Origin of the sequence: Streptomyces sp. 2P-4, from assembly GCF_030167965.1 — a bacterium.
In the GTDB taxonomy this organism is placed as follows: domain Bacteria; phylum Actinomycetota; class Actinomycetes; order Streptomycetales; family Streptomycetaceae; genus Streptomyces; species Streptomyces globosus_A.
This window is the reverse complement of sequence record NZ_CP095011.1, coordinates 393,057-504,829: the sequence shown is the minus strand read 5'-3', so window position 1 is coordinate 504,829 and position 111,773 is coordinate 393,057. Positions and strand designations below refer to the sequence as shown.

Here is a 111,773-nt window from a genome sequence, read left to right as displayed (position 1 = left end):
CCGAGGTCTGCGCGTACGGCACGGCCGTGGTGCTCGTGCCCGCCGGCACGTAGCCCGCCTGCTGGCCGCCCGCCGCCGGACCCGCCCCGCGGGCGGCCCGGCGGCGAACCTATGCTCGGGGCATGTACCGCCAGTCCGTGCCCGACGTATCCGTGATCATCGCCGTGTACAACGCGATGCCGTACCTGAGCGAATGCCTCGAATCCGTCATGGGCCAGACGATCGGAGCCGAACGCCTGGAGGTCATCGCCGTCGACGACGGCTCCACGGACGGCAGCGGCGCCGAACTCGACCGCTACGCCGCCCGGTACCCGCAGTTCCGGGCCGTGCACCAGCCGAACTCCGGCGGCCCCGGCGGCCCCCGCAACCGGGCCCTCGACCTCGCCCGCGGCCGGTACGTCTTCTTCGCCGATGCCGACGACTACCTCGGCCCGGAAGCCCTGCAGCGCCTCGTCGGCATGGCCGAGGCCCAGGGCAGCGACGTCGTCCTCGCCAGGCAGGTGGGCCTGGGCCGGACCGTCTCCGACAAGGCCCACCGGCACGCCGCCGAGGCGGACCTGTACACCTCCGAGGTCTACCGCTCCCTGCACTCGGCCAAGCTGATGCGCCGCCAGGTCATCGAGAACGAGCGCCTGCGCTACCCCGAGGACCTCTGGTACGGCGAGGACCAGATCTTCGTCACCTCCGTCTTCCTGGCCGCCGCCCGCATATCCGTCGTCGGCGACTACGACTGCTACTACCTGCGCCGCCGCGACGACGGGCAGAACCTGACCTCCCGGACGCGCACCGCCCACGAGACCGTCGCGCACATCGAGCGCGTCATGGCGCTCGTCGCCGACCGGGTCACCGACCCGGTCGGGCGCCGGCGCATGCTCGGCCGCCACTTCCGCAGCCTGCTGCGCACCGCCCTGCGGCCGGCCTCCGCCGCCCGCGGCGACGACCCGGCGTACACGCAGGAGGTCTACGTACGGGCGCGGGCGCTCGTCGAGGCGTACTGGACCCCGGACATGGGGGGCGAACTCCCGCGGATCGACTGGATCCGGTTGTACGCGTTCGTGTGCAGCCCGCTGCCCGTCTTCGAGCAGCTCATGGACTGGGACCCGGCCGAGGAGCCGTCGCCCGGCCACCTCGTCGAGAACGGCCGGGTGTACCGCTGCCTCCCGCTCTTCCGCGACCCGGCGGCCGGGCTGCCCGACGTGCTCTACGACGTCACCGACCAGGTGAAGGCGCAGCACGAGCTGTCCTCGCTGGCCTGGCAGGGGCGCCGCCTGCGGATCGCCGGCCACGCCGGCATCCCCTCCCTCGGTGCGGTCGGCGCGGCCGGCGCGGAGACCGAGCTCGTCCTGCGGGAGCGGGAGACCGGTCGGGAGTTCACCGTACCCGCCGAGCCCCGCCCGGTGTCCGAGGCCGCGGAGGAGGCGCCGCAGCCCGACGGCGCCGGGTTCCTCGCCGAGGTGGACCTGGCCCGCATCGCCGACGGCGAGCCGATCCCGCCGGGCACCTGGGACTGCTTCCTGAACGTCCGCGCCGCCGGGGTCACCCGCACCGTCCGGCTCGGCCGCCGGCACGCCCCGGACCTGGACCGGACGGCCCGCCGGGCCAAGGTCCTGGCCCGGGACCCGGGAGGGGCGACCGAACTCGCGGCCGCGCCCTTCTACACGGCGTACGGAAACCTGAGCTTCGAGGTGGTCCGCCGGATTCCGCTGCCCACGGGATGAGGCGGTGCGGGGCGGACGCAGCTCCTGCTGTCCGCCTGTCCGCCTGTCCGTCCGTCCGCCTGTCCGTCCGTCCGCCCGCCGGGCCCGTGCTGCTTCCGAAAACTTTTCCGGGTGATGCGGCAACCTCCGGCGGGGTCGCGCGTCGTGCGGGGGTGAAGGGGCGCCTTCCCGCGCCCTCGACGACCGACCGTGGAGAACCACCGTGAGCCATGCCAAGCGCCTTCCCGCGCCCGTCCGCCGGGCGGCTGCCGCCGCCGTCGCCGCTGCCGCGGCCGCCGGTGCGGCCCTCGCCCTCGCCGGGCCGGCCTCCGCCGAACCCGCGGCGTCCGCGACGCCGTCGCCCGTGCCCAGTACGGCAACCCCCGCGCCGGAGAGCGCCACCCCGAGCCCGGCACCCAGCGCCACCCCGAGCCGGCCGTCCACCCCGGGCCCCCGGCCCAGCGCCTCGGTCAGCCACCCGCCGACCGCCGAGCCCAGCGCCGTGCCCAGTGCGCCCGCCGGGGGCGAGAGGGCCGGCGGCGGGCCCGCCGCGGCGCCGGCCGGCAGCCAGCTCGCCGAGACCGGCTCCTCGACGGCCACGGCCGCCGTCGGGGCGGGCGCGGCCGTCCTGCTCGCCGCCGGGGGCGGCACCCTGTACGCCGTGCGGCGCCGGGCCGGCGGCTGAGGACGCCCGTGCTCCACCTCGCACCGCCCGCACCGCTCACACGCCCCGCCATGCCCGGCTTCCGCCGGGCATGGCGGGGCGTGCGGGCACTGCTGCTCCGCGAACCGTCCCCGCCGCACGTCTCTGCCGGGCTCGGCACAGCCCCGTACGGGCCCGTTCAGGGCCGGGGGTACGGGCCCGCCGGCCCGGAAGGGCAGCCGGGGCCGGGGCCGGGCGACACCGAGCCCCGGCCCACGGTGTCCGCGCTCTACCACGCGCACCGGCTGGGCATGGTCCGCCTGGCCGTCCTGCTCGTCGACGACCTGGCCACCGCCGAGGACGTCGTCCAGGACGCCTTCACCGCCCTGTACCGCCGCCACGGCGAGGACATCGCCGAGGTCGACAACCCCCTGGGCTACCTGCGCACCGCCGTCGTCAACACCTCCCGGTCCGTGCTGCGCCGCCGGCGCACCGCCCGTGCGTGGACGCCGCCGGTCCCGGCGGACGTACCGTCCGCGGAGGAGCACGTCGTCCTCGACGAGGCCCACCGGGAGGTCCTCGCCGCGCTCGCCCGGCTCACCCCCCGGCGCAGGCAGGTCCTCGTCCTGCGCTACTGGGCGGAGCTGAGCGAAGCGGAGATCGCCGCGACCCTCGGCATCAGCCGGGGCGCCGTGAAGTCGAACGCGAGCCGCGCCCTGGACGCGCTGGAACGGATCCTGGAGGGTCGGACATGACGTACGGCGAACGCCCCGTCGAGCATCCGGTCGAGCGCCCGGTCGAGCGCAGACTGCGCCGGGCGCTCGGGGCCCGGGCGGCATCGGTCACCGTACGGGAGCTGCGCCCGGCCGACCCGCCGGGCCCGCATGCGGGCCGCGGGGCCGGCGCGTGGACGCGGCTGTCGCAGCACCGGCGGCGGTTCGCCCTGCCGGCGGCGGCCGGGCTGGCTGCGGCCGCCGCCGCGGCGGCCTACCTGCTGTCCGGGCAGGGCCCGGGGCCGGTGCGGCCGGAGCCGCCCGCCGTGCCGCCCGCGTTCACGACGCCCGAGCCGGTGCCCTCCGCGCCCGGTCCGGACGCCTCGTCGGCGGTGCCGTCACCGGAGCCCTCCTCGCCCGGCGCGACCCGGGCCACACCGGCCCCGGGCCCCTCGCCGACGCCGCAGGGACAGCGGCCGCCCGCCTCGCCCTCGGCGTCCGCTTCGCGGCCCGCTCCGCCGGCGTCCTCCCCTGCTCCGCAGCAGGGGAGTGCGCAGGCGTCCCCGTCGGCGGTGCCGGGCCGCAGCGGCGGGTGAGGCTCCGGAAGCCGCGCGGCCGAAGCCGGCCGTCCTGCTCCCGGGCGCGGGGCCGTGCGCCGGCTACGGGGCGGCCGGGTCCGGGGAGGCGGCTCCGGCGCAGGCCAGGTGGCCCCAACGGGCGCCGACCTTCGCGATCGTCTCCCCGGAGGCGTACGGCTTGCCGCACGGGCAGCTGCCGGGGAACTTCGCCTTGACCGAGGCGCGCCCCCCGCGCCCGGTGGCCTTGCCGCCGGGGGAGGACGCCCGCTTGGCCGGGGCCGCGGAGGGGCGCCGGGCGGGGGTGCTGCGCGAGGGGTCGGGGACGGGGATCCCGGCGGTGCCGAGCGCGGTCCCGGCGGCCTCCTGCGTGGTGGCGGCGTCGCTGGCGGCCTGGTCGGCGATGGCGTTCAGGCGGTCGCCGTCGGTGCGGTGCGCGGGCACGTAGCGGAATTCCACGTCCCGCTCGGTGAGGAGTGCGTCGATCCGCTCGACGAGCTCGCGGTTGGCGACCGGCTTGCCGGCGGCGGTCTTCCAGCCGTTGCGCTTCCACCCGGGCAGCCACTGGGTCACGGCCTTCATGGCGTACTGGGAGTCCATCCGCACCTCGACGGCCGTTCCCGGTTCGAGGGCCTCCAACAGCCGTGCAAGGGCGGTGAGTTCGCCCACGTTGTTGGTGGCCCGGCCGAGCGGGCCGGCCTCCCAGCGCTCCGGGCTGCCCGCCGCGTCGGCGATGACCCACGCCCAGCCGGCCGGTCCCGGGTTGCCCTTCGCCGCTCCGTCGCAGGCGGCAATGATCCGATCAGACATCCCTCGATCATGCCGTACGGCGGGCACTGCCCGCGCCGGGCGGTGGTGGGTGCGCGCTCAGGCCCGGGTCGGCGCCGCCCCGGGCCGTATGTTCTCCACCGCGTCGACGAGGGGGGCGAGCTCCGGGTTGCGGGCTGCCTCGTCGAGCGCCTCCCGCAGCGCGGCGTCGTTGGTCGGTCGGGCGGCTGCGAGCAGTTCCAGGCCCGTCCGGCTCACATCGGTGTAGATGCCGCGCCGGTCGGTGTCGCAGATGTAGCGGCTGAGCAGGCCGCGGTCCTCCAGGCGGCTGACCAGCCGGGTCGTGGCGCTCTGGCTCAGGACCACCGAGTCGGCGACCTGGTTCATGCGCAGGTGCCCGCCGGGGCCGTCGTGCTGCCGGCTGAGGACGTCGAGGAGGGAGTACTCGCGGACGCTCAGGTCGTGGTGCGCCTGCAGCGCGCGCTCGATGTGCGCCTCTATGCGGCTGTGCAGCAGGGAGAGGGCGCACCAGCCCTGGGAGAGGGCGGTGACCGCGCCGTCGGTGGCCGTCATGGGGCTCCTCCTTCCGGGCCGGGTGCCCGCACGCTTCCAGGATAGGGCACCGATGCAATATCCCGCGCTTGCAAATATCCCGCGTCTGCAATTAATGTGGACGCAAGTAAGCGGCGGCTGCAAGGGTCGCGGCGGTACCTCTGTCTCCTCCCTGAAGGGCACCCCCTCATGCCTCTCGCACTCCTGGCCCTCGCCATCGGGGCCTTCGGGATCGGCACCACCGAATTCGTGATCATGGGACTGCTGCCCGAAGTCGCGGCGGACTACGGCGTCTCGATCCCGACCGCCGGGTTCCTCGTCACCGGATACGCGCTCGGCGTCGTCCTCGGCGCCCCCGTCATGACGGTCCTGGGCACCCGCATACCGCGCAAGCGGATGCTGATGCTGCTCATGGGGCTGTTCATCGCCGGGAACCTGCTGTCCGCCCTCGCCCCGAGCTTCGGCGCCATGCTCACCGGACGCGTCGTCGCCTCCCTGGCACACGGAGCCTTCTTCGGCATCGGCGCGGTCGTGGCCGCCGAGCTCGTCGCCCCCGAGAAGAAAGCCGGGGCCATCGCGATGATGTTCACCGGCCTGACCGTCGCCAACGTCGTGGGCGTCCCCCTGGGCACCCTCGTCGGACAGACCCTCGGCTGGCGCACCACGTTCCTGACCGTCGCCGCCCTCGGCGTCGCCGGCCTCCTCGGCATAGCCCGGCTGGTCCCCGAGCTGCCCCGGGCCGAAGGCGTCCGCGTCCGGCACGAGCTGGCCGCCTTCAAGAACGTGCAGGTGCTGCTCGCGATGGCGATGACCGTCCTGGGATTCGGCGGCGTCTTCGCGGCGATCACCTACATCACGCCCATGATGACCGAGACGGCCGGCTTCGCCGACTCCTCCGTCACCTGGATCCTCGTCCTGTTCGGCCTCGGCATGGTCGCCGGCAACCTCGTGGGCGGCCGGTTCGCCGACCGGGCGCTGATGCCCATGCTGTACGGATCTCTCGCCGCGCTCGCCCTCGTCCTGGCCCTGTTCACGGTCACCGCCCACCACAAGGCGGCCGCCGCCGCCACCGTCGTCCTCATCGGCGCCCTCGGCTTCGCCACCGTGCCGCCGCTCCAGAAGCGGGTCCTGGACCAGGCCGCCGGCGCCCCCACCCTGGCCTCCGCCGTCAACATCGGCGCCTTCAACCTCGGCAACGCCCTGGCCGCCTGGCTCGGCGGGCTCGTCATAGCCGCCGGCCTCGGCTGGACCGCCCCGAACTGGGTCGGCGCCACGCTCGCAGCGTCCGCCCTGGTGCTCGCCGTCGTCTCGGGCCTCCTGGAGCGCCGCGCCGCCCCCCGCCCGGGACGCGTCACCGCCGCCTCCCTCCCCCCGGCCACCGCGAACACCGCCCAAGTGCCCGCCGCTGCCGGCCGCTGATCCCGCGGCCGCGTACGGCCCCGCCACCCGAACCGCCGCCGCGGGCCGGGCCGGCTCCTCCACCGGGACCACCGCCCACGACCAGGAGACCCCGCATGTCCGCGACCACCGCCCTCGGCCGGCCGCTGCAGGTCACGGCGGGCGCGCTGCCCGTCCACCCCGGCGGCCGCCTCGTCGGCGCCGTCGGCGTCGGAGGGGCCGACCCCGAGGGGGACCGCGGCTTCGCCGCCCCGGCTGCTGCCGCGCCCGGCCGCCTGACGGCGCAGCCGCTCCCGGGCCCCGCCCCCGATTCGCGCACCCGTATCCCCCGTGCCACGTTGGTACGGGGACAGCGGGAAACACCATGCGGCAGTACGACCACGCCAGGAGACGCCACAGCACCGCGACGGCCACGGCCGCCGCGCTCCTCGCCCTTGTCCTCCCCGGCTGCACGGCCGCCCCCGACAACACCCGAGCCCCCGCCCCCACCCCCGCCGGGACGGCCAGTGCCCCCGGTACGGCAGCCGCGCCTGCGGCCTCGGAGCCGTCGGCGGCGGCCGCCCCCGCCCCCACGCCGTCGTACGAGCTGTCCTCCGCCCCGCGGACCGTGCCGGCCGTCCGCGAGCACGCCCCCGCGCGCGGGCCCGGCTGGCGGCCCGCCGCCGACGCGCGGGTCGTCGTACCGGCGGCCGACAGCGCAGCCCTCGCGGACGAGGGCAGGCTGCTCGCCGGCGAACTGCGCATGCAGTTCACCGACAGCTCCGCGGCGCGCAGCGGCGACGTCGAACTGGCGCTGGGAGCGCAGGGCTCCGGGGCGCCCGAGTCGTACACCATGACCGTCCGGGACGGGCGGGTCCGGATCACCGGGCCCGACGAGGCCGGCGTCTTCTACGGCACCCGGACCCTGAAACAGGAGGTGGCCCGGGCCGGTTCGGCGCCCGAGGGCACGGTCCGCGACGGCCCGGCCCATGCGCAGCGCGGCTTGAACCTCGACATCGCCCGCAAGAACTTCACCGCCGCTTGGATCGAGGACCGGCTGCGGCAGATGGCCGACCTCAAGCTCAACCAGCTCGGCCTGCACTTCTCCGACGACCAGGCCTTCCGGATCGAGTCGGACACCCACCCGGAGATCGTCTCCACGCCGCACCTCACCAAGGCGGAAGTGCGGCGCATCACGGCACTTGCCGCCCGGCTGCACATCGCCGTCGTCCCCGAGATCGACTCGCCGGGGCACCTGGGGGCCGTGCTGCGCGCCCACCCGGACCTCCAGCTGCGCGACGCGCAGGGCAAGGCGGTCAAAGGGGCGGTCGACATAGCGAACCCGGCCGCGGCCCGGCTCGTCGACGAGCTGCTGCGCGAGTACCTGCCGCTGTTCCCCGGCACCTTCTGGCACCTGGGCGCCGACGAGTACCAGGCGCTCGTCTACCGCGACCCGCAGGCGTCCTTCCCGCAGCTGGCCCGCGCCGCCCGGGAGCGGTTCGGGCCGTCCGCGAAGGTCCAGGACCTGGCGACGGGCTGGCTCAACGACCGGGCGGCCGTCGTCCGCCCCGCGGGCCGGGTGCCGAAGGCCTGGAACGACGGGTTCTTCGCCGGGGGCGTCGTGCAGCCCGCCGCCGACATCCAGGCCGAGTACTGGACGGGCCGCGAAATCGGGGCGCGCCCGCCGCTGCCCTACCTGGAGGAGGGCCGCAAGGTCGTCAACCTCAACGACGAGTACCTGTACTACGTCCTCGGCGAGCCGAACGACTTCGCGTATCCGACGGGGCAGCGCATCTACGAGGAGTGGACGCCGCTGGTGCTGCGCGGCAGCACCCCCGTACCGGCCCGGTACGCGCCGCAGATCCTGGGCGCGCGCTTCGCCATCTGGTGCGACCTCGCCGGTGCGCAGACCCAGGAGCAGGTGGCCGCCGGGATCCGGCTCCCGCTGGCGGCGCTCGCGCAGAAGGTGTGGGACGAGCGTCCGCCGCAGCAGGACTGGGCCGCGTTCAAGACCCTCGTGGACCGGCTCTGAGAAGTTCCGGAGGTCAGCCGGTGCGGCTGCCGGCCCGCTCGCGGCGCTGCCAGCGGTAGCGGGCCATCTGAGCGAGCAGCGGCAGCGCCGTCACGACGGTCAGGGTCCAGGCTCCGGCGAAGGCCCAGATCAGCGGCGGCGACACCGTCACCGCGGCCGCGATCAGCAGGGCCAGCGTCACGACTCCGAGTGCCCCCGCGGCCATGGCCTGGTGGCGCGGCCGCGCGAACCGCATGATCCGGTCCAGCGACCGGTCGCGCTTGAGGTGCGCCTCGATCGAGGAGAGTGCGCGCCGCTCGCGGTCGGAGAGTCCTGATTCGTCCATCGCGTACCTCCGGGGACTGCCGCCGCCGTGTGCGGATCGCAGCCGCTGGCCTGCGGCTACCCGCCCGTGCCCGGGTCAATCCCCGCGGCGGGGGCCGCCCGCCGGGGCGGGCGGGCGGCCGTGCCGCGGGGACCGGCCCGCCGGTCACCAGATGGAGTCGACCCACTCCGGGTGGTCGATGAACGGGTTCCGGTTGTGCTGGTAGACGTCGAAGATCACCTGGTTGCGGCGGCGTTCGAAGGCGTCCGGCGGGTCGATCCGGTTCCACTCCTTCAGCACGGAGATCCGGCCCATGGCCGGGGAGCTGCCGTTGCCCACCCGGTCGTTGACCTCCAGGTCGGCGAAGCCGTCGCCGCCGTCGTAGCGGACGGCCATGTAGAGCAGCATGCGGGCCACGTCGCCCTTGACGGCGTCGCGCGGCTCGAAGGAGTCGGCGTCGGTGAGGCTGCCGGGGGCCTCGGGGACCGGGCTGCCGCCCTCGTCGAAGTCCTTGTTGCCGCGGATGCTGTTGACGGTGACGTCCTCGGGGCGCAGGTGGTGCAGGTCGGTGCCCGGACCGGTGGCGGTGCCGAAGCCGCCGTGGCTCTTGGCCCAGACGTGCTCGCGGTTCCAGTCGTCGGAGTCGCCGCCGTAGGCCGACTTGGACTGAGAGCGGCCGGAGTACAGGAGGATCACGTTGCCGGGGTTGGCGGGATCCTGGTCGGTCGCCTTCAGCGCGTTCCACACGCTGCTGTAGCCGATCTTCGACTGGTTCTTCACGATGTCGTGGAGTGCGGCCTTCAGGGCGGCGCCGGTCTTGCCCTCGGCGGGGGCGTAGTAGGGGTCGTAGGCACTCACGGAGGCGGCCGTGTCCGTCTGCTGAATCGTTCCGGCATACGCCGCGGCCGGTACGCCGATCAGCGTGGCGGCGGCGAGACCGACCGCCCAGGCGGAATGGCGGGACATCTTCATGGTGGGGGGACCTCTTCACGTGCACCGCTCCCGCCAAGGCGGTTGGCGGGATGTCAGGTGGCAGGGCGAGGTCATATTGTCATGGGCCGGACAACTCATGGCCATGGGTGTGGAGCTGCGACTTTCATGCTCTGCCGAAACCTTCGCGGCCCCCGGCCGGGCAGACCTGCCGAGGCCCGCCCGTCACCCCCGCCGGCCCGCTGCGGGCGGGCCGGCGGGCGGGGTGTCAGCTGCCCGTCGTGATCTGGGGTGCGGGGTCGTGCTTGAAGTTGGCCGAACCGAAGTTCTTCTTCACGGCCGCGTCCCAGGAGCCGTCCTGCACCATCTTCTTCAGGGCTGCGTTGACCTGGGCCTGGAGGTCCTTGTTGCCCTTCTTGATGCCGATGCCGTAGCTCTCGTTGCTGAGGCTGAGGCCGATCAGCTTGAACTTGCCGGCGTTCTCCTTCCTGGCCGCGTAGCCGGCCAGGATGGAGTTGTCCGTGGTCATCGCGGCGACGCGGCCCTCTTCGAGGGCGACGATGCACTCCGAGTGGGTCTGGAGCTCCAGCAGGCTCGCCTTGGGCGCCAGGGTCTGCTTGACGTTCTGCGCCGACGTGGAGCCGGTGACCGAGCAGAGTTCCTTGTTGTTCAGGTCCTCGGCCTTGGTGATCGAATTGTCCCCGGCGCGCACGAGCAGGTCCTGGTGGGCGGTGAAGTACGGGCCCGCGAAGTCGACCTTCTCCTTGCGCTTGTCGCTGATCGAGTACGACGCGGCGACGAACTTGACCTCGTTGTACTGGAGCAGCAGCTCGCGGTCGGAGCTGTCGACCTTCTTGAACGAGATCTGCTCCGGCTTGTAGCCCAGCTCCTTGGCGATGTAGGTGGCGACGTCCACGTCGAATCCGGAGAACGTGCCGCCCGGCTCGCGGTAGCCCACGCCCGGCGCGTCGAACTTGATGCCGACCGAGAGGGTCCCCTGGGGGCCGTCGTCACCGCCGCAACCGGTGGCAGTCAGGGCGAGGCCGATCACTGCGGCGGCCGCACCGGCCTTGGGAACCCTCATGTTGTGCACTCTTTCCTCGGGACGCGGAGGGCGCGGAGCGGGATCACCGGACCGCGCGGGCACCGCGGGGACGTACTGGGCGTTCAAGACGCGTGTACGAGGAAGCTAGGAACGCCTTCGGTGTGGTGTCACTGCAATTGAGCGAAACTTGAGGTAACGATCCGGCTCGCCCGGAGTTTGTGCGGCGAATACGCCTTCAGGCGGGATGAAGGGGATATGCCCGTTTCGGATTCGGGTGCCAGGCGGCAGCAATTCCCCCTTAAGCGGCTGATGGGTTCAGCCCGACAGAATTCGGGCATCACGGCGTTCAAACTGATGATCGGGAATCGGTCCGGCGGCCGCTATGATCTGCGCAGCAAGGCCGTAGCGCAGAGGTCGTCGCGCCCAAGCATCGAGCTGGAGGACGTCGGTTCGAATCCGACCGGTCTTGCGCTTTACCTGTTGTGGCGGACGCCGGGCACCGGCGAGAAACCGGTGGAGTGGTGATGACACGGTCCATACCCGTACGGTGCCCCGCGATCGAGCACCCCGACCTGCCGCTCGCCGACCCGGCCGCCCTCGCCCCGCTGCTCGCACGGCTCGCCGCCGCCGAACCCGTCACGGCCGACGAGGCCTTCACCCTCGGCGCCCTGCGCGCCGACGGCCGCGTCGACCTCTGCAAGCAGGGCCTCGGACCCGCCGGCGGCGCCCGGGTCGCCGCCGCCGCGGCGCGCTCACCGCACGCCCGCCACCTTCTCCTCGGCACCAACTCCCTCGGCGACGAAGGAGCCCGCAGCCTCGCCGCGGCCCTCGCCGCCGGACACGGACTGCACACCCTCTACCTCGGCTGCAACCGCATCGGCCCCGACGGCGCCGCCGCCCTCGCGGACGCGCTCGCCGACGACACCACCGCCAAAGCCCTCTGGCTGAAGCGGAACCCGCTCCACGAGGACGGCGCCCGGACCCTCGCGGCCCTGCTGCGCCGCAACCGCACCCTGCGCACCCTCGACCTCGTCAACACCGGCATCGGCAGCGAAGGCGTACGCCTCCTGCTCGACGCCCTGCACACCCGCCAGACCCCGCTGGAGCGCCTCTTCCTCGGCGGCAACGGCCTCACCGCCGGCGACGCTCCGCTGCTCGCCGCCCTCATCCGGGAGGCCGGCGTCCGCGAGCTGTACCTGCCCGCCAACCACCTCGGGGACGCGGGCGCCGCCGTCCTCGCCGCGGCCGCCGACCCCGACCGCCCCGTCCGCCTCGGCCTCGGCGGCAACGGCATCGGCCCGGCCGGAGCCAGGGCCCTCGCCGACGCCCTCGGCGGCATCGAAGCCCTGGACCTCGGGCGCGCCCGCTCCGAGCGCAGCCTCGGCGCACCCGGCAACGCCACCGGCGACGAAGGCGCGTACGCCCTCGCCTCCGCCCTCCCGGGCAGCCCGCTGCGCCGCCTGGAGCTGCGGCACACCGGCCTCACCGGCCGCGGCGCGAAGGGCCTCCTCGCCGCGGTCCACGACGGCTCCCCGCTGGAGTACGTAGGCCTCGGCCCCGGCCTGCCCCGCCGGGTGAAGCGGTCCCTGACCGCCCGGCTGCGGCCCGCGCGGCCCGCCCACCCCGACCTCGGCGCGATCACGAGCGTGTACCGGTGAACGCGGGCCCGCGGCGCCCCGGCCCCGACCACCGGCTCCCCGGCGGCTTCCGCCACGAGGACGGCCCGGCCTGGCAGCGCATCCGCCGCCACGCCGTCCCCGCCTGGATGATCGAGGACGCCACCGCCCGCCGGCTCGCCGGCGACTGGCGCGCCGCGTGCGCGGCCGCCGCCGTCGACGTCCGCTTCGACCTGTCCGCGGTCGCAGCCCGCCACGGGGCCGCCGTCGCGGAGGCGGCGGAGGACGACCTGCTCCACCTCGCCCCCGACCTCGTGCGCTGGCACCTGCCCCGCCTCCTCGGCGGACGCACCACCCTCGCCCCCAACGTCCGCGTCCTGCTCGCCCGCTACGGCACCGGGCCCGGCGCCCCGGTCCTCTCCGCCACCACCGGCCCGATGGCCGACGGCCCGCAGCGGCTGCGGCTGCACTGCGCGCCCCTCCACCCGGCGGACGCCCACCGCAGCCCGCACCACACGGCGCCCTCCTACCGGCACGAGAACTGGATCGCGGCCCGCCCCCTCTGGGACGCCCGGCAGACCGCCGGACTGCGCGACCGTCTCACCGGCGGCGCCGGCCGGCTGCCGTTCTTCCACCCCGACGGCACACCGCTCGACCCCGCCGCCCTCCCCGCCGCCGACCCAGGCCCGGACGACCCCGCCGCGCGCGCCGAGTGGATCGCGCTCCTGCACGCCCGCGGCGACGCCCCCGCGGCGTACGCAGCTGCCGGCCTCGACCGCGAACCCACGCCGACGGAGGCGGGCGCCCAGGGGGGCCGTATCGACCCGGAGGCCGTGCTCGCCGCGGACGGCGTCGACCTGACCCGTCTGGAACAGGAGGTGCGGCGGCTCGCCGGCGCAGGCGAGGGCAGCCGCTTCACCGTGCCGACGGGCTGGTACGGCCTCCTCATCCTCCGGCCGGCCGGGGCCCGCGGCCTGCGCGTGTCGGCTGAGCGACGGCAGTGGAACGCCTCCGCCGCCTGCGGACCCCGCCTGCCCGCGTTCGCGTACGAGCGGCTGCCCGACCTCGAACTCGTCCGCACGCGACGGATCACCCCGCGCGAGCTCCACCCCCTGGTCGCCGCCTCGCTGTTCCCGGAGGCCGGCCCCGCCGACGGCCCGCCGGGGCCCGCCGCGCCCCGGCCCGTCCGCGTACGCTGCCGCACCGCATGGCACGAGGTGCACTCCCGCGGCGGCACCCTCGACCTCCTCCACCACAGCACCGAGGAGCAGCAGCGCGAAAGCGCCGTGAGGGCCTTTGGCGGCGCCGTCACCGGCTGCTTCGCCGTCCAGCACGCCTGGACCGCGCCCGACGGCGTGCGGCTGCCGCGTGCCCTGCGCGAGGAGCGGCGCGAGCTGTTCCTGCGCGTCCAGCACGGGGACACCCCGGGTGTCACGGCCCTGCTCGACGCGGGCACGGACCCGCGCGTCCGCGACGGCCGCGGCTGCACACTGCTGCACCTGCTGCCGCAGCTGGACCACACCGCGCTGCTGCCGAGGCTCCTCGACGCGGGCCTGTCCCCGGAGGTCCGGGACGGGCTCGGCCGCACCCCGCTGGTGACCGCCGTCGCCAACGGCGGCTCCCCGGGCCTGGTGCGGGCACTTGTCGCGGCCGGCAGCCGGATCGACGCCACCGACGAGGCCGACCTGTCCCTGGCCCAGATCATCCGCCGCTTCCGGCGCACCGACCTCGGCTTCCTGCGCAGCCGGGTCGAGGAGGAGTTCCCGGGCATCGGCTCCGACTGGTTCGACGACTGGATCGAGGAGCAGGAGGAGTACGCGGAAACCGACGACGACGCGGATGCCGGCCCCCACGCCGGCGCGGAAGAGGGGGGCAGCGCATGAACGACGGCCGGCCGAGCGCCCTCGCGGCCGCCGACGCCCTCGGCGCGCGGCTGCGCGCCACCCGCACCGAACCGGCGGCCAACCCGCAACTGGAGGCGCTGGCCCTCGCCGTGACGGCCGACCAGCCCGTCCTGCTGTGGGGCGAGCCCGGCATCGGCAAGTCCGCCGGCATGCAGCAGCTCGCCGACGCCCTCGGCACCGGTCTGGAGACCGTCATCGCCAGCGTCCACGAGCCGTCCGACTTCGCCGGGCTGCCGATCGTCGGCGACGACCCGGCCACCACGGGCGTCCCCATGGCCCCGCCGGACTGGGCCGTCCGCCTCGCCCGCACCGGACACGGCCTGCTGTTCCTCGACGAGCTGTCCTCCGCCCCGCCCGCCGTGCAGGCGGCCCTGCTGCGCGTCGTGCTGGAGCGGCGCGTCGGCAGCCTCGTCCTCCCGGAGGGCGTGCGGGTCGTCGCCGCCGCCAACCCGCCCGCCGGCGCGGCCGACGGCTGGCACCTCAGCCCGCCGCTGGCCAACCGGTTCGTCCACCTCGACTGGACGCACGACCCGCGCACCGTCGCCCGCGGCATGGCCGGCACCTGGCCGGTGACGGCCCTGCCCGCTGTGGACCCGGCCCGCACCCCCGGCGCGGTCGCCCGCGCCCGCGGCGCCGTCTCCGGCTTCCTGACGGCCCGGCCCGGACTCGTCCACCACATGCCGAACGAGGCCGAGGCGCGCGGCCGCGCCTGGCCGTCCCCGCGGACCTGGGAGATGGCGCTGCGGCTCCTCGCCACCGGTTACGCGGCCGGCAGCAGCGGGGAGGCCCTCGCCGCGGCCCTGGCCGGCGCCGTCGGCGAAGGCGCCGGGCTGGAACTGATCGCCTACCTGGAGAACCTCGACCTGCCCGACCCGGACCGGGTGCTGGCCGACCCGGACGCCTTCGCCCTGCCCGACCGAGGCGACCGCCAACTGGCGTTCCTCATCGCCGTGGTCGCCGCGGTGCAGGCCGAGCCGACCCGCCCGCGCTGGGAGGCCGGCTGGGCGGTGCTCGCCAAGGCGGTCGACGCCGGCGTGCCGGATGTCGCGGCCCGGGCCGCCGCCGACCTCGCCGCGATGCGCGACCTGGACTGGCCGGTGCCCTCCGGCATCGACGCCTTCGTCGAACTGCTGCAGCTGTCCGGCGCGCTGCCGGGCGGCGGCTGACCGCCGTGGACGGCCCCGCCGGGCCGCCGCGCCCCGCCGCCGGACCCGGGCCGGAGCCGACCCGCCTGGACCGGGCGAAGCTGCTGGCCGCCCGATACCGGGCGGCCGAGGCCCGGCCGTACCTGGCGTCCGCGCTGTACGCGCTGGCCGTCGTACCGAGCCGCGCCGTGCCCACGATGGGCGTGGACCGGCACTGGCGCGCGTACGTCTCCCCCCGCTTCGTGGACGACACTCCGGTCGCGGAGCTCGCCGGGGTGTGGGTCCACGAGGTGGCCCACCTGCTGCGCGACCACCACGGCCGGGCGGCCCGGCTGTCGGCCGCCGACCAGCGCGACCACGTACGCGTCAACATCGCGCAGGACTGCGAGATCAACGACGACCTCCTCGCCGACGGGCTGCCGCTGCCCGAGGGGCGGATGGAGCCCCGGCTGTTCGGCCTGCCCGCCGGCGGGCTGTTCGAGGCCTACCTGCCGGGCATCCCGCCCACCCCGCGCCACCACCCGGACTGCGGGTCGGGGGCCCACGGCGTGCCCGTGCCGTGGGAGCTGGGCGCCGACGGGCCCGGCGGTGTCGGCCGCATGGAGGCGGGGGCGCTGCGCCGGCAGACCGCCCAGGCCATGCGCGCGCACCGGCGCAGCCGCGGGCACCTCCCGGCCGGCTGGCAGCGCTGGGCCGACGAACTGCTGGAGCCGGCCGTCGACTGGCGCAGGGCGCTGTCCGGGGCGGTGCGGGAGGCGGCCGCCTGGGCGGGCGGCGCCGTCGACTACACCTACCGCCGGCCCTCGCGGCGCACGCCCGCGCTCGGCGGCCGCGTCGTGCTGCCGAGCCTGCGCCGGCCGCTGCCGCGGGTCGCGGTCGTCATCGACACCTCCGGCTCCATGGGGGAGGCCGAGCTGGCCGCCGCGCTCGCCGAGGTGACGGGCGTGCTGCGCGAGGTGGGTGTGCGCGGCAACAGGGTCGCGGTCCTGGCGTGCGACGCGGACGTGCACACGGTGACCCGGGTGACCCGGGCGGAGCAGGTGGTCCTGGAGGGCGGCGGCGGCACGGACATGGCCGTCGGGATCCGCGCCGCGCTCGGGCTGCCGGACCGGCCGGACATCGTCGTCGTCCTGACCGACGGGTACACGCCCTGGCCGCCTGAGCCGGTGTCCTGCCGCGTGGTCGCCGCACTGGTGGGGGAGACCCCGCCGGATCCGCCGGGCTGGGTGGAGACCGTACGCGTCCCGCCCGGCGCGTGACGCCCGCCGCCGGACCGCCGGCCCCGGGGGCGCAGGCCGCTCCGGGGCTGGCCGAGAACATACGCCCGGCAGTCGGTCCGGGGGGCTCCGCATGACAGCATGGCCGGGCAAACCCGTGGAGCAGAGGGGGAGTTCGTGAGCAGCTCGTCGATCGGCGTACGCAAGGGCCTGGCGAGGGTGGAGGTCGCCCTCCGGTGGGATCCGAGCCCGGCGGGGTCGCCCGCACACGACCTGGACATCGTGGCCGCCGTGTTCGGCGCCGCCGACCCGTACGGCGAGCCCGTGCAGCTCGTCCACTTCGGCAGCCGCTCCCCGGACGGCACGATCACCCTGACCCGCGACAGCCGCACCGGGCAGGGCTTCGGCTACGACGAGGTGATGACGATCGAACTGGACCGGATGCGGCCGGAATCCGTCCGCGTCGTCGTCGGCGTGGTGATCCAGGACACCGGGTCGGGCGACGGCCGGCGTACGACGTTCGCGTCGATCGGCGGCACCGGCGTCCGCATCCGGGAGGGCCACCTCGACCTCGCCGAGGACGACTTCACGGGGGTGCCCGACGCGACCGCGGCGACGGTGGCCCGGTTCACCCGCGACGGCGCGAACGCCTGGGTCCTGGATGCCGCAGTCCGCGGCTCCGACGCGGAGCCGGAGCAGTTCGTCCGCACCATGGGCACCGACCGCCCCTGACGGGCGCCCGGTCTCGACCGGTCGGAATCCGCGCGGTCCGGGCGGCGGCCACCCCGCAGGCGGGTGGTCGCCGCCCGGTCCGGGTGGCGCGCTGCCGCCGTCCCCACGAGGCAGCGCGGGCGGGCCGCCGTCCGGTCATCGGTGACGGCGCCCCGCCGGTTCAGGGGGCCGGGGCCAGGCCCAGCGCGGGCAGCACGGACGCGTCGACGAACCGCTCCATGTAGGCGGCGTCCGCGTAGCGCCCCTCCAGGACGGGCCGGATCCGCAGGACGCCCATCAGCTGCGCCGGGAGGAACTCCAGCGCCGGATGCCCGGCCGCGATCTCCCCGCGGTCCGCGGCCCGCTGCACCATCGCGCCGAACGCCGCCAGCTCGGGCTCGACCAGCGCCTCGCGCAGGGCCGCCTGGAGCTCCTCGTCGCTGAGCACCGCGAGCCCCAGGGCCTGGGTGAGGCGCGTGTCGCGGCCGGAGGTGCCCGCCGCGATGCGGGCGGCCTCCCGCAGGTCCCCGGCGAGCGTGCCGGTGTCGACCGCCGCAAGGGTGCCCCGCCGGTGCGCGCGCAGGGCCGCCGCGACCAGTTGCGGCTTGGTCCTCCACTGCCGGTAGAGCGTCGATTTGCCGCAGCACGCCCGGGCCGCGACCCCCTCCATCGTCAGCGCCTCGTACCCGTGCTCGCGCAGCTCGTCCAGCACGGCGGCGTACAGCTCCTGGGCCCGCTCGGGGCTGATCTTGGAGCGGCGCGCGGCGGTGGCCTGCGTCGGCGTCATGGGGCGGGGCTCCTCGGGGACTGCGCGGCGGGAGGGTTTCCGTGCCCCAAGCATACGCCGAACGCCCGCGTATCGGTACACCCGCGTATCGATACGCTCATGTATCGATACACTGGCGTCTCGCTGCACGGGTGGCCGGTACCGACCGTCCTCCACCCCCGCACCAACCCCGCGCGGTCGGCGCCCGAGCACAGGAAGGGAGACCGGGGGAATGACCTCCCACGACACACCCGACGGGCGGCACACCCGCCCGGAGTCCGGGCGCCGGCCCCGGCTCGCGCGCGAGCTGCTCCTCGTCGCAGGCCTGTTCGCCGCCTACAAGGCGGGCCGCATGCTCTCCACGGGGCGCACCGGCGAGGCCTTCGCCAACGCCGACCGCATATGGGACCTGGAGCGGGCCCTGCACCTGCCGGGGGAGGGGCTCGTCCAGCGGCTGCTGCTTCCCGGACCCGGCATCGGCGACGTGCCCGTCCACGCCGCGAACACCTACTACGCGGCCGTGCACTTCCCCGCCACCGTCGCCTTCCTGGTCTGGCTCTACCTGCGCAGACCCGGCCACTACCGGTGGGCCCGGCGCGTCCTCACCGTCCTGACCGGCGCCGCCCTCGCCCTCCACCTGGCCTTCCCACTGGCCCCGCCCCGGATGCTGGACGCCGCACACCTCGTCGACACGGGGCTGGCGTACGGCCCGTCCGTCTACGGGGCCGCGCCCGCCGCCGACACCGTCGCCAACCAGTTCGCCGCGATGCCCTCCCTCCACTTCGGCTGGGCGCTCGCCCTGGCGGTCGGCATGGCCGCCGCGACCCGGTCCCGGTGGCGGCTGCTCTGGCTGCTGCACCCCCTCGCCACACTCCTGGTGATCGTCGGCACCGCCAACCACTACTGGCTCGACGCGGCCGTCGCCGCCGCCCTGCTCGGCGCGGCCCTCGCCGTCGTCCCGCGGCCCCCCGCCGCCGCCCGCCCGCCCGCGCCCGTACGGGACCTGCCGCGGCCGCGGCCCGCCGCCGGGCACGCCGGGCACGCCGGGCCCGCCGGGCACGCCGGGCACGCCGAGCCCGCCGAGCCCGCCGGGGCAGGCCGGTGAACGCCACCGCCGTCGCCGTCGCCCTGTGCCTGGCTTCCTCCGCCGCCTACGCGGCCGCCGCCGTCGCCCAGGAACGCCTCGCCCGCGCGGGCGAGGCACGCAGCACCCGCGCCCTCCTGCGCAGCGGACGCTGGTGGTCCTCCGCCGGGCTGAACGCCGCCGCCGCGCTGCTGCACGCCGCCGCACTGCGCTACGGACCCCTGACCCTCGTCCAGCCGCTCGGCGCGCTCACCCTCGTCGCCGCCGTCCCCCTGGGGGCGCGCCGCGCCGGGCGCCGGGTCGCCGCAACCGAGTGGCGCGGCACCCTCGCCACCGTCGCGGGCCTCGGCTTGCTGCTCCTGCCCGCCTCCGGGCCCGCACCGCACGACACCCTCACCCTCGCGGAGGCACTCGCCCTGTCCGGCGCGACCGCCGCCGCCATCGGCGCCCTGACCGCCCGCCGCGCCGTCGGCTCCGGGCTGCGGCACGCCACCGCCTCCGGGCTGGCCTCCGCCGCCGCCTCCGCGCTGACGCAGACCGTGGCCGTCGCCGCCGCAGGGAGCGGCGGCTCCCCGGCCGCCGGAGCGGTCGCCGCCGTCGCGGGCCTCGTCGCGGTGTTCGCCGTGGGCGGGATGCTGCTGTCGCAGCGCGCCTACCGCGGAGGCCTCGGCGCCCCGCTCGCCGTCGTCAACCTGGCCAATCCGCTGGCCGCGGCGGCCATCGGCGCCGTCCTGCTCGGGGAGCGCCTCCAGGGCGGGGCCGCGGGGCTGCTGCTCGCCGCCGCAGGCGCCGCCGCCGCCACGCGCGGCGTGCTGCTGCTGACGCGCTCGGCGCCCGGTGCGACGCAGCGTGGCGCACGCGCCAACGGGCCCGGCCGGGAAGGCGGTTCACAACCTGCCGCCGGTGCGGCGGTCCCCGGTGTGGCAGCATGACGGGCATGGCCGACCGCTCGATCCTCTCGCTCTGGTCCAGGAACTCCGTCCTCTCCATCGGCTCCGCGGGCTCCGTGCTCTCCATCGGGTCCGTCGGCAGCGTCCTGTCGATCGGCTCCGCCGGCAGTGTGCTCTGCGCCGGATCCGCCCTGTCGGCCGCCTCCGCCGCCTCCTGGCTGAGCACCGGCTCCCTGCTGAGCGCCTGCTCCCGCCGGTCGGTGCTCTCCTACCGCTCCCGCCGCCCGCCGGCCGGCCCCCGGCCCCGCCGCGCGCCGACGCCCGCCCGTCCGGCGCGCGGCAGCCTCGCCGCCGGCGCGGCCCTCGCCCTGCTCGGCGCCGCCGCGGTCGCCGTGGCGGCCGGGGCCCGCCGGGGAGAACCGCTCAGGCCGCTGGCGCGTCCCTGAAGGCAGGGGCGCGGCGCCACCGGCCGCGCTGCACCACGTACGACAGAGCGGAGTGAACGGGCATGGGGATCGTCAGCTGGATCGTCCTGGGACTGCTTGCCGGAGGCATCGCCAAGCTGCTGCTGCCCGGCCGCGACCCGGGAGGCCTGATCGGCACGACCCTCATCGGCATCGCCGGCGCGTTCACCGGCGGCTGGCTCTCCGCCCGCCTCCTCGACAAGCCGATCGCGGGCGAGTTCTACGACCCGGCCACCTGGGGCGCCGCCATCGCCGGCTCCCTCGTCCTGCTCGTCGCCTACCGCATCCTCTTCGGCCACTCCCGCAGCTGACCGCGCCCCCCGCCGCTCCTCGTACACGGGCGGGATTCGGCCATGCACGGCGCGGCCGCCCTGGCGCGGGCCTCCCCGCGGGGTTTCACTGCGGGCCCATGACACGACACAGGATGCCGGGCCTGCTCGGCGCGCTCGCCCTCGCGGCGGCCACCCTGGCGGCCGCACACCCCGCGGCCGCGGCCGGCCCTGCACCGGCCCCGCCCGCCGCCGCAGCCCCGGCCGCCGCTGCCCCGCCTGCCGGCGGCGTCCCGCCCGAGTTCGGCACCGACTGGCACGACCCCCTCACCGCGGACCCGCCGGTCCTCCGCCCGCCGACCCGCTCCTGCGAACTGACGGTCGCGGAAGCCAGGTTCCGGGACTTCACCCCCTATCGGGGCCGGTACACCCCGCCCGCCGGCTGCGGCACCGGCCCCTGGGCCAAGGTCGTCCTGCGCCTCGAAGGCAAGGTCAAGGGCCGCCAGTACGACCGCCTCGGCCACCTCTCCCTCGGCGGCGTCGAGATCCTCCGCACCTCCACCCCCGAGCCCTCGCCCGACGGCATCACCTGGACCGTCGAGAAGGACGTCACCCGCTACCGCGACACGCTCAGCCGGCCCCAGCCCGTCGAGATGCTCATCGGGAACGTCGTCAACGAGACGTACACCGGTGTCATCGACGTCAAGGCCACCCTCGTCTTCCACACCGCCGAGCGGCACCACCCGGCCCCCGACACCCCCGACCGCGTCATCCCGCTGACCAGCCCCGCCGTCACCACGCCCCGCAACACCGAGCGCCTCCTCGCCGAGGTGTACGCGACCGGTTCCGGCGGCGGCTGCGAGGAGTACTGGTACCTGACGGTCCCCGACGCCGCGCCCTACTCCTGCAAAGCCGCGGACGGCCCCCACCGCGAGGTCCGCATCTCCGTCGACGGCCGCCTCGCCGGCATCGCCGCCCCCTTCCCGCACGTGTGGACCGGCGGCTGGTCCAACCCCTTCCTCTGGTACGTGTCACCCGCCCCGCGCACCTTCGACGTCAAGCCCGTCGTCCACGACCTCACCCCCTTCGCCGCCCTCCTCAACGACGGCCGCGAGCACCGCATCGAGGTGTCGGTGGCGGGCCTCCCCGCCGGCCGGCCCGGCTGGAGCACCCCGGTCAACCTGCTGGTCTGGCAGGACGAGGGCCGGGCCGTCGTCACCGGGTCCCTCACCCGGCACGAGGAGGAGCAGCCCTCCGGATCCAGCCGCTGGACCCCCGCGTCCGCCGGCGAACCGCACCGCCTCGACACCGGCGGCCGCCACCGCCTCACCACCGCCGGCCGCCTGGACACCTCCCACGGCCGCATCACGACCACCGTCACCCGCGCCGTCGGCCTCACCTCCCTGCACCGCTGGACCGACGGAGAGGACCGGGACGCCCTGACCGCCGTCTGGACCGACGAGGAGAGCACCACCCGCGGAGCCGCCACCACCCGCACCGCCCGCACCTACACCGTGGACGGAGAGACCACCCTCGGCGCGGGCGGCCGGCTGCGCACCGTCCTCACCGTCGCCGACCGCGCCGACACCGCCGTCCTGCGCGGCGGCCGGACCGTCGACCGCAGCCGGCTCGACCACCGGTACACCGGCGATGCCTCCTACACCGCCAACGTGCCCCGCGAGGAGCGCCGCGCCGTCGGGACCACCACCGAGCGCTACCGCGTGTACGGGGCGCAGGCACCCGGCGGGTGCTACGACCGGACGGTGTCCACCGCGCAGGGCACGGTGACGGCGGACCGGCGGCGCTGCTGACGGAGGCTGCCCCTACGATGAGCCGCCATGGACATGAGTGAGGCCGGCAGACAGCTGGTCGACGGCCGATTCGAACTGTTGGCGCCGCTGGGCGCCGGTGGCATGGGCACGGTGTGGCGCGCCCGCGACATCGCACTGCACCGCGACGTCGCCCTCAAGGAGGTCCGCCCCCCGGACCCGGCGACGGCCGCGGCCCAGCCCGGCCTCACCGTCCAACTGCGGGAGCGCGCGGTGCGCGAGGCCCGGGCCCTGGCCCGCCTCGCGCACCCCAACGTGGTGACGATCCACCACATCGTCGAGCCCGCCGGCGGCGAGGACGGGCACCCGTGGATCGTGATGGAGCTGGTCAAGGGCGGCTCCCTGCACGACCGGCTGGAGTCCGGTCCCCTGCCCGTCGCGGACGCCGTCCGGATCGGCCTCGACGTCCTGTCGGCACTGCGCGCCGCCCACGCCGAAGGCGTCCTCCACCGGGACGTGAAACCGGCCAACGTGCTGCTGCGCGCCGACGGCTCGGCGGTGCTCACCGACTTCGGCATCGCCGCCCTGCACGGCTCCACCGCGCTGACCTCCACCGGCGTGCTCATCGGCTCCCCCGAGTACATCGCCCCGGAGCGGGCCCGCGGCGAGGAGGGGCTGCCCGCCTCCGACCTGTGGTCGCTCGGCATGCTGCTGTACACGGCCTCGGAGGGCACGCACCCGCTGCGCCGCCCCACCAGCCTCGCCACCGTCGTGGCCGTGCTGGAGGACCCCATTCCGGCCCCGGTGCGCTCCGGCCCGCTGGGCCCCGTACTGGAGCGGCTGCTCGTACGGGACCTGGCCGCGCGGCCCGACGCCGCCGAGCTCGAACGGCTCCTGCGGGAGGCGCAGTCCGCCCTCGGCGGGACCGTACCGGCCGCCGTCCCGCACGCCACCCCCGGGCAGTACGGGCCGCCGAGCACCCAGCTCGCCGCCCCGCACCCTGCCGCCCCGCACCCTGCCGCGCCGCCGCCCGGCCTGCCGCAGCAGCCCGCCGGGGTGCCCGCCGGCCCGTACGCCCCGCCGCCGTTCACCCCGGCGGGCGGGTCTCCGTACGCCGCCACCGCGGCCGTGCCCACGGGCGGCCGCTCCCCGCGCCGCCGCCCCGCCCTGCTCGGCGGGCTGCTCGCGGTGGTCCTGGCCGGCGGTGGGGCCGCCGCCCTCGTCAACGCGCTGTCCGGGTCGGACTCCGGCAGCGGCGAGACGGGCAAGGGCGGGGCATCCGCCCCCGCCGCCACGGCCGGCGGCACCGGTGCCGCGCCCAGGCAGTCGGCCGGGTCGAGTGCGCCCGCCAAGGAGGCCGCCGCACCCCGGGGCAGCCTGCTGACCCCCGCCAACGTCCGCACCGCGATCGAGGCGTTCAAGCAGCAGACGGGCACCGCCACCTTCGCGGAGATGACCGTCTACGAGGAGTACGTGCTCGCGTCCATCCCCACCGCCCCGGGCGCGAAGACGTACGACCGCTGGCAGTACCGCGACGGCCAGGCCCGCAAGAGCGGACCCGGCGGCACCCTGAGGCCCGACAAGCCGCCCATCGACATGGCCGGCGTCAACTGGGACGCCCTGCCCGGCCTGCTGGACAAGGCCGAGCAGGAGCTGGGAGTCGACAAGCCGACCTCCCGCTACGTCATCATCGAGCCCTGGCTCTTCGACGGGACCCCCTCGATGCGCCCCTACCTCAGCGACGAGTACGGGCAGGGCGGCTACGTGCACGCCGACACCCAGGGCAACGTGAAGAAGGTCTACAAGAGCTGACATCGTGTACCCGTACGTGCACCGCACGCGCGTACGGCACGCACGGTTCAGAGGAGCACCCGACCACCATGCCCACCTGGCGCACCACCCTGACGGCGGCCGGCATCCGCGACCCCCGGCTGCGCGCCGACTTCACGTACGCCGCGCGCCGGGTCATGCGCCGGGAGCCCGCCCCCTACCTGACGCTGCGCCTGCTCGCCGCGCCGGAACTGGTGCCGTGGATGACCGCCGGGGTCGGCTTCATGAACCTCGTCGACGACACCGCCGAGACGGGCACCCCCCGGCAGCGGGCGGACGGCCTGGCCGCGCTCGCCGAGCGGGTGGGGGAGGCGCTGCGGATCGGCGGCGGCCCGGACCCGCTGCTGCGGGCCTACGCGCACGCCGTCGCCGTCCGCGGCCTGCCCGAGCGCTGGCTGTCCCGCTTCCTGGAGGGCGCCGCCGGCGCCGAGGCCTGCTTCGACGGCTTCGACACCGAGGAGGACTTCCAGGCCTACCTCGACGCCTACGCCTGGCCGGGGCTGCTGGCCTTCACCGGGCTCCAGTACCTCGGCGGCCCGGACGGGGAGCAGGCCGCCGGGTGGCGCCGGTTCGTCGACGCCGCCCAGCGCGTCGACTTCCTCGCCGACCTCGCCGGGGACCTGGCCGAGGGCCGCCTCTGTCTGCCGCGGGCCGCTCTCGCCGAGCACTCCGTGACCCGCGAGGACCTCGAACAGGCCCGCGACACCCCGGCCGTGCGGGCCCTGCTGGCCGCGCAGGCGCGCCGGGCCCGGACCGCCCTGGAGGCCGCGGACGGCATCGCCGACCTGGCGGAGCCGGGCCTGCGGCCGGTCGTCGCGGCCATGGCGGAGATGATGGGCCACCAGCTGGCGGCGGTGGAGCGGGCCGGGGCGGGGGCGCTGCGGCGCGACGTCGGCTACGGGGTGGCCGCCCCGGTACGGACGCTGCTGCGGGCCCGGGCCGGGGCCCGCCGCGGGGCCCCGGCCGCATCGGGGGCTAGTACGGCCCGTTGACGTTGTCGATGGAGCCGTAGCGGGCGGCCGCGTAGTTGCAGGCGGCGGTGATGTTCGCGACCGGGTCGTAGGAGTCGGTCGAGGTGCCGGGCACGTGGTAGGCGCGGAACGTCGGGTCGATGACCTGGAGCAGGCCCTTGGAGGGAATGCCGTTGCGGGCGTTGATGTCCCAGTTGTTGATGGCCCGCGGGTTGCCCGAGGACTCGCGCATGATGTTGCGGTGGATGCCGTGGTAGGTGCCGGGGATACCGTGCTTGGCCATCACGGCGAGCGATTCGCGGATCCAGCCGTCGAGGTTGTCCGGGTACGAGGCGGCGGGCTTGGCCGCCGCGGCCTTCGCGGCGGCCGCCTTGGCGGGCGTGCCGAGGGAGAGCTTCAGGCCGGGTCGGATGACCTCGGGATTACTGCCGATGGCGCTCCGGTTCGCCTCGTACAGGGCCTTCCAGCCGCCGGACACGGAATGCTGTGCGGCGATCTTCGTAAGGGTGTCGCCGGCGGTCACGGAATACGTTGCGGGGGCTGCTGCCTTTTCCACCGCCGGCGTGGCGGCGGGCAGTGCCGCCGCGGTCGCGGCGGGCACCGCGGCCGGCTGGGCGACGACCGCGCCGGCGGTGGTCGCGCCGATCAGCGGGAGGGCGAGGGCCGCGCCGCCGGTGCCGGCGGCGGCCAGCTTGCGGACGGCGGGGCGCTGCTTCGGGCGGCGGTGCTTACCCGTTCCGGGCATGGCGGAATTCCTCACGTGCGGGTGCGGGGGGAGCCCTGGCGGATGCCGGAATCGGTAGCTGCCCGCCGGGAACGACGTGAAGGTAGGCGAGTCCGCCGGGGCGGAACAAGGCTCCGCATCACGCACGTGATCCATTGACCGCTTTGGGTGCGGTAAACGACCTTGGAGGGGATCTCCGGGAATGCCGGATTTCCTTTCGGGGAAAAGGGAATCGCACCTCCGCGGGAAATGATGTTGCAGAGTCCGGAGTGACTGACATCACGGTTTGCAGGGCGGTAGGAGCAAAACGGACAAAGTGTTAGTTCGATGGCCCGATAAGGGCATCCAGCCCGTTCTTTGCCAACCGCCCACGGTGGGCGCATTCCGGCGCGCCCGCCGTGAATCCGCGCCCCGCGCGTGACGTCAGAGCGCGGCGAGCCGGTCCAGTGCCTCCGCGACCGGCCGCCGGCTCGCCGGCAGCAGCGGAAGGCGCACGTCCGGAGTGGGGATCCGGCCCTGTGCGTGCAGCACCCCCTTCACCACCGCCGGATTCGGCTCCCGGAAGAGCGCCGCGGCCAGTGCGGCCAGGCGGTGGCCCAGCTCCCTGGCCCGTACCGCGTCCCCCTCGCGCCAGGCGGCCGCAAGCTCGGCGTACCGCGCCGTCGCCAGGTGTGCGGACGCGAGGATCCCGCCGGCCGCGCCGAGCGCGAGCATCGGGGAGGCGAACACGTCGTCGCCGGCGAGCACCGCGAAACGCTCCGGCAGGTCCGCCATCAGTGCCACCGTCTCCTGGTCGATCCCGCCGTTCGCGTACTTCACCCCGGCCACCCCCGGCAGCCCGCCGAGCGCCCGCAGCGCCTCCGCGTCCAGCTGCTGCCCGGTGCGGTAGGGGATGTGGTAGACGACCAGCGGGACCGGGCTCGCCTCGGCGAGCCGGGTGAAGTGGGCGAGCACGCCCGCCGCGCCGGGCCGTACGAACGGCGGCACCGCGACCAGCGCCGCCCGTGCCTCCGGCCACCGCGCGAGCCGGCCCAGCTCCTCCTCCGCGGCGCGCGTGCCGCCGGACCCCGCGCCGACGGTCAGCACCGCGCCCCGCTCCCGGCACACCCGGGCGCAGACGCCGGCGACGAGGTCGCGCTCCGCCGCGTCCAGGGCAGCCGCCTCCGCCGTGGTGCCCAGGGCGACGATCCCGTCGGCGCCCTCGTCGAGGACCCGGTGGGCGAGCGCCTCCAGCGCGTCGGCCGCGATGCCGCCGGCGGCCGTGAAGGGGGTGATGAGCGGGACGTGGATCCCGCCCAGGGAGAGGTCCGCGAGCTGCGCGCCGGCCTGTGGGTCGGACAAGTCCCGTGCGTTCTGTGCGTGGTGTGCCATGCAGGCGAGCTTCGCCCGCACCGGCCCGCAGATCCAGTTCGCATTCCTTACCGGAACCGTAAGCTGATCCGATGCTCGACGTACGACGCCTGCGCCTGCTGCGCGAACTCGCCCGCCGCGGAACCATCGCGGCCGTCGCCGAGGCCCTCTCCTTCAGCCCTTCGGCGGTCTCCCAGCAGCTGGGCGTCCTCGAACGCGAGGCCGGCCTGCCGCTGCTCGAACGCACCGGCCGCACCGTCCGCCTCACCCCGGCCGGCCGGAACCTCGTCCGGCATGCCGAAGCCGTCCTCGAACGGCTGGAGGAGGCGGCCGCCGACCTGGCGGAGGCGCGCAGCGGCCTTGCGGGAGCCCTGCGCATCGGCGCCTTCCCCACGGCGACCAGGGCCATCGTCCCCGCCGCCCTCGTCGCCCTGGCCCGGCACCACCCGCGGCTGGAGCCCATGGTGACCGAGACGGACCCGGCGGCAGTCGCGCACGCCCTGCGCGCCGGAGACCTCGATGTCGCCCTCGTCCACGAGTACGACTTCGTCCCCGCGCCCCGGGAGCCGGGGATCTCCACCGAGCCCCTCTACCGGGAGGCCATGTACCTGGCCGCGCCCGCCGCCGGCCCGCAGCCGCCCCCGGCCGCGCGGCCGCACGGCCCCGAGGGGCCCGATCCGGCCGGCGGCCCCGGACCGGCGGACCAGAGCGCCGCACTGCGGGCCCATGCCGACGCCCCCTGGATCACCGCCACCCCCGGCACTCTCTGCCACACCATGGCCGTACGGGCCTGCGAGGCGGCCGGGTTCACCCCGCGCGTGCGGCACCTGGTCGACGAGTTCCCCACCGTCCTCGCGCTCGTCGCCGCCGGGCAGGGGGTCGCCGTCGTCCCCGGCCTGGGCCTGCACGGGCACGCGGACCCCGCCGTCGCCCTCACCCGGCTGCGCATGGAGCGCCGTACGAAGCTGGCGTTCCGCAGCGGGTCCGCCGGCCATCCGGCCGTGGCCGCCTTCGGGGAGGCGCTTCGCGCCGCGCTGCCGCCGGAACCGGCCACGGCGGACGGCGGCCCGTGATGCAACTCCCCTCCGGGCCCCGCCCCGTGTACGTTCGGTGATCCAGACGGATCCGAGCAGAGCGGGGTAGGACGTGACGCATCGCGTACGAGGGATCATCGCGCGGAGCAAGGGCGCACCGGTGGAGTCGGCGACGATCCTCGTACCGGACCCGGGGCCGGGCGAGGCGCTGGTCCGGGTCCAGGCGTGCGGGGTCTGCCACACCGACCTGCACTACCGCGAGGGCGGCATCAACGACGAGTTCCCCTTCCTCCTCGGCCACGAGGCGGCGGGCACCGTCGAGGCGGTCGGCCCCGACGTCACCTCGGTCGCCCCCGGGGACTTCGTCGTCCTCAACTGGCGTGCCGTGTGCGGCACCTGCCGGGCCTGTCGGCGCGGCCGCCCCTGGTACTGCTTCGCCACGCACAACGCCGCGCAGCCCATGACGCTGGAGGACGGCACCCCGCTGTCTCCGGCGCTCGGCATCGGCGCGTTCGCCGAGAAGACCCTGGTCGCCGCGGGCCAGTGCACCAAGGTCGACCCGGCGGCCTCGCCGGCCGCGGCGGGGCTGCTGGGCTGCGGGGTGATGGCCGGCCTCGGCGCGGCCCTGAACACCGGCGGCGTCGGCCGGGGCGACTCGGTGGCCGTCATCGGCTGCGGGGGAGTGGGCAGCGCGGCCGTTGCCGGGGCCCGGCTGGCGGGCGCGGCCCGGATCATCGCCGTGGACCTGGACGACCGCAAGCTCGAACTGGCCCGCGGGCTGGGCGCCACCCACACCGTGAACGGGCGCACCGAGGACGTGGTCAAGGCCGTGCAGGAACTCACCGGCGGCCACGGCGCGGACGTCGTCATCGACGCGGTCGGCCGCCCCGAGACCTATCGGCAGGCCTTCTACGCCCGCGACCTCGCCGGCACCGTGGTCCTCGTCGGCGTCCCCACCCCCGAGATGACGCTGGAACTGCCCCTGCTGGACGTCTTCGGCCGCGGCGGCGCCCTCAAGTCCTCGTGGTACGGGGACTGCCTCCCCGAACGGGACTTCCCCGTCCTGATCGACCTGTACCTGCAGGGCCGGCTCGACCTGGACGCGTTCGTCTCGGAGACCATCTCCCTCGACGGGGTCGAGGACGCCTTCGCCCGCATGGAGCGCGGCGAAGTCCTGCGCTCGGTCGTCGAGTTCTGACGCCGGTCGGCCGGCCGGCCGGGGCGGGGGCCGAGGACCGGCAACGGTCCGCGGCCCCCGCCCTCCCCGACCCCGCCGGCCAGGCGGACCCCGCGTGGTGGAGGTGTCCTGCGCTGGAAGGGCGCGGACGCCCGGCGGCGCACCTGACGGCAGCCAGCTTCGACTCCCCTTTCCTGCCGGTGCGTTCGCATAGGGTGCGCAGCATGAACACGCAGACCGGACAGCCCGCACCCCTGGAGCCCATGCCCACCGACTGGACGCGCGCCCTCGCGGTCGTCGCCCACCCGGACGACCTGGAGTACGGCGGCGCCGCGGCCATCGCCGACTGGACGGACGGCGGCCGCGAGGTCGCCTACCTGCTGGCCTCGCGAGGCGAGGCGGGCATCAGCACCCTCGCGCCCGACGAGTGCGCCCCGCTGCGGGAGGCGGAGCAGCGGGCGAGCGCGGCCGTGGTCGGCGTCTCCACCGTCGAGTTCCTCGACTACCGCGACGGCGTCATCGAGTACGGCCTGGACCTGCGCCGGGACATCGCCGCGGCCATCCGCCGGCACCGACCCGAACTGCTGATCACGCTCAACCACCGCGACACCTGGGGCGGCAGGGACGGCGGGGGCTTCTGGAACACCCCCGACCACAAGGCGGTCGGCCGGGCGACCCTGGACGCCGCCGCCGACGCCGGCAACCGGTGGATCTTCCCCGAGCTCACCGAGCAGGGCCTGGAGCCCTGGGACGGCGTGCGCTGGATCGCCGTCGCCGGATCCCCGCAGGCGACCCACGCCGCCGACGCCACGGCAGGCATGGAGCGGTCCATCGCCTCGCTGATGGAGCACAAGGCGTACATCGAGGCCCTGACCGACCAGGACCCGGAGGAGTACTGCCGCGGGTTCCTCACCGGCTTCGCCGAGCAGGCCGCGGCCCGCTTCGGAGGCCGCCCGGCCGTCGCCTTCGAGCTCTTCTCCCGCTGACCCGTCCCCCGCCCGAGGCGCCGCCCCGCCGGTCCGGGGGCGGCGCCCCGACGGGACGCGCGGTTCCCAGATGGCCAAGCAACCGCTTAGTATGCCGCGGGATGCGGTTCCCCCGACGGCGGCTGGAGGCCCCGGATGCAGGCATGGCGAGTCCACACCACCGGCGAACCCCGCGTGGCCATGCGCCTCGAAGAGGTCCCCGAACCGGCGCCCGGCGAGGGCGAGGTGAGGCTGCGCGTCCTCGCGGCCGCCGTCAACTTCCCCGACGCCCTGCTCGTACGGGGCCAGTACCAGATCCGCCCCCCGCTGCCCTTCACCCCCGGCGTCGAGGTCTGCGCGGAAACGGAGGACGGCCGGCGCGTCATCGCCAACCCCGCCCTCCCGCACGGCGGCCTCGCCGAGTACGCCACCGCCCCCGCCGCAGCCCTGCTGCCCGCCCCGGACGGCCTCGACGACGCCGAGGCCGCCGCCCTCCACATCGGCTACCAGACCGGCTGGTTCGGCCTCCACCGCCGGGCCCGCCTCCAGGCGGGCGAGACGCTGCTCGTCCACGCCGCCGCCGGAGGCGTCGGCAGCGCCGCCGTCCAACTAGGCAAGGCCGCCGGCGCCACCGTCATCGGCGTCGTCGGAGGCAAGGCCAAGGCGCGCACCGCCGAGGAGCTCGGCTGCGACCTGGTGGTCGACCGCACCGCCGAGGACATCGCGGCCCGCGTCAAGGAGTTCACCGCAGGCCGCGGCGCCGACGTCGTCTACGACCCGGTCGGCGGGGACGCCTACACCGCCTCCACGAAGTGCATCGCCTTCGAGGGCCGGATCGTCGTCGTCGGCTTCGCCGGGGGGACCGTCCCCGCCCCCGCCCTGGGCCACGTCCTCGTCAAGAACTACTCCGTCCTGGGCCTGCACTGGGGCCTCTACGCCCTCCGGGACCCGGCGGCCGTCCGCGCCTGCCACGCCGAACTCACCCGCCTCGCCGCCACCGGAGCCGTCAGACCGCTGGTCAGCGAACGCCTCCCGCTCGCGGCCGCCGCCGACGCGGTCCAGCGCGTCGCCGACGGCACGACCACCGGCCGGCTCGTCGTCCTCCCCGCCCGGGACGGGGGCACCCGGCCGTGACCACCGCCGACGCCCTCCGCACCCGGGTCCGCGACCTGCTTGCCGCACACCCGCCCGCCACCACCGGCCGCACCGCCTTCCTGCAGGCACGCTTCGACGCCGGACTCGCCTGGGTCCACTACCCCGAAGGCCTCGGCGGGCTGGGCGCGCCCCGTTCCCTCCAGGCCGCCGTCGACGCCGAACTCGCCGCCGCCGGGGCCCCGGACAACGACCCGCGCCGCATCGGCATCGGCCTCGGGATGGCCGCGCCGACGATCCTCGCGCACGGCACCGCGGAGCAGAAACAGCGCTTCCTGCGCCCCCTGTGGACCGGCGAGGAGGTCTGGTGCCAGCTGTTCAGCGAACCGGGCGCCGGCTCCGACCTCGCTGCCCTCGGCACCCGCGCCGTCCTCGACGAGGCCGCCGGCGAGTGGATCGTCGACGGGCAGAAGGTGTGGACGTCCAGCGCCCACACCGCCCGCTGGGGCATCCTCCTCGCCCGCACCGACCCCGGACTGCCCAAGCACCGGGGCATCAGCTTCTTCGTGTGCGACATGCACGCCCCCGGCGTCGAGGTCCGGCCGCTGCGCCAGATCACCGGCGAGGCCGAGTTCAACGAGGTGTTCCTCACCGGCGTCCGCATCCCCGACGCCCACCGGATCGGCGACGCGGGGCAGGGCTGGGAGGTCGCCCGGACCACGCTGATGAACGAGCGCGTCTCCATCGGCGGCATGCGCATCCCCCGCGAAGGCGGCATGATCGGCCGCCTCGCCGAGGCCTGGCGCGAGCGGCCCGACCGGCGCACCCACGCCCACCACCAGCGCCTCCTCGGCCTGTGGGTGGAGGCGGAGGTCGCCCGGCTGGCCGCCGAGCGGCTGCGGCAGCAGCTCGCCGCCGGACAGCCCGGACCGGAGGGCTCCGGGATGAAGCTGACCTTCGCCCGCCTCAACCAGGAGATCAGCGGCCTGGAGGTGGAGTTCCTCGGCGAGGACGGCCTCTCCTACGGCGACTGGGAGATGACCCGCCCCGACACCGTCGACTTCACCGGCCGCGACGCCGGCTACCGCTACCTGCGCGCCAAGGGCAACAGCATCGAAGGCGGCACCAGCGAGATCCTGCTGAACATCGTCGCCGAACGCGTCCTCGGCCTGCCCGCCGAACCGCGCGACGACAAGGACGTCCCCTGGAAGGACCTGGCCCGATGACCGCTCCCGGCGCCGCCCCCGACCTGCGGTACTCCGACACCGAGGAGGAGCTGCGCTCCGCCGTGCGCGCGCTCCTCGCCGCCCGCTGCACCCCCGCCTCCGTCCTCGCCCGCGCCGAGGGGGGCCGCCCCCACGACCCCGCCCTGTGGCAGACCCTGGCCGCCGGCATCGGCACGGCCGGCCTGCTCGTCCCGGAGGAGCTCGGCGGCCAGGGCGCCGGCCCCCGCGAGGCCGCCGTCGTCCTGGAGGAACTCGGACGGGCCGCCGCCCCCGCCCCCTACCTGGCGCACGCCGTGCTCTCCGCCGTGGTCCTCCTCCACTGCGACCCGGCCGCGGCGGCCCCGCACCTGGCGGAACTGGCCGCGGGCCGGCGCGTGTACGTCCCCGCCCTGCCGCTGACGCAGGCGCCCGGGGCCCCGCTTCCGCCGCCGGTCCGCGACACCGGGAGCGGGACCCTCACCGGGCGCGCCACCTCGATTGCGGACGCCGTCGCCGCCGACGTGCTGCTGGTCCTCGCGGACACCGGCCTGTACGCCGTCGAGGCCTCCGGGGTGCGGCTCACCGCCCGCACCCCGCTCGATCTGACCCGCCCCCTCGCCGACGCCGACCTCCGGCAGGCCGCCGCCACACGGCTCGCCGGCCCCGAGACCGGCCGCGCCGCCGTGCAGAGGGCCCTGCTGTGCGGGGCGGGCCTGCTCGCCTCCGAGCAGGTCGGGATCGCCGAATGGTGCCTCGACCGGACGGTGGCGTACCTGCGGACCCGGCACCAGTTCAACCGGCCCGTCGGCTCCTTCCAGGCAGTCAAACACCGGCTGGCCCGGCTGTGGCTCGACACCGCGGCGGCCCGCGCCGCCGCCCGGGCCGCGGCCGACGCGCTGGCGGCGGACGCCCCCGACGCACCGCTCACCGTCGCCGTGGCGCAGGCGTACTGCTCCGGCGTCGCGGTGCGGGCCGCCGAGGAGTGCGTACAACTGCACGGCGGCATCGGCATGACGTGGGAGCACCCGGCGCACCTCTACCTCAAACGCGCCAAGGCAGACTCACTGGCCCTCGGCACAGCGGGCCACCACCACACCGCCGTCGCCGACCTGGCCGACCTGCCCGCCCCCGGCCCGGCCCCGGCCCCGCGAGGCCCGGTTCCTATCCTCGGGCCATGACCTCACTCGTCTCACCCGTCACCGCCGCCGAGTTGGCGGCCCACCGCGACGAACTGGCCGACCTGCTCGTCGCGGTGGTCCGCGAAGGCTCCTCCCTCGGCTTCCTCGCCGGCCTCGACCACGCCGCCGCAGCCGCCTGGTGGGAGACCCTGCTGCCCTCCCTCCGCGACGGCACCCTGGCCCTGTGGGTGTCCCGCCCCGCGGAAGGGGCGCCGGTCGACGGCACCGTCGCCTGGGCCCGCGAGACCAAACCCAACGGCCGCCACCGCGCCGAACTGCGCAAGCTGATGGTCCACCCCGCCGCCCGCGGCCGCGGCACCGCCCGGGCCCTGCTCGCCGAAGCCGAGGACGCCGCCGCCCGGGCCGGCGTCAGGCTGCTCTTCCTCGACACCGAGGCCGGCAGCGGCGCCGAGCACCTCTACCGGGCCGCCGGCTGGACCGAGGCCGGGACCATCCCCGACTACGCCGCCGACCCCGACGGCCGCCTGCACCCCACCACCCTCTACTACAAGCACCCGTCCCCCCGGCCCAGGTGACCTCCCCCGCCGTGCGGCGTTAGACCCCGTAGCCCCACCACCGAGCGAGGGAGAGAACGCATGCACGCCGCATCCGCCGGCGCACCACCGACCCGTCGCGCGGTCCTGCGCGCGGCCTTCACCGCGGCGGTCCTCGCCGGGACCGCCGCGGCCCTGGCGCCCGTCCTGCGCGCCCGCCGCCCCCGGCAGACCGTCAGCCCCGCGCCGCTCGCGGAGGAGACCTACCGCGGCCGGCACATCCAGGTCACCGCGGCCGGGGTCCGCATCGACGGCCGGCCCCTGCACGTGATGCGCCGCGCCGACGGCAGCTACCTGAGCGGGATCAACCACTTCCAGTCGTACGGGACCCCGCTGGAGCTCGCCCGCGCCGCCGTCGACGAGCTCGGCACGACGCAGCTTGCCCTCGCCGCCCCGCACCACGGCTGACGCACGGAAGGCGAGGAGCCCTGCGTTGTACACCCGGCAGAACCAGCGGAACCTGACCAGCAGCCAGAAGCGGCGGTTCACCGCCGCCGTGCTGGAGCTCAAGCGGACCGGCGCGTACGACGAGCTGGTGCGCATGCACGACAGGTACTTCGTGCCCGACCGCGGCAGCAAGCTCCGCGTCGGCCACATGTCCCCGTCCTTCTTCCCCTGGCACCGGCGCTACCTGCTGGAGTTCGAGCGGCTCCTGCGGGGCGTCGACCCGGGCGTGAGCATCCCGTACTGGGACTGGACCACGGACAACAGCCCCGCCTCCTCCCTGTGGGCGGAGGACTTCCTCGGCGGCACCGGCCGCGAGGGCGACCGCCAGGTCACGACCGGCCCGTACGCCCACCGGTCGGGCAACTGGGAGATCAAGGTCGGCTTCACCGAGGCCCGCTTCCTCACCCGCAACCTGGGCCGGCCGCAGAACCCGATCACCCTGCCCACCCGGGCGGAACTCCAGTGGGCCCTGGACGACCCGGTGTACGACACCGCGCCCTGGAACTCCACGGCCCGCGAGGGCGGGTTCCGCAACAAGCTGGAGGGCTGGGCCGCCCCCAGGTCCGAGCGCTGGCGCAACCACAACAAGGTGCACCAGTGGATCGGCGGGCACATGACGGGCGGCACCGCGCCCAACGACCCCGCGTTCTGGCTGCACCACGCCTTCGTCGACCTGCTCTGGGACCGCTGGCAGCGGCAGCACCCGCGGTCCGGCTACCTGCCGGCCGCGCCGCTGCAGCCGGGCGACCTCCAGCGGGGGCGCGTGATCTCCCTGGACGAGCCCATGCCCCCGTGGAACGTGACACCGCGCGAGATGCTGGACCACCGGAAGCTCTACCGCTACGAATGACCGCACCGACGCGAGGAGGCCCCCGCCGAAACGGCGGGGGCCTCCAGCGGCCGGATCAACCGGCCGGACGGCCGGTCAGTGGCCGTAGCCCTCGGTGTGCTGCTCGCCACCGGACTGGTTGATGCAGGTGTTGCCGAACGCCGGGTTCAGCAGGGCGATGACGTTCACCGTGTTCCCGCACACGTTGACCGGGACGTGAACCGGAACCTGGATGAGGTTGCCGGACAGGACACCGGGGGAGCCGACCGCCGCACCGTGCGCTCCGGCATCGGCGACGGCCAGCCCGGCACCGGCGGCCAGGGCGCTACCGGCGGCAGCGGTGACGGCGACTGCCTTCGCGATACGCGACATCAAGATCTCCTCGTGAGGTGTGGGCGCCGCAGGGGACTGCGGCATTCGACATGGCGTACAACGCGGCCGGGGCCCCGTGGTCACGGCCGCTGGGCCGTCGCGGTGACATCGAAGCGGACGGAGTCGAAGTACGGCGTGATCTGGCCGCCGGCACCGGGCCGCAGGACCTCGACCGGCGTGCCCGCGCAGCCCGGCCGGGGGTAGAGGTACGCGGTCCCCGAGGTGTTGTTGGTGACGCCGCGGGCCCCGCCGCCCCGGGCCTCCACACAGCCCTCGGGAGCCGTCAGGCCGTGGACCCGGTCGTCCCGGCCGACGTACTGGAAGTCCGGCTGTCCGGCGGCGGCCAGCGCCGGAGCCCCGGCGGCGAGCAGCAGCAGGGGGGCCGGGGCGCAGGCCCGGACGAGGGAGCGGGCGGGGCGGGCGGTGATCGGCCCGCGCGGGAAGGGCATGGATGGCATGCCGGTCCAACCCGGTCCGGCCCCGGCCGGGTCACGCCTTGTCACCCCCTGTACGGGTGTGCGACCGTGCCCCGGAGGGCGCACGGCCGACGCCCGGACGCGGACCGGCCGACCCGGGACGGCGCCCGCGCCGGTTCGACGAGAGGGACGCCATGAGCACTGCGGGCGCCACCACCCGCCCCCGGGCCGCCACCGCCTGCGGCGCCGTCGAAGGCCGCCACGGGCCCGGCGGCACCGCCGCCTTCCTCGGCATCCCCTATGCCGCGCCGCCCGTCGGGATCCTGCGGTTCGCCGCGCCCCGGCCGCCGCGGCCCTGGAGGGGCGTCCGCGACGCCGGCGCATACGGCCCGACCGCCCCGAAGGCCCCCTACTCGCCGACCTTCGCCGCGCTCCTCGCCGACCCGGTCGTCCCCGGCGACGACTGCCTCAACCTCAACGTCTGGACGCCCTCCCCTGACCCCGGGGCGAAGCTGCCCGTCATGGTGTGGCTGCACGGCGGGGCCCTGACCCGCGGCTCCTCCGCCGTCCCCGTCTACGACGGCACCGCCTTCGCCCGCGACGGCGTCGTCCTCGTCTCCGCGAACTACCGGCTGGGCGTCCTCGGCTACGGGCTGTTCCCCGACGCCCCGGCCAACCGCGGCCTCCTCGACCAGATCGCCGCCCTCGCCTGGGTCGCGGAGAACATCGAGGCCTTCGGCGGCGACCCGGCCCGCGTCACCGTCTTCGGCCAGTCCGCCGGCGCCATCAGCACCGGCGCCCTGCTCGCCGCGCCCCCGGCCGCCGGACTGTTCGCGCAGGCCGCCCTGCAGAGCGGCGCCCCCGAGGTCCTCCCACGCGAGCGGGTACGGGCCCTCGTCCGGCGCATGGCCGCCCTGCTCAGGGTGCCCGCGACGGCCGCCGCCTTCGCTGCCGTGCCCCTGCCCGGGCTGCTCGCCGCGCAGGAGGCCGCCTCCCGCCGCTCCGGCCCGCTCGCCGGCGGCCCCGCCCTCGGCCTCGTCGCCGACCCGGCCACCCTGCCCGAGGACCCCCTGCCGGCCGCGGCCCGCTCCGGCGTCCCCCTCCTGCTCGGCTGGACCAGCGACGAGTACCGGCTGTGGCTGGCGCCCACCGGCGCCATGCGGCTGCTGGACCGCCTGGGGCCGCTCGCCGTCGCGCTGGCCCGGGCCCGCAGCGGCAAGGACCGCGCCGCCCTGCGGACGCTGCGCACCGCCCTGCCCGGGGCGAGCCCCGCCGCGTACGCCGGCCAGCTGCTGACCGACCACCGGCTGCGCGACCCGCTGCGCCGGCTCGCCGGGGCGCCCCGCCCGGCGCCGTCCTTCGTGTACGAGTTCGCCTGGCAGTCCGGCATCCCCGGCCTCGGCGCCTGCCACGCCCTCGAACTGGGCTTCGTCTTCGACACCCTCGCGGTGCCGGAGGCGTCCTGGCTGGCCGGGCCGGACGCCCCCCAGGAGCTCGCCGACCGGATGCACGCCGCCTGGGTCCGCTTCGCCCGCACCGGCGACCCCGGCTGGCCCGCCTGGGACGGCGGCGGCCCGCCGACGGTGTTCGGCGGGCCGGGGCGGGAGCGGGAGGGGGACCCGGCGCCTACTCCACCGGTCCTTCCATGACCTTGCTGATGAACTGGATCGGACCTTCGCCCATGCTCGGGACGTAGGTCTTCGCGTTGTGCTTCCCGTTCGGGATCACCCGCATGCTGGTGTGGACGGGGCCCTTGCCGTAGGTCGCGATCCACTTCTCCACATCCGGCAGCGTCTTCTTGTTGTTCTCGCTGTCGCCCACCTGGAACGCCAGGTAGACGTCCGGGCCCTTCCTGTCGATCAGGCCCCTGGCCAGCACGCCCGGGTCGTTCGCGGCCTTCTCCTGGTCGTGCCCCTTCCACAGCGGGGAGTCGGGCACCACGTCCGGGCCGGAGCAGATCGCGGCCTTGAACCTGTCCGGGTGCTTCAGGACCGCCTTCAGGCTCGCGAAGCCGCCGGTGGAGGAGCCCATGAACGCCCAGCCGTCACGGGATCGGACCGTGCGGAAATTCGCCTTCATCAGGTCCGGGACGTCCTCGGTGAGCCATGTCCCCATCCTGGGCTGGCCGGGTATGTCGGAGCCGTCCCAGTAGATGCCCTTCTCGTCCCCGGAGGGGTTGAGCACCGGCATGGCCAGCAGGAACGGCTTGCTCCTGCCCTCGGCGGACCACTTCGCGATGCTCGTCTGGAGGCCCAGGTCGGTGCCCATCCAGTAGTTGTTCGGGTAGCCGGCGCCGCCCGGGAGGGCGATCAGCACGGGGAAGCCGCTCCTGGCGTACTTGGGGTCGTCGTACTCCTTGGGCGCCCACACCCAGACCTTGCCCTTGAAGCCCGACTTCTTGCCGTCCAGGGTGGTCACGGCAACGTGCGTGCCGTCGGGCAGCGTCATCGCATTCTTGAAATCGGCCGCCGGGCCGGTCGGCATCAGGGCCTTCGAGCCGGCGTTCTGCGCGCCGCCCGCCTGCCCTGCGCCGCCGCGGGCGGGGGCGCCGAAGGAGACGCTCTTCCCCTTGTCGGTGAAGGGGGGTATCTCGAAGTGGTACATGGCGCCGGAGGCGATGCCGGCGAGGGCCAGGACGGCGGCACCGACGGCGAGCCACCGCCGGCCGCGGCGCGGCCGGCGGCCGGGTTCCGGTTCCGGTTCGGGGTCCGCGTATCGCGGGTACTGGCCGTCGGGTGAGTACGACATGTGCGGTGGCTCTCCGGCTTGTGCTGCCCCGTCGGGGGTCGGTCATCGCGTTCTGACCGAAGGATGATCGTATGGCTCGGCCAGTTCCGGTTTTTTCCAGTTCTTGGGCCGGCCTGGGGCTGAGCCTTGCCGAACGAGCCGCCCCCGGCCGCACGGGCGGCCGGGGGCGGGAGCCGTCCTGCAGGAGCGTTACGCCGGAACGAGCGCCCTGCGCCTGCGCCGCCGCGGGGCCCGCGCCGAGAGCCGCAGCTCGATGACCGCCCGCACGGCCGGCCACTCCTCGTCGAGGACCGAGTAGAACGCGGTGCTGCGCACCGCCCCGTCGAGGCCGCGCGAATGCGCCCGGCGGACGCCCTCGGGCGTGAACCCGAGCCGTTCCATCGCCGCCCGCGAGCGCACGTTGCGGGCGTCCGCGCGCAGCGAGATCCGCCGTACGCCCCAGGTCTCGAAGGCGTGGCGCAGCATGAGCAGCTTCGCCTCGGTGTTGATGCCCGTGCCCTGGGCGCCGGGGGACAGCCAGGTGTTGCCGATCTCCGCGGCGTCGGGGATCGCCGTCAGCGGATCCCCGAAGGGGACGCCCGGCACCGCGGGCCACACCAGCGGCCCCTGCCAGTAGTCCAGGTCGAGGAACCGGGTGGAGCCGACGACGAGGCCGTCCGAGGCTCTGACCACCGCGAACGGGAGCGATCGGCCGGCCGCCTGATCGGCGAGGGCGCGGTCGATGTACTCGTGGGACGCCTGCACACCGTGGGGTACGGGGGTGAAGGCGTAAGTCGTACGATCCTCGGCCCCTGCCAGGGCCAAGGCCTCGGCGTGGTGCGGGGCGAGGGGCTCGAGCCGCACGGTGCGGCCGGCGAGGAGTACGGGTACGGGCACGGAGCCTTCGGTCCTTCTGGGCGGTGGGGTGGTTGCACAGTCTGCGCGCCTGGAGTCACCCCCCGCGCAAAACGCGGGTGAAAGGCAACGGGCTGTCAGGTGAAGCGCGAGTGCCTCAATGTAGCTCCTCGGAGAGCTCTCATGAACCCCCAAAATGGCAACGCCGCGGCCATGTTTTCCGGCGTGTCCGCGCCGCGCGCCCGCAAGGCTCTGACCTGCGGCGATGTACCAAGATCGAGGGCGGTCCGGTGTGATGTGCCGCGCCGCCCGCCCGGTCGGCCGGGCCGTGCTCCCCGGCCGGTCCCGCCGCACGCCCGCGCGGGCTCCCGCCGGCTCCCGCGAGCCGGCGCGCAACGAGCCCTCGCCGGCCTGCGGAACGGCGGTCCGGGGCCCCGATTGGCCCGCCGAAAGCATGGTCGATTGGCCTCCTCGGGCGGGCCATCCCGCTGCTGCAATGAGGTGGTGACACCACGCATCCTGCCCCCGCCCGGCATTCCGCGCCGCCTTGCGGCCGCCCAGCTGGCCAACTCGGTCGGTGACGGCGCCTACTACGTCTGCTCGGCTCTGTTCTTCACCGTGGTGGTCGGTCTGCCGCCCGCCCGGATCGGCCTGGGCCTGACCCTCGCCTGGGCGGTCGGCTCGGTCGCCGGCGTCCCGCTGGGGGCGCTCGCCGACCGGCGGGGGCCGCGCGGCACCTCCGTGCTGCTGGCCGCGGCCACCGCCGCGGGCGTCGCCTCCTTCCTGTTCGTCCGCTCGTACGGCGCCTTCCTGGTCGCCGCCGTCTGCTACGCCACCGCGCAGTGCGGGCTGGCGGCCGCCCGGCAGGCCCTGCTCGCCGGGCTCGTCCCCGCAGGGGAGCGGACGCGGGTGATGGCACACCTCCAGTCGGTCCTCAATGCCGGGCTCGCGGTCGGGGCCGCGCTCGGCGGGATCGCCCTCGCCGCCGGCACGGAGCGGGCCTACCTGGCGGTGTTCGCCCTGGACGCGCTGGGCTTCCTCGTGTGCGCTGCGGTGCTGCTGCGGCTGCCCGCACCGGCGGCGCCGCGCCGCAGGGCGGGGGAGCCGCGGCCGGCGGTGCTGCGGGACCGGCCGTACGCGGTGGCCGCCCTGCTGAACGCCGTCCTGCTCCTGCGGATGCCGCTGCTGAGCCTCGCGGTCCCGCTGTGGACCGTCGAGCGGACCAGCGCCCCCGGCTGGCTGGTTTCTGTGCTGTTCGTGCTCAACACCGGCGCCGTCATGCTGTTCCAGGTGCGCAGGGCCGAACCGGTGTCCGACCTGGCCGCCGCGGCCCGCGCCGTGCGGCTCTCCGGCCTGGGCGCGGCCGCATCCTGCGCCGTGTTCGCCCTGTCCGGGTCGGCCGGGCCCGCGTGGGCGGCCGCGGCGCTGCTCGTGGCGGGCGCCGCGCTCCAGGCCGACGCGGAGATGCGGCAGTCCGCCGGCTCCTGGCAGATCGGCTTCTCCCTCGCGCCTGCGGACCGGATCGGCCGGTACCAGGGGTTCTTCGGGACCGGTGTGCCCCTCGCCCGGTCCGCGGGCCCCGTGGTCGTGACCTCCCTGGTCCTGCTCTGGGGCGTCCCCGGCTGGTTCCTGCTGGGCGGGCTGCTCCTGGCGGCCTCGTACGCGATGGGCCCGGTGGTCCGGTGGGCGGAGCGCAGCCGTCCGGGCGCGGGGCGGGCGGCGCCTGCGACCGGTGCGCCGGCGGCGGGCGGGACGGGCCCTGCGGGTGCGCCGGTCGCGCCCTGAGATCATCTGCGGCATGGAGATGGACGACGTACTGCGCCGGCTGGCGGCCGTGGGGCCGTTCTTCACGGTGTCCGGCGGGGCGCGGCCGCCCGCGGAGGGGTTCCGGCCGCTGGCCGGGCTCTACGGGGAGCGGCTCGGCCCGTACGTGGCCGAGGTCGGCCGGCGCATCGGCAGCGGGCCCGGCCGCGTGGCCGCGTCGACCGCCCAGTTCGGGATCGCCTCGCGGCTGTGGTCCCTCGGCCTGGGGTGCGCCGTCCTGGGAGGCCGGGTTCCGGACCTGGGGCCGGACCGGCTGTGGTGGCGGGTCCCCGAGGGCGGATCGCTGGAGCTGTGGCTGCCCGCGCCCGGCGAGGGGGCCCGGCCGGCCGCGGACCTCGGGCCGGCCGTTCTGGCGCACCTGGAGGTCCTGGATGCGGCGCTGCGGGAGCGGTACCGGATCTCGCCGCAGGTGCTGCGCGGGAACACGGCGTCCGGGCTGGTCGGGGCGGTGCGGGTGCTGCTCGGCCGGGTGCCGGACGGCGGTCCGGCCACGGCGCTGGCGGCCGGGCTGCTGGCCGACGGCGGCGCACTCGGCGGGACGGGCGCCTTCGTCCACGAGGAGGGGCTCGGGGTGGCCTTCGTGCGGCGCAGCTGCTGCCTGTACTACCGGACGCAGGGCGGCGGCCTGTGCGGGGACTGCGTGCTGCGGACCCGGTAGGGGCGGCGGCCGCCGGAGACGGGTGCGGGCCGCCAGGGGGCGGTTGCCCGCACCCTGGTGGCCCGCTGCGGCGTGGCGGTACGTCCGGAAGGCTCAGAAGGTGAGGTTCCAGGCGTCGATCCGGCCGGTGTCGCCGCGGTAGTTGTCGTTCACCCGCAGCTTCCAGGTGCCGGCGGCCGCCTCGGAGGAGGCGTTGACGGTGTACACGGTGTCGATGTTGTCGGCGCTGCCGCCGGCGCGGTTGTGCAGCGTGTAGATGCTGCCGTCCGGTGCGATCAGGTCGACCTTCAGGTCGCCGATGTAGGTGTGGACGATCTTCACGCCCACCTTGAGGGTGGCGGGGGCGTTGCCGGTGACACCGGTGACGGTGATCGGGCTCTCGACGGTGGTGTGGTCGCCGATGGCGAAGTCGCCGAGGTTCTCGAAGAACCTGCCGGGCGGCGGGGTGGCGCCGACCGCCTTCAGCGCGTCGACCTGGCCCTCGCCGAAGAAGCCGTTGTTGGCGGTGGTGCCGGTGCAGCGGCTGTCCGACGGGCAGGCGATGTCGTTGGCCTGGAGGGCCAGCTTCTCGCGGATCTGCGCGGGGGTGATGCCGGGGTTGGTGCTGGCGATCAGCGCGGCGACGCCGGCCACGTGCGGCGAGGCCATCGAGGTGCCGCTCATGGAGGCGTACTTGCCGCCGGGGACCGTGGAGTAGACGTTGCTGCCCGGGGCGGAGACGTCGATGATGCCGCGGCCGAAGTTGGAGAAGGACGCCTTGGTGGTGCCCTCGCCGTTGGCGGCGACCGTCACGACGCCCGGCAGCTCGGTCGGGATGTCGAGGCAGGCGTTGGTGATGGTGCGGGTCACCGGGGTGGAGTCGTTCGGGCTGGCGGTGTCGACCGTCTTGTTGGCGAGGTCGTAGTTCTCGTTGCCCGCTGCGGCGACCTGGAGCGAGCCCTTGCGCTCGGCGTACTCCTGGGCGCGCCGGACGCCCTCGATGATGGCGGCCTGGTCGGCGTTGTCCGGGCAGTTGAACTGCCACGGGTCCGTGTAATAGCTGTTGTTGGTGACCTTGAAGCCGTGGTCGCCGGACCACATGAAGCCGCAGATCGTGTTCTCGGGGAAGAACAGCGAGGAGCCCGGCTCCGCGATGCGGACGGAGGAGATCTTCACGCCCGGGGCCACGCCGACGACGCCCTTGCCGTTCTTGGCGGCGGCGACCGTGCCGGCGACGTGCGTGCCGTGGTTGCCGACGTCGCGCCAGGCGCCGGCGCGGGTGTCGGGCTTGCCGTACGCGCAGGAGACCGAGTCGGCGGCGTTGAAGTTCGGCGCCAGGTCCTGGTGCTGGTCGTCGACGCCGGTGTCGAGGATGCCGACCTTGACCGAGGCCGAGCCGGTGGTGACGGCCCAGGCCTGGTCCGCCTTGATCTGGCTCATGTCGGCGCGGACCGGCTCGCCGGTCGGGGTCGTCGACTGCGACGGGTTGGCGGGCAGCGCCGGGTTGTAGGCGTCGGCCGGGACGTCCGAGGTGCGGGTGGCGCCGACCTGCTGGACGCCGGTGACGCCGCGCATCGCGCCGGCGAAGTTCGCCGACGCCGAGTGGGCGACGATGACGCCGATGGCGGCGTAGTCCGAGAAGACGGTGCCGCCGTTCGCGGCGACTGCCGCGCGGACGGACGGGTTGTCACCGGGAGCGGTGATCACGAGGTAGGCGCGGGTGCCGGCAGCCCAGGTCGCACTCTGGGAAGCCGGGGCCGCGGCAGGGGCCTTGGCGGCGGCGAACGGGGCGGCCGGCACGACCGGCAGGGTGCCGGCGAGGGCCGAGGGAGCTCCGAGGGCGAGCGCCGCGCCGAGGGTGGCCGCCAGAACGAGGGCACGTCGGGGTCGGCTGGATATGTGGGGTATCAATGCGTCCTCCGAGGACCCGGTGGTGCGGAACGCAGTTACCGGGCCGTACGAAACGAGTGGTGGACGCAAGATGTCAGACGCGTGCCCCCGGGCGGAAGTAAGTTTCAGCACAGCCGACTTGCCGGGCCGATGGCCGAAATTGATCGGTGGGGAACCGGTCGAGCCGGCCGGGCTGGGCACCGTGGGGGCGAGCCCTGCCCGGCCGGCTCGCGGCCGGCGCACCGGTTATGCCGGTACGCCCGTCTTGTCGCCGACCGAGGGGCCGGGCACGGCGGGGGCTTCCGCGCCGTGGCCGTCGTCGGTCAGCGTGGTCTCGTCGAAGGCCAGGTGCCCGGAGAGGACCTCGCGGGCCCGCTCGCGGTCGAACTCCTTCGTCCAGGTCCCGATCAGCACGGTCGCCACCGCGTTGCCCGCGAAGTTGGTCAGGGCCCGCGCCTCGCTCATGAAGCGGTCGATGCCCACGATCAGGCCGACGCCGTCGACCAGTTCCGGCCGGTGCGACTGCAGTCCGCCCGCCAGCGTCGCCAGTCCGGCCCCGGTCACGCCGGCCGCGCCCTTGGAAGCCACGATCATGAACAGCAGCAGGGAGACCTGCTCGCCGAGGGCGAGCGGCTCGCCCATCGCCTCCGCGACGAACAGGGAGGCCATCGTCAGGTAGATGGCGGTCCCGTCCAGGTTGAAGGAGTAGCCCGTGGGCACCGTGATGCCGACGACCGGCTTCGACACGCCCAGGTGCTCCATCTTCGCGATCAGCCGCGGCAGCGCCGACTCCGAGGAGGACGTCGACAGGATGAGCAGGAACTCCCGGCCGAGGTAGCGCAGCAGCCCGAAGACGCTGATGCCGGTGCACAGCCGCAGCAGGCCGCCGAGCACGACGAAGACGAACAGCAGGCAGGTCGTGTAGAAGCCGATCATGATGACGGCCAGCGACTTCAGTGCGTCGATGCCGGTCGCCCCGACCACCGCGGCGATCGCGCCGAACGCACCCACCGGCGCCACCCACATGATCATCGCCAGGATCCGGAACACCAGCTTCTGGACATGGCCGATGCCGCGGAGCACCGGCTCGCCCGCCGCGCCCATGGCCTGGAGCGCGAACCCGCACAACAGGGCCACCAGCAGCGTCTGGAGCACCTCCCCGCCGGTGAAGGCGGACACCAGCGTCGTCGGCACGATGCCGAGCAGGAACTCCTGGGTGCTCTCCGCCCCGCCCGCCTTCGCCTGCGCCTCGCCGGCGTGCCGGACCGCCTCCGTCAGCTGCAGGCCGCTGCCGGGCTCCAGCAGGTTCCCGACGACCAGCCCGATCGCCAGGGCGACCGTCGACATGGCCGTGAAGTAGCCGAGGGCGAGGCCGCCCACGGCCCCCACCTTCGCCGCCTTGCGCACCGACCCGATACCGAGCACGATCGTGCAGAAGATCACCGGTGAGATCATCATCTTGATGAGGTTCACGAAGCCGGTGCCCAGCGGCTTCAGCTCGACGGCCGCGCCCGGGGCGGCGAAGCCGACGGCGATGCCGAGCAGCACCGCCGCTATCACGGCGATGTACAGGTAGTGGGTCTTGTCGCGTCTGGCGGCCACGTTCGCCTCCTGGTGGTGAAAGTCGTCCCGCCAGACCATCGCCCACCCCTGTGACCCCGGTCACCCTTGCGTTCATTGAGTTCACGGGCCGGTGCACACTGAGCGCCATGTTCCGGTTCCCCCGCCCGCCGCGCAGCCTCGCCGGCCAGCTGTTCGCCATGCAGGTGCTGCTGGTCGCCGTGGTGGTCGCGGGCTGCGCGGTCTTCGCCTACGCCACGGCACACGGCCAGGCAGAGGATGCCGCACGGCGCCAGGCCGGGGCCGTCGCCCGCGCCGTCGCCGACTCGCCGTCCGTCCTGGAGGCGGTACGCCGGGCCGGCCGCGGCACCGACCCCTCGGCCGCGCTCCAGCCGTACGCGGAGCGGGTGCGCGCCGACTCCGGCGTCGACTTCGTGACGATCATGGCCCCCGACGGGCGCCGCTGGACCCACCGCAACCCGCAGCGCATAGGCGAGCCGTTCATGGGCAACACCGCGCCCGCCCTGCGCGGCGAGACCTTCAGCGAGACGTACACCGGCACGCTCGGCCCCTCGATCCGCGTGGTCACCCCGCTTGCGGACGACGGCCGGATCGTCGGCCTGGTCGCCGCGGGCATCACGGTCCGCGCCGTCAGCGACCGGCTCGCCGCCCAGCTGTCCGCCCTGGCCTGGGTCGCCGCCGGCGCGCTCGGCCTCGGCGCGGTCGGCACGTACGTCGTCAACGCCCGGCTGCGCCGGCACACGCACGGCATGAACGCCGCCGAGCTCAGCCGCGTGTACGACTACCACCAGGCGGCCCTGCACGCCGTCCGGGAAGGGCTGCTGATGCTCGACGGGCGCCGCCGGATCACCCTGATCAACGACGCCGCCCGGGAACTGCTCGGCCTGTCCGCAGACGTCCGCGGCACCGCCGTCGCCGACCTGGGGCTGCCCCCGCCGCTGACGGGGGCCCTGCTCGCGGACCGGCCGCGCGTGGACGAGGTGCACCTGACGGCGGAGCGGGTGCTGGTCGTCAACAGCTCGCCCGTCGCCGGCGGCGGCCGCCGCGGCACCGTGGTGACCCTCCGCGACCATACCGAACTCCAGTCGCTGACTGGTGAGTTGGACCGGGAGCGCGGGTTCACGCAGGCCCTTCGCGGACAGGCACACGAGGCGGCCAACCGCCTGCACACCGTCGTCTCCCTGATCGAGCTCGGCCGCGCGGACGAGGCCGTGGAGTTCGCCACGGCCGAGCTGGAGCTGGCGCAGGCCCTCACCGACGAGGTGGTCACCGCGGTCGGCGAACCGGTCCTGGTGGCGCTGCTGCTCGGCAAGGCGGCGCAGGCGCACGAGCGGGGGGTGGAGCTGGTGGTCACCCCGGACAGCCGCGCCTTCGGGGGGACGGGAACCGGAGCGCCCGGCGGCGGGCGCCCGGCCGGCGGGCCGCCCGGCGTCCCGCCCCGCGACCTCGTCACCGTCCTCGGCAATCTCGTCGACAACGCCGTCGACGCCGTGACCGGCGTACCCGGCGCCCGCATCGAGGTCACGGTGCGCCCCGACGGCGACTCGCTCCTGCTCCGCGTCGCCGACAACGGCCCCGGGCTCCCGGAGGGCGCCGCCGCCGACGTGTTCCGGCACGGCTGGTCGGGCAAGGGGGAGGGGCGGGGCCTCGGGCTCGCCCTGGTCCGGCAGGTCGCCCACCGGCACGGCGGGACCGCCGAGGCCGCCGGATCCCCGGGCGGCGGAGCCCGGTTCACCGTACGACTGCCGATACGGAAGGAGCAGCCGGCATGACCGCGAGCGGACCGGCCGAGGGCCCCCGCGCCGGGGCGGCTGCGGGGCGCCCGGCCGAGGTGCGGGTCCTGGTGGTCGAGGACGACCCCGTCGCCGCCGACGCGCATGCGCTGTACGTCGGCAGGGTGCCGGGCTTCACCGCCGTCGGCACCGCCCACTCCCTGGCCGAGGCCACCCGGGTCCTGGAGCGGACCCGCGTCGACCTGCTGCTGCTCGACCTGGGCCTGCCCGACGGCCACGGGCTGCGCTTCGCGCGCGGACTGCGCGCCGCGGGGCATCCGGTCGACGTGATCGCGGTGACCTCGGCGCGGGACCTGGCGGTGGTCCGCGAGAGCGTCTCGCTGGGTGTCGTCCAGTACGTGCTGAAGCCGTTCGCCTTCCCGACGCTGCGCGAACGGCTGCTGCGGTACGCCGAGTTCCGCTCGACGGCGGGGGAGGCGGCCGGCCAGGACGACGTGGACCGGGCGCTCGCCGCCCTGCGCACCCCGCTCCCCGCCGAGCTGCCCAAGGGGCTCAGCGCGCCGACCCTGGACCGGGTCGCCGCGCTGCTGCGGGCGGCCCCCGAGGGCATGACCGCGGCCGGGGCGGCGGGGGCGGCGGGGATCTCGCGGATCACGGCCCGCCGCTACCTGGAGCACCTGGTGGACACCGGCCGCGCCGACCGCACCCCTCGGTACGGCCAGGTGGGCCGCCCCGAGCTGCACTACCGCTGGCTCGCCGCGGCGGCCGGTTCGGTGTCGAAGGTGTAGAACTTCCGGTGGTCCAGCATGTCCGCCGGAGTGACGTCGTTCCACGGCCGCATGGTGTCGTTCAGGTCCACCACGTTGGACGTGCCGGCGGCGGGCAGGTACGTCGACTGCGGGTGGCGGGCCTGCCATTCGGCCCACAGCTTGTCGACGAAGGCGTGGTGCATCCAGAACACCGGGTCGTTGGGGGAGACGCCGGTGGCCATCTGCCCGCCGACCCAGACGTGCACCCTGTTGTGCAGGTTGGCGCCGCGCCAGCCCTCCAGGTGGTTGCGGAAGCCGTTCGAGGCGCTGTTCCACGGGGCCATGTCGTACACCGGCATGGCCAGGACCGCGTCGACCTCGGCCTTGGTGGGCAGCTCGGCGACGCTCGCGCCGAGGGAGCGGCGCAGGTACGCGCGGCCGTCGACGCGCACGTTGACCGGGAACTTGCCGGCGGAGTACGCGAACGGGCCGTCCATGACCTGGCCGTCGCGGGCGCGGCCGGTGCCGCCCAGGAAGTCCGCGGCCCAGAGGGAGGAGCGGGAGGTCCGGTCGGCGGTCCAGTCCCAGTACGGGAGCGCCACCGAGGCGTCGGCCTTCTGTAGCTCGGCCTCGAACTCCAGCAGGAACCGGCGGTGCCAGGGCAGGAAGGAGGGGGAGCGGTGGCCGACGCGGTCGCCGGAGTCGGTGTCGCTCATGATGAAGCCGTTGTGCGTGGTGACGAACCGGTCGTAGACGCCGGTGCGCTTCAGTTCCAGCACCGCGTTCGTGAACGCGCGCTTCTCCTCGGAGGTCAGCGAGGCCTGGTTCTTGCGGACGGTCATGCCGTGCCTCCCATGGGCGAGAACGGGGCGAGGACGGCGCCCTGGAGTTCGCGCACGGCGGCGCGGGCGAGCGACAGCGGGTCGGCGAAGGTCTCGTAGTGGTTGACCACGCTGATCCAGGTGCCGTCGGCGTTGCGCATGACGTGCAGTTCGCGGCCGTCTATGCGGACGGTGGGCAGGCCCGAGTGGCCGCCCCCGTGGTGCCCGCCGTGGTGCCCGCCGGAGGCGGAGGCGGGGGTGATGCGGATGCGGCGGCCCTGGTACACCTCGTCGACCGTGCCGGAGCGGGTGGCGGCGGCGCGGGAGTCGGTGGCGGCCGCGTGCGCGGTGGCGCCGGCTATGCCGAGGGCGGCGAGAGCGCCGGCGGTGGTGCCCATGGCCTGCCGGCGAGTGATCTTGTTCATGGGCCGAAGAGGTACCAGTGGCCGAACGACCACTCGCTGTTATCAGGACATGAGTGGATAAGTTGCTTATAGAACCATTTGGCCGATCTTCCCGTCCGGACGGGGGAGGATCTGCGTCGATGCGAAAGATTCTGTGGAAATCATCTTACTGGACAGTAATTTCTGCGGTTGCTCCCCGTGGTCTATGGAGGGGCTCACACCGCCGAGACGACCGGAACTCGAAGCCGGATAAATAACGGTCTGTCACCTATAGTCCGAACATGGCTCTGCACAAGACGAAGGACGTCAGCGGCGGCGACACCGGGACCGACGTCTTCACCACCGCCCTCAGCGGCCGCGTCCTCCCCAAATACCGCATGCCGGACGAGCATTCGACCTCGGAGGCGGTCTACGCCCTGCTCCACAACGAGCTCCTCCTCGACGGCAACGCCGCCCAGAACCTGGCCACCTTCTGCACCACCTGGTCCGACGACGGCGTCCACCGCCTGATGAACGAGTGCCTCGACAAGAACATGGTCGACAAGGACGAGTACCCGCAGACCGCGGAGATCGAGGCCCGCTGCGTCAACATCCTCGCCGACCTGTGGCACGCCCCGGCCGAGCACGGCCCCGCCACCGGCTGCTCCACCACCGGCTCCAGCGAGGCCGCCATGCTCGGCGGACTCGCCCTCAAATGGCGCTGGCGGGCCCGCCGCCGCGCCCAGGGCCTGCCGGCCGACCGGCCCAACCTGGTGTGCGGGCCCGTCCAGGTCTGCTGGGAGAAGTTCGCCCGCTACTTCGACGTCGAACTGCGCCAGGTCCCGCTGGAGGAGGACGCCACGGGCCTGCGGCCCCACCAGCTCGCGGAGTACGTCGACGAGAACACCATCGGCGTCGTCGCCATCCTCGGCGTCACCTACACCTGCGACTACGAGCCCGTCGCCGACATCGCGGCCGCCCTCGACGCGATCCAGCAGGAGCACGGCTGGGACGTCCCGATCCACGTCGACGGCGCGAGCGGCGGGCTCGTCGCCCCCTTCCTCCACCCCGACGTCGTCTGGGACTTCGCGATCCCCCGTGTCGCCTCCATCAACACCTCCGGCCACAAGTACGGGCTCGCGCCCCTCGGCGTCGGCTGGGTCGTCTGGCGCACGGCGGACCTCCTGCCCGCCGAGCTCGTCTTCGACGTCGACTACCTGGGCGGCGACATGCCGACCTTCGCCCTGAACTTCTCCCGGCCCGGCGGCGAGGTCATCGCCCAGTACTACCTCTTCCTCCGGCTCGGCCGCAGCGGTTACCGCAGCATCCACCAGTCCTGCGCGGACACCGCCCGCCGCCTCGCCGGCGAGATCGCCGAGATGGGCCCCTTCACCCTGCTCTACGACGGCCAGGGAGCCCTCCCCGCCGTCTCCTACCGGCTCACCGACCCCGCGGCCGCCGGCTTCACCCTCTACGACCTCTCCGACCGGCTGCGGATGCGCGGCTGGCAGGTCCCCGCGTACCCGCTGCCCGCCCGCCGCGACGACACCGTCATCCAGCGCGTCCTGATCCGCCACGGTGTGACCCTGGACCAGATCGCCCTCCTCGCCGAGGACATGCGCCGCGCACTGGACCACCTCCGGGAGGCGCCCCCGACCCAGCCCGCCACGGCCCCCCGCTCCGGCTTCCACCACTGACGGCCCGCGCCGGGGAGGGGCCGCCGGCGTGCGCGCCGAACCGCAGCCGCCCCGCGTGCGTCCCTGCTACGGGCTGCTGTCCGGATACGGGGTCCTGCTCAGCGCGGTGTGCCTGCTGACCGGCTGGGAGCGCGGCCGGGACCTCGCCGTGATCGGCGGCTGCCACCTCCTCGGGCTCGCGTTCGAGTACGTGAAGGCGGCCCTGGGCCCCTGGTCCTACCCCGAGCCCGCGCTGCTGAAGTTCGGCGGCGTCCCGCTCTGCGGCGGCTTCCTCTACGCGGCCGTCGGCAGCTGCGTCTGCGCCGTGTGGCTGCTGCTGCGGCTGGAGCTCAGCGGCTGCCGCCCGGCCGCGACCGCGCCGGCCGCGGGCGCCCTCCACGTGAACTTCCTCAGCCACCACTGGCTGCCCGACCTGCGCCGCCCGCCGGCCGGGCTGCTCATCGCCGCCACCGCCGAGCCGGCCCACGCCGGGCCGACACGTCGTGACGAGGCCTTGGGAAGCCCGGGCCGCGGCGTCCGTCCTCCCCCCCCCCGTCACATGCGGGCGCCGAAGTTCTGCGTCCACCACGGGCCGCCGGGGCCCTGGCGGAGGCCGACGCCTATGTCCTTGAAGGAGCAGTTCAGGATGTTCGCACGGTGGCCGTCGCTGTTCATCCACGAGTTCATGACCGACTCGGCGGTGCTCTGCCCGCGGGCGATGTTCTCGCCGTACGTCGCCCACCGGTAGCCCGCGGCCGTCGTCCGCTCGCCCGGGTCGGACCCGTCCGGGGCCGTGTGCGAGAAGAAGTTCCGGCTCGCCATGTCCTCCGAGTGCCGCTGCGCAGCCTTCCGCAGCTGCGCATCGTCCTTCAGCGGGCCGCAGCCCGCCTTCGCGCGCTCGGCGTTGACGAGGGCGACGACCTGGCCCACCGGCCCCTGCGGGGCGGGCACCGGCGCCGGGGAGGCGGGCCCCGGGGCCGACGGGGACGGGGTCGGCGCGGCAGCGGAGGCCTTGCCCGCGCCGGAAGGGCTCGCCGACGCCGGGGCCGAGGGAGACGCCGTGGCCGACGGGGACGGCGAGGCCGAAGCGGAGGCGGACGGCTGGGCCGGGCCGCTCGGCGACGGGCCGGCGGACTCGCCCGCGGACAGCGCGTTCAGCGGAGCTGCCGGCGCGGCGGCGCCGTCCTCGCCGACGGAGCCGGGGAAGCCGCCCAGGTAGGCGAGGCCGCCGCCCGCGACGCACGCCGCGAGCACGGCGCCGCCGATGGCCCGCCGCCGACTGCGCCGCCGCTTGCGCAACACGCTCCGGCCACCGCCCGCCGCGCCACCGGCACCACCCTCCGCGGAGCCGGCCGGCGCAAGCCGGGTCACGGCCTCGCCGTCCCCGCGACCGCCGTCACCGGCACCGAAGCCACTGCCGTCGCCGCCGTCCGCCTCCGCAGCGGCGGCGAAGCCGTGGCCGCCGCCGGCCGTGCCGCCGAGCGGCGCCTCGTACGCGGGCGCCCAGCCGGCGGACGCCGCCTGGCCCTCCGCGAACCCGCCCGCCGCGTACGCCGCGCCCGCCGGGGCGAACCCGCCCGCGGCGGCCGACCGCACCCCGGCCAGCAGCGCAGCCGACACAGGCACCAGCGCCAGGCCCGCCAGCAGCCCCTCCGCCGGGAGCAGCCCGTTCCACAGCCCGGAGCACCTCAGGCACTCGCGGGCATGCCGGGCTATTCGCTTGCGCCACAGCGTCGACGGCTGCCCGTCCCACGAGGCCGTCACCGCGGCCAGCGCCTCGCACGGCGGCTGCGCCGCCAGCGCCCCCTCCACCACGCGCGCGGACTCCAGCTGTGCCTTCATCCGCTGCACCCGCACGGCCGTGTGCTGCGGCGTCAGCTCCAGCGCCGCGGCCACCTCTGCCCGGGTCAGCTCCCCGGCGCACTCCAGCCACCACAGCGACAGCAGGGCCCGGTCGTCCGGCTCCAGCCAGCGCGTGGCGCGCGCCGTCTCGCGGCGCTGCCCCTCCAGGGCCAGCCGGACGACGGTCAGGTCGACGAAGTCCGCCCCCGGGTCGGCGAGCTCCCAGGCCGCCTCCAGACCGCTCTCACCCGGCGCGGTGCGCCGGGCCTGCCAGTACGCCCGCACCCGGTTCATCGCGATGGCCACCAGCCACGAGCGGAAGCTTTCGTCCGATCGGAGGGTGCCCAGGCCGTCGAGGGCCCGCAGCATCGTGTCCTGCACGACGTCGTCCACGTCGACGGAGCCGTTCATGGCGCGCCCGACGATGTTGTAGACCAGCGGCAGGTACGCGCTGACCAGCTCGTCCTGCGCGCGGAGGTCTCCCGCGCGGGCTGCCGCGACCAGCTCTGCCGTGTGCTCTGAAGTCATGTGAGGTTCCCTGTCCGTCCCGGCGGTCGATGATGCCCGATACCTGGGAGACCGTCGACCGGAGCGCGGATAACACCTATCCGGAGGACTTCTTCGAAAAAACTCGCGGGATCCGCGGGGTCCTCGAAGCGTTCCCCGCCGTGCGGGTGCGAACGGGCGGTCCGGCAGGTCGCTCACGACAGGACCCGGTGGCCGGCGCCGGGCCGGCGCCGCGTCGGGCCGCCCGCCCCCGCCAGACCGGCGCGACGGAATCCGCGAAATGAATTGGATCTCCGGCCCCGGCCATGGCATGGTTGGTCTCGCCGAAGGGGTGTAGCTCAGCTGGCCAGAGCGTCGGTCTCCAAAACCGAATGCCGCAGGTTCGAATCCTGTCGCCCCTGCTCCACGCGGACCCCCGGTCCGTCCCCAAGGCCCAGCAGGCCCAGCCGCTGGGCCTTCGGCCTGCCTGGACCGGCCGGCCGGTAGAGCGGTCTTGATGCGGATCAGGGTGGAGGTACCCCCATGCGCCATGTCTCCTTGGGCAGTTCAGGTCTTCAGGTGTCGGCGGTCGGGCTCGGCTGCAACAACTTCGGCGGGCGGCTCGACGCCAAGGAGACCCGGGCCGTCGTCGACGCCGCCATCGACGCGGGGATCACGCTCCTCGACACCGCCGACATCTACGGTGGCCGGGGCGGCTCCGAGACCCACCTCGGGCAGGCCTTGAAGGGCCGCCGCGACCGGGTCGTCCTCGCCACCAAGTTCGGCTACGACGGCGTCGACATGGGGTACGGGCCCGCAGCCGGGTCGCGCGGCGGCCGCGGCTACATCCGGCGCGCCGTCGAGGAGTCACTGCGCCGCCTGGACACCGACCACATCGACCTCTACCAGCTGCACAGCCCCGACCCGGCCACCCCGATCGCCGAGACGCTGGCCGCGCTCACCGAACTCGTCACCGAGGGCAAGATCCGCTACATCGGCCACTCCAACCTGAGCGGCCGGCAGCTCGCCGAAGCCGCCCACACCGCGCGCGAGACGGGCACGGTGCCGTTCGTGTCGGCGCAGAACGAGTGGTCGCTGCTCCAGCGTTCCGCGGAGGCCGAGCTGGTCCCCGCTGCGCTCCACTACGGCGTCGGCGTGCTCCCGTACTTCCCGCTGGCCAACGGGCTGCTTACCGGCAAGATCCGGCGGGGCGCGCCGGTGCCGGCCGGCTCCCGGCTCGAAGGCCGCGACGCGTACCTGACCGAGCAGCGGCTGGACACGGTCGAGGCGCTCGCCGCCGTCGCGGAGAAGCACGGGCGCAGCGTGCTGGAACTGGCCGTCGGCTGGCTGTCGGCGCAGCCGGGCTGCGCGTCCGTCATCGCGGGCGCCACCTCGCCCGAGCAGGTACGGGCCAATGCCGCGGCCGGAGCGGCCCCGCTCGACCCGGAGATCCTGGCGGAGGTCGACGCGGCGGCCCCGGCACCGGGCACCGCGGCCTGATCCCGGGACGGGACGCGACGCGACGGGGCGGGGCGGAGCCGGCCGGATTCGAACCGGCGTCCTCACGGTTTTGGAGACCGCGCGCGACGACCTCTGCGCTACGGCTCCGCCCCTTGCCGCGGAGTCTAGTGCCGTGGAAGGGGCGGCCCTGCCCGCGGGCTCAGGAGACGATGTCCTTGCGGGCGAAGCCCCTGAACGCCAGGGCCGTGAGGACGAGGGCGTACGCCACGGACACCGCCGCTCCCTTCGCCATGCCGCCCCATTCCAGGTGCGGCTGGAGGGCGTCCGCCCAGGCGAACTGCCAGTGCGCGGGCAGGAAGTCGCGCCAGGAGCCGAGCGCGGTCACGGCGTCCAGCACGTTGCCCGCGATGGTCAGCCCGACCGCGCCGCCGACGGCGCCCAGCGGGGCGTCGGTGCGGGTGGACAGCCAGAAGGCGAGGCCTGCGGTGACCAGCTGGGAGACGAACACGTACGCCACCGCCAGCGCCAGCCGGGGCAGCGTGTCACCGGCCGGCAGGGCGCCGCCCGCCGGGAGCTGAAGCGGCCCCCAGCCGTACGCGGCCGTGCCCGCCGCCAGCGCGACCGCCGGCAGCAGCACGATCGCCGCCAGGCTGAAGCCCAGTGCCACGACGAGCTTGCTCCACAGCAGGCGCGCCCGCGGCACCGGCGCCGCCAGCAGGTAGCGCAGCGAGGACCAGGACGCCTCCGAGGCGACCGTGTCGCCGCAGAACAGCGCCACCGGCACCACCAGCAGGAACCCGGCCGACACGAACAGGCAGGTGGCGGCGAAGTTCGCGCCCGACGCCGTCGCCGTGTCGATCAGGGTGATCCGGTTGTCGCCGCGGCCGCCGTCCCGGTCGCCGCCCACCGCGAACGCGATCATCATCACGAACGGCAGCGCGGCCAGCACCGCGCCCATCACCAGCGTCCGCCGGCGGCGCCACTGCCGCAGGGCCTCCACGCGCAGCGGCAGCGTCCGGCCAGGCCGGTATCCCGCGGCGACTTCCGCCATGGCGCTCACGCCGTACCTCCGATCAGGGTCAGGAACGCGTCCTCCAGCCGCCGGTGCGGCCCCACCGCACTCACGGGGACCTCCAGCCGCACCAGTTCGGCGACCAGCTCGGCGGCCGTTCCGCCGCCGAGCCGGACGAGCAGCCCGCCGTCGCAGCGCGCCGCCGACTCCACGCCTTCCAGGGCCGCCACCTTCGCGACGGTCACCTCGTCCACCGGCCCGTCGACACCGACCAGCAGGGTGTCCCCGCCGCCGGTGATCTCGCCCACCTCGCCCGCCTGCACCAGCCGGCCGCGGTCCATGACGACCAGGTGGGTGCAGGACTGCTCCACCTCCGACAGCAGGTGGCTGGAGACGATCACCGTCCGGCCGCCCGCCGCGTAGCGGACCATCACCTCCCGCATCTCGCGGATCTGCGGCGGGTCCAGCCCGTTGGTCGGCTCGTCGAGGATCAGCAGGTCCGGCAGCCCGAGCATCGCCTGGGCGATGGCGAGCCGCTGCCGCATGCCCTGCGAGTACGTGCGGACGGCGCGTTCCAGCGCGTCGCCGAGCCCGGCGATCTCCAGGGCCTCCGCCATGTGCGCGTCGGCGGCCGGGCGGCCGGTGGCCTGCCAGTACAGTTCGAGGTTCGCCCGCCCGGACAGGTGCGGCAGGAAGCCCGCCCCCTCGACGAACGCGCCGACGCGCGACAGCACCGGCGCCCCGGCCCGCACCGGGTGCCCGAAGACGCGGATCTCCCCGGCGTCGGGCGAGATGAGGCCCATCAGCATCCGCAGCGTCGTGGTCTTGCCCGCGCCGTTCGGCCCGAGCAGCCCGAGGACCTGGCCCTGCTCCACGCGGAACGACAGGTCCCGCACCGCGTACCGGTCCCGGGACCCGGCGTACCGCTTCGTCAGGCCGGTGATCGCGAGGGGTACGCCGGCCAGGGCCGGGTCCGGCCCTGCGGGGCCCGGGTTCCCCGCATTCCGGGGCCGGCGCCGGATACCCAGCAGCAGGGCCGCCAGGAGCGCCGCACCGAGCGGCAGCCCCCACGTCCAGGCGGGCAGCCCGGCCGCGGCCGTGCGCACCCCGTCGGCGACGGGCACGGCCAGCGGCCCCTGCACCGAGACGGCGTACGAGGCGGGGGCCGCCGGGGAGGCGTATCCGAGATCGGTGGCCGACACGACGAGGCGCAGCCGGTGCCCGGCCCGCACGGCGTGGTCGACGGCGGGCAGCCGCAGCTCGACGGTCCGGCCCTGCTGCGCGTCCGCCACCCGCAGTGGCGCGACCAGCTGCTGCGGCAGCACCTGCTGCCGGCCGTCGGGGCCGACGTCGTACACCTTGCCGAACAGGACGGCCGACCCGTCGGGGGCCGTCGACCGCACGCGCAGCGACACGGTCGGCGTCCCGGTGATCCGCACGTCCTGCGCCAGCGGCTCCGACTCGAACCGGGCGTGCTGCCCGGGGAAGTCCATCGCCAGGCCCGTCCCGAAGGCGGCGAGCTGCCCGCCGACGCCGGGCACGGACGACAGCGCGGCCGGGGTGCCGCCCGCCGGGTTGGCGAACACCTGCTCCGCAGGCCGGCCGGCGAGCGCGAACTCGCGGCGCCCCGCGGTCAGGCCCGGGTAGGCGTCGCCGCTCGCGCCGCGCAGGCGGACGGCGCCGTCGGTGGAGTCCATGCCGCCGGAGCGGGAGACCCGGAAGGCCGGGCCGGCCGCGGCCGACCCGTCGCCCTTGAGGTGGCGGTCGAACCAGGCGGCGACCCGGTCCTCGACGCGATGCGTCTCGCGGGCGCCGCCGTCGTGGCCGCCGGCCGCCCAGTCCACGGCGACGGGAGCACCGTTCGCGGTGATCGCGCGCGCCATGGCGTCGGCCTGGTCGAGGGGGAAGAGGGAGTCCGCCTGGCCCTGCACGATGAGGGCCGGCACCCGGATGCGGTCCGCGACCGCGGACGGGCTGCGCGCCTCCAGCAGCGCGCGGGCCTCGGCGTCGGGCGCCCCGGCCGCGGCGACGCGCTCGTACATGGCGCACAGCTCGGGCCGGAACCGGCCGCACGCCCCGGCGCCGCCCTGCGCCGGGGCCGCGGCCCCTGCACCGGCGTCCGGCCCGTCCGCCGCGGGCCCGCCCGGGGCAGCGCCCCCGGGGGCCGTGCCGGCGCCGCCCGCGTCCGGGGCTGCCTCGGCCGGTCCGGCCGGCCGGATGCCGCCGGCCGAGCCGGTGGTGAAGAACAGGCCCGCCCACAGCTTCTTGAAGACGCCCTGGGGGAAGAGGGCGTCCGCGAGGTTCCAGTACGTGATCTGCGGGGCGATCGCGTCGACGCGCCGGTCGTGGCCGGCGGCCAGCAGCGAGACGGCCCCGCCGTACGAGGCCCCGGCGATGCCGACGCGCGGGTCGCCGGAGCCGTCGAGCTGCACCTCCGGGCGCGCCGCCAGCCAGTCGAGCAGGCGGGAGACGTCCTTGACCTCGTACTCGGGGTCGTTGAGCCCGATGTGCCCGCCGGAGCGGCCGAACCCGCGCGCCGACCAGGTGAGTACGGCGTACCCGTCGCGGGCGAGCCGCTCGGCCTGCGCCCGTACGTCGTCCTTGCTGCCGCCGAAGCCGTGCCCGAGCAGCACGGCGGGGCGCCGTCCCGCACCGCCCGCCGTGAAGTACGACGTGTCGATCGCGGCGCCGGGCATCTCCAGCACCTTGTCCTCGCGGTGTACGGCCCGCTCCCCGCGGGGCGCGGCGGCGGACCAGGTGCCCGCCCCCGCGACGACGGCCAGTGCGGCCGCGCCCGCCAGCAGGCGGCTGCGGCGGCGCCGGGGCAGCGGGAGCTTCGGCAGTCGGAGCGTCATACCGGAACCCTAGACGCAGCGGCGGACCCCGCCGAGCCGCCCTGGGTCGGACCCGGCGGCCTCCTTGAGGACTACACCGGCCGTAGCGGCGTACCGCACCCGCGGTATGCCGCCGGCGCGGCACGCCCGCGGCCGCCCCGGCGCACCGCCCGCCGGAGGGAGCCGGGACCGGCCCGGGCCGGGCTGCGGCGGGGTCCCGGCGGCGGCAGGATGGCCGCATGCTGCTCGCCGACGTCGCCCGCGTCTCCCGGGAGGTCGCCGGGGCCTCCGCCCGGTCCCGCAAGACCGCCCTGCTCGCGGAGCTGTTCGCCGCCACGCCCCCGGAGGAGGCGGCCCTCGTCATCACCTACCTCGCCGGACGCCTCCCGCAGGGGCGGCCGGGCCTCGGGTGGAGCACCCTGGGCCGGCACGTCGAACCGGCGGACCGCCCCTCCCTCGGCGTCGCCGACGTCGACGCCGCGATCACCGGGCTGGCCCTGCTGTCGGGCCCCGGATCCCGCGACGCACGGCAGCAGGCCGTGGCGCGCCTGCTCGCCGCCGCCACCGAGCCGGAGCAGCGGTTCCTGCGCAGCCTGCTCTCCGGGGAGGTCCGCCAGGGCGCCCTGGACGCGGTCGCCCTCGACGCGGTGGCCGCGGCCGCCGGCGTCCCGGCCGCCGAGCTGCGCCGGGCCGTGATGCTCGACGGCTCGCTGCCCCGCGTGGGCGCGGCGGTCCTGACCGCGGGCGCTGCGGCGCTGCGCGAGGTCGCGCTGCAGGTCGGAAGGCCCGTACAGCCGATGCTCGCCGCGACGGCGGGATCGGTCGCGGAGGCCCTGTCGGCCCTCGGGCCGTGCGCGGTGGAGGAGAAGCTGGACGGCATCCGCGTCCAGGTGCACCGGGACGGCGAGTCCGTCCAGGTGTACACGCGCTCCCTCGACGAGATCACCGGCCGGCTGCCGGAGGTGGTCGAGGCGGCCCGCCGGTTCGCGGGGGACCGCTTCATCCTCGACGGCGAGGTGATCGGGCTGGGGCCGGACGGCCGTCCCCTGCCCTTCCAGGAGGTCGCCGGCCGGGTCGGGTCGCGGCTGGACGTGGAGACCGCCCGACGGACCCTGCCCGTCACCCCGTGCTTCTTCGACGTGCTGGCCGCCGGCGGCGACGTCCTGCTCGACCTGCCCGTCCGCGAGCGGTACGCGGTCCTCGCCGCGCTCGTCCCCGAGCGGTTCCGGGTCCGCCGGCTCGCCGTGGAGGATCCGCAGGCGCAGGCCGGCGCCGCCGAGGAGTTCTGGTCCGAGACGCTGCGCCGCGGCCACGAGGGGGTGATGGCCAAGGCCCTGGGCTCGGCGTACGCGGCCGGGCGCCGCGGCCGCAACTGGCTGAAGGTCAAGCCCGTCCACACCCTCGACCTGGTCGTCCTCGCCGCGGAGTGGGGGCACGGCCGCCGCACCGGCCTGCTGTCGAACCTGCACCTCGGCGCGCGGGCCGCCGACGGCGGGTACGCCATGCTCGGGAAGACGTTCAAGGGGCTCACCGACGAGATGCTGCGCTGGCAGACCGGCCGGCTGCGCGAGCTGGCCGTGGCGGACGACGGGCACACCGTGCACGTGCGGCCCGAGCTGGTCGTCGAGATCGCCTACGACGGTCTCCAGCGCTCCCCGCGCTACCCGGCCGGGGTCGCGCTCCGCTTCGCCCGGGTCCTGCGGCACCGTCCGGACAAGAGCGCCGACGAGGCCGACACGGTGGAGACGGTGCTCGGCCCCGCGGGCGGCGGCCGGACCCCCGGCGACGACGCCTGACAACCCGCCCCACCAGGCATTTTTACCTCAGAGGCAACGCAGATTGCCGCAGAGGTAAGTTTCTGGCTCAATCGGCACATGACACCTGGTCCCGCCGACCCGGGAGCCGGCGAGCTGCCCGCGGTCGCCCCGCAGCTGCGCGAGCTGCGCCGCCGCTCCGGGCTGACCCTGGAGGCCGCCGCCGCGCGGGCGCGGCTCTCGCCCGCCCACCTCTCCCGCCTGGAGACCGGCCGCCGGCAGCCCTCGCTGCCGCTGCTGCTCGGCCTCGCCCGCACCTACGGCACGACGGTCTCGGAGCTGCTCGGCGAGACCCCGGCCGTGCCCGACCCCATCGTACGCGCGGGCGGTCCGGGCGCCCGCGAGGCCGACGGCTGGACGTACTGGCGGGCCGGCGGCTCCGGCCGCGGCATGCAGGCGCTGCGCGTGCACGTCCCGCACGGCCGCAGCCAGGGCGAGCTGGTCCGCGTCCACCCCGGCGAGGAGTGGCTGTACGTCCTCGGGGGCCGGCTGCGGCTGCACCTGGGCGAGGCCGAGTACCTGCTGGACCCGGGCGACAGCGCCCACTTCGACTCGCTGACCCCGCACCGCATCGCTGCCGCCTCAGCGGCCGGCGCCGATCTGCTCTTCGTGCACACCCTGCTCCAGAGCACCCTCGCCGGGGTGTGCCTGGGCGGTGGCGCGACCACCCACCCCTGACCAAGCCGAAGCCAAGGAGCCCCGACCCATGCGCCAGCAGTTCAAGTTCCCGCGCGGCCTGCTGATCCGGCTGATCGCCTACCTCTTCGTCGGCCACCTCTTCGCCTTCTTCGTCTACCTCCTCTTCCTGCTCGGCGGACAGAACCAGTAGGAACCCGCGCGGCCGTCCGCGCACGGCTCTGGGAACCTCCGGGCCGCACCGCTACCCTCCGCGCATGATTCCCACGGTTGTCTGGGGCACCGGCAACGTCGGCCGTCTGGCCATCCGCGCCGTCGAAGCCCATCCGGCGCTGCGCCTGGCCGGCGTCATCGTCCACCATCCCGACAAGGTCGGCCGCGACGCCGGCCGGCTGTGCGGGCTCGACCGCGACACCGGCATCACGGCCACCGACGACATCGAGGCGGTCCTGGCCGCACGGCCGCGCGCCGTGGTCTACGCGGCGACCGGCGACACCCGCCCGGACGCCGCCCTCGCCGACGTCACCCGCGCGATCCGCGCCGGCGCCGTCGTCGTCACCCCGGCCCTCTACCCCCTCTACGACCACCGCAACGCCCCGCCCGGGTTCCGCGAGCCGGTCGCCGCCGCCGTCGCGGAGGGCGGCGGCTCCCTGTTCGCCTCCGGGGTCGACCCGGGGTGGGGCAACGACGTGCTGCCCGTGCTCCTCAGCGGCCTCGGCACCGACGTCGACGCCATCCGCTGCCAGGAGGTCTTCGACTACTCGACGTACGACCAGCCCGACTCCGTCCGCGACCTCGTCGGCATGGGCCGCCCCATGGACCACCAGCCGATGATGCTCCTGCCGTCCGTCCCCACCATGGTGTGGGGCGGGCAGATACGCATGATGGCCCGCGCCCTCGGCGTCGAACTCGACGCGATCCGGGAGACGGTGGAGCGCCGCCCCCTGGAGGAGACCGTAGCCACCCGCTCCATGGGCGTCTTCGAGGCCGGCACGCAGGGCGCCGTCCGCTTCGAGGTGCAGGGCGTCGTCGCGGGCGAGCCACGCCTCGTCATCGAGCACGTCACCCGCATCCACCCCTCCTGCGCCCCGGACTGGCCGCTGCCGCCGGGCGGCGGCGACGGCGCGCACCGCGTCGTCATCGAAGGCCGGCCGCGGATCGAGGTCACCGTCGAGGCCGAGGACGACGGCGCGAACCGGTCCGCGGGAGGCAACGCCACCGCCGTCGGCCGCCTGGTCGGCGCGATCGACTGGCTCGCGGACGCCGAACCCGGCCTCTACGACGCCCTCGACGTGCCGCTGCGCCCCGCCGTCGGCAGACTCGGAAGGGAACGGGCATGACGGACATGAGGATCGACGTCCCCGAGGGGCGGCACCCGATCGAGTACGTGTGGGGCGACATGGTCCCCGGGATCGGGCCGGCCGCCGCCGGCTTCTCCCTCGCGGTGTACGCGCACACCACGCTGGGGCTGCGGGAGTTCGAGGCGGCGCGGCTGCGCGTGGCGCAGATCAACGGCTGCATGTTCTGCCTCGACTGGCGCACCGAGCGCGACGGGCGGAAGGTCGAGGAGGAGTTCGCGGACGCGGTCGCCGAGTGGCGCACCACGGACCGCTTCGACGAGAGGACCCGGCTGGCCGCCGAGTACGCGGAGCGGTACGTCCTCGACCACCACGGCCTGGACGACGGGTTCTGGGAGCGGATGGGCGCGCACTACAGCCAGGTGGAGGTCGTGGAGCTGACCATGAGCATCGGCTCGTGGCTCGCGTTCGGCCGGCTCAACCGGGTGCTGGGCCTCGACAGCGTGTGCGTGCTGCCCGGGCACTGACGGGGCGGCGGCGGTGCGGGGCCGGCCGGTGGGGCGGCCCCGGTCGTCGTCCGCGGGGGCGGGCCGCGCTACAGGTCGTTGGCGATGATGTGCTCGATGTTGCGCTCGGCGAGCGCGGTGATGGTGACGAACGGGTTGACGCTGGTGTTCCCGGGGATCAGCGCGCCGTCGATCACGTAGAGGCCCGGGTGGCCGTGGAGGCGGCCGTGGTTGTCGGTGGCCTTGTCGAGGACCGCGCCGCCGAGCGGGTGGTAGGTGAGGTGGTCGCCCCAGACCCTGCCGACGCCGAACAGGTCGGAGCGGTAGATGGTGCCCTCCTTCGCGTTGATCCGGTCGAAGATCGTCTTCGCCATGTCGATGGAGGGCTGCTTCCAGGCCCGCTGCCAGTCGAGTTCGACGGCGCCCGTCGCCGCGTTGTACGTGAAGCGGCCGCGGTGCGGGTTGCGGGTGATGGACAGGTAGAACGAGGCGTACGTCTCGATGCCGGTCGGCAGGGGTGCCACCTCGGCGAAGGCGCCGCCGGCGTCCCAGTTGTCGATGCCGCCGCAGGGGATGGCGGCCTGCACCCGGCCCGTGGGGTCCCACAGGTGGTTGGCGCGGCCGCACATGACGTTGCCGTTCTCGCCCCAGTGCCGGCCGATCTCGCCGTTCAGGCCGGGCAGGGCGCCCGTGGCCCGGAGCCTGACGAGGAGCTTGCTGGTGCCGACGCTGCCCGCGGCGAAGAAGACGCGGTCCGCGGTCACCGTCTTGGCGGCGGTGGTCGCGCCGCCGGTGTCGAGCTGGTCGACGGCGACGGTGTAGCCGCCGCCCGGCGCCGGCGCGACGGAGGTGACCCGGTGGAGGGCCGAGACGGTGACCCGGCCGGTGGCCGCGGCCCGGGCGAGGTAGGTCTGCTGGAGGGACTTCTTGCCGTGGTTGTTGCCGTAGAGGATCTCCCCGGCGACCGCCGACTTCGGGACGGTCCCGGCCGCCTCCTGCTCCATGTAGTCCCAGTCGTACACGTCGGGCACGAACACGAAGGGGAACCCGGCGCGCTGGGCGTGCCTGCGGCCGACACGCGCGTACTGGTAGCAGGCCGCGGAGTCGAACCAGTCCGGGTCGACGAGGCCGACGCCCAGCTCGGCGTTGGCCCGCGGGTAGTAGGTCGCGTACATCTCCCCGGCGTCGACCGTGGGCAGGATGGCGGCGAAGTGGGAGCGCCTGGGGGTGACGGCCATGCCGCCGTTGACGAGGGAGCCGCCGCCGACCCCGCGGCCCTGGTAGACGGTGATCCCGCCCAGCTCCTCGGCGTCGAGGATCCCGGTGTAGCGGGGGATGTCCTTGTCGAGGGGGAAGCCGAGGAAGCTGCTGAGGGGCTGCCTGGTGCGCGTGCGCAGCCAGTACGAGCGGCGGTCGGGGCTGGTGGTGTGGCAGAAGATCTTGCCGTCCGGTCCGGGCGTGTCCCACGCCATGCCCATCTCCACCATGTGGACGGGGACCCCGGCCCGGGCGAGCCGCAGCGCGGCCACGGAGCCGCCGTAGCCGGTGCCGATCACGAGAACCGGTACGTGCGCCCCGGACACGAGGGGGCCGGCCGCGGTCGCGGGGTGTGCAGCGGCCCGGGCGGGGGCGGTGGCGGTGGCGGACAGCGCCACGGCACCGAGAAGAGAACCTGTTCCAGCGATGAATCCGCGCCGGGAGATCCCCGGCGATCCGTTTCCGTGCGGGGGGTGGTGGCTCATGTGACGTTCCTCACTCTCTGGCGGTGCAACGAGTTCTACTGCCAGCTGCGAGTGAAGTCACGACACGCGTCCCGGTAACTTCCGGGCCGCCGGGGAGGCGCGCGGGTCAGGCGGCGGGAGGGGGCGCTGAGCCCGTGCCCCCGGCCGGCGGCTCCAGAGGGGGAGCGGCCAGCGAGCAGTGGGTGCGGCACTGCGGGTGGCACGGGGCGGCGGGCCGCGGGCGGCGCACGGTCGTCCAGGCCAGGGCGGAGCCCGCCACCAGGACCGCCGCGCACCACACCATGGAGCGCCCGAACGCCTCGTCGAAGAGGTCCGCCGAGCGGTACGCCTCCGGGCCCATTCCGGCCAGCAGGGGGAGCGCGGCCACCGCCAGCAGCCCGGCCGCGCGGGCGACCGCGTTGTTGATGCCGCTGGCCAGGCCCGCCCGGCCCGGGTCCACCGAGGCCAGTACGGCCTCCGTCAGCGGAGCGACCAGCGTCACCATGCCGAGGCCCAGGACGACCATGGCGGGAAGCACGTCCGTCGCGTACGGGGCGCCCGGCCCGGCCCGCAGCATCAGCAGCATCCCCCCGGCGCACAGCAGCGGGCCGACGGTGAGCGGGATCCGGGGCCCGATCCGCTCCCCGAGGGCGCCCGACCGCGCCGACAGCAGCAGCATCAGCACGGTCGGCGGGAGCAGCGCCGCCCCGGAGGCGAGGGCGGAGTACCCGCAGACGACCTGGAGCTGGAGCACCACCAGGAAGAAGAAGCCGCCGAACGCGGCGTACACGCACAGGGTGACCAGGTTGACCGCGGTGAACAGCCGGGACGCGAAGATGTCCGGCGGCACCATGGGGCGGGCCCGCCTCCGCTCGACGTACACGAACGCGGCCCCGAGCAGCACCGCGCCGACGGCCGAGGCGGTCACCAGCGCGGCCCCGGACCGGGCCTCGATCAGCGCGTACGTCAGCAGGGCGAGGGCGGTTGCGCCGAGGAAGGCGCCGAGCACGTCGAACCGGCCGTGCGCCGCCGGGTCGCGGGATTCGGGCACGTGCCGCAGGGCGGCCGGTACGCACACCGCGGCCAGCGGCACGTTCAGCAGGAACACCCAGCGCCAGCCGGGCCCGTCCACCAGCCAGCCGCCCAGGAACGGCCCGACGGCCGCGCCCACCCCGCCGAACCCGGACCACAGGCCCACGGCGCGGGCGCGGTCGGCGGGGGCGATGGAACCCTGGATCAGGGCCAGCGAACCGGGTGTCAGCAGCGCCCCGCCCACCCCCTGGAGGGCCCGGGCGGCGACCAGCACGCCCGCGTTCGGGGCGAGCCCGCACAGCAGGGACCCGGCCGCGAACCACGCGACGCCGAGCACGAAGATCCGGCGCCGCCCGAACCGGTCGCCGAGGGCGCCGCCGACGAGGATCAGGCCGGCCAGTGTGAGCAGGTACGCGTTGACGGTCCACTGCAGGACGGCCAGGTCGGCGCCGAGGTCCTCCCCGATCCGCGGCAGGGCCACGTTGACGACGGTCGAGTCGAGCAGGGCCATCGTCGAGCCCAGCACCGTGACCAGCACGATCCACCGCCCCCGCGCGGTCGCCAGGGGGACGCCGCCCGCGGCCCCGCCGGCGGCGGACGGCGCGGCGGGCTTACCCGCCGAAGCGGGCCCGGAGGGTGCGGAACCGGTCACGTCCCCAGGCTCGCGCGCCGGGCGGGCAAGGGCCACCCGGCGGGCGCACATACGGCTCGTTAGGCGCTCTTGTAATGGCCATGACTCTCCTTCACCATGACCGCGCACGTCACGCACGCCTTATCCGCACAACCTGCACACGGCGTACGAGGAGACCACACGTGGCCCAACGCAACACACGACGATCCTTACGCGCGGCACTGGCCGCCCTCACCGCAGCACTGCTCCTGCCCCTGGGCGCCGGAGCCGCCGCAGCCGCACCGGAACCCGCGCCGTCCCCGGGCGCGGCCGAGCGCAAGATCGAGCCCAAGCTCCGCGCCCAGCTCGGCGACTCCGCCAAAGCGGTCTTCTGGGTCTACCTGGACAGTGCGGCCGACCTGACGGCGGCCGCGCGCCAGACCACCCGGACCGCCAAAGCGGAAACGGTTCTGCGCACCAAGCGCGACCACGCCGCCCGCACCCAGGCCGAGGTCCGCAAGGCCCTGGACAACGCCAAGGCGGAGTACACCTCCTTCTGGATCGTCAACGCGGTCCGCGTCGTCGGCACCGAGAAGCTCGCAGGCACGCTCGCCCGGCGCCCCGAGGTGTCCCGGATCGACGCCGACGACCGGATCACCCTGCCCAGCCCCGCCGAGGGCAAGCGGGAGAAGGCCGCGGCCGACGCCGTCGAGTGGAACATCGACCGCGTCAAGGCCCCGCAGGTGTGGGAGCAGCTCGGCGTGCGCGGCGAGGGCATCGTAGTCGCCAACATCGACAGCGGCGTCGACCACACCCACCCGGCCGTCGCCGGCCAGTACCGCGGCAGGAGCGCGGACGGCAGCCTCGACCACCAGTACAACTGGTTCGACCCCGCCGGCGTCTGCCCCACGGCCGCGCCCTGCGACAACAACGACCACGGCACCCACACCATGGGCACGATGGTCGGCGACGACGGCGGCGCCAACAAGATCGGCGTCGCCCCGGGCGCCAGGTGGATCGCCGCCAAGGGCTGCGAGACCAACTCCTGCTCCGAGGCCTCGCTGCTCGCGGCCGGACAGTGGATCGTCGCCCCGACCGACCTGAACGGCCAGAACCCGCGGCCCGATCTCGCCCCGCACGTCGTCAACAACTCCTGGGGCAGCGCGGCCCACGACGACTGGTACCGGCAGGTCGTCGACACCTGGCGGGCCGCCGGCATCTTCCCGGCCTTCTCCAACGGCAACGCCGGACCCGGCTGCTCCACCAGCGGCTCCCCCGGCGACTACGCCGCCTCCTACAGCTCCGGCGCCTTCGACGTCAACGGCACCATCGCCTCCTTCTCCTCCCGCGGCGCGGGCCCCGGCGGCATCGTCAAGCCCAACATCGCCGCCCCTGGCGTGAACGTCCGCTCCTCCGTGCCCGGCGGCGCCTACGAGGCCTTCTCCGGCACCTCGATGGCCTCGCCGCACACCGCGGCCACCGTCGCCCTGCTCTGGTCCGCCGCCCCCGCCCTCGAAGGCGACATCGCCCAGACGGAGCAGCTCCTCGGCACCACCGCCCAGGACACCGACAACGGCCAGTGCGGCGGGACCGCCGCCAACAACAACGTCTTCGGCGAGGGCAAGCTCGACGCGCTCGCCGCCGTCTCCAACGCCCCCCGGGGCCCGACCGGCGCCCTCGGCGGAACCGTGACATCCGGCGGAGCCCCCGTCGCCGGCGCCAAGGTCACCGCCGCCGGACCGATCAGCCGTACGACGACCACCGCCGCCGACGGCACCTACGCCTTCCGCTCCCTCTCCGTCGGCACGTACACCCTGACCGCGGCCAAGTTCGGCTACGGCCAGGAGACGGCGACCGCGACCGTCACCGAGAACACCACCGCCACCGGCGACCTCACCCTCACCCAGGCCCCCTCCGGCAGGCTCACCGGCACCGTCACCGCGCCGTCCGGGCCCGCCGCAGGCGCCACCGTCACCATCGCGGACACGCCCGTCACCGCGACCGCCGACGACCGGGGCCGCTTCGAGGTCACCCTGCCGCACGGCACCTACGACCTGCGGGCGACCCACTCCTCCCGCTGTGTGAGCCCCGGCACCGCCCGCGCCACCGTCGCCGGCGACACCGCGGTCGAGGTCGCCCTGCCCGAGCGCACCGACGCCTACGGCTACGCCTGCGCCGCCTCCACCGGCACAGACCACCCCGCCGGGGACCGGCAGCTCGCCCTGACCGGCGACAACACCACCGAGCGCGTCGACCTGCCCTTCCCGCTGCCGCTGTACGGCAAGACGTACGGCCAGGCCTGGATCGGCACCAACGGCACCGTCAGCTTCGGCGGCGCCCACACCGGCGACATCAACGGCGACCTGCCGAGCACCGCCACCCCCAACGCCGCCCTCTACCCGTTCTGGGACGACCTCGTCGTCGGCGCGGCCGGCAGCGGATCCGGCGTCTTCACCGCCGTCAGGGGCACCGCCCCGCACCGGCAGTTCACCATCGAGTGGCGCAACGTCTCCCACTGGTCGGCGCAGGCGGACAGGTTCTCCTTCTCCGCGACCGTCGGCGAGGACGGAACCGTCACCTACTCCTACCGCGGCACCGGCGGCACCGGCATCAAGGGCGGCTCCACGGCCACGGTCGGGGTGGAGAACGCCACGGGCACCGACGCCTTCGCCTACTCCTTCAACACGCCCGTCATCGGCGACGGCCTGACCATCTCCTTCCGCACCACCAAGAGCGGCGTCGTCACCGGCCGCGTCCTCGACGCCAACGACGGCAACGGCGTCGCCGGCGCCACCGTCACCGTCGGCACCGGCGACGCCGCCGTCTCGGCGACGACCGCCCCGGACGGCGGCTACGTCGTCCAGAGCCCGTCCGGCACCCGGGCCGTCTCCATCACCGCGCCCGCCTACGAGGCGGCCGCCGCCACGGTCGACGTCAAGGCCGCCGGCGTCACCCCGGTCACGCAGTCGCTGCGCACCGGCCGCGTCACCGCCGCCAGGCCCGCGGTGGAGGTCGTCCTCCCGGCCGACCAGAAGCGGACCCGCACCCTCGACCTCACCAACCCGGGCCTCGGGACGGACTTCACGGTGGCCGAGGACGCGCCCTGGCTGACGGCCACCCCGTCGGCCGGCACCCTGCCCACGGGCGGCCGGGCCACGGTCTCCCTGGCCGTGGACAGCGCCGGCCTGGCCGCCGGCACCGTCCTCACCGCCGACCTGAAGATCACCTCGGTGAGCGGGCGCAGCCCCGTCCTGACGGTCCCCGTCAAGGTCGTCGTCCCGCGCTACCAGACCGCCCTGGACACGGGCTCCGGCTACGCCTCCACCGACGCCCTCGGCGACAGCTGGTCCCCGGACCGCAAGTACACCGCCGGCTCGTACGGCTACCAGGGCAGCTCGGCGGTGCGCAGCACCGGCCGCACCATCGCCGGCACGGACGACCAGCGGATGTTCCGCAACGCCCGCGAGGGAATGTACGAGTACCGCTTCGACAACGTGCCCAACGGCACGTACACGGTGGAGCTCGGCTTCGCAGAGCTGTCCTCCGCCAAGCCGGACCGGCGCGTCTTCGACGTCCTCGTCGAGGGCAGGGAGGTGCTGCCCTCCCTGGACATCGCGCTGGAGGCGGGCAACTACACCGCCCTGACGCGGAGCTACACGGTGACCGTCACGGACGGCGTGCTGAACGTCCGCTTCGTGACCCACTCCGGCTTCGGCAAGCCGCTGGTGAACACGCTGAGGGTGACGGACCGCCCCGACCAGGCACCGCAGGCCGGCCGGGCCCGGTGACGGTCGGCACACCCGCCGCACCGGAAGCACCCGCCTGACCGGAACCCCGTGTCCGGTGAGGTGACACACCCCGGGGCGGGGCGCCGCACGGCGCCCCGCCCTCCGCATCCCGCAGGGGCATTCGGGTGGCCGCCGGGCACCGCGCAGCGGCGCGGCCGGGCGGCCGGTCAGCCGGTCGTTAGCGTGGGGCACCATGACGCTCCAGAGCGACGCCGCCGAGCGGCCCGGGGACCCGCCGGGGCGGCCGGCACCGGCCCCCGCGGAACCGGATGCCCCGCCCCCGCACGAGGCGGACGTCCTGGCCGCACGGGTGCGGCAGGCACTGCACCGGGCCGGCGCCGTGCGGGCCGCCTGGGCGGCCGGCGGCCCGCACGGCGCCCTCGCCGGCTCCGCCCCGCCCCGCCGGCCCGCGGACGCCGCCGCCCCGCCGGCCGCGCCGCCCGAGGAGGCCCCGTACGACGCAGGCGGCCTGGCCGGCGTCCTCGCCCTCTGGCCCGTCCTCGGCAGCCTCGTCGCCGGCGAGGCGCTGGGGCTGCACACCCCGCTCCGCGCCTACGGGGACCGCGCCGCGGCCGGACTCCCCCCGGGCACCACCGCCCACCAGCTCCTCACCCGCCGGAACCCCGCCCACGACGGCGCTGCCGACGCCGCCCTCACCCGCCTCGCCGAACACCTCGGCGGCGCCCCGCTCGGAGAGCTCGCCGCCACCCTGGTTTGGCAGCCCCTCGGCATGACCCGCACGAGCCTCGCCGACGGCTCCCTGCCCACCACCCCCGCCGACCTCGCCCGCTTCCTCACCCACCTCGTCTCCTCCTCCGACACCCCCGTCGCCCGCTCCTGGACCGACGGCTCCCTGCGCATCCGCACAGGCGAACTCACCCCCGCCCGCGGCCTGCTGTGGCACCCGGCACCGCACGGCACCTGGTCGTACGGGGACGCCTCCGCGGTCTGGGTCTGCCCGCGCCGCCGGCGCTGGGCCGTGCTGCTGCCCGCCGACGGGGACGGCCGGCCGCGCGCCGCGTTCCGCGCGGCGGTGTTCGCGCCGCCGCCCGCCCCCTGACCCGCACCGCCCCCCGCCACGGCGGCGTGTCGCCCGGACGGCTGCCGCCCGCACCGGTACCGGGAACGGCCCCGCTTCCGCCCCGCACCGCCCTGCACCGCGACCGGGGCCGCCGTACGGGCGTGCGCTCGGAGCGCGCCCCCTCCAAGATCGACGTACGGTGAGCCCCATGTCACCCACCGCTGGTTCCCCACCGCGCGGAGGCACCCCCTGCGCACCGTTCCCGAACCCGCCCCGCGCGGGCCACAGGGCCCGCAGGGGACAGGGCCGCCGCCGCGGCGGCCGGCGGGCCGACCCGGGGGAGGCGGTGCGGCCGTGACCGGTCCCGGAACGACCCGAGGGGCCGTCGCCCGCGGGCAGCGCGGGCCGTCGCCGCGGGCCGGGCGGGCCGAGTCCGTCCGGTTCGCCGCCACCCGCGCGCTCCCCTTCTTCGTCCGCAGCGTTCCCGGCACCCGCCCCGCCTTCCCGGCGGAGGTGCTGCGGGAGCTGCGCGACCGCCACGGCGGCGCGCCCGTCCTGGTCCACGACATCTCCGGGCCCGTCCTCGTCCTGCTGGACCGCCGCGAGATGCAGCAGTTCTACGACCTCCCCGGCGCCGGGGCGCCCGGCGGGGCGGCCCCCGCGCTGCCGCCCGCGGAGGGGCTGCGGACCGTACTGGCCGAAGAAGCACGCCCGCTGGCCTCCGCCACCACCCTCGAACTCGTCCGCCTCCGGCAGGCCGTCGCCAGGGCCGCCCGGAGGCTCGCCCCCGCCGCCGGGCCCTCGGGCGGGGCCGCCCCGCCCGAGGGCCCGGCCGGAGCCGCCGCCCGGCTCGGCCGGCTGCTGCACCGCCGAGGGCAGCACGAGCCCGACCCCGCCGGCGACCGCCCGGACCGCCACCCGCATCCCGGCCCCGGATGCCCCGCGCACCCCTGGGCGCCCGTCCTCGACAGCGTCCCCGCGACCGTGCTGCGCACCCTGCTCCTGCTCGGCGCCCACCCCGCCGAGCAGGCGGCCGCCGCCGAGGCCGCCGCCCGCACGGACCCGCCAGCACTGGCCCGGCTCCAGGCCTGCGTACGGGAGGCGCTTCGCCTCTACCCGGCCGTGCCCGACCTCGTCCGCACCACCCGCACCGAGACCGTGTGGCGGGGCGTGCACCACCCGGCCGGGACCCGCGTCCTGCTCCCCGCCCACTTCCACCAGCGCGACCCGGTACAGGTCCCCGCCGCCCACGTCTTCGTCCCCGGAAGGTGGAAGACGCCCGGGGCGGAGGAGGACCTCCGGATGGCCCCCTTCGGCCACGGACCCGGCCGCTGCCCCGGCGACCGCCTGGGCCTGCTGATCACCACCGCACTGTGCGCCGAGGTACTGCGCCGCAGCCGCATCACCGGCATCCGGCCGGTGCTCGACCCGCACGGGCCGCTGCCCGCAGTCCTCGACCCGCGCGGCATCCGGCTCACCCTCATCGGTCGCTGACACACCGCCGGCGACGCCCTTCCCGCCACCGACTTCCCCGCGAGGATCCCATGTCCGACGCCGTGAACTCCTCCGCGTCCACCGCACCGGACGCCGAGCTGCTGGGCGCCGTGTGCCGCGAACTCGCCGAGGCCGCCGACGCCGTCGCCGAGGCCGCCCGCTTCGCCACCGAACTCGCCCTGCGGCCACGCCTCCCCGCCCACCGGCCCGGCCGGCCCCGCACCGACGGCGCCGGCCCCCGCAGGCCCGGCGGGCACCGCCGGAGCAGGCGCGCCCGCCGCGCCCTGCTGCGCACCCTCACCGACCCCGCCGGCCTGGGCTGGGCCCCGCGCGGCCGCGGCGTCGCCCGGGCCGGCTGGCTCGCGGGCGTCCTCACCGGCCGGGAGAGCCTCGCCGTGAGCCTCGCGGTCTGCGGGCTGAAAGCCCGCATCCGGGCCGCCGGACTGGACCGCGCCGGGCTGCTCGCCGACCCGGACGGGGCGGCCATCCTGCGCGCCGTGGACGAGGACCGGCAGGCGGCTGCCGTGCGCGGATTCCGCCGCGTCATGCGGGAGCAGGGCGCGGAACGGGCATTCGCCCTGCTGACGCCCTCGTTCGCCGACCTGTTCGCCTGGCACGCGCTGACGGACGCGAACCCGTTCAACGACCACGCCGGCTGGCAGGTCGCGACCGGGCGTGCGGTGACCGCCGAACCGCTCCAGGGGCTCGGGGCGGCCGTACGCGCCTTCTTCGACCGGGACGGCGGGCGCGGGCACGGCCGCCGGCGGGGGAGGGCGCGGCGCCGCCGCACACCGGCCGGGGCCGCCGCCGCGGCACCGAGGCCGGACCACCGCGGGTGCGTGCACACCCTCGGCCTCATCGGCACGGGCGGCCTTCTCCTCGTCCAGCCCTGGCGGGCCCGGTGACGGCCGCGGCCCGGCTCCGGGCGGCCGCACCGGACCCCGCCGACGGCCTGCGCGCCCACTGCGAGGCGCTGCGCTTGCACGCGGACCGGCTGCGGGCCGCCGCCGGGGAGCTCGAACAGCAGGGGCCTCCCGCGGCGCCGTTCCGCGCCGAGGTCGCGGCCCTCGCCGAGCGCTGCTCGACCGCGGCGGACGGGCTGGCACTGGCCGCGGCCCGGCTCCGGGAGCGCTGACGGCGCGGCCGGTGCGGCAGGGCCGGGGCCCCGCCGGGCGTCAGGACCGGCGCGGGCCCTCCTCCATCCCCGCGAGCACCGCCAGAGCACGGGTCGCGGTCTCCTCCGGGGTGCCGGAGACGTCGACGACGACACCGGGCTCGTCCGGACCGAGCGGCTCCAGCGCCGCGAACTGCGAATCCAGCAGGGCGGCGGGCATGAAGTGCCCGCTGCGCGCCGCCATCCGGCCCCCGATCAGCCGGCGGTCGCCGGCGAGGTGCACGAAGACGGCACCGGGCTCGGCCGCGCGCAGCCGGTCGCGGTAGGCGCGCCTGAGCGCCGAGCAGGACACCACGGCGCCGGTGCCGGGGGGCCGCTCGCGCAGCCGGGCGGCGATGGCGTCGAGCCAGGGACGGCGGTCGCCGTCGTCCAGGGGGATCCCGGCGGACATCTTCGCGACGTTCGCCGGCGGGTGGTGGTCGTCGCCCTCCTCGAACGGGACGCCGAGCGCCTCCGCGAGGAGCCGCCCCACGGTCGACTTCCCGGTCCCGGCCACGCCCATCACGACCACCACGCGCCCGCCGCCCGCCGGGCTCCTCGCGCCGTCCGCCGCCACCGGTCCACCCCCGCCGTCCTCGCCGCCCGGCCGCCCCCGCCGCCCTCGCGGCGCGGTCAAGCCCGTTTCCCCGTACGTTACGGCGCCCCGGACGCGACCTGCGGCGCCGCGGGTCAGGCGGTCACTGCCGGGCGGCGGCGGTGCGCGGGGTGGTCTGCTGGACGGACCAGCGGTTGCCGTCCGGGTCGGTGAAGTAGACGAACGAGCCCCAGGGCAGGTCCTCGATCCCGGTCGTCTCCACTCCCCGTCCCCTGAGGTCGGCGTGGGCCTCCTCGATGTCCTTGACGACCACTTGCAGGTTGTCGAGCGACCCCGGGGCCATTCGGGTGAGGCCCCGCCCCACCGCGATCGAGCAGGCAGAGCCGGGCGGGGTCAGCTGCACGAACCGGATGTCGTCGCTGACCGTGACGTCGTGGTCGGCGTGGAAGCCGACCTGCTCGTAGAAGGCCTTCGCCCGGTCGACGTCGGTGACGGGTACGGCGACCAGTTCCAGCTTGATGTCCATCGCTCGCTCCATGCGTGGGGATCGGGGTCCTTGCGGCATCATGCGCCCCCGGCCGGTGCGCCGCCGCTCGGCGGCCCGCCGGCCGGGCGTCTCGCAGCAGTGCCGGCGGTCAGACCGCGGCCGGGGCGTCCTCGCCCGCCGCGAACTGGGTCCGGTACAGCTCCGCGTAGCGGCCGCCTTCGGCGAGCAGTTCGGTGTGCGTGCCGCGCTCCGTGATCCGGCCGTCCTCGACGACCAGGATCAGGTCCGCCGCCTGCACCGTCGAGAGCCGGTGCGCGATGACGACGGCGGTCCGCCCGGACAGCGCCTCGGCGAGGGCGTCCTGCACGGCGGCCTCCGAGGTGGAGTCCAGGTGCGCGGTGGCCTCGTCGAGGATGACCACCCGCTGCCGGGCCAGCAGGAGGCGGGCGATCGTCAGCCGCTGCCGCTCACCGCCCGACAGCCGGTACCCGCGCTCCCCGACGATCGTGTCCAGGCCGTCCGGGAGCGCCGCGACCAGGTCGTCGAGCCGGGAGCGGCGCAGGGCCTCCCACACCTCCTCCTCGGTCGCGTCCGGCCGGGCCAGCAGCAGGTTCGACCGGACGGACTCGTGGAAGAGGTGGCCGTCCTGCGTCACCATGCCGACCGTGTCGCGGATCGACTCGGCCGTCAGGTCCCGGACGTCGGTGCCGCCGATGCGGACGGACCCCTCGTCGGCGTCGTACAGCCGCGGCAGGAGCTGGGCGATGGTCGACTTGCCGGCCCCGGAGGAGCCGACGAGCGCGACCATGCGGCCGGGTTCGGCGCGGAACGACACCTCGTGCAGCACCCGGGTGCCGCCGCGGCTGTCGAGTGCCGCCACCTCCTCCAGGGAGGCCAGGGAGACCTTGTCGGCGGACGGGTAGCCGAAGGAGACCCGGTCGAACTCGACGGAGACCGGCCCGTCCGGGACCGCCACGGCGCCGGGCTTCTGCGCGATGAGCGGTTCGAGGTCGAGGATCTCGAAGACCCGCTCGAAGCTGACGAGAGCGCTCATCACCTCGACGCGCGCCCCGGCCAGCGCGGTCAGCGGGGCGTACAGCCGGGTCAGGAGCAGCGCGAGGGCGACGACGCTGCCGGCGTCGAGACTGCCGCGCAGGGCGTGGTAGCCGCCGAGCCCGTACACGAGGGCGAGGGCCAGCGCCGAGACCAGCGTGAGCGCGGTGACGAACACCGACTGGGCCGTCGCGGTGCGGATGCCGATGTCGCGGACGCGGCGGGCGCGGGCCGCGAACTCCGCGGACTCGTCGGCGGGCCGCCCGAACAGCTTGACGAGGGTGGCTCCGGGAGCGGAGAAACGCTCCGTCATCTGCGTGTTCATCGCGGCGTTGAGCGCGGCCGCCTCGCGCTGCATGGCCGCCATCCGCGTCCCCATCCGGCGCGCGGGTACCACGAACACCGGCAGCAGGAGCAGCGCCAGCAGGGTGATCCGCCAGGAGATGCCCAGCATGACGGCCAGGGCCAGCAGCAGGGTGACCACGTTGCCGACCACCCCTGAGAGGGTGTTGCTGAACGCCCGCTGCGCGCCGATCACGTCGCTGCCGAGGCGGCTGACGAGCGCGCCCGTCCGGGTCCGGGTGAAGAAGGCGACCGGCATCCGCTGCACGTGGTCGAAGACGGCGGTGCGCAGGTCGAGGATCAGGCCTTCGCCGAGCGAGGCCGAGAGCCTCCGGGCGAGCAGCCCGAGCCCGGCCTCCGCGACGGCGACGACGGCGATGAGCAGGGCGAGCCGCACCACGGTGGAAGCCTCCCGGCCGTCGACGACGGCGCTGACGACCCTGCTGGCGAGGACCGGGGACGCCACCGCCAGCAGGGCGGTCACGCTGCTGAGGGCGAGGAACAGGGCGAGCCTGCGGCGGTGCGGGCGGGCGAAGGCGGCGATGCGGCGCAGGCTCGCCCGGGAGATCCGGCGGCGCTCCTGCCGGGAGTTGACCATGCCGTGCATCGAGGTCCAGGCGGTGACTTCCATGTCCATGGTGCGAAACGCTAGGACCTCGATCCCGCTTGAGGTCAACGCCGTACGCCAACCCGCCCTGGCCCGGGCCCCGTCGGGGCTCCCAGGCCGGGGGTGTACGGAGGCGGATCCCGCCCGCTCCCCACCGTTGCCGACCTGCCCATGGTCCGCGGCGGGCGCGTGCGATAGATTCGGCCACTGCTCCGGCACCCGACACCGGTACCGACGATCCCCGACCCCCGCGAAGACAGGCTTCCCAATGAGCGACATCATCGACGGACTCGGCCGCACCAGCGCCTACGGCGCGCTCGGCATGGTCCTCCTGATCCTCGGCATCGTCCTGGTTGACGTGCTGACGCCCGGGAAGCTCCCGAAGCTGATCTGGGAGGAGCGCAACCGCAACGCGGCGATCACGCTCAGCTCTGCGCTCCTCGGCATCGGCGGCATCGTCTTCACCTCGATCTGGACGACGTACGACGACTTCGGCAAGGGCCTGATGTCCACGGCCGCGTTCGGCCTGCTCGGCCTGGTCCTGATGGCGATCGCCTTCGTCGTCCTGGACTGGGTCACCCCCGGAAAGCTCGGCGCCATAGTGGTCGACCCGCAGCCGCACCCGGCGGTGTGGGTGACGGCCTGCTGCAACCTGTCGGTCGCGGCGATCGTCGCCGCCTCCATCGCCTGACGGCCCGACGGACCGCACCGGCAGAGCGCCGCCCCCCGGCAGGGGAGCGGCGCTCTCGCACGTACGGCCCCGGCCGCCGGGCACGGGGCCCGTCAGGCCAGCCCCAGCGCGAACACACCGAAGCCCGCCGCCAGCAGCCCGGCGGCCGCCCGCCACGCCGCCGGCACCCGCGTCCAGGGCTCCTCGAACCGCCGCGCGTACCGGGCGATCCCCACCGGGGCGGGCCGGTGCTCGCAGCACCGCCGTGAACCACCCCGGCCCGCGCGGCGGCGGCCCGGAGCCCGGCCCGGAGCCCCCCGCGGCGGCGGGCCGGAGGAGGCGGTGGCGGGAGGGGCGAGGGCTGTTGCGTGGCTCGTCGTCGCGATCACTCATGATCCGACCAGCCTATGTGCCGCCGCCCGCGCCCCGCGTCCGTCACACCAGCCCCTGCGGACACGCCAGTTGACCGACAACACCACCCGTCCCGGCCCGCGGCTCGGCAGACTGAACCCCATGAAGGAATCGAACAAGGTGACGGCCTCTGTCACGCTCGGACTGCTCGCCGCGTGGGCCCTCCACGACATCGAAGAGGTCGCGGCGATGGGCCGCTGGTCCCGGGAGCACGTGCCGGTACTGCGCGAGCGCCGACCGGGCCTGCTGCCCGACCGCGTCTGGGACCGCCTCGGCTCCGTGGACGGCCGCGAGTTCGCCGCGGCGGTCGGCATGATGGCCCTCGTCGTCGGCGCGGCAGCGGTCGACGGCCACCGCACGGGCGGCCGGTCCGGCTTCTACCAGGCCTCGCTGACCGGCTTCGGCCTGCACGGCCTCGTCCACATGGGTCAGGCCGCAGCCGTCCGCGGCTACACGCCGGGTGTGGTGACCTCGCCGCTGGTCGTGGTCCCGTTCAGCCTGTGGGCCCGCGGCCGGCTGCGCCGCGCCGGCGTACTCCGGCCCACCCGGCCCCGGGACGCGCTGCAGGGCCTCGCACTCGCGGGGGCCGCCGCCGCGGGCGCGAACATCGCGGGCCGGATGCTGCTGCGCAGACTCCGCTGCACCCGCTGAGCACGGAGCACCGGTCCTCTCCCGGGATGGCCGCGGAGGCCGACGCGGGGGCACCAGAGCCCGGGCCGCGGCATTGCGCCCTGCCGCCGGGCGATCCGCGGGCCGTTGGTCGTTCCCCGGGGCGGGGGACGCTCGTTGAGGCGGCATGGAGCAGTTGCCGATCACCGCGGCGCCGGGTGTCGGGGAGCGGGCCGATACCGCGGCCGATGCCGCGTGCCACCTCTACGACGCCGTCGCACCCTGGAGCGGCTCCGGGGCCGGCGGGTGGAGCCGCACGGCGGCCGAGGACGCCGCCGAGGCCATCGAGACCACCGCGCACGCGCTGGCGCACGCCCACCCGCGCGCCGAGGTCATCCTGGCGCCCGTCCACGCCGCCCTCGCCGACCTGCGCCGGCAGCTCGCCCTGCCGCCTGCCGACCCGCTGACGGCGGGGCAGGCCCCGGCCCTGCCCCGCTCCGTCGGCAACCCGAGGCGGACGAGGTGGGTGCGGGTGGTCACCCCGACGCTGCCCCGGCAACCGCCTGTCGGTACAACGTCCTGACCTCCGCGCCGAAGTACGGGCTGTAGGAGGTGTCGGCGGTGTCCCCGCCGGTCTTCCAGCCGCCGATCACGCCCACCACGTCGCCGGTCTCGGTCCGCTTGTCGAAGCGCGCCAGGAACGGGCCGCCGCTCGTCCCGCCCGGGTAGCCGGTGCAGTCGATCCGCAGGAACGATCCGGGGATGCCCGGATCGGAGCTGGTGAACCGCGTCGTGCGGTTCACGCACAGCCGCGGGCGCGCCGCGGAGGCCGGATAGCCGATCAGCGTCACCGCCGGGTGTACGAAAGGCCCGCCCGTGACCAGCCGGCTGCCGCCGACGACGTCCTCCACCGCGAAGCCGTCCGCGTCCGGCCCGACCTGCGCGAACGCCACATCCAGCGTCGCCGCCAGGTCGGCGCCCCTGCTCCGGTAGCGCGGGTCGATCCATACCTTCGAACGGCCCCGCGCGTCGCGGAGCACCGGGAACATGCCGTACGGCTGCGGGTTCCCGGCCGTGTACCGGGGGACGAAGGCCACCTGGCGGGCGTCCGTGCCGAGCAGGCAGTGGGCGGCGCTCAGCACCAGGTTCCGGCCGGGGGAGGAGACCACGCTCGCCGTGCAGAAGTAGGCGCCGCCGTCCTTCATGACGAACATGCGGCCGACCGACGGGATCCCGTCGAAGTCCTTGCCCGTGCCCGGTTCGGCCGCTGCGGCGGCCGCGTCCGGCCCGGCCGGGTTGACGGGGGCCGCCGACGCCATGCGGTCGGCCGTCCAGAACCGTTCCGCCTCCTCGGCGGACCAGCGGCCGGTCGCGGCGGGCCGGCCGCTGCCGGCCTCGGCCACGGGCGTCGGCCCGCCGGGCAGCAGCAGGGCGGCCACCAGCGCCGCCACCGTCAGCGTTCGTCGCATGCAGGACTCCTCGGTGCTCCTCGTTCGGACGGCCTGGGGCAGGCGGAACAGCCGGCCGGGCCGCGGGTGCGCCGCACCGCCTGCCGCCGGGCGAGGTTCGGCCCGAGCACGCCGCCGCGGGGGGCGACGGGCACGCGGGAGCGGCAGGCGGAGTCCGGGCAGGCGGCGCCGGCGCGCGCCGGGCAGGCGACCGCGGCCGGGGCGATGCCCTCGTGGCGCGGCGGCAAGGGCTGGGCCTCCGGGCCGTCCGGGCCGCCCGGGAGGACCACGCGCCCGCCGAGCCCGCAGGCGGGGGCCGCGCAGCCGAGGCCGCGGGAGAGGCCGGCCGCCGGCGGGCGGCGCGCGCCGGCGGCCGCGAGGACCGCGGCGGGCGCGCTGCCGAGGAGCCGGCGTCGGTGGAGGGCCATTCCACCTTCCTGCCATCGCCCGCGCCGATCCCGGCGCAGGCGGCCCCGGGCCCGCCGAACAGCCGCCCGAACGGCCCACGCCGCGGGGCAACTCCGTACAGGCGCTAAGCGGCGGGGGAGGCCTTGCGGGCCAGGAGGAAGCCCTGCGGGCAGTCCTCGCCGGCCTCGGGCTGCCGGACGAGCCGGGCCGACTCCGCCAGCCCGGCACCGGACAGCAGTTCGGCGACCCGGTCCGGGGGCATCCGGTGGACGGTCAGGTCGACGGCATGCCCGTAGGCGCGGTCCAGGCGCACCCGGCCCTCGCCCGCCCCGAAGGCGAGCAGCAGGTGCCCGCCGGGAGCCAGGACACGGGCGAACTCCCCGAACAGGGAAGGAAGCTCCTCCGGCGGGGTGTGCAGGGTGGAGTGCCAGGCCACGGCCCCGGCGAGGGCGCCGTCCGCCACGTCCAGGGAGCCCATGGCGCCCACCTCGAACCGCAGCCCGGGGTGGCTCCGCCGGGCCACCGCCACCATGGCGGGCGAGAGGTCCACGCCGAACGCCCGTACGCCGAGCCGGTTCAGGTGCGCCGTGATCCGGCCCGGCCCGCAGCCCAGGTCCGCGACCGCCGGGCCCGCCGCGCCCCGCGGCCCTCCGGCCCGAACCGATTCGGCGAACGCCGCGAGCAGGGCCCGGTCGAGCGGTCTGCCGTCCAGGGCCGTCCCGAGCAGCCGGGCGCAGTCGACGGCGACGGCGTCGTAGGACGCCCGTACGGAGCTCAGGTACGCGGTCTCGCTCATGCTCCCGGAGACTAGCCCGCCCGGACTGCCCGCTCACCCCCCATAAGGGGGTTGTCCAGGGCCGTCCACTGGTCGCCCGGGACCTCCGGGCTCAGCCGCATCAGGGTCAGGGCCTTCGCCGGCAGCGGGTCCGCCAGCAGCGCCGCCGTGTCGTCCGTGGCGGGCAGCTCCGGTGCCGCCGCGGCCAGGGCCCGGCCGAGGGCCTCCGCCGAGCCTGCGGTCGCCGCCAGGGCGCCCGCGACGAGGGAGCCGAACAGCTTCCGGCGCAGCACCACCGGGTCGTCGGTGACCAGCCGCCCCGCGACCGGCGGCGCCGCGAGGCCGTGCCGGGCGAGCCGGGCCGGGCTGATCCGTACGTCGGCCAGGTCCCGGTAGACCAGCCGCAGCGGGTCCCCGCCGGGGGAGAGGACGACGAGCAGGTTCTGCCCGTGCGCCTCCAGGGCCACCCCCAGCTCCAGCACGCGCAGGCACACCGGCAGCGCGAGGCGCGCGAAACGGGCCTGCCAGTCCGCCGATCGGGCGAACGGGGCGAGGGCCAGTGCCGCGACCGGCACGACCTGCTCGCCGGCCGCGGCGTCCGCGTACGCCTCCGGGGGCTCGCGCAGCACCGCGGCCAGGTCCGGGCCGTGGGCGGTGGCCGCAGCGAGCGTCCGGGTGAAGTGCAGCCGCCCGTCCAGCCGGGCGGCGAGCCCCTGGGCGAACGCCGACACCGCGGCGGCCGTCTCCACCGAGTACCGGGAGATGTCCCGGACGGAGGAGGTCAGCCGGGTGCTCAGCGCGGTCTTGACGTGCGGTCCGCCGCCGACCGGGCTCAGGGTCCGCAGCGCCATCAGCGGGTGGGCCGCGGCGCCGGGCAGCGGGATACGGTCCGCCTGCTTCAGGACGTGCTCGGCCTGCCACGGGTGCACGGGCAGCAGGATCCGCCCGCCCTGGCGCAACCGGTCCGGCCACTCGCCGGTGACCAGGCATTCCGCGGCCGGCACGGACACCGCGGCGAGCTCGACCACCGGCCGGTGCTCCGGCGCGTACGCCAGCTGCTCGGCCACCGTGAAACCGGGACGGGAGCGGCAGCTGGGGTGGTACGGGTGGCCGTCGACGATCCGCTGCTCCCACTCCCAGGCAGCCGCCGGCGCCTCCTCCGGCCCATCGGGCTGGCCGGCCAGGGACAGCGCCAGCGACGCCGTACTGTCGTCCAGCTCCGCGGCGAACGCCTCGCCGTGCGGCACGCCCAGCGCCCTCACCAGCCGTCCCGCCTGCGAGAACACCGCCCCGCCGAGGCGGAGCCCGGTGACGTGCGGCGCGGTGGCGTACGGGTCCGCCGGCGGGCCCTCCAGGCGCCGTCCGTCGGCGAGCAGCACGGCCGTGCCGCCGGGGCCCCGCTCGCGGCGCGCCACCCACGGCAGCGGCTCCGAGGCCAGCGCCCGCCACAGCCGGGTCAGCACGGCGGCCCGGGCGCCGCCGAGCGCCGCCCCGTACGCGGCGACCAGCGCAGGACGCACCTCGGCCAGTTCGGCGGAGACGGCCTCCTCGGCCGGGGAGTCGGGGAGGTTCATGCTGGGGTGCGACACCCTGTTCCTCTCACGGGACGTTGTGGTGATCACGTCATCATCGCGGATACTGAAGATCACGGCCGGGGACGCGCGCAGCGGACGCCCGGCACACAGGATGGACCCGAATGGAATCCGTGGACCTCAACGCCGCAGCCGACGAACTCTCCGCCGCACCCCTGCTCAACTGCCTGCTCAGGGAGGCGGCCGACCCCGAAGGCGGAGGTGTCCACCGGCTGCGCGCCACCGGGCGGCTGCTGCGGGTCCGCGGCGGCCGCCGGCCCGTGCGGCCCGAGCTGCGCACCCCGGACGGATGGCGGCCGCTCACCCACAGCGAGCTGGTGAAGCTCACCGCCGACGAGCTGTACCGGTACACGGGCGTGCCGAACGACGAACTGCCCGTCGAGATCGCCGACAGCCGCGCCGCCGTGGCCGCGCTGCTGGCCGCCCGCCGGGCCGCCGCGCCGCCGCAGGACGCCTACGTCCGCTCCGAGCAGGCCCTCGTCATGGGCCACCCCCACCACCCGGCCCCCAAGGCCCGCGGCGGGGCGCCCGCGGCGCGCTGGCTGCCGTACGCCCCGGAGGCGCACGGCCGGTTCCCGCTGGTCTTCCTCGGACTGCGCGAGGACCAGGCCGCCGACGAGGGCGGGGCCGCCGCGGCCGGCGCGGTCGACGCGCTGGCCGGCCTCCTGGACGGGCCGCGCCCGCCCGCCGGCTACCGGCTGCTGCCCGCCCACCCGTGGCAGCTGGAGCTGGTCTCGGCGTCGCCGGCGGTACGGGCGGCGTTCGCCGACGGGCGGCTGCTGCGGCTGGGCGAGAGCCGCCTGCCGGCCTGGCCGACCGCCTCGGTCCGCACCCTGTACGTGCCCGGAGGCGGCGGGCACAGCGGTGGGCACGGCGACCTGTTCGTGAAGTTCAGCCTCGACGTGCGGATCACCAACGACGTCCGCCGGCTGTGGCGGCACGACCTGGTGAAGCTGCGCCGCACGGACGAGGCCGCCCGGGCCGGCTTCGAGGCGCTGCGCCGGGCCGGCTCGCCGGCGGCCTGGCTGTCCGACCGCGGCTACCGCACCGCCGCGTTCGCCTTCGAGGAGCTGGCGGTCCTGGTCCGCGACGGGCTGCGGCAGCACCTCGTGCCGGGCGCGGCGCCGGTGCTCGCGGCGGCCCTCGCCGAGGGGTACGAGGGCAGCCCGCTGGCCGCCGCGGCCGACCCGGAGGCCTGGTGGCGGGCGTATCTGCGCCATGTCGTGCCGCCGGCGCTGGAGCTGTTCGCCCGGCACGGCGTGGTGCTGGAGGCGCACGCCCAGAACACCGTGGTCGCGTTCGACGCCCACGGCATGCCCGTCCAAGCGCTGTTCCGCGACGCGGAGGGCGTGAAGCTGCCGGCGGACGGGGACCGCGCGGCCGCCTGGCAGCGGCTGGTCTACTGCCTGGTCGTCAACCACCTGGGCGGGGTGGGGGCGGCGCTCGCCGAGGCGCACCCCCGGGCCGCCGGGGCGGTGTGGCCGGCGGTGCGCGGGGAGTTCCGGCGGCATGCGGCCGAACGGGGCCTGCCCGAGGCGGCGGAGCTGCTGACGGCGCCGTCCCTGCCGGCGAAGACGAACCTGCTGCTGCGGTGGACCCGCGCCGACGGCGCGGACGCCCGCTACATCCCGCTGCCGAACCCCCTGCTGGCGGACGCGGAGGCTTAGGGGGTGTTGCGAGCGTCCCGCACGGCGCCCCCGGGGCGGCGGGATCCGGCCAAGGTGGGCGCGGGGCCCCTCTCCCGCCTCACTCAGAGGTATAGACCAATGCTACGTTGGTGGAGACCGCGCAATCCTTGACCGACCGTCAGAGGAGAAGCCATGTCCTCGTCCCCGCGGGACGGCGGCCCGGCCGCCGTGCCCAAGTACCAGCGGATCGCCGCAGCGCTGCGGCAGGAGCTCCAGGACGCCGTCCACGGCCCCGGAGGCAGACTCCCCTCCGAGCGCACCCTGGCGGCCCGGTACCGCGTCAACCGGCAGACCGTCCGCGCCGCGCTCCAGCAGTTGCGCGACGACGGCCTGATCGTCACCGAGCGCCGCGGCACCCGCTCGGCCGCCCCCGCGCCCGCACCCGGCCCCGCGCCCGCCCCCGCCCTGCCCGCGGGGGCCCCGGCCGCCTCCGGAGCCGCCGCCCCCGGCGCGCCGCCCGGCGCCGTACTCGTGCAGAGCTGGCTCGCCCGGGTCACCGTGCCGCCCTCCCTCGCCGCGCAGCTCGGCATGCAGGGCGGCGAGCGCACCCTGGTCCACCACCGCCGCGAGCGCGGCCCCGCCGGGCAGACCCTCCAGCACGCCGTCACCTACGTCTGCCCCCGCGCCCTCGCCGAGGCACCCGAGCTGGCCGGCTACCGCCGCGCCGCGGCCGTACGGGACGAGGACCCCGGGCCCCTCGACCGCTGGCTCGACCGCGCCGCCCGCGAGGGCCGCGTCGCCGAGACCATCACCATGACCCTCAGCAGCCGCCCCGCGTCCGCAGCCGCCGCCGGCGGCCTGTCCGTGCGCCGCACCCTGCACGACGACGCCGGCCGGCTCCTCGCCGTGACCGACCTCTCCTTCCCCACCTGGGACCGGCTGACCTTCCACCGCGACCGCGCGGTCAGCGGCTTCCAGGTCAGCTGACACACCCGCCCGCCGGCCGCCGCCGCCGGAGGGCGCCGCAGCATGCGGGACGCCCCGGCACCTGCCGGATCCCCGGCTCCCGCGCCCCGTACCCCCGCGAGCCGACGCGCCCCACCCGTCGGCACGCACCCGTCGGCACGCCGCCGGCACACGTACCCGCCGCCCGCCGCACCGGCACGCGGCCTCCGCTCCCGGCTCGCCTCCGCTGTCGGCCTGCATCCGCTCCCGGCCCCGCGACCGAAGCCGTACGCGCGCACATAACCCAGCCGCGCATAACCGGCAAATCTTGACGTACCCCAGGTGGAGCGACAAACATCGGGTCGAAAGTCAAGGTCACGCGCCGCAAGCCGACAAGCCCAAGGAGCGAAACCCGCATGCGAGCCCCTGCCCACACGCCCGCCGCCGAAACCGCCGCAGTGCCCCGCCCCCGCCCCGCCTCCGCGGCGCCCGGGATCGCGGACCTGCCGCGGATCGAGGAGCCCAGGGAGGTGGCACCGGCCGACGCGCGCGAGCTCTCCCGGGTCTTCTTCGGGCGGCTCCACGAACTCGAAGAGGGCACTCCGGAGCGCCGGTACGTCCGCAACACGCTCATCGAGATGAACGCCTCCCTCGTCCAGTACGCCGTACGCCGCTTCCGCGGCCGGGCCGACGCGGACGACATCGAGGACCTCGTCCAGGTCGGCACGATCGGACTCATCAAGGCGATCGACCGCTACGACCCCTCCCGCGAGACCGAGTTCGCCACCCTCGCCATGCCGTACATCACCGGCGAGATCAAACGGCACTTCCGCGACACCACCTGGGCCGTCCGCGTCCCGCGCCGCCTCCAGGAACTGCGCATCGACATCGCCAAGGCGAAGGAGGAGCTGACCGGCGCCCTCGACCGCTCGCCCACCGTCTCCGACATCGCCGCGCACCTCGACCTCACCGCGGAGGAGGTCGTCGAGGGGCTCTTCGCCGCCAACGGCCACACCAGCGGCTCCCTCGACGCCCCGCAGCCGGCCTTCACCGAATCTGGCGGCGACCCCGCCGAAGGCCAGACGCTCGCCGACGTCATCGGCGCCGAGGAGCCCGCCCTGGAACGCGTCGAGGACCTCCAGGCCCTCGCGCCCCTGCTGGAACGGCTCAGCGCCCGCGAGCGCCGCATGCTCCAGCTCCGCTTCGGCGACGAACTCACCCAGGCGCAGATCGGCGCCGCTCTCGGCATCTCCCAGATGCAGGTGTCGCGGCTGCTGACGCGCGTCCTGGCCCACCTGCGGGCCTCCATGCTGGCCGACCCCGCCGAGGACGGCGCCGCCCGCCGCTGACACCTCGGGGTGCCGCCCGCGATGTGGTCGGGATCACGCGCCGCACAGAGCCTCGGTGATCTCCACCACACCTCGCGCCGCCCCCCGCGTGAGGTGGGTCACCAGGGCGTTTGTCCCGGTTCGAGCCGGGCAGCGGAGTGACCGGAGCGCACCCCTCCGTCGGCCGCGGCCCGGCCGGCGGCAGGGGGGCGGGCAGATCCCGCACCGCTCCACGGCCCGCCCCGCACCCACCCCCCGCGCCGGCACGGGCCGTACCCGTACGACCCGCGAGGTGCATGTGTCCACGCTCCAGGCCGAACACGTCTACAAGGTGTTCGGAAGACGACCCGGCGCGGCGGTCCGCGCGCTCCGAGACGGCGCGAGCCGCGAGGAACTGCGCACCGACGGAGCGACGGCCGCCGTGATCGACGCCTCCTTCCGCGTCGAGCCCGGCGAGATCTTCGTCATCATGGGCCTGTCGGGATCGGGCAAGTCCACCCTGCTCCGCATGCTCAACGGACTGCTCGAACCCACCGACGGGCGCATCCTCTTCGACGGCCGCGACCTCACCGCCCTCTCCCGCCGCGAGCTGCGCCACGTCCGCTCCACGAAAATCAGCATGGTCTTCCAGCACTTCGCGCTCTTCCCGCACCGCAGCGTCCTGGAGAACGCCGCCTACGGCCTGGAGGTCCAGGGAGCCGACCGCGCCGACCGCGAGCGCCGCGCCGCCGAAGCCCTGGAACTCTGCGGGCTCTCCGGCTGGCAGGACTCCTGGCCCGACGAGCTGTCCGGCGGCATGCAGCAGCGCGTCGGCCTCGCCCGCGCCCTCGCCACCGACGCCGACCTGCTCCTGATGGACGAGTCCTTCAGCGCCCTCGACCCGCTGATCCGCCGCGACATGCAGGACCAGTTGCTCGAACTGCAGAAGACCCTCGGCAAGACCATCGTCTTCATCACGCACGACCTCAACGAGGCCATGCGCCTCGGCGACGGCATCGCCGTCATGCGCGACGGCCGCATCGTCCAGCAGGGCACCGCCGAGGACATCCTCACCCGCCCCGCCGACGACTACGTCGCCTCGTTCGTCCAGGACGTCGACCGCTCCCGCGTGCTGACCGCCGACGCCGTCATGACCGGCCCCGGTGCCGGCTGCTCCTGCGGCTGCCCGACCGTCACCCCCGACACCCCGCTCGCCGACCTGTGCGCCGTCAGCGCCCGCGTCCCGCACCCCGTCGCCGTGACCGGCACCGACGGCGCCGTCGTCGGCACCGTCGCGCAGGACCGGCTCGTCGCCTTCATCGGCGACGAGCACCGGGCCCCCGTACGCTGTGAGGAGGCGGCCGCCTGATGCCCCGTCTGAACCCCGGCGCCTGGGCCGACTCCGCCGTCGACTTCCTCCAGCAGCACCTGTCCTGGCTGTTCGACGCCGTCAGCGCCGTCGTCACCGGCCTCTACGACGGCATCCACGCCGTGCTGTCCGCCCCGGCCCCGCTGCTGCTCGCCGGCCTCCTCGCGGTCGCCGCCTGGTGGCTGCGCGGACTCCTCGCCGCCGTGCTCGCCTTCGCCGGCCTCGCCCTCGTCGACTCCGTCGGCCTGTGGTCCGACGCCATGGCCACCCTGTCCCTGGTCCTCGTCGCCACCCTGGCCACCCTCGCCATCGCCGTCCCGATCGGCATCCAGGCGGCCCGCTCGCCGCGGCTCGGCGCCGCACTGCGGCCAGTCCTGGACTTCATGCAGACCATGCCCGCGATGGTCTACCTCATTCCCGGCGTCGTCTTCTTCGGTGTCGGCGTGGTCCCCGGCATCATCGCCACCATCGTCTTCGCGCTGCCGCCCGGCGTCCGCATGACCGAGCTGGGCATCCGCCAGGTCGACCCCGAACTCGTCGAAGCCGCCGACGCCTTCGGCACCACCCCGCGGAACACGCTCCTGCGGGTCCAGCTGCCGCTCGCCCTGCCCACCGTCATGGCCGGCGTCAACCAGGTCATCATGCTCGGCCTGTCCATGGTGGTCATCGCCGGCATGGTCGGCGGCGGAGGCCTCGGCGGCGCCGTCTACAAGGCCATCGGCAACGTCGACATCGGCCTCGGCTTCGAGGCCGGCCTGTCCATCGTCATCCTCGCCATGTACCTGGACCGGATGACCGCCGCCCTCGGCCGCCAGGTCTCCCCGACCGGCCGCCGCGCCCTCGCCCGGGCCCGCTCCGCGGCCACCGGCGCCGCCCGCCTGTGGCAGCACCGCCCGCAGCCCGCGTACGCCGTCACCGCCGCGGCCGTCCTCGCCCTCCTCGCCGGCGGACTGCACACCTTCGGCGGAGCCGCGAACGGCCCCGCGGCCGCCGCCGGCCCCGGCAAGGGCCGCACCCTCACCATCGGCTACATCCCGTGGGACGAGGGCATCGCCTCCACCTACCTGTGGAAGGAGCTGCTGGAGCGCCGCGGCTTCCGCGTCGAGGCCCGCCAGCTGGAGCTCGGCGCGCTCTTCACCGGGCTCGCCGGCGGCCGCGTCGACTTCCAGACCGACGCCTGGCTGCCCGTCACCCAGGCCTCGTACTGGGAGAAGTACGGCGACCGGATCGACGACCTCGGCGCCTGGTACGGGCCGACCTCCATCGAACTGACCGTCCCGTCCTATGTGAAGGACGTCCGCTCCCTCGCCGACCTCAAGGGCAAGGGCGACCGCTTCAAGGGCCGCATCATCGGCATCGAGCCCAGCGCCGGCGCGATGGGCATCCTCAAGGACCGGGTCCTGAAGGAGTACGGCCTGGAGGGCGAGTACGAGGTCGTCGACGGCTCGACGCCCGGCATGCTCGCAGAACTCCAGCGCGCCCAGGCCAAGCAGGAGCCCGTCGTCGTCACCCTGTGGTCCCCGCACTGGGCGTACGCCTCGTACGACCTGCACAAGCTGGAGGACCCCCGCAAGGCCTGGGGACAGGGCGACGGCATCCACACCCTCGCCCGGAAGGGCTTCGCCCGGGACGAGCCCGAGGTGGCGGCCTGGCTGCGCTCGTTCACGCTGGACGAGAAGCAGCTGACGGGCCTGGAGGCGAAGATCCAGGCGGGCGGCAAGGGCAAGGAGCAGGAGGCGGTGCGCGCCTGGCTCGCCGAGCACCCGGAGGTCGCCGAGGCGGCGACCGCCTGACGCCGCCGCGCCCGCCGGCCCCGCGGGCGCCCGCGCCCCCGCCCTTCGCCGCCCTGGGGCGGGGGCGGCCGCGCGCCGACCGGCCCGGCGGGGGACCCGCCCGTGCACGGCGGGCCGGTCCGTGGCACAGTGCCAGCACGACCCCCGCCGGGACCAGGAGCCGCCATGCCCGATCCGCACCTCGTGCCGCCGCTCGCGGCGGTCCCGGAGCGCGCCCCGGAGCCCGCCCCGGGCAGCGGGACCGAGCCTGGCCCGCTGCCGCGCTGCCCCGTGTGCGCCCGCCTGCCGGAACGTATCTCCTGGCGGCAGCAGCCCGGCCGGCCGGTGGTGCTCGCGTTCGCCCCGTGCGGCCACCGGCACACCTCGCCCGCCGCGCCCGTCCTGGCCGTCACCCCGCCCCGGCCTCCGGTCCGGCGCCGCCCCTGACACCGCAGGGCGCCCGCGGTGCGGCGGACGGCCTGACGCAGACTGGTGCGGTGATCACCGCGCAGCCCGTCCTCGAGGTCCACCGCGTCGACGGCTTCTCCCTCTGGCCCGCCGCGTTCCCCGACGAGCCGTACGTCCTCCTGCCGCTCGGCGCGGACCTCTCGCCCGCGGAGGTCGGCGCGGTGGTGGCCTGCCTGGCCGACGCCCACGCGGACCCCGCCGCGGGCACGGAAGCCGCCCCGGGTCCGGACCCGGACCCGGACCCGGACCCGGCCGGAGCGTTCCTGCGCGGCCTGCTCGCCGTCGGCGGGGACCTCCATCTCGCCGGAGGGGTCCGGATCACCGACACGGCCACCGGCGCGGTCGTCGACCCGGGCTGCTGCCACGGCCTCCAGGAGTGGGGCACCTGGCGGGAGTTCGCCGCCGGCTCCGCCTCCTGCTCCGGCTGGTTCGGCCACTCCCCGACGCCGGAGGCCCGGCTCGTCGGAGACACCGTCCGCCTCACCGCCGACACCGACTCCGCGGCGAGCCCCGTCATCGAGCTGCCGCTGCCCGAACTGCACCGCCTGCTCGACGGCGTCGCACACCGGCTGCACGGCTTCCTCGCGCGCGTGCAGGACTGGGCGTCCCGCGGGGCCCCCGCCCACGCGGCCCCGCTGTACGCCGTCCTCGCCGCGGCCCTCGTCCCGCCGGCCCCGGAAAACACGTGGTCAGCGAGCGTGCGACGGCAGTAGCGTCGGGATCCCGGCAGGCCGCCCCGGGGCGGCCGCCCCGTACCGAGAGAGCAGTTCCATGACCGAGCAGCAGGCCACGACGACCCTCTGGCGCCCCACCGGCCCCGAGGAGCTGGACCTGGTCCGCGCGCTCGACTGGCGCGCCTGGCCGCCCCGGCTGCCCGAGCAGCCGATCTTCTACCCCGTGCTGAACGAGGAGTACGCGGTGCGGATCGCCCGCGACTGGAACGTCCCGCACTCCGGCGCCGGCTTCGTCACCCGCTTCGAGGTCGACTCCGCCTTCCTCAGCCGGTACCCCGTCCGCCAGGCCGGCGGACGCACCATCCTGGAGCTGTGGATTCCGGCCGAGGAGCTGGAGGAGTTCAACGCCCACATCGTGGGGCGCATCGAGGTCGTCCACGCGTTCACGTGAGCCGCCGGCGGCGGGATTTCGCCCCCCGCGTCATGCTCAAAGCTGCGCGCGGGCGGCCGACTTCGCGCATCTTCCTTCAATCGATCTCCACCGGCCGCTATGTTGCCAGGTGCATGCCACATCGGTGTGTCCGCCCACACGGACCGCACGAGGAGCTGCCCGATGACAGTGATCAGCGTCCGCACCACTCCGCGCGGGCGACGGCGCAGCCTCCGGGCCGCGCTGCTCGCCGGACTCCTCGCCGCAGCGGGCCTCGCCGGCGCCGGACCGGTCGCCGGCCAGGCCGCCGCGGCAGCCGCCGCCCCTGCCCCCGCCACGGCCGGCAACGCCACCGGCATCACCCGCTCCGGCAACACCTTCACCGTGACCTCCTCCAGCGGAGCGAAGGCCCGCGTGGTCGTGGCCCGCGCCGACATCTTCCGCCTCTGGCTCTCGCCCGACGGCCGCTTCGCCGACGACCCGGCCGGCTCGGACCTGGCCCGGACCACCGACTTCGGCCCCGTCCAGGCCGCCGTCGCCGACGCGGGCGGCCACTACCGCATCACCACGCCCGCCCTGAACATCCGCGTCAACAAGTCGCCGCTGAAGTTCTCCGTCTACCGGGCCGACAACCGCACCCTCGTCTGGGAGGAGAGCCGGCCCACCTCCTGGACCGCCAACCGCACCACCCAGTACCTCTCCCGCGGCACCGACGAGCAGTTCTACGGCACCGGCCTCCGCCTCGGCGAGTGGGCCCTGCGCGGCAGGACCGTCCCGGTGGCCGTCGACAACCGGTGGCGGGAGAACGACAACGCGAGCCCGGCCCCGTTCTACATGTCCACCAACGGCTACGGCGCCATGCGCAACACCTGGGCCCCCGGCTCGTACGGCTTCCACGCGCCCGCGGCCCTCGCGCACGACGAGAAGCGGTTCGACGCCTGGTACTTCACCGGGGACTCCCTCAAGGCGGTCCTCGGCGGCTACACGGACGTCAGCGGCAAACCGTTCCTCGCCCCGATCTGGGGCCTGGAACTCGGCAACGCCGACTGCTTCAACGCCTCCCACCCCGACTACCAGGGCGACCACGACCGCCCGCGCCACCAGACCACCCCGGACGTGGGCGGCTACGCCGCAGACGCCCGCGCCGCCGACATGCCCTCCGGCTGGTTCCTCCCCAACGACGGCTACGGCTGCGGCTACACCGAGCCCCTGAAGGCGACGGTCGACGCGCTCGCCGCGAAGGGCTTCCGCACCGGCCTGTGGACGTCGACGGGGCTGCCCCGCATCGCCGAGGAGGTCGCCGCCGGCTCCCGCGCGGTCAAGACGGACGTCGCCTGGATCGGCGGCGGCTACAAGAGCGCGTTCGCGGGCGTCCAGCAGGCCGTCGACGGCATCGAGCGGAACTCCGACGCCCGCCGCTTCGTCTGGACGGTCGACGGCTGGGCCGGCACCCAGCGCAACGCCGTCGTCTGGACCGGTGACACCCACGGCACCTGGGACGACATGCGCTGGCACGTCCCCGCCATCGCAGGCGCAGGCCTGTCGGCCCTCAACTACGCCGCCGGCGACATCGACGGCATCTTCGGCGGCAGCCCGCAGACGTACGTGCGCGACCTGCAGTGGAAGTCCTTCACCCCCGCGTTCATGACCATGTCGGGCTGGGGCGCCACCCACCCGGAGCCCGGCTACCGGGACAAGCAGCCCTGGCGGTTCGAGGAGCCGTACAGGTCGATCAACCGCCGCTACCTGCAGCTGAAGATGCGGCTGATGCCGTACCACTACACGATGAGCCGCACCGCCCACGAGACCGGCGTCCCCGCCACCCGCGCGATGGTCCTGGAGTACCCCGACGACCCCGTCGCCCGCGGCAACCTCACCAGCGGCCAGTTCATGGCGGGCGACTCCTTCCTCGTCGCGCCCGTCGTCTCCGACACCGCCGTCCGCGACGGGATCTACCTGCCCGCCGGGACGTGGACGGACTACTGGACGGGGAAGACGTACGCCGGCCCCGGCCGGCTGAACGGCCACCGGGCGCCGCTCGACACCCTCCCGCTGTTCGTCAGGGGCGGCGCGATCGTGCCGATGTGGCCGCAGATGAACCACACGGGCGAGAAGCCCCTCTCCGTCCTCACCTACGACATCCACCCGCGCGGGTCCTCGTCGTTCAGCCTGTACGAGGACGACGGCCTGACCCGCGCCCACGAGTCCGGCGCCTACGCCCGCCAGCGCGTCGACGTCTCCGCCCCGGCCTCCGGCGCCGGGACGGTCACCGTCTCCGTCGGCGCCCCGACCGGCAGCTACACGGGCAAACCGGCCTCCCGGGGGTACGAGTTCACCCTCCACGTGCCCTCCCCGCCCGCCCGGGTCGACCTCGACGGCGCGCAGCTCGCCCGCCACGCCTCCAAGGCCGCCTACGACGCCGCCGCGACGGGCTGGTTCCACGACCCCGCCGACCGCGGCGGCATCCTGTGGGTGAAGGCGGGCCCGAAGCCGGGCGCTTTCACCGTCACCGCGAGCGGCACGTCCGTCCCGGACGCCGAACCGGTCCCCGCTGCCTCCGCGCCGATCCCACAGGCCGACTGGCGCCTGCTGTCCGCGGACAGCCAGGAGACCGCCGCCGAGGACGGCGCCGCCGCCAACGCCTTCGACGGTAACCCGGCCACGATGTGGCACACCGCTTGGTCCGGCTCCGCTCCCGCCGTGCTCCCGCACGAGATCGCCATCGACCTCGGCGCCCGCCACACCGTGGACGGCCTGGGCTGCCTCCCCCGCCAGGACGGCGGCGCCAACGGCCGCATCGGCCGCTACGAACTCCACGTCTCCGACGACCCCGCCAACTGGGGCCCGCCGGTCGCGACCGGCACGTTCCCCGACACCTCCGCAGCCCACTCCGCGGCCGTCCCCGCCACGACGGGGCGCTACGTACGGCTGAAGGCCCTCACCGAAGCCGGCGGCCGCGGACCGTGGACGAGCGCCGCCGAACTCACCCTCACCGGCCGCCCCGCCCCGCCCGCCGGCCGCTGACGCGGCTCAACCGCCGAGCACGGCCCGGCACTCCCGCCGGGCCGGCTCGCTCAACAACCCCTCCCACCGCCGGAACAGCGCAGCCGGCTCCCCACCCCGCGCCTCCCGGAACACCGGGTCGGTCCGCGCCAGATCCAGCTCGTTCGCCGCGGTCAGCTCGGCGAAATCCCGCACCCCCCGCCCTCCGGGCCGGCGTTCCTCCCCGGTGAACCGGTCCCGGAAGACACCCTGCGCGCCCAGCCCCGGATACGACACGCCCCGGTCGCAGCTCGCGTACACGTACGCAAGGCGCTCCGCCTCCGCGCCGACGGCCTCGGCCACCTCGGCCCGCCGCCCGAGCGGCAGCAGCGCCGCCGGGAAGCCGTCCGTCCCGTACACCGCATGGCACAGGCCCGCGAGCCGCAGCTCGGGCCGCGCACCCCACGCGCCGAGCAGATCGCGGACCCGCCCCAGGTGCGCCGGCAGCGCCCCCCCGGGATGCGTGACCCGCTCCGCGCCGAGCCCGCGCAACAGCGCCACCGCCCGCTCTTCCCGCGGATCACCCATCTCCGACTCCCGTCCCCCACGGGTCGGCACCCGCCTCTGCATCGCGGATACAGAGGCAGGGTTGCCGCCCTTGAATCCCCCCACGAAGGATCTTGCTCGCCCGCCCAGACCCAAGTCAATCCTCCACATTCCTTCACACCCCCAAGCTGAACCTAAGAGCAGCGGCTACGCTCCACGCATGACCCTCGACGACCTCCGCGTCTTCGTCGCCGTGTGCCGGGCCGGCAGCCTCAGCGCCGTCGCCCGCGACCTCGACCGCACCCAGTCCGCCGTCAGCCAGCACGTCCGCCGCCTGGAACGGGAGACCGGCACCAGCCTGCTGGAACGCCACGCCCGCGGAGTCGCCCCCACCGAGGCCGGCCGCATCCTCCTGGCGGCCGCCGCCGACGGCATCGCCGGCCTCGACGGCGCCCTGCGCCGCCTGGAGGACCTTGTCCGCGGGGACGCCGGCTCGGTGCGCATCACCACCGGCGCCACGACCGTCCGGCACTTCATGTCGGAAGCCGTCGTCGGCTTCCGCCGCCGACACCCGCACATCAGCCTGGAGTTCCGGACCGCCAACTCCAGCCGCAGCTGCTTCGACGCGCTCGCCGCCGACGACCTCGACCTCGCCTGGATCACGATCGGCGAGCCGGTCCGGGGCGTCGAGCTGCGGCCGGTCATGGAGCTGCCGTGGGTGCTCGCCGTCTGCGCCGACGACCCCCTCGCCGCCCGCCCGCACCTCACCCCCGCCGACCTCGCGGGCATCCGCCACATCCGGCTCCCGGATAACTCGACCTCCCGCGCCCACCTCGACACCGCGCTGGCACAGGCCGCCATCACGATCCGCTCGGACACCAGCGTCGCCGACTGGGACACGGCCCTGCTTCTCGCCGAACTCGGCCTCGGCCACGCCGTCGTCCCCGCCCTGCCCGGCTGGCAGGTCCCCGGAACGGACGGCCCGCTGCGCCTGGTCCCCATCCCCGACCTGCCGCCCCTGCCGGTCGGCTGGGCAGTCCGCCGCTGGTCCGCCCTCTCCCCGCCGGCCCGCCTCTTCGCCGACGACGTGGCCCGCACGTGCCGCGCGAGGGCCGCGCGCGGGCAGTAGCGCGCCACCCAGCCGAATGCCGCACCTCGGGCGATGATGGAAGAACCGGCCGATTCAGGAGGTGGTGCGGCCATGGCGGCACACGACGGCGGCCCGTCGGCGCGAGACCTGGAGGAGGGCAGGCTCCTGAAGGAACTGGAGGCGATCCACCGCACCCGCCACGAAACCCTGTTGCACGGATCGGACGATGCGCTGGGCACCCACACGCAGCGCATGAACGAACTGGAACACGAATACGTACGCCGCCACCCGCAACGCGCCCAAACGGCCTCCCGCACCCGCTCGGGCGCCCGCGCCCGCAAGGCAGGCGACGAGGCGACGCCGGGGGACACGTAGAGGCGTGTTCGGGCAGGCCCGGCGTCGAGGACGCGATCGGGGGAGCGGGGCGGCGGGAGCCGAGGACCCGGGGTCGGTGGCGTGCTGGGGGCTTCCCGGCTGCCCATTGTCGTTCCGGCGCGGGCCGGCCTGTAAAGGGCGCTCCCGCTGGTCGCGTCGCTGCGCGATGGCCCTTCGGGCCACCCTTGACAAGCCGACCTGCACCGGAAAGACAAAGAGCTGCCGGGAAGCCCCCAGGAGGGGGAGCGGCCTGGAGGGACCTCCGCCACCCGCCCGCGTCACGCAGCCCGATCCCTGTCGCAGGGCGCCGCTGATCGCCACGTGGTCCCGGCTGGGTGGCGGCCGCCCGCCGTCCGGGCACCGGGGCGCCACTGATCGCCACGTGCCTCGGTGGGGTCGGCGGCCGGCCGTTGTGCAGGGTGCGAGGTGCGGGGTGCGGTTGATCGCCATATGAGCGTGTCGTGTGTGGTGGTCGGCCATCCACCGCTCGCCGTCGTCCAGTGCGCACGAAATGACGTGCGACGCATCGTTTCCCGCCCTCCCGCCCTCCCGCCCTCCCGCCTTCCCGCCCTCCCGCCTTCCCGCCCTCCCGCCTTCCCGCCTCCCTCCCTGCTCGCTTGCGGCAGCCCGCAGTCGCCGTCGTGGGGTGCGCATGTGGCGATCGGTGGCGGCAGGGCCGACTCCGCCTCGGCATGGTGCTTCCGAGGGCTGAGGCGGGTAGCGGGGCGGCTGCGGGGAACGGCTTGCCATGGCTGGGCCGGAGTCCCGCCCCGGAAACGATCGGACTGCGCGGGACACCCGCCCGTGCCTCCCCGTCCCCTCGGCTACTCCGCCGCCCTCTTCCCCAACGCCGCCCCGCCTCCCTCCGCCGGGCACCCCAACTGCCAACCTGCCTCGCCGCCGTCGTAAATGGGGCGCTGCCATATGCCACCCGGCTTACGATGCCCGCTGCGGACCCGGCTGGGCGTCCGCTGGAAGGGGTGGAAGGGAGGGGCCGCGTGGGCCACTCGAACGGACCGCAGCCCCCAGAGCAGCCGCAGCCGGTCTGGCTGGTGGCCGCGAACGTCGTGGCATGGCGTCGGTGCGGGGCAGGGGGGCAGGAGCTGCGCCCCGGGACGAAATGCTTCAAGGGCGGGGCGAAGGTCTACGTCGCTGACGCGTACTGGGGTCCGGGGGGTGATCGGATCACGGCAGTGGGCCGTGAGCGGCATACCGGGCGGTGGATCGTGATCGACACGGCGACGCGCCACTTGCACAGCTTCCGCCCGAAGCGCGTCCACACCCCGCGGGTCCTGGAGCGGCTACGGGACGCCCGACGTGCACGTGGGTTCATCTCAGCGGATTACGCAGCGGATGTCTCCGCGACGCTGGAGCAGTACGCGTCCCGATACCGGGCTAAGCAGGCACCGTACGCCCCTCACCCGGACCGATGCCTCTGCCACGCCTGCCTCACCGGTGAAGCCGGGTGAAGGCCGCTGTCACGACGGTCTCGACGCTTACGACGGTGACCCGCCCACCCGCAGTCCCGGCCCAGACCCGCCGCCGCCCACCACCCTCGGCGCCACCCCCGGCACCCCCGCCGGTGCCGGGCCCAGCGTGGTCGTGCCCGGGGCCGCGCGGTGGCCGAGGCCCGTGCGGTAGGCGTCCAGGGCGGCTTCCGTGCGGCCCGTGCGGCGGAAGAGGTCGCCCAGGAGGCGGCACAGGTCGGCGAGGTCGCCACCGGCGCCGCTCCGCTCCAGCAGGGCGAGGGCCTGGACGTAGTGCCGTTCGGCGGCTTCGGTGTCGCCGCGCTCCTCGGCCATCAGGCCGAGGAGCCGGTGTGCCCCGGCCGCATGCACGGCGCCGTGGCTGTCGCCCAGGTCCAGCAGCCCCGACAGCAGGTCAGCCGCCTCCGGTCCTCGGCCGAGCCGGCGCAGGACGTCCGCGAGTTCCACCTCCACCTGCGCCGTGTACAGCGCGGCCCGGCGGGCCGCCAGCATGTCCCGCGCCGTGCGCAGCTCCGCCTCCGCGGAGGCCAGGTCCCCGTTCTGCGCATGCACGTACCCGCGCATCCAGTGGCAGTGCGCGAGGTCGGTCCGCAGCTGCAACTGCCGGTACACCGACTGCGCCTTCGCCAGTGAGGCGTCCGCTTCGGCGACCCGGCCGGACGCCAGGAAGGTCCGCGCCACCTGCCGGTGCATGCCCGCGACCAGCGCCGGGTCGCGGACCTGCGGGGCGAGCGCCAGGGCCGTCTCGGCGGCGTGCACGGCGCGCGCGTGCGCGCCCATGTCGGTGTACGGGCTGATGACCGCGGTGTAGAGCAGCACGAGCGCCTCCGGGTCGGCGAGTCCGCCCGCGGTGAGTTCGTCGATCGCCGTCTCCAGCAGGTAGCACGCGTAGCGCAGCTCCCCGGCGAGCAGGTGGGCGACGGCCCGCCCGCGGACCGCCCGCGCCTTCCGCGGCGGCGGCTCGTCGGCGAGGAACTGCTCCGCCGCCTCGAAGTGCGCCGTCGCCGCGGCCAGGTCCCCGGCCTCCAACGCGCATTCGCCGAGCCCGAGGAGCGCCTCCGCCCGCTCCGGGTCCAGGCCGAGCCGTTCGGCGTCGCCCAGCACCTCCCGGTACAGTTCGGCCGCTTCGGACGCGTCGCCCGTGGCCAGGGTGCGCTGCGCGTCGGTGAGGCGGAGCCGCAGCTCGGTCGCCAGGTGCGGGGGGCGCCCCGTGGACAGCTCCTCGTACGTCGTCCCGAGCCGCCCGGCGAGGAACCGCAGCGCGGCCTCGGAGGGCCGCACCTTCCCCGACTCCAGCGTCGAGATGTACGCCGGGGTGTACGAAGGCTCGGCCAACGCCCGCTGTGTGAGACCGCGTTCGGCGCGCAGCCGGGCCACCCGTCGGCCGATCTCGGCCGGTTCGTCCATGCCAACCCCCTGATGGTTCCAACTCCCCCAGTATTCAAGGGAGGCGGGCCGTTGCGCACGCCCTGTGCACCCCCTAATTTAAGCAGCCGGTTCACTTCGCTTACTCCGCCGCTTAACGGCCTTGCCTTCTCATCCGGGGGATGACGTCATGAACAGAGCCGCCCGCAGGGCGCTGCGCGCCGCGGCCGCCGCAGCCGGCGCCACCGCACTGCTGTTGGCCGCCGGGCCCGTCGGCGCGACGGCCGTGCCCCGCCTCGCCGACGGCGCCCCCCGCGTGGAGGTCCCCGGCCCGGAGGACGGGACGGTCGCCGGCTCGGGCCACGTCCGCGTGACCTCGCCGGGCCGGGCCGCGAGCGGGGCCCGCCTCTCGGACGCGGCCCGGGCCGCCGACGGCAAGGTCACGAAGGCCGTCGACAACGGCCCCTCCGCCGATCGCCTGGACGTCGTCGTCGTCGGAGACGGCTACACCGCCGCCGAACTCGACCGCTTCCACAGCGACACGCAGGCCAAGTGGGCCGAGATCACGGCTGTCGAGCCGTACGCCACCTACCGCAACCTCTTCAACGTGTGGACCGTCGACGCGGTCTCCCACGACTCCGGCGTCACCGGCGACCCGGACCGGGACACCGTCCGCGACACCGCGCTCGGCTCCTACTTCTGGTGCGAGGACATCGAGCGCCTGCTCTGCATCGACGAGGAGAAGGTGGACTCGTACGTCGAGAAGGCACCCGACGCCGATCTCGTCATCGTCCTCGCCAACAGCGCCAAGTACGGCGGCGCCGGCTACAACGAACGCAGCGCCACCCTCGGCTACGAGGGCATCTCCACGGCCTCGGCCGGCAACGCCAAGTCCGGCCAGGTGGCCATCCACGAGACCGGCCACTCCCTCGGCAAGCTCGCCGACGAGTACTTCTACCCGGACACGCCCGGCTACGAGAAGTACGAGGGCCCCGAGCCCGCCGACTCCAACACCTCCACCCTGACCGCCGACCGGATGGCCGCCGCCCGCACCAAGTGGCACCGCTGGCTGGGCGAGCCGTCCCCCGACGGCGGCACCGTCGGCGCGTACGAGGGCGGCGGCTACTACACGACCGGCCTGTTCCGGCCCACCGACAACTCGCTGATGCGGGTCCTCGGCAAGCCGTTCAACCTCCCCGGCACAGAGGCGATGATCGCCGGCTTCTACCAGCACGCGAAGCCCGTCAGCGCCCTCACCCCCACCGGCCGGGTGCTGCGGCTGCCGCAGCGGGCCAAGGTGTCCGTCCCCCGCCTGACGGGGGCGGACGGGCGGCAGCTCGACGTCCGCTGGCACCTCGACGGCCGCGAGCTCAAGCGGTTCGCCGGGCGCACGAACGTGGCAGTCGCCGAACTGTGGCTCACGGACCTGCGCACGCACCGGCTGTCGGTCACCGTCGAGGACCGCACCCCGGCGGTCCGGGACCCGGAGACGGCGGCGTTCCTGCGCACGACCCTGACGTGGAAGGTCCGCCTCTAGGACGGACGGACCCTAGCCCGCAGCCGCCTCCGCCGCGTACCTCCAGAACGCCCGCATCACCTCCGGGGCGGCGGGGCCGGTGAGGCGGACCTGAGTGAGGAGGATCGCCGCGGAGCCCCGGGAGGGCGTCACATGGGCGGCCGTCCCGGTTCCGCCGACCCAGCCGTAGCGGCCGGGGACGTTCCACGGGTCGCGGGGCCGGACGTCCACCGAGCCGCCGAACCCCCACCCCTGCCCCTCCAGAAACGGTTCGGCGTCCGCCCGCTGGTCCGGCGTCAGCCAGTCCGTCGTCATCCGCTGCACCGACTCCGGCTGCAGCAGCCGGCCCCGCCCGCCGTCGAGGGCGCCGCCGGCGAGCAGCATGCGGGCGAAGGCGTGCCAGTCGTCCGCCGTCGACACGAGCCCTCCCGCCCCGGACGGGAACGCCGGTTCCGCGCTCCACTGCCCGTTCGGGGCGTCGACGCGTTCCAGCCCGCCCGCGCCGTGCCGGTAGAGGGAGGTGAAGCGGCCCAGATCGGAGGCGGGCACCGAGAACGCGGTGTCGGCCATGCCGAGGGGCTCGAAGACGCGTTCCTCGAGGAACGCGGGCAGCGGAGTTCCCGAGACCCGCGCCACGAGGACGCCCAGGATGTCGTACGCGGTGTTGTACAGCCAGGCCTCGCCCGGCTGGTGGAGCAGCGGGATCCGGGACAGCGCCGCCATCCAGGCGTCCGGTGCGGGCACCTGCTGCGGCTGCGGTGGCCCCTGCCCCAGCTCGGTGACGAGCGGCCGGACGGCGGGCAGGTCGGTCCCGGCGGGGGAGAAGCCGATGCCGGCGCGGGACGTCAACAGGTCGAAGACGGTGATCTCCCGGTCGGCGGGGGCGACCTCGCCGACCGGGCCGGCGGGTGTGCGCACCACGACGGGTGAGGCCAGCTCAGGCAGCCACGGCGCGACCAGGTCGTCCAGGGCCAGCCGGCCGTCCTCGACGAGCATCAGCACGGCGGCCGCCGTGACGGGCTTGGTCAGGGAGGCGATCCGGAACAGGGAGTCGCGGACCATCGGCGCGCTGCCCTCGACATCGGCGGAGCCGACCGCCTCGGCCTCCAGCCGCCCGTCCCGGGACACCAGGCCGACCGCCCCCGGCAGCTCCCCGCGCTCGACGTACGGCTCCAGCAGCTCGCGCAGACCGCCCATCACTACCGCCTCTCGCAGGTACGCCGTCGGGGGTGCACCTGCCGCATCCTAGGGTTCCGGCCGCGGCGATCGCGGTTGCGACGGCGGGTACGGCCCCCGGGTCCGCCGTGTGGGGGAAGGCGGCCGGCGCCCCCGCCCACCCCCGATTTCCGCAGCCCGCGCCGCTTCGGCAGGATGGTGCCATGACCGAGATCCGCACCCCCCGCCTCCTCCTGCGCCGCTGGGGCGACGACGACGTCGTCCCCCTGTCGGAAATCAACGCCGATCCGGCGGTGATGCGCTGGACCGGCGACGGCGCACCCCTCGACCCGGACGCCACCGCAGGGGAGGTCGAGCGGTGGGAGGAGGAGTGGGACGACGAGGGCTTCGGGCAGTTCGCGGTGGAACTGCTCGGCTCCGGCGAGCTGATCGGCGCGGTCGGCCTCTCGGTGGTGGCCGACGACCTGCCGGGCCTCCCCTCCGACGTGGAGATCCGCTGGCGGCTGGGCCGCCAGTTCTGGGGCCAGGGCTACGCCTCCGAGGCGGCGCAGGCCGCGCTCGAGTTCGCCCTCCAGGACCGGGGCGTCGACCGGGTCGTCGCCGTCGTGCGAGTCGGCGACCACACCTCGGCGAACATCGCCGAGAAGCTCGGCATGGCCGCGGAGCGGGAGATCACCCACCCCGAGCAGGGCCACGCCCTCCAGGTGTATGCCATCGACCTGACCGAGTACGCGGCCTGACGGCTCAGGAGCAGGTGTCCAGCATCGTCCCCAGCATCCGCTTCTCGTCCTCCGTGGCCGTGAGCCCGTAGGCGGCCTTCACGGTCGTCCAGGCGCGCGCGTACTGGCACCAGCTCGACCGGTCCGGCGGCTGCCAGCGGTCCGGCGCCTGGTCGCCCTTCGACCGGTTGGAGGCTGCCGACACGGCGAGCAGCTGGGGGCGGCGGAGGTCGTTGGCGAACGCCTTCCGCCTGGCGGCGTCCCACGCGGATGCGCCCGACCGCCACCCCTCGGCGAGCGGCACGACGTGGTCGATGTCCATCCGCGACGCCTCGGTGACGACGGCCCCGTCGTAGAGGCTGCGCCACTTCCCGGTGACGGCCCGGCATTCGGCGTCGCGGACCACGTCCTGCCCGTCGCGCTGGAGGACCGTCTCGCGGGTGTCGCACCTGTCGCCCTGCTCGGCCCAGTGCGTGAACCTGGACCGGCTGTATCCGGCCATCGTCCCCGGGGGTGCGACGGTCAGGGCGGCGAGCTGAGCCCGGGCCGTCGCGGCGTCCGCCAGCCCCGGCAGGACGTCCCCGCGGGCCGGCTCGGCGCCGCCCGCGGGCGGCGCGGACGACGCCGGCGGGGACGGCAGGGCGCCGCCCCCGCCCGGAACCGGCACTCCGCTTCCGCCTCCGGCCCCGTGGCCGACCGGACTCCCGGCGCACCCCGCCACCACCGCCACGACCAGCGCCGAGGCCGCCACCCGCACACGGCGCAGCGGTATCTGACGCCCCATGAATCCCCCCACGATCCCCCCCCTGAACCGGTTCCGCACCGCACTCCGTCCGGTCAAGACTACCCAGACCCGGACAATCAACGGCCGCCGCCCGCCCCCGAGACGGGCTGCAGCCGTCCCCGTCGCGGACCCTGGCCCGGGCGTTGTCAGAGGGCCTCGCTAGTGTCCCCGACATACCGCAGCTCAGGGGTGATTTCTCGCCTCTGGCCAATGCTGCGCGAAACCGGATCGGGCAGGCGGAGAGGCACGTACTGATGGCATGGCTGGCAGCGGGCGAGGGGTACGAAATCGCCCTGATCGACGGAAAGGTGGCGGCTCGGTCCACCACCGGGCGGGCTGCGGGGCGGCAGTTGAAGTCCCTGCCCAAGGCCCTGCGCGAGCACCCCGAGGTGGACCGGCTGCGCCGGCTCGCCGAATGGCTCGACCGGCACGAGGCGGCCTGCACCGCGCAGGTCGACGCGTGGATGGTGTCCTCGCTGCCCGTCCCGACCGCGCTCCTCGCGAGCGTCTGGCAGGACGAGGCCTGGCAGGGCGCGCTGCGCGACACGGCCGTCGTCGGCGACGACCCGGACGAGGTCGGCTTCCTCCGCGACGCGACCTCCTCCGGCGAGCTGAAGGTCGTCAACCTGGACGGCGAGACCGTACGGCTCTCGCCGCGCACCGTCACCCTGCCGCACCCGGTGCTGCTGCCCGACCTGGACGACGTACGCGACTTCGCGGCCGAACTCGGCATCGTGCAGCGCGTCGAGCAGATCCACCGGGCCACCTGGCACAAGCCGGAGGGGCTGGAGGACAAGGCCACCGAGGTCCGCGACTACGCGGGCGGCGTCTTCCCCCACCGCTTCGGCCTCGCGGCCCGCGCCACCTCGCTCGGCTACCGGGTCTCCGGCGGCTACGCCACCTGCGCGGTCCGCGACTCGGGGCGCGGCGTGGAGGCTGCCGTCTGGATCGGGGAGCCCTACTACGACGCCGAGACCGCGACGGGTGCACTGACCTGGCACGACGCGGACGGCCGGACGGTCCGCCTGGCCGAGGTCGGCCCGGTCGCCTGGTCCGAGGGGATGCGCATGGCCGCGGCGCTCTACGCCGGCCGCAAGATCGAAGAGGGCAAGGACGCGTGATGACGACCACGACCACCACCACCACGACCGCGACGACCGCCACCACCGCCCTCCGGGCCGAACAGCTCCTGAAGGCGGGCGCCGTCCTCCCGGTCGGCACCCCCGACGCCGGCCCGTCCGCCGTCGACCTGACCGCCCGCGCCTACCGGCACCCCGCCCTGCCCGAAGGCCGCGTCGTCGTCCGCCTCGCCGCCGCCGAACTGGGCCCGGCCGAGGACCTGGCCGCCGGCTTCCTCGGGCTCGTCCCCGACGCGGCCGAGCCGCCCGTCGTCGGCCTCGGCCAGCGCCAGGCCCTCGGCTTCCCCGAATGGGTCCTCGTTCACCACCCCGAGGACGGCCACCACGCCCTCGCGGTCGTCCCCGAACTCGACCGGGTCGCCCGCCAGGCCAAGAACAAGCCCAAGGCCGCCCTCGACGCCTGCCACGAACTCGCCGGCCGGCTCGCCGCCGCCGTCCCGCACTTCCTGCCCGTCTTCTACGAGCAGGCCGCGCGCCTCTTCCTCGCCGTCGAGAACACCACCTACGCCGCCCAGCTGTTCGGCCGCGCCCGCGACGCCGAGGCCCAGCACGGCCTCGCCGTCGACGAGGACCGCCTCGACGCGGTCTTCCTGGAGTTCGCCCTCGTCGGCGCCCTCCCCGTGAAGGTCCTCACCGGCTACGCCAAGGCGCTCTCCGCCCGCGTCGGCCCCGAGGAGGCCCACGCCCGCTTCGTGCGCCTGTGCGTGCGCCGCACCGCCGGCGGCCTGCCGCCGTCCGCGCAGGCCGCGACCGAGCTCCGCCGCCTCGCCCGCGCCGCCGGGATCACCGGGAACCGCGCCGAGCAGGACTACCTGGCCGAACTGCTGCCGCTGCCCGCCACCCTGCGCGCCGCGTACGGCTGGTGGAAGGCCCACCGCACCGCGCTCGTCGCGCTCGCCCGGCGCGAGCCCGCCGTCCGCGGCACCCTGCTCGAACTGATGCCGCCGGGCGGTGACGGCGACCTCACCGACCTGTGGCTGGAGGTCCTGGAGGAGTCCGGGGCGACCGCCGGCCTCATCGACGCAGGGCTGCCCGCCGAAGAGCGCTGCACCGACGGCACCTCCGGCTGGCTGGAGCGCTTCCACGCCGCCCGCCACAGCGGCTGGGGCCGCCGCCCCGCCCTGCCTGCCCTCCTCGACCTGGTGGAGCGGGCCGCCGACCGGCTGCGCGCCGAAACCTCGGCGCCGGACCGCGAGGCCGGCCTGCGGATCGGCGCCCAGGACGTCGACCTCCTCGACCTGCTGCTGTCCCTCGGCATCCCCGTCGCCGACCCCGAGGAGGACGGCACGAAGCAGCGCCGCCACCACCGGGACAGGAACATGAACCTCGCCGACTGGGCCGCCGGCGACACCCGCCGCGACCTGGTCGCGCTCGCCGCCGACCCGCGCTTCCGGCCCGCCTTCCAGCGCGCCGCGTACGCCTTCAACGACGCGCAGAGCGGGGCGGACGCCATGCGCCGGCTCGCCGCCGCACCCGGCGGCCGCACCATGCTCACCGACTGGATGCAGGAGGTCGCCGCCCGCTCCACCGCCCCCGGCCTGCCCCGCCTCCCCGACGCCATCCAGCGCCTGTCCTGGCTGCCCGCCGAGGCCCTCGAACTGGCCCGCGACGGCGTGGCCGCCGCGGCCGCCGCCGACCTCGGCGAGATCACCGCCCGCACCCTGCGCAGCGGCCTCTTCGAGGAGCTCTCCTGGCCGGCCTGGGAGACCGCCCTCGCCGAGCTGCAGCCCGCCCGCACCACCCGGCACGGCGACTCCCTGACCGTCGTCGAGGCCTGGCCGTACCTGATCGTCGCCAACGAGCGGCAGGTCCGCGTCATCGACGCCGACTCCACCGTCCTCACGCACGACCTGCGCGCCCCCGCCGGCAACGCCTACCGCCACGGCTTCCACTACGTCGACGGCGCCCTGCTCGTCTTCTGGTCCTCCTGGAACACCAGCGAGGTCAAGGGCTACTGGCACACCGACCCCGCCAACGTCTTCACCGTCGGCGGCGACCGCAACCACTGGTCGCTGCGCTCCGCCGACGTGAGCCTGCCCCTGCCCGGCGGCGGCCGCACCACCGGCGGCGGCATCCTCCACGCCGGCGACACCGCCCTCCCGCCCGAGCGGCCCGTGCTGTGCGACGGCACCTCGTACTGGGTGTGGCAGCGCCGCGAGCAGGAGAACGGCGGCGGCTGGTGCGAGTACGACCCCGCCGACGGGGCCCGCGGCCGCTTCTCGCAGCCCGCGTTCCTCGCCGACGCCCTGCGCGGCCACCCCGCCGACAGCACCCTCTCCGCCGGCGCCGCCTGGCTGCGCCCCGCGCCCGCCGTCGACGGCTCCGCCCTCGGCCCCGCCGCGGACGGGCTCCTCGGCTGGCACGCCGTCCGCATCCCCGGCCAGGGCTGGTACGGCCGCGACACCGCCGGCCGCAGCGTCCGCCTCCCCGAGGACCGCGGCATGCCCGTCGCCGCCCTCGCCGTCCCCGGCGACGACCGGCCGCGCGCGCTGACGCAGAACTGGCGCACCCTGTCCATCACCGACCCGGACGGCGTCGTCACCACCGTCACCGGCGGCGACCACCGCAGCGACGGCTTCTCCACCGGAGTCGTCCAGCTGCCGCCGCTGCCCTTCTGGTACGCGCTGCGCCCCCGCGACCCCGAGGGCTCCGCCGCCCTGCGCGCCGCCGGCGCCGACACCGCCGCCGCGCTGATGAAGGCGGTCGCCACCGCCGAGAGGACCGAGGACCTGCCCGACCTGGTGCGCGCGGTCCTCCCGCAGGTCACCGACACCAAGCTGATCGCCGGCATCATCGAGGTCGCGCGGTTCGCCCTCAAGCAGCAGCGGGCGCTCGACGCGATCGCCGCCCGCCTCAACCCCGGCGAGGCCGAGCCCGCCCGGCCCGCCGAGCCGGCGGGCCCAACGGACCAGCTCCTCGCGGGCGCCCTGCGCGGCGTCATCGGCAGCGGCTACTACCACTGGAACGCGGACCGGGACGTCGCCCACCGCTTCCTGCACCGCCTCGCCGCCGCGGCCGCCGACACCGGCGCCGCCCCCGTACCGGGCCGGCTGCACTTCGACGCACCCGCCCTGGACCACTCGGGCCTGCCGTTCACGGCGATGCTCGACCACCCCGCGGCAATCGCCTACCGGGCCGTCGGGCCCGCCGCGAACGACGCGCAGCGGGCGGCCCTGTGCACCGTCCTCGCGCAGATCGACGCCCTCGGACTGGCCTCCGCCCAGGAGTCCGCCGACCGCTGGCGCCGCGTCCGCGTCCACCTCGACGACCGCCACCTCACCACCCCCGACGGCCGGGACCGCAACGTGTCGCACCGCAGCGTGCTCCCGCTCGGCGGCGGAGCCGCCCTCGGCATCACCGAGGACACCGAAGCCGTGCCCGGCGGGCGCGTGTTCGGGGCCCTGCTGTACGACCCGTCCGGCCGGTTCACCGTCCCCGGCCCGTACACGCCGAGCGGCGAATCCCCCCTCGGCGACCGCCACCGCGCCCCCGCCTGGCTGGCCGCCTTCCTCACCGAGGCCGCCGCCCGCGGGCCGGCACCGCTGCACCCGGAAGCCGCCGACGAGTTCGCCCGCCTCACCGGCGTCACCGCGACCGCCGCACGGCTGCTGATCGCCGGCCTGCCCAACATCGACAGCTACGAGCACCACTTCCTGCCCGCCGAACTCCGCACCGCCCTCGGCATCAAGGCCGCCGACGCCAAGATCGCCCGCAACCAGCTCAAGGCCGTACCGCTGGAGGTGCGGCGCGAGGTCGTCGCGGCGCTGCTGCCCGCCGACCCGGCGCGGCTGTGGACCGACGGCCCGGACGCGGCCGCCGCCGCGGAGGTCTGGAACCGCCGCGTCGGCCGCCGCACCCCCGTCCCCGAGTGGCTGCTCGCCGAGGCGAACCGCGCCGTGCGCACCGCCGGCGCCGTGCACGACGCGCTGGGCGACGTCCTCAACCCCGGCGAGTCCGCCGTACTGGGCACCGACACCGCGTGGAAGGTCAACCGCGACCGCGTCGAGCCCTGCGACCCGAACGGCCCGGCCTTCACCTCGGCCGTGCTGACCACCACCCTCGGGCTGACGGCATGGCTCGCCCACCGGCTGCCCGCCGGCGACCCCATGCGGGCCGCCCTGCCGAGCGCCCTGACCGCCGTCCGGGGCCGCCTCGCCGCCCCCGGACTCCTCCTCGACCTCGGCTACTACGCCGACCTGCCCGGCTTCCGCAAGGCGGCCGGCACCCCCACCGAGACGGGCGAGGGCTACGAGCGGTACGGCGCCGTCGTCATGGCCACCCACGACGACCGCCCGCGCCCCGCACTGCGCACCAGCCTCCTCGACTCCACCGGCTCCGACCCGTACCTGCCCGCCCTGCGCGGCGACGACCAGGCCGAGACCTCGGTCGAGGCGGCGCTGCGGTGCGTCCGGGACCCGCGGTTCGCGGCGCTGCTGGCCGATCCGGGGGCGCCGGCGGCGGGCGGTGCCGATGCCGGGGGGACGTGGTGGCCGCAGGATCCGGGGCGTTCGGTTCCGGAGGTGGTGGCCGCCGTGCAGGAGGCGTGCGGCCTGGGTGCGGATGCGGCGGTGCTGTACCTGATGCTGCTGGCGATGCCGGACCCGACGGACCGGAACACGGTGCGCTGGACGGGCTGGAAGCCGGCCCGGATGAAGGCGGCGCGGGCGGAACTGGGGGCGACGGACCTGGTGGTGACGGCCGGCCGGACCCGGGCGGGGCGCACGCTGTTCCTGCCCGGCGGCTGGGCCGAGATGCACACCCCGGTCCTGCCGCTGGAGCAGTGGAAGCTCCCGCTGTACGGCCTGGCCGCCGGCGCCCGCCCCGCCCTGGGCGTCCTCGTCCCGGCCGAACCTGTCGCCGACCTGTACCGGCGGGCCTGGCAGCGGGTCGCCGACGGCGACGCCCCCCGCTTCGAGCAGCTCAAGGTCAAGCGCACCCGCGCACGCCGCCGCTGACCGCAGGCCCCCGCGGGCCGAGAACCGCCGCCGGGCCGGCTGCCGTCCCTTCACGAGGACGTCAGCCGGCCCGGCGGGCCGCCCCGCATCCCGGGCCCGCCCCTTCTTCCCGCTCCCCTCCCCGACGTTCCTTCTTCCGATGTCTCCCACGTACCGAGGACCCGCCATGACCACCACCGCCACCCAAGAACCGCCCGCCCCGGCCCGCCAGACGCTGCCCGCCGAGGAGCGGTACGCCGACGAACTCGCCTTCCTCGCCGCGCAGGACACCGGCCCCCGCCCGCCCGGCTGGGCGCTCACCCCGCGCGCCGTCGTGACCTTCGTCTGCGGCAGCGACGGCGAGGAGCTCACCCTGCGCGGGCGCCGGACCGGACTGCCCGCCAAGATGAAGATCGCCCCCAAGTTCGTCGGGGAGCGCGCCCTCGTCGAACGCTGCGTCGTCACCCTCGCCGGCGAGCGCGGCCTGCTCCTGACCGGCGAGCCCGGCACCGCCAAGTCGATGCTGTCGGAGCTCCTCGCCGCCGCTGTCAGCGGCACCAGCTCCCTCACCGTGCAGGGCACCGCCGGCACCACCGAGGACGCCTTCCGCTACGGCTGGAACTACGCCCTCCTCCTCGCCCAGGGCCCCACCCCGCAGGCACTCGTCGACTCCCCGGTCGTGTCCGCCATGCGCACCGGCCGCGTCGTCCGTGTCGAGGAGATCACCCGCTGCCTGCCCGAGGTACAGGACGCGCTGGTGTCGATCCTGTCCGACCGGCGCGTCAGCGTCCCCGAACTGACCGCCACCGAGGACGCCGTGGTCAGCGCCGCCCCCGGCTTCACGGTCATCGCCACCGCCAACCTCCGCGACCGCGGCGTCTCCGAGATGTCCGCCGCCCTCAAGCGGCGCTTCAACTTCGAGACCGTCGACCCCATCGCCGACGCGGACGCCGAGGCCACCCTGATCCGCCGCCAGGCCGTCGCGGCCGTGCAGCGCGCCGGCGCCTCCTTCGGCGTCGACGACGCCGTCCTCGACGCCCTCGTCACCGTCTTCCGCGACCTGCGCTCCGGCCGCTCCGCCGAGGGCTGGGACGTGGAGCGCCCCGGCACCGTGATGTCCACCGCCGAAGCCGTCCAGGTGGCCGCCTCCCTGGGCGTCGCGGCCGCGTACCTGCCGGGCGGCGACGTCCTCGACCTGCTGCCCGGCCATCTCCTCGGCGTGGTACGCAAGGACGACCCCGCCGACCACGGCCGCCTGCTCGGCTACTGGGACGGCCCGGTCCGCCGCCGCGCCGAGGACGGCTCGGCCATGTGGCGCCGCCTGTGGGACCTGCGCGGGAGCCTGCGATGACCACCCTCACCGCGGGCGCGCCGACGCCTCCGGCCGGCCCCGGCCCGGGCGCCGCCGACCCGCGGGCCGCCGTGGACGCCCTCGCCGCGTCCCGGCAGCCCTACCTGCTGGGCGTACGCCACCACAGCCCGGCCCTCGCCGCCGTCGTCCCGGCGCTGCTGGACGCCTCCGGCGCCGAGGCCGTCTGCGTGGAGCTGCCCGCCGACTTCCGGCCGTGGCTGGACCACCTGGCCGACCCCGAGACCGTCGCCCCCGTCGCCCTCGCCGGCACCGGGCGGGGCGGCGGCCTGGCGTTCTACCCGTTCGCCGACTTCTCCCCGGAGCTGGCGGCGATCCGGTGGGCCCGCCGGCACGGCGCCGAGGTGCTGTGCTGCGACCTGCCGCTCGGCGACCCCGGCTGGACCCCCGGGCAGGCCTCGGACGCGGCGCCGGGCGCCGCCGACGGCGACGGCCCGGCCGTGCGCGGGCGTACGTACGCGGACGCGCTCAGCGCCTCCGGCACCGGCCGCGACGGCGACGACATGTGGGACCGCGCCGTCGAGGTGCTCGCTCCGGGCTG

At 75.5% G+C, this 111,773-nt stretch carries 98 protein-coding genes, 3 tRNA genes and 1 pseudogene (2 of these 102 cut by a window edge); 68 read left to right on the top strand and 34 right to left on the bottom strand.

Annotated features, from left to right (window positions below; all coding sequences use genetic code 11):
- From MUK52_RS02330 to MUK52_RS02310, 5 genes are all read left to right on the top strand, one after another.
- Positions 1-53, top strand: the 3' end of a protein-coding gene (locus tag MUK52_RS02330) for a YbjQ family protein (protein WP_114055488.1). It extends 322 nt beyond the left edge of the window; only the last 53 of its 375 coding nucleotides appear in the window; its start codon lies off the left edge, out of view; it ends in the stop codon at positions 51-53.
- Between the two features lie 69 nt (positions 54-122).
- Entirely contained in the window at positions 123-1,718 is a 1,596-nt protein-coding gene (locus MUK52_RS02325) for a glycosyltransferase family 2 protein (protein WP_284574368.1), read from the top strand.
- A 202-nt stretch (positions 1,719-1,920) separates the two neighbouring features.
- Complete coding sequence (locus tag MUK52_RS02320) at positions 1,921-2,382, top strand: LAETG motif-containing sortase-dependent surface protein (RefSeq protein ID WP_284574367.1); 462 nt, start codon at positions 1,921-1,923, stop codon at positions 2,380-2,382.
- A 50-nt stretch (positions 2,383-2,432) separates the two neighbouring features.
- Positions 2,433-3,095 (top strand): RNA polymerase sigma factor, encoded by a 663-nt coding sequence (locus tag MUK52_RS02315; protein WP_502963613.1) that lies wholly within the window; start codon positions 2,433-2,435, stop codon positions 3,093-3,095.
- The gene (locus tag MUK52_RS02310) at positions 3,092-3,649 is read left to right on the top strand and encodes a hypothetical protein (RefSeq protein ID WP_284574363.1); all 558 of its coding nucleotides are present in this window, start codon (positions 3,092-3,094) and stop codon (positions 3,647-3,649) included. Before MUK52_RS02315 ends, MUK52_RS02310 begins: the two co-directional genes overlap by 4 nt.
- A gap of 63 nt (positions 3,650-3,712) precedes the next feature.
- On the opposite strand, the gene MUK52_RS02305 is transcribed toward MUK52_RS02310, so the two are convergent.
- Together MUK52_RS02305 and MUK52_RS02300 are read right to left on the bottom strand one after the other, a co-directional pair.
- On the bottom strand, positions 3,713-4,438 hold the full coding sequence (locus MUK52_RS02305) for a ribonuclease H family protein (protein WP_114055492.1): 726 nt from the start codon (positions 4,436-4,438) through the stop codon (positions 3,713-3,715).
- A 57-nt stretch (positions 4,439-4,495) separates the two neighbouring features.
- Complete coding sequence (locus tag MUK52_RS02300) at positions 4,496-4,969, bottom strand: MarR family winged helix-turn-helix transcriptional regulator (RefSeq protein ID WP_284574362.1); 474 nt, start codon at positions 4,967-4,969, stop codon at positions 4,496-4,498.
- A gap of 168 nt (positions 4,970-5,137) precedes the next feature.
- Here MUK52_RS02300 and MUK52_RS02295 point away from each other — a divergent pair, with 168 nt between their 5' ends.
- Entirely contained in the window at positions 5,138-6,367 is a 1,230-nt protein-coding gene (locus MUK52_RS02295; RefSeq protein ID WP_284574361.1) for an MFS transporter, read from the top strand.
- Between the two features lie 343 nt (positions 6,368-6,710).
- Complete coding sequence (locus MUK52_RS02290; protein WP_114055495.1) at positions 6,711-8,357, top strand: beta-N-acetylhexosaminidase; 1,647 nt, start codon at positions 6,711-6,713, stop codon at positions 8,355-8,357.
- A 13-nt stretch (positions 8,358-8,370) separates the two neighbouring features.
- Here MUK52_RS02290 and MUK52_RS02285 read toward each other — a convergent pair whose 3' ends face one another.
- The 3 genes from MUK52_RS02285 to MUK52_RS02275 form a co-directional block, all read right to left on the bottom strand.
- Entirely contained in the window at positions 8,371-8,682 is a 312-nt protein-coding gene (locus MUK52_RS02285; protein ID WP_114055496.1) for a DUF3040 domain-containing protein, read from the bottom strand.
- A 144-nt stretch (positions 8,683-8,826) separates the two neighbouring features.
- The gene (locus MUK52_RS02280) at positions 8,827-9,633 is read right to left on the bottom strand and encodes an endonuclease I family protein (protein ID WP_114055497.1); all 807 of its coding nucleotides are present in this window, start codon (positions 9,631-9,633) and stop codon (positions 8,827-8,829) included.
- Positions 9,634-9,859: 226 nt separating this feature from the next.
- Complete coding sequence (locus MUK52_RS02275) at positions 9,860-10,675, bottom strand: glutamate ABC transporter substrate-binding protein (RefSeq protein ID WP_114055498.1); 816 nt, start codon at positions 10,673-10,675, stop codon at positions 9,860-9,862.
- A gap of 357 nt (positions 10,676-11,032) precedes the next feature.
- Here MUK52_RS02275 and MUK52_RS02270 point away from each other — a divergent pair.
- The 6 genes from MUK52_RS02270 (at position 11,033) to MUK52_RS02245 (ending at position 17,250) form a co-directional block, all read left to right on the top strand.
- Positions 11,033-11,105 (top strand) — tRNA-Arg (locus tag MUK52_RS02270).
- A gap of 55 nt (positions 11,106-11,160) precedes the next feature.
- A complete protein-coding gene (locus tag MUK52_RS02265) occupies positions 11,161-12,294 on the top strand; it encodes a leucine-rich repeat domain-containing protein (RefSeq protein WP_114055500.1) in 1,134 nt (377 codons plus the stop codon).
- Positions 12,291-14,135 (top strand): ankyrin repeat domain-containing protein, encoded by a 1,845-nt coding sequence (locus MUK52_RS02260; RefSeq protein ID WP_284574360.1) that lies wholly within the window; start codon positions 12,291-12,293, stop codon positions 14,133-14,135. Before MUK52_RS02265 ends, MUK52_RS02260 begins: the two co-directional genes overlap by 4 nt.
- Entirely contained in the window at positions 14,132-15,322 is a 1,191-nt protein-coding gene (locus tag MUK52_RS02255) for an AAA family ATPase (protein ID WP_114055501.1), read from the top strand. Before MUK52_RS02260 ends, MUK52_RS02255 begins: the two co-directional genes overlap by 4 nt.
- Before the next feature lie 5 nt (positions 15,323-15,327).
- Entirely contained in the window at positions 15,328-16,560 is a 1,233-nt protein-coding gene (locus tag MUK52_RS02250; RefSeq protein ID WP_114055502.1) for a vWA domain-containing protein, read from the top strand.
- 99 nt (positions 16,561-16,659) lie between these two features.
- A complete protein-coding gene (locus MUK52_RS02245; protein WP_114055503.1) occupies positions 16,660-17,250 on the top strand; it encodes a TerD family protein in 591 nt (196 codons plus the stop codon).
- A gap of 160 nt (positions 17,251-17,410) precedes the next feature.
- Here the strand turns inward: MUK52_RS02245 and MUK52_RS02240 are convergent, their stop codons facing one another.
- On the bottom strand, positions 17,411-18,016 hold the full coding sequence (locus MUK52_RS02240; protein ID WP_114055504.1) for a TetR/AcrR family transcriptional regulator: 606 nt from the start codon (positions 18,014-18,016) through the stop codon (positions 17,411-17,413).
- A gap of 211 nt (positions 18,017-18,227) precedes the next feature.
- Here MUK52_RS02240 and MUK52_RS02235 point away from each other — a divergent pair, with 211 nt between their 5' ends.
- From MUK52_RS02235 to MUK52_RS02205, 7 genes are all read left to right on the top strand, one after another.
- Complete coding sequence (locus tag MUK52_RS02235) at positions 18,228-19,100, top strand: phosphatase PAP2 family protein (protein ID WP_284574357.1); 873 nt, start codon at positions 18,228-18,230, stop codon at positions 19,098-19,100.
- Complete coding sequence (locus tag MUK52_RS02230) at positions 19,097-20,011, top strand: hypothetical protein (RefSeq protein WP_284574355.1); 915 nt, start codon at positions 19,097-19,099, stop codon at positions 20,009-20,011. The genes MUK52_RS02235 and MUK52_RS02230 overlap by 4 nt, the downstream gene beginning before the upstream one ends.
- Positions 20,008-20,415, top strand: a complete 408-nt coding sequence (locus tag MUK52_RS02225; RefSeq protein ID WP_472912669.1) for a hypothetical protein — start codon at positions 20,008-20,010, stop codon at positions 20,413-20,415. Before MUK52_RS02230 ends, MUK52_RS02225 begins: the two co-directional genes overlap by 4 nt.
- 62 nt (positions 20,416-20,477) lie before the next feature.
- Positions 20,478-20,744, top strand: coding sequence for a GlsB/YeaQ/YmgE family stress response membrane protein (locus tag MUK52_RS02220; protein WP_114055507.1), 267 nt, complete (start codon positions 20,478-20,480; stop codon positions 20,742-20,744).
- 98 nt (positions 20,745-20,842) lie between these two features.
- Entirely contained in the window at positions 20,843-22,513 is a 1,671-nt protein-coding gene (locus MUK52_RS02215; protein WP_284574351.1) for a peptide-N4-asparagine amidase, read from the top strand.
- A 27-nt stretch (positions 22,514-22,540) separates the two neighbouring features.
- Positions 22,541-24,283 (top strand): serine/threonine-protein kinase, encoded by a 1,743-nt coding sequence (locus MUK52_RS02210; protein ID WP_284574349.1) that lies wholly within the window; start codon positions 22,541-22,543, stop codon positions 24,281-24,283.
- Between the two features lie 68 nt (positions 24,284-24,351).
- On the top strand, positions 24,352-25,293 hold the full coding sequence (locus MUK52_RS02205) for a squalene/phytoene synthase family protein (RefSeq protein ID WP_284574348.1): 942 nt from the start codon (positions 24,352-24,354) through the stop codon (positions 25,291-25,293).
- On the opposite strand, the gene MUK52_RS02200 is transcribed toward MUK52_RS02205, so the two are convergent.
- Together MUK52_RS02200 and MUK52_RS02195 are read right to left on the bottom strand one after the other, a co-directional pair.
- Positions 25,277-26,017, bottom strand: coding sequence for a LysM peptidoglycan-binding domain-containing protein (locus MUK52_RS02200; RefSeq protein ID WP_284574346.1), 741 nt, complete (start codon positions 26,015-26,017; stop codon positions 25,277-25,279). The two genes, MUK52_RS02205 and MUK52_RS02200, sit on opposite strands and share 17 nt — an antisense overlap.
- Positions 26,018-26,419: 402 nt before the next feature.
- Entirely contained in the window at positions 26,420-27,337 is a 918-nt protein-coding gene (locus tag MUK52_RS02195) for a dihydrodipicolinate synthase family protein (RefSeq protein WP_284574345.1), read from the bottom strand.
- Between the two features lie 101 nt (positions 27,338-27,438).
- Between MUK52_RS02195 and MUK52_RS02190 the strand changes: the two genes are divergently transcribed.
- The 9 genes from MUK52_RS02190 to MUK52_RS02150 all read left to right on the top strand — a co-directional run bounded on the left by MUK52_RS02190 (position 27,439) and on the right by MUK52_RS02150 (position 35,848).
- A complete protein-coding gene (locus MUK52_RS02190; protein ID WP_284574344.1) occupies positions 27,439-28,419 on the top strand; it encodes a LysR family transcriptional regulator in 981 nt (326 codons plus the stop codon).
- A gap of 73 nt (positions 28,420-28,492) precedes the next feature.
- Positions 28,493-29,578, top strand: a complete 1,086-nt coding sequence (locus MUK52_RS02185; protein ID WP_174250391.1) for an S-(hydroxymethyl)mycothiol dehydrogenase — start codon at positions 28,493-28,495, stop codon at positions 29,576-29,578.
- 203 nt (positions 29,579-29,781) lie between these two features.
- The gene (locus MUK52_RS02180) at positions 29,782-30,543 is read left to right on the top strand and encodes a PIG-L deacetylase family protein (RefSeq protein WP_114055512.1); all 762 of its coding nucleotides are present in this window, start codon (positions 29,782-29,784) and stop codon (positions 30,541-30,543) included.
- A 135-nt stretch (positions 30,544-30,678) separates the two neighbouring features.
- A complete protein-coding gene (locus tag MUK52_RS02175) occupies positions 30,679-31,656 on the top strand; it encodes an NADPH:quinone oxidoreductase family protein (protein WP_114055513.1) in 978 nt (325 codons plus the stop codon).
- On the top strand, positions 31,653-32,840 hold the full coding sequence (locus MUK52_RS02170) for an acyl-CoA dehydrogenase family protein (RefSeq protein WP_114055514.1): 1,188 nt from the start codon (positions 31,653-31,655) through the stop codon (positions 32,838-32,840). The genes MUK52_RS02175 and MUK52_RS02170 overlap by 4 nt, the downstream gene beginning before the upstream one ends.
- Positions 32,837-33,997: an acyl-CoA dehydrogenase family protein gene (locus tag MUK52_RS02165; protein WP_284574342.1), complete on the top strand. Its 1,161-nt coding sequence runs from the start codon at positions 32,837-32,839 to the stop codon at positions 33,995-33,997. Before MUK52_RS02170 ends, MUK52_RS02165 begins: the two co-directional genes overlap by 4 nt.
- Positions 33,994-34,533 carry a GNAT family N-acetyltransferase gene (locus MUK52_RS02160; RefSeq protein ID WP_284574341.1) on the top strand — a complete coding sequence of 180 codons (540 nt, stop codon included), beginning with the start codon at positions 33,994-33,996 and terminating at the stop codon, positions 34,531-34,533. Before MUK52_RS02165 ends, MUK52_RS02160 begins: the two co-directional genes overlap by 4 nt.
- Before the next feature lie 60 nt (positions 34,534-34,593).
- Complete coding sequence (locus tag MUK52_RS02155; RefSeq protein WP_114055517.1) at positions 34,594-34,959, top strand: tyrosinase family oxidase copper chaperone; 366 nt, start codon at positions 34,594-34,596, stop codon at positions 34,957-34,959.
- 25 nt (positions 34,960-34,984) lie between these two features.
- Positions 34,985-35,848, top strand: a complete 864-nt coding sequence (locus MUK52_RS02150) for a tyrosinase family protein (protein ID WP_284574340.1) — start codon at positions 34,985-34,987, stop codon at positions 35,846-35,848.
- Positions 35,849-35,923: 75 nt separating this feature from the next.
- Here the strand turns inward: MUK52_RS02150 and MUK52_RS02145 are convergent, their stop codons facing one another.
- Both MUK52_RS02145 and MUK52_RS02140 read right to left on the bottom strand, forming a co-directional pair.
- Complete coding sequence (locus tag MUK52_RS02145) at positions 35,924-36,199, bottom strand: chaplin (protein ID WP_114055519.1); 276 nt, start codon at positions 36,197-36,199, stop codon at positions 35,924-35,926.
- 80 nt (positions 36,200-36,279) lie between these two features.
- A complete protein-coding gene (locus MUK52_RS02140) occupies positions 36,280-36,648 on the bottom strand; it encodes a hypothetical protein (protein WP_114055520.1) in 369 nt (122 codons plus the stop codon).
- 161 nt (positions 36,649-36,809) lie between these two features.
- On the opposite strand from MUK52_RS02140, the gene MUK52_RS02135 reads away from it, so the two are divergent.
- Entirely contained in the window at positions 36,810-38,264 is a 1,455-nt protein-coding gene (locus tag MUK52_RS02135) for a carboxylesterase/lipase family protein (RefSeq protein ID WP_114055521.1), read from the top strand.
- On the opposite strand, the gene MUK52_RS02130 is transcribed toward MUK52_RS02135, so the two are convergent.
- Together MUK52_RS02130 and MUK52_RS02125 are read right to left on the bottom strand one after the other, a co-directional pair.
- Positions 38,242-39,363, bottom strand: a complete 1,122-nt coding sequence (locus MUK52_RS02130) for an alpha/beta hydrolase (RefSeq protein ID WP_114055522.1) — start codon at positions 39,361-39,363, stop codon at positions 38,242-38,244. The genes MUK52_RS02135 and MUK52_RS02130 overlap by 23 nt on opposite strands.
- A 189-nt stretch (positions 39,364-39,552) precedes the next feature.
- Positions 39,553-40,239, bottom strand: coding sequence for a GNAT family N-acetyltransferase (locus MUK52_RS02125; RefSeq protein ID WP_114055523.1), 687 nt, complete (start codon positions 40,237-40,239; stop codon positions 39,553-39,555).
- 462 nt (positions 40,240-40,701) lie between these two features.
- On the opposite strand from MUK52_RS02125, the gene MUK52_RS02120 reads away from it, so the two are divergent.
- Positions 40,702-41,982: an MFS transporter gene (locus tag MUK52_RS02120; protein ID WP_284574339.1), complete on the top strand. Its 1,281-nt coding sequence runs from the start codon at positions 40,702-40,704 to the stop codon at positions 41,980-41,982.
- Between the two features lie 13 nt (positions 41,983-41,995).
- Entirely contained in the window at positions 41,996-42,679 is a 684-nt protein-coding gene (locus MUK52_RS02115; RefSeq protein WP_114058652.1) for a (2Fe-2S)-binding protein, read from the top strand.
- 93 nt (positions 42,680-42,772) lie between these two features.
- On the opposite strand, the gene MUK52_RS02110 is transcribed toward MUK52_RS02115, so the two are convergent.
- Both MUK52_RS02110 and MUK52_RS02105 read right to left on the bottom strand, forming a co-directional pair.
- Positions 42,773-44,569: a S8 family peptidase gene (locus MUK52_RS02110; protein ID WP_284574338.1), complete on the bottom strand. Its 1,797-nt coding sequence runs from the start codon at positions 44,567-44,569 to the stop codon at positions 42,773-42,775.
- Between the two features lie 225 nt (positions 44,570-44,794).
- Complete coding sequence (locus MUK52_RS02105; protein ID WP_284574336.1) at positions 44,795-46,189, bottom strand: cation:dicarboxylate symporter family transporter; 1,395 nt, start codon at positions 46,187-46,189, stop codon at positions 44,795-44,797.
- Between the two features lie 68 nt (positions 46,190-46,257).
- Here MUK52_RS02105 and MUK52_RS02100 point away from each other — a divergent pair, with 68 nt between their 5' ends.
- Positions 46,258-47,901, top strand: coding sequence for a sensor histidine kinase (locus MUK52_RS02100; RefSeq protein WP_284574335.1), 1,644 nt, complete (start codon positions 46,258-46,260; stop codon positions 47,899-47,901).
- Positions 47,898-48,650: a response regulator gene (locus tag MUK52_RS02095; RefSeq protein WP_114055527.1), complete on the top strand. Its 753-nt coding sequence runs from the start codon at positions 47,898-47,900 to the stop codon at positions 48,648-48,650. The genes MUK52_RS02100 and MUK52_RS02095 overlap by 4 nt, the downstream gene beginning before the upstream one ends.
- Here the strand turns inward: MUK52_RS02095 and melC2 are convergent.
- Both melC2 and melC1 read right to left on the bottom strand, forming a co-directional pair.
- A complete protein-coding gene (gene melC2, locus MUK52_RS02090) occupies positions 48,605-49,453 on the bottom strand; it encodes a tyrosinase MelC2 (protein WP_114055528.1) in 849 nt (282 codons plus the stop codon). The genes MUK52_RS02095 and melC2 overlap by 46 nt on opposite strands.
- Complete coding sequence (melC1, locus tag MUK52_RS02085; protein ID WP_114055529.1) at positions 49,450-49,857, bottom strand: apotyrosinase chaperone MelC1; 408 nt, start codon at positions 49,855-49,857, stop codon at positions 49,450-49,452. The genes melC2 and melC1 overlap by 4 nt, the downstream gene beginning before the upstream one ends.
- Before the next feature lie 260 nt (positions 49,858-50,117).
- On the opposite strand from melC1, the gene gad reads away from it, so the two are divergent.
- Together gad and MUK52_RS02075 are read left to right on the top strand one after the other, a co-directional pair.
- Positions 50,118-51,512 carry a glutamate decarboxylase gene (gad, locus tag MUK52_RS02080; protein WP_284574331.1) on the top strand — a complete coding sequence of 465 codons (1,395 nt, stop codon included), beginning with the start codon at positions 50,118-50,120 and terminating at the stop codon, positions 51,510-51,512.
- A gap of 28 nt (positions 51,513-51,540) precedes the next feature.
- A pseudogene (locus MUK52_RS02075) lies at positions 51,541-51,942 on the top strand (DUF817 family protein); the annotation flags it as partial.
- Between the two features lie 104 nt (positions 51,943-52,046).
- Here MUK52_RS02075 and MUK52_RS02070 read toward each other — a convergent pair.
- Positions 52,047-53,861 (bottom strand): sigma-70 family RNA polymerase sigma factor, encoded by a 1,815-nt coding sequence (locus tag MUK52_RS02070; protein WP_284574330.1) that lies wholly within the window; start codon positions 53,859-53,861, stop codon positions 52,047-52,049.
- A 306-nt stretch (positions 53,862-54,167) separates the two neighbouring features.
- Here MUK52_RS02070 and MUK52_RS02065 point away from each other — a divergent pair.
- Positions 54,168-54,241, top strand: a tRNA-Trp gene (locus MUK52_RS02065).
- A 121-nt stretch (positions 54,242-54,362) separates the two neighbouring features.
- Positions 54,363-55,319, top strand: a complete 957-nt coding sequence (locus MUK52_RS02060) for an aldo/keto reductase (RefSeq protein ID WP_114055533.1) — start codon at positions 54,363-54,365, stop codon at positions 55,317-55,319.
- Between the two features lie 33 nt (positions 55,320-55,352).
- Here MUK52_RS02060 and MUK52_RS02055 read toward each other — a convergent pair.
- The 3 genes from MUK52_RS02055 to MUK52_RS02045 all read right to left on the bottom strand — a co-directional run bounded on the left by MUK52_RS02055 (position 55,353) and on the right by MUK52_RS02045 (position 59,147).
- Positions 55,353-55,427 (bottom strand) — tRNA-Trp (locus tag MUK52_RS02055).
- A gap of 52 nt (positions 55,428-55,479) precedes the next feature.
- Positions 55,480-56,331: an ABC transporter permease gene (locus tag MUK52_RS02050; RefSeq protein WP_114058654.1), complete on the bottom strand. Its 852-nt coding sequence runs from the start codon at positions 56,329-56,331 to the stop codon at positions 55,480-55,482.
- A 5-nt stretch (positions 56,332-56,336) separates the two neighbouring features.
- Complete coding sequence (locus tag MUK52_RS02045) at positions 56,337-59,147, bottom strand: alpha/beta fold hydrolase (protein WP_114055534.1); 2,811 nt, start codon at positions 59,145-59,147, stop codon at positions 56,337-56,339.
- Positions 59,148-59,365: 218 nt separating this feature from the next.
- Between MUK52_RS02045 and MUK52_RS02040 the strand changes: the two genes are divergently transcribed.
- The 5 genes from MUK52_RS02040 (at position 59,366) to MUK52_RS02020 (ending at position 63,401) form a co-directional block, all read left to right on the top strand.
- Positions 59,366-60,922: an ATP-dependent DNA ligase gene (locus tag MUK52_RS02040; RefSeq protein ID WP_284574328.1), complete on the top strand. Its 1,557-nt coding sequence runs from the start codon at positions 59,366-59,368 to the stop codon at positions 60,920-60,922.
- A gap of 78 nt (positions 60,923-61,000) precedes the next feature.
- The gene (locus MUK52_RS02035; protein WP_114055536.1) at positions 61,001-61,618 is read left to right on the top strand and encodes a helix-turn-helix domain-containing protein; all 618 of its coding nucleotides are present in this window, start codon (positions 61,001-61,003) and stop codon (positions 61,616-61,618) included.
- A gap of 28 nt (positions 61,619-61,646) precedes the next feature.
- Positions 61,647-61,769 carry a DUF6126 family protein gene (locus MUK52_RS02030; protein WP_114055537.1) on the top strand — a complete coding sequence of 41 codons (123 nt, stop codon included), beginning with the start codon at positions 61,647-61,649 and terminating at the stop codon, positions 61,767-61,769.
- A gap of 64 nt (positions 61,770-61,833) precedes the next feature.
- Entirely contained in the window at positions 61,834-62,916 is a 1,083-nt protein-coding gene (locus MUK52_RS02025) for an NAD(P)H-dependent amine dehydrogenase family protein (RefSeq protein WP_114055538.1), read from the top strand.
- 5 nt (positions 62,917-62,921) lie between these two features.
- Positions 62,922-63,401, top strand: a complete 480-nt coding sequence (locus MUK52_RS02020) for a carboxymuconolactone decarboxylase family protein (protein ID WP_284581632.1) — start codon at positions 62,922-62,924, stop codon at positions 63,399-63,401.
- 68 nt (positions 63,402-63,469) lie between these two features.
- Here MUK52_RS02020 and MUK52_RS02015 read toward each other — a convergent pair whose 3' ends face one another.
- Positions 63,470-65,122: a GMC oxidoreductase gene (locus tag MUK52_RS02015; protein WP_114055539.1), complete on the bottom strand. Its 1,653-nt coding sequence runs from the start codon at positions 65,120-65,122 to the stop codon at positions 63,470-63,472.
- A gap of 106 nt (positions 65,123-65,228) precedes the next feature.
- A complete protein-coding gene (locus MUK52_RS02010; protein WP_472912661.1) occupies positions 65,229-66,785 on the bottom strand; it encodes an MFS transporter in 1,557 nt (518 codons plus the stop codon).
- A 161-nt stretch (positions 66,786-66,946) separates the two neighbouring features.
- Between MUK52_RS02010 and MUK52_RS02005 the strand changes: the two genes are divergently transcribed.
- The 5 genes from MUK52_RS02005 (at position 66,947) to MUK52_RS01985 (ending at position 74,181) form a co-directional block, all read left to right on the top strand.
- Complete coding sequence (locus MUK52_RS02005; protein ID WP_246042528.1) at positions 66,947-70,531, top strand: S8 family serine peptidase; 3,585 nt, start codon at positions 66,947-66,949, stop codon at positions 70,529-70,531.
- Positions 70,532-70,724: 193 nt separating this feature from the next.
- A complete protein-coding gene (locus MUK52_RS02000; RefSeq protein WP_284574325.1) occupies positions 70,725-71,591 on the top strand; it encodes a serine hydrolase domain-containing protein in 867 nt (288 codons plus the stop codon).
- A 315-nt stretch (positions 71,592-71,906) separates the two neighbouring features.
- Positions 71,907-73,046: a cytochrome P450 gene (locus tag MUK52_RS01995; protein WP_284574324.1), complete on the top strand. Its 1,140-nt coding sequence runs from the start codon at positions 71,907-71,909 to the stop codon at positions 73,044-73,046.
- 50 nt (positions 73,047-73,096) lie between these two features.
- Positions 73,097-73,951, top strand: coding sequence for a hypothetical protein (locus tag MUK52_RS01990; protein WP_114055543.1), 855 nt, complete (start codon positions 73,097-73,099; stop codon positions 73,949-73,951).
- Positions 73,948-74,181: a hypothetical protein gene (locus MUK52_RS01985; protein ID WP_284574323.1), complete on the top strand. Its 234-nt coding sequence runs from the start codon at positions 73,948-73,950 to the stop codon at positions 74,179-74,181. Before MUK52_RS01990 ends, MUK52_RS01985 begins: the two co-directional genes overlap by 4 nt.
- Positions 74,182-74,221: 40 nt before the next feature.
- Here the strand turns inward: MUK52_RS01985 and MUK52_RS01980 are convergent, their stop codons facing one another.
- The 3 genes from MUK52_RS01980 to MUK52_RS01970 all read right to left on the bottom strand — a co-directional run bounded on the left by MUK52_RS01980 (position 74,222) and on the right by MUK52_RS01970 (position 77,274).
- On the bottom strand, positions 74,222-74,722 hold the full coding sequence (locus MUK52_RS01980; protein WP_284581630.1) for a gluconokinase: 501 nt from the start codon (positions 74,720-74,722) through the stop codon (positions 74,222-74,224).
- Positions 74,723-74,897: 175 nt separating this feature from the next.
- Entirely contained in the window at positions 74,898-75,281 is a 384-nt protein-coding gene (locus MUK52_RS01975; RefSeq protein ID WP_114055545.1) for a VOC family protein, read from the bottom strand.
- A gap of 109 nt (positions 75,282-75,390) precedes the next feature.
- Positions 75,391-77,274, bottom strand: coding sequence for an ABC transporter ATP-binding protein (locus MUK52_RS01970; RefSeq protein ID WP_114055546.1), 1,884 nt, complete (start codon positions 77,272-77,274; stop codon positions 75,391-75,393).
- Between the two features lie 238 nt (positions 77,275-77,512).
- Here MUK52_RS01970 and MUK52_RS01965 point away from each other — a divergent pair, with 238 nt between their 5' ends.
- A complete protein-coding gene (locus MUK52_RS01965) occupies positions 77,513-77,935 on the top strand; it encodes a DUF350 domain-containing protein (RefSeq protein ID WP_114055547.1) in 423 nt (140 codons plus the stop codon).
- A gap of 92 nt (positions 77,936-78,027) precedes the next feature.
- Here MUK52_RS01965 and MUK52_RS01960 read toward each other — a convergent pair whose 3' ends face one another.
- The gene (locus tag MUK52_RS01960) at positions 78,028-78,150 is read right to left on the bottom strand and encodes a hypothetical protein (protein ID WP_284574322.1); all 123 of its coding nucleotides are present in this window, start codon (positions 78,148-78,150) and stop codon (positions 78,028-78,030) included.
- A 277-nt stretch (positions 78,151-78,427) separates the two neighbouring features.
- Between MUK52_RS01960 and MUK52_RS01955 the strand changes: the two genes are divergently transcribed.
- On the top strand, positions 78,428-78,976 hold the full coding sequence (locus tag MUK52_RS01955; RefSeq protein WP_284574321.1) for an HXXEE domain-containing protein: 549 nt from the start codon (positions 78,428-78,430) through the stop codon (positions 78,974-78,976).
- A gap of 145 nt (positions 78,977-79,121) precedes the next feature.
- Positions 79,122-79,517 carry a hypothetical protein gene (locus MUK52_RS01950; RefSeq protein WP_114055548.1) on the top strand — a complete coding sequence of 132 codons (396 nt, stop codon included), beginning with the start codon at positions 79,122-79,124 and terminating at the stop codon, positions 79,515-79,517.
- Here MUK52_RS01950 and MUK52_RS01945 read toward each other — a convergent pair.
- From MUK52_RS01945 to MUK52_RS01930, 4 genes are all read right to left on the bottom strand, one after another.
- A complete protein-coding gene (locus MUK52_RS01945) occupies positions 79,471-80,403 on the bottom strand; it encodes a S1 family serine peptidase (RefSeq protein WP_162793194.1) in 933 nt (310 codons plus the stop codon). The two genes, MUK52_RS01950 and MUK52_RS01945, sit on opposite strands and share 47 nt — an antisense overlap.
- Positions 80,388-80,810, bottom strand: coding sequence for a hypothetical protein (locus MUK52_RS01940; protein ID WP_284574319.1), 423 nt, complete (start codon positions 80,808-80,810; stop codon positions 80,388-80,390). Before MUK52_RS01940 ends, MUK52_RS01945 begins: the two co-directional genes overlap by 16 nt.
- 104 nt (positions 80,811-80,914) lie before the next feature.
- On the bottom strand, positions 80,915-81,586 hold the full coding sequence (locus tag MUK52_RS01935) for a class I SAM-dependent methyltransferase (protein WP_114055551.1): 672 nt from the start codon (positions 81,584-81,586) through the stop codon (positions 80,915-80,917).
- A gap of 11 nt (positions 81,587-81,597) precedes the next feature.
- Entirely contained in the window at positions 81,598-83,139 is a 1,542-nt protein-coding gene (locus tag MUK52_RS01930) for an IucA/IucC family protein (protein ID WP_114055552.1), read from the bottom strand.
- A gap of 122 nt (positions 83,140-83,261) precedes the next feature.
- Here MUK52_RS01930 and MUK52_RS01925 point away from each other — a divergent pair, with 122 nt between their 5' ends.
- From MUK52_RS01925 to MUK52_RS01885, 9 genes are all read left to right on the top strand, one after another.
- Complete coding sequence (locus tag MUK52_RS01925; RefSeq protein ID WP_114055553.1) at positions 83,262-84,824, top strand: IucA/IucC family protein; 1,563 nt, start codon at positions 83,262-83,264, stop codon at positions 84,822-84,824.
- Positions 84,825-84,977: 153 nt separating this feature from the next.
- Positions 84,978-85,772, top strand: a complete 795-nt coding sequence (locus MUK52_RS01920; protein WP_114055554.1) for a GntR family transcriptional regulator — start codon at positions 84,978-84,980, stop codon at positions 85,770-85,772.
- 374 nt (positions 85,773-86,146) lie between these two features.
- Positions 86,147-87,079 (top strand): SigB/SigF/SigG family RNA polymerase sigma factor, encoded by a 933-nt coding sequence (locus MUK52_RS01915; protein WP_114055555.1) that lies wholly within the window; start codon positions 86,147-86,149, stop codon positions 87,077-87,079.
- Between the two features lie 277 nt (positions 87,080-87,356).
- Positions 87,357-88,406 carry a quaternary amine ABC transporter ATP-binding protein gene (locus MUK52_RS01910; protein WP_114055556.1) on the top strand — a complete coding sequence of 350 codons (1,050 nt, stop codon included), beginning with the start codon at positions 87,357-87,359 and terminating at the stop codon, positions 88,404-88,406.
- Positions 88,406-90,199 carry an ABC transporter permease/substrate binding protein gene (locus MUK52_RS01905; RefSeq protein ID WP_114055557.1) on the top strand — a complete coding sequence of 598 codons (1,794 nt, stop codon included), beginning with the start codon at positions 88,406-88,408 and terminating at the stop codon, positions 90,197-90,199. The genes MUK52_RS01910 and MUK52_RS01905 overlap by 1 nt, the downstream gene beginning before the upstream one ends.
- A gap of 165 nt (positions 90,200-90,364) precedes the next feature.
- Positions 90,365-90,625, top strand: coding sequence for a hypothetical protein (locus tag MUK52_RS01900; RefSeq protein ID WP_114055558.1), 261 nt, complete (start codon positions 90,365-90,367; stop codon positions 90,623-90,625).
- 50 nt (positions 90,626-90,675) lie between these two features.
- Positions 90,676-91,359, top strand: coding sequence for a hypothetical protein (locus MUK52_RS01895; protein ID WP_284574317.1), 684 nt, complete (start codon positions 90,676-90,678; stop codon positions 91,357-91,359).
- A 58-nt stretch (positions 91,360-91,417) separates the two neighbouring features.
- Positions 91,418-91,771, top strand: a complete 354-nt coding sequence (locus MUK52_RS01890; protein WP_114055560.1) for a hypothetical protein — start codon at positions 91,418-91,420, stop codon at positions 91,769-91,771.
- A gap of 162 nt (positions 91,772-91,933) precedes the next feature.
- Positions 91,934-94,774 carry a TIM-barrel domain-containing protein gene (locus tag MUK52_RS01885; protein ID WP_284574316.1) on the top strand — a complete coding sequence of 947 codons (2,841 nt, stop codon included), beginning with the start codon at positions 91,934-91,936 and terminating at the stop codon, positions 94,772-94,774.
- Positions 94,775-94,780: 6 nt separating this feature from the next.
- Here MUK52_RS01885 and MUK52_RS01880 read toward each other — a convergent pair whose 3' ends face one another.
- Positions 94,781-95,320, bottom strand: a complete 540-nt coding sequence (locus tag MUK52_RS01880; RefSeq protein ID WP_284574315.1) for a DUF6817 domain-containing protein — start codon at positions 95,318-95,320, stop codon at positions 94,781-94,783.
- A 178-nt stretch (positions 95,321-95,498) separates the two neighbouring features.
- On the opposite strand from MUK52_RS01880, the gene MUK52_RS01875 reads away from it, so the two are divergent.
- Positions 95,499-96,407, top strand: coding sequence for a LysR family transcriptional regulator (locus MUK52_RS01875; protein WP_284574314.1), 909 nt, complete (start codon positions 95,499-95,501; stop codon positions 96,405-96,407).
- Positions 96,408-96,479: 72 nt separating this feature from the next.
- Positions 96,480-96,743, top strand: coding sequence for a DUF6158 family protein (locus MUK52_RS01870; RefSeq protein ID WP_114055563.1), 264 nt, complete (start codon positions 96,480-96,482; stop codon positions 96,741-96,743).
- A gap of 1,496 nt (positions 96,744-98,239) precedes the next feature.
- Here MUK52_RS01870 and MUK52_RS01865 read toward each other — a convergent pair.
- Positions 98,240-99,637 carry a helix-turn-helix domain-containing protein gene (locus tag MUK52_RS01865; protein WP_284574313.1) on the bottom strand — a complete coding sequence of 466 codons (1,398 nt, stop codon included), beginning with the start codon at positions 99,635-99,637 and terminating at the stop codon, positions 98,240-98,242.
- A 148-nt stretch (positions 99,638-99,785) separates the two neighbouring features.
- Between MUK52_RS01865 and MUK52_RS01860 the strand changes: the two genes are divergently transcribed.
- Positions 99,786-101,132 carry a M64 family metallopeptidase gene (locus tag MUK52_RS01860; protein ID WP_284574312.1) on the top strand — a complete coding sequence of 449 codons (1,347 nt, stop codon included), beginning with the start codon at positions 99,786-99,788 and terminating at the stop codon, positions 101,130-101,132.
- 12 nt (positions 101,133-101,144) lie between these two features.
- Here the strand turns inward: MUK52_RS01860 and MUK52_RS01855 are convergent, their stop codons facing one another.
- Positions 101,145-102,308, bottom strand: a complete 1,164-nt coding sequence (locus MUK52_RS01855) for a serine hydrolase domain-containing protein (RefSeq protein WP_284574311.1) — start codon at positions 102,306-102,308, stop codon at positions 101,145-101,147.
- A 182-nt stretch (positions 102,309-102,490) separates the two neighbouring features.
- On the opposite strand from MUK52_RS01855, the gene MUK52_RS01850 reads away from it, so the two are divergent.
- Entirely contained in the window at positions 102,491-103,027 is a 537-nt protein-coding gene (locus MUK52_RS01850) for a GNAT family N-acetyltransferase (protein ID WP_114055568.1), read from the top strand.
- 4 nt (positions 103,028-103,031) lie between these two features.
- Here MUK52_RS01850 and MUK52_RS01845 read toward each other — a convergent pair whose 3' ends face one another.
- On the bottom strand, positions 103,032-103,790 hold the full coding sequence (locus MUK52_RS01845) for a GmrSD restriction endonuclease domain-containing protein (protein ID WP_284574310.1): 759 nt from the start codon (positions 103,788-103,790) through the stop codon (positions 103,032-103,034).
- Positions 103,791-104,044: 254 nt separating this feature from the next.
- On the opposite strand from MUK52_RS01845, the gene MUK52_RS01840 reads away from it, so the two are divergent.
- From MUK52_RS01840 to MUK52_RS01825, 4 genes are all read left to right on the top strand, one after another.
- Positions 104,045-104,911 (top strand): DUF4132 domain-containing protein, encoded by an 867-nt coding sequence (locus MUK52_RS01840; protein WP_284574309.1) that lies wholly within the window; start codon positions 104,045-104,047, stop codon positions 104,909-104,911.
- On the top strand, positions 104,911-109,884 hold the full coding sequence (locus tag MUK52_RS01835) for a DNA-binding protein (RefSeq protein WP_284574307.1): 4,974 nt from the start codon (positions 104,911-104,913) through the stop codon (positions 109,882-109,884). The genes MUK52_RS01840 and MUK52_RS01835 overlap by 1 nt, the downstream gene beginning before the upstream one ends.
- A gap of 166 nt (positions 109,885-110,050) precedes the next feature.
- Positions 110,051-111,214 carry an ATP-binding protein gene (locus MUK52_RS01830; protein WP_284574306.1) on the top strand — a complete coding sequence of 388 codons (1,164 nt, stop codon included), beginning with the start codon at positions 110,051-110,053 and terminating at the stop codon, positions 111,212-111,214.
- Positions 111,211-111,773, top strand: the 5' end (the start) of a protein-coding gene (locus tag MUK52_RS01825; RefSeq protein WP_284574304.1) for a DUF5682 family protein. It continues 3,148 nt past the right edge of the window; only the first 563 of its 3,711 coding nucleotides appear in the window; its start codon is at positions 111,211-111,213; its stop codon lies off the right edge, out of view. Before MUK52_RS01830 ends, MUK52_RS01825 begins: the two co-directional genes overlap by 4 nt.

What these genes read in the sequence shown, in the direction of transcription:
- MUK52_RS02325 (WP_284574368.1), top strand. Translation starts at nt 123, where the DNA reads ATGTACCGCCAGTCCGTGCCCGACGTATCCGTGATCATCGCCGTGTAC.
- MUK52_RS02315 (WP_502963613.1), top strand. Translation starts at nt 2,433, where the DNA reads ATGCCCGGCTTCCGCCGGGCATGGCGGGGCGTGCGGGCACTGCTGCTC.
- MUK52_RS02310 (WP_284574363.1), top strand. Translation starts at nt 3,092, where the DNA reads ATGACGTACGGCGAACGCCCCGTCGAGCATCCGGTCGAGCGCCCGGTC.
- MUK52_RS02305 (WP_114055492.1), bottom strand. Translation starts at nt 4,438, where the DNA reads ATGTCTGATCGGATCATTGCCGCCTGCGACGGAGCGGCGAAGGGCAAC.
- MUK52_RS02300 (WP_284574362.1), bottom strand. Translation starts at nt 4,969, where the DNA reads ATGACGGCCACCGACGGCGCGGTCACCGCCCTCTCCCAGGGCTGGTGC.
- MUK52_RS02295 (WP_284574361.1), top strand. Translation starts at nt 5,138, where the DNA reads ATGCCTCTCGCACTCCTGGCCCTCGCCATCGGGGCCTTCGGGATCGGC.
- MUK52_RS02290 (WP_114055495.1), top strand. Translation starts at nt 6,711, where the DNA reads ATGCGGCAGTACGACCACGCCAGGAGACGCCACAGCACCGCGACGGCC.
- MUK52_RS02285 (WP_114055496.1), bottom strand. Translation starts at nt 8,682, where the DNA reads ATGGACGAATCAGGACTCTCCGACCGCGAGCGGCGCGCACTCTCCTCG.
- MUK52_RS02280 (WP_114055497.1), bottom strand. Translation starts at nt 9,633, where the DNA reads ATGAAGATGTCCCGCCATTCCGCCTGGGCGGTCGGTCTCGCCGCCGCC.
- MUK52_RS02275 (WP_114055498.1), bottom strand. Translation starts at nt 10,675, where the DNA reads ATGAGGGTTCCCAAGGCCGGTGCGGCCGCCGCAGTGATCGGCCTCGCC.
- MUK52_RS02265 (WP_114055500.1), top strand. Translation starts at nt 11,161, where the DNA reads ATGACACGGTCCATACCCGTACGGTGCCCCGCGATCGAGCACCCCGAC.
- MUK52_RS02255 (WP_114055501.1), top strand. Translation starts at nt 14,132, where the DNA reads ATGAACGACGGCCGGCCGAGCGCCCTCGCGGCCGCCGACGCCCTCGGC.
- MUK52_RS02245 (WP_114055503.1), top strand. Translation starts at nt 16,660, where the DNA reads ATGGCCGGGCAAACCCGTGGAGCAGAGGGGGAGTTCGTGAGCAGCTCG.
- MUK52_RS02240 (WP_114055504.1), bottom strand. Translation starts at nt 18,016, where the DNA reads ATGACGCCGACGCAGGCCACCGCCGCGCGCCGCTCCAAGATCAGCCCC.
- MUK52_RS02235 (WP_284574357.1), top strand. Translation starts at nt 18,228, where the DNA reads ATGACCTCCCACGACACACCCGACGGGCGGCACACCCGCCCGGAGTCC.
- MUK52_RS02225 (WP_472912669.1), top strand. Translation starts at nt 20,008, where the DNA reads ATGACGGGCATGGCCGACCGCTCGATCCTCTCGCTCTGGTCCAGGAAC.
- MUK52_RS02220 (WP_114055507.1), top strand. Translation starts at nt 20,478, where the DNA reads ATGGGGATCGTCAGCTGGATCGTCCTGGGACTGCTTGCCGGAGGCATC.
- MUK52_RS02215 (WP_284574351.1), top strand. Translation starts at nt 20,843, where the DNA reads ATGACACGACACAGGATGCCGGGCCTGCTCGGCGCGCTCGCCCTCGCG.
- MUK52_RS02210 (WP_284574349.1), top strand. Translation starts at nt 22,541, where the DNA reads ATGGACATGAGTGAGGCCGGCAGACAGCTGGTCGACGGCCGATTCGAA.
- MUK52_RS02205 (WP_284574348.1), top strand. Translation starts at nt 24,352, where the DNA reads ATGCCCACCTGGCGCACCACCCTGACGGCGGCCGGCATCCGCGACCCC.
- MUK52_RS02200 (WP_284574346.1), bottom strand. Translation starts at nt 26,017, where the DNA reads ATGCCCGGAACGGGTAAGCACCGCCGCCCGAAGCAGCGCCCCGCCGTC.
- MUK52_RS02190 (WP_284574344.1), top strand. Translation starts at nt 27,439, where the DNA reads ATGCTCGACGTACGACGCCTGCGCCTGCTGCGCGAACTCGCCCGCCGC.
- MUK52_RS02180 (WP_114055512.1), top strand. Translation starts at nt 29,782, where the DNA reads ATGAACACGCAGACCGGACAGCCCGCACCCCTGGAGCCCATGCCCACC.
- MUK52_RS02175 (WP_114055513.1), top strand. Translation starts at nt 30,679, where the DNA reads ATGCAGGCATGGCGAGTCCACACCACCGGCGAACCCCGCGTGGCCATG.
- MUK52_RS02165 (WP_284574342.1), top strand. Translation starts at nt 32,837, where the DNA reads ATGACCGCTCCCGGCGCCGCCCCCGACCTGCGGTACTCCGACACCGAG.
- MUK52_RS02160 (WP_284574341.1), top strand. Translation starts at nt 33,994, where the DNA reads ATGACCTCACTCGTCTCACCCGTCACCGCCGCCGAGTTGGCGGCCCAC.
- MUK52_RS02155 (WP_114055517.1), top strand. Translation starts at nt 34,594, where the DNA reads ATGCACGCCGCATCCGCCGGCGCACCACCGACCCGTCGCGCGGTCCTG.
- MUK52_RS02145 (WP_114055519.1), bottom strand. Translation starts at nt 36,199, where the DNA reads ATGTCGCGTATCGCGAAGGCAGTCGCCGTCACCGCTGCCGCCGGTAGC.
- MUK52_RS02140 (WP_114055520.1), bottom strand. Translation starts at nt 36,648, where the DNA reads ATGCCCTTCCCGCGCGGGCCGATCACCGCCCGCCCCGCCCGCTCCCTC.
- MUK52_RS02135 (WP_114055521.1), top strand. Translation starts at nt 36,810, where the DNA reads ATGAGCACTGCGGGCGCCACCACCCGCCCCCGGGCCGCCACCGCCTGC.
- MUK52_RS02130 (WP_114055522.1), bottom strand. Translation starts at nt 39,363, where the DNA reads ATGTCGTACTCACCCGACGGCCAGTACCCGCGATACGCGGACCCCGAA.
- MUK52_RS02115 (WP_114058652.1), top strand. Translation starts at nt 41,996, where the DNA reads ATGGAGATGGACGACGTACTGCGCCGGCTGGCGGCCGTGGGGCCGTTC.
- MUK52_RS02105 (WP_284574336.1), bottom strand. Translation starts at nt 46,189, where the DNA reads ATGGTCTGGCGGGACGACTTTCACCACCAGGAGGCGAACGTGGCCGCC.
- MUK52_RS02100 (WP_284574335.1), top strand. Translation starts at nt 46,258, where the DNA reads ATGTTCCGGTTCCCCCGCCCGCCGCGCAGCCTCGCCGGCCAGCTGTTC.
- MUK52_RS02095 (WP_114055527.1), top strand. Translation starts at nt 47,898, where the DNA reads ATGACCGCGAGCGGACCGGCCGAGGGCCCCCGCGCCGGGGCGGCTGCG.
- melC2 (WP_114055528.1), bottom strand. Translation starts at nt 49,453, where the DNA reads ATGACCGTCCGCAAGAACCAGGCCTCGCTGACCTCCGAGGAGAAGCGC.
- melC1 (WP_114055529.1), bottom strand. Translation starts at nt 49,857, where the DNA reads ATGAACAAGATCACTCGCCGGCAGGCCATGGGCACCACCGCCGGCGCT.
- gad (WP_284574331.1), top strand. Translation starts at nt 50,118, where the DNA reads ATGGCTCTGCACAAGACGAAGGACGTCAGCGGCGGCGACACCGGGACC.
- MUK52_RS02070 (WP_284574330.1), bottom strand. Translation starts at nt 53,861, where the DNA reads ATGACTTCAGAGCACACGGCAGAGCTGGTCGCGGCAGCCCGCGCGGGA.
- MUK52_RS02060 (WP_114055533.1), top strand. Translation starts at nt 54,363, where the DNA reads ATGCGCCATGTCTCCTTGGGCAGTTCAGGTCTTCAGGTGTCGGCGGTC.
- MUK52_RS02050 (WP_114058654.1), bottom strand. Translation starts at nt 56,331, where the DNA reads ATGGCGGAAGTCGCCGCGGGATACCGGCCTGGCCGGACGCTGCCGCTG.
- MUK52_RS02045 (WP_114055534.1), bottom strand. Translation starts at nt 59,147, where the DNA reads ATGACGCTCCGACTGCCGAAGCTCCCGCTGCCCCGGCGCCGCCGCAGC.
- MUK52_RS02040 (WP_284574328.1), top strand. Translation starts at nt 59,366, where the DNA reads ATGCTGCTCGCCGACGTCGCCCGCGTCTCCCGGGAGGTCGCCGGGGCC.
- MUK52_RS02035 (WP_114055536.1), top strand. Translation starts at nt 61,001, where the DNA reads ATGACACCTGGTCCCGCCGACCCGGGAGCCGGCGAGCTGCCCGCGGTC.
- MUK52_RS02030 (WP_114055537.1), top strand. Translation starts at nt 61,647, where the DNA reads ATGCGCCAGCAGTTCAAGTTCCCGCGCGGCCTGCTGATCCGGCTGATC.
- MUK52_RS02025 (WP_114055538.1), top strand. Translation starts at nt 61,834, where the DNA reads ATGATTCCCACGGTTGTCTGGGGCACCGGCAACGTCGGCCGTCTGGCC.
- MUK52_RS02020 (WP_284581632.1), top strand. Translation starts at nt 62,922, where the DNA reads ATGAGGATCGACGTCCCCGAGGGGCGGCACCCGATCGAGTACGTGTGG.
- MUK52_RS02015 (WP_114055539.1), bottom strand. Translation starts at nt 65,122, where the DNA reads ATGAGCCACCACCCCCCGCACGGAAACGGATCGCCGGGGATCTCCCGG.
- MUK52_RS02000 (WP_284574325.1), top strand. Translation starts at nt 70,725, where the DNA reads ATGACGCTCCAGAGCGACGCCGCCGAGCGGCCCGGGGACCCGCCGGGG.
- MUK52_RS01990 (WP_114055543.1), top strand. Translation starts at nt 73,097, where the DNA reads ATGTCCGACGCCGTGAACTCCTCCGCGTCCACCGCACCGGACGCCGAG.
- MUK52_RS01980 (WP_284581630.1), bottom strand. Translation starts at nt 74,722, where the DNA reads ATGGGCGTGGCCGGGACCGGGAAGTCGACCGTGGGGCGGCTCCTCGCG.
- MUK52_RS01975 (WP_114055545.1), bottom strand. Translation starts at nt 75,281, where the DNA reads ATGGACATCAAGCTGGAACTGGTCGCCGTACCCGTCACCGACGTCGAC.
- MUK52_RS01970 (WP_114055546.1), bottom strand. Translation starts at nt 77,274, where the DNA reads ATGGACATGGAAGTCACCGCCTGGACCTCGATGCACGGCATGGTCAAC.
- MUK52_RS01965 (WP_114055547.1), top strand. Translation starts at nt 77,513, where the DNA reads ATGAGCGACATCATCGACGGACTCGGCCGCACCAGCGCCTACGGCGCG.
- MUK52_RS01955 (WP_284574321.1), top strand. Translation starts at nt 78,428, where the DNA reads ATGAAGGAATCGAACAAGGTGACGGCCTCTGTCACGCTCGGACTGCTC.
- MUK52_RS01950 (WP_114055548.1), top strand. Translation starts at nt 79,122, where the DNA reads ATGGAGCAGTTGCCGATCACCGCGGCGCCGGGTGTCGGGGAGCGGGCC.
- MUK52_RS01945 (WP_162793194.1), bottom strand. Translation starts at nt 80,403, where the DNA reads ATGCGACGAACGCTGACGGTGGCGGCGCTGGTGGCCGCCCTGCTGCTG.
- MUK52_RS01940 (WP_284574319.1), bottom strand. Translation starts at nt 80,810, where the DNA reads ATGGCCCTCCACCGACGCCGGCTCCTCGGCAGCGCGCCCGCCGCGGTC.
- MUK52_RS01935 (WP_114055551.1), bottom strand. Translation starts at nt 81,586, where the DNA reads ATGAGCGAGACCGCGTACCTGAGCTCCGTACGGGCGTCCTACGACGCC.
- MUK52_RS01930 (WP_114055552.1), bottom strand. Translation starts at nt 83,139, where the DNA reads ATGAACCTCCCCGACTCCCCGGCCGAGGAGGCCGTCTCCGCCGAACTG.
- MUK52_RS01925 (WP_114055553.1), top strand. Translation starts at nt 83,262, where the DNA reads ATGGAATCCGTGGACCTCAACGCCGCAGCCGACGAACTCTCCGCCGCA.
- MUK52_RS01920 (WP_114055554.1), top strand. Translation starts at nt 84,978, where the DNA reads ATGTCCTCGTCCCCGCGGGACGGCGGCCCGGCCGCCGTGCCCAAGTAC.
- MUK52_RS01915 (WP_114055555.1), top strand. Translation starts at nt 86,147, where the DNA reads ATGCGAGCCCCTGCCCACACGCCCGCCGCCGAAACCGCCGCAGTGCCC.
- MUK52_RS01905 (WP_114055557.1), top strand. Translation starts at nt 88,406, where the DNA reads ATGCCCCGTCTGAACCCCGGCGCCTGGGCCGACTCCGCCGTCGACTTC.
- MUK52_RS01900 (WP_114055558.1), top strand. Translation starts at nt 90,365, where the DNA reads ATGCCCGATCCGCACCTCGTGCCGCCGCTCGCGGCGGTCCCGGAGCGC.
- MUK52_RS01890 (WP_114055560.1), top strand. Translation starts at nt 91,418, where the DNA reads ATGACCGAGCAGCAGGCCACGACGACCCTCTGGCGCCCCACCGGCCCC.
- MUK52_RS01885 (WP_284574316.1), top strand. Translation starts at nt 91,934, where the DNA reads ATGACAGTGATCAGCGTCCGCACCACTCCGCGCGGGCGACGGCGCAGC.
- MUK52_RS01880 (WP_284574315.1), bottom strand. Translation starts at nt 95,320, where the DNA reads ATGGGTGATCCGCGGGAAGAGCGGGCGGTGGCGCTGTTGCGCGGGCTC.
- MUK52_RS01875 (WP_284574314.1), top strand. Translation starts at nt 95,499, where the DNA reads ATGACCCTCGACGACCTCCGCGTCTTCGTCGCCGTGTGCCGGGCCGGC.
- MUK52_RS01870 (WP_114055563.1), top strand. Translation starts at nt 96,480, where the DNA reads ATGGCGGCACACGACGGCGGCCCGTCGGCGCGAGACCTGGAGGAGGGC.
- MUK52_RS01865 (WP_284574313.1), bottom strand. Translation starts at nt 99,637, where the DNA reads ATGGACGAACCGGCCGAGATCGGCCGACGGGTGGCCCGGCTGCGCGCC.
- MUK52_RS01860 (WP_284574312.1), top strand. Translation starts at nt 99,786, where the DNA reads ATGAACAGAGCCGCCCGCAGGGCGCTGCGCGCCGCGGCCGCCGCAGCC.
- MUK52_RS01855 (WP_284574311.1), bottom strand. Translation starts at nt 102,308, where the DNA reads ATGGGCGGTCTGCGCGAGCTGCTGGAGCCGTACGTCGAGCGCGGGGAG.
- MUK52_RS01850 (WP_114055568.1), top strand. Translation starts at nt 102,491, where the DNA reads ATGACCGAGATCCGCACCCCCCGCCTCCTCCTGCGCCGCTGGGGCGAC.
- MUK52_RS01845 (WP_284574310.1), bottom strand. Translation starts at nt 103,790, where the DNA reads ATGGGGCGTCAGATACCGCTGCGCCGTGTGCGGGTGGCGGCCTCGGCG.
- MUK52_RS01840 (WP_284574309.1), top strand. Translation starts at nt 104,045, where the DNA reads ATGGCATGGCTGGCAGCGGGCGAGGGGTACGAAATCGCCCTGATCGAC.
- MUK52_RS01835 (WP_284574307.1), top strand. Translation starts at nt 104,911, where the DNA reads ATGACGACCACGACCACCACCACCACGACCGCGACGACCGCCACCACC.
- MUK52_RS01830 (WP_284574306.1), top strand. Translation starts at nt 110,051, where the DNA reads ATGACCACCACCGCCACCCAAGAACCGCCCGCCCCGGCCCGCCAGACG.